This window comes from Cyclobacterium sp. 10D3-21 (assembly GCF_055809755.1).
The window spans coordinates 3,402,612-3,517,954 of the sequence record NZ_CM147924.1 but is presented as its reverse complement, the minus strand read 5'-3'; the positions used below and the strand labels follow the sequence as shown (position 1 = coordinate 3,517,954).

Annotated in this window: 108 protein-coding genes and 1 riboswitch (2 of these 109 cut by a window edge); of the genes, 52 read left to right on the top strand and 56 right to left on the bottom strand. The window is 38.6% G+C overall.

What is annotated here, in order from left to right; translation table 11 throughout:
* The 9 genes from AC0L7T_RS14050 to AC0L7T_RS14010 all read right to left on the bottom strand — a co-directional run.
* A protein-coding gene (locus tag AC0L7T_RS14050; protein WP_473343291.1) for an ABC transporter permease crosses the window boundary here: on the bottom strand, positions 1 to 828 show its 5' portion. 330 nt of this gene lie to the left of the window's left edge; the window shows 828 of its 1,158 coding nt (coding positions 1–828); its start codon is at positions 826 to 828; the stop codon falls past the left edge of the window.
* 25 nt (positions 829 to 853) lie between these two features.
* Positions 854 to 1,591, bottom strand: a complete 738-nt coding sequence (locus AC0L7T_RS14045) for an outer membrane lipoprotein-sorting protein (protein WP_473343290.1) — start codon at positions 1,589 to 1,591, stop codon at positions 854 to 856.
* Positions 1,592 to 1,653: 62 nt separating this feature from the next.
* Positions 1,654 to 2,928, bottom strand: coding sequence for an ABC transporter permease (locus AC0L7T_RS14040; RefSeq protein WP_473343289.1), 1,275 nt, complete (start codon positions 2,926 to 2,928; stop codon positions 1,654 to 1,656).
* Entirely contained in the window at positions 2,925 to 4,082 is a 1,158-nt protein-coding gene (locus tag AC0L7T_RS14035) for an ABC transporter permease (RefSeq protein ID WP_473343288.1), read from the bottom strand. The genes AC0L7T_RS14040 and AC0L7T_RS14035 overlap by 4 nt, the downstream gene beginning before the upstream one ends.
* A complete protein-coding gene (locus AC0L7T_RS14030; RefSeq protein WP_473343287.1) occupies positions 4,079 to 4,786 on the bottom strand; it encodes an ABC transporter ATP-binding protein in 708 nt (235 codons plus the stop codon). The genes AC0L7T_RS14035 and AC0L7T_RS14030 overlap by 4 nt, the downstream gene beginning before the upstream one ends.
* A 10-nt stretch (positions 4,787 to 4,796) precedes the next feature.
* Complete coding sequence (locus AC0L7T_RS14025) at positions 4,797 to 5,891, bottom strand: hypothetical protein (RefSeq protein ID WP_473343286.1); 1,095 nt, start codon at positions 5,889 to 5,891, stop codon at positions 4,797 to 4,799.
* 35 nt (positions 5,892 to 5,926) lie between these two features.
* Positions 5,927 to 6,514, bottom strand: a complete 588-nt coding sequence (locus tag AC0L7T_RS14020; RefSeq protein WP_473343285.1) for a TetR/AcrR family transcriptional regulator — start codon at positions 6,512 to 6,514, stop codon at positions 5,927 to 5,929.
* 906 nt (positions 6,515 to 7,420) lie between these two features.
* Positions 7,421 to 8,149 (bottom strand): LytR/AlgR family response regulator transcription factor, encoded by a 729-nt coding sequence (locus AC0L7T_RS14015; RefSeq protein WP_473343284.1) that lies wholly within the window; start codon positions 8,147 to 8,149, stop codon positions 7,421 to 7,423.
* Entirely contained in the window at positions 8,146 to 9,192 is a 1,047-nt protein-coding gene (locus AC0L7T_RS14010; protein ID WP_473343283.1) for a sensor histidine kinase, read from the bottom strand. Before AC0L7T_RS14010 ends, AC0L7T_RS14015 begins: the two co-directional genes overlap by 4 nt.
* A 205-nt stretch (positions 9,193 to 9,397) precedes the next feature.
* On the opposite strand from AC0L7T_RS14010, the gene AC0L7T_RS14005 reads away from it, so the two are divergent.
* From AC0L7T_RS14005 to AC0L7T_RS13980, 6 genes are all read left to right on the top strand, one after another.
* Positions 9,398 to 9,754 (top strand): hypothetical protein, encoded by a 357-nt coding sequence (locus AC0L7T_RS14005; RefSeq protein WP_473343282.1) that lies wholly within the window; start codon positions 9,398 to 9,400, stop codon positions 9,752 to 9,754.
* 24 nt (positions 9,755 to 9,778) lie between these two features.
* The gene (locus tag AC0L7T_RS14000) at positions 9,779 to 12,127 is read left to right on the top strand and encodes a TolC family protein (protein ID WP_473343281.1); all 2,349 of its coding nucleotides are present in this window, start codon (positions 9,779 to 9,781) and stop codon (positions 12,125 to 12,127) included.
* On the top strand, positions 12,127 to 13,221 hold the full coding sequence (locus AC0L7T_RS13995) for an efflux RND transporter periplasmic adaptor subunit (RefSeq protein WP_473343280.1): 1,095 nt from the start codon (positions 12,127 to 12,129) through the stop codon (positions 13,219 to 13,221). Before AC0L7T_RS14000 ends, AC0L7T_RS13995 begins: the two co-directional genes overlap by 1 nt.
* A 1-nt stretch (position 13,222) precedes the next feature.
* Positions 13,223 to 16,303: an efflux RND transporter permease subunit gene (locus tag AC0L7T_RS13990; RefSeq protein WP_473343279.1), complete on the top strand. Its 3,081-nt coding sequence runs from the start codon at positions 13,223 to 13,225 to the stop codon at positions 16,301 to 16,303.
* Between the two features lie 74 nt (positions 16,304 to 16,377).
* A complete protein-coding gene (locus AC0L7T_RS13985; RefSeq protein ID WP_473343278.1) occupies positions 16,378 to 17,232 on the top strand; it encodes a DUF6268 family outer membrane beta-barrel protein in 855 nt (284 codons plus the stop codon).
* 91 nt (positions 17,233 to 17,323) lie between these two features.
* Positions 17,324 to 18,349, top strand: coding sequence for a S1C family serine protease (locus AC0L7T_RS13980; protein WP_473343277.1), 1,026 nt, complete (start codon positions 17,324 to 17,326; stop codon positions 18,347 to 18,349).
* Here AC0L7T_RS13980 and AC0L7T_RS13975 read toward each other — a convergent pair.
* The gene (locus AC0L7T_RS13975; RefSeq protein WP_473343276.1) at positions 18,329 to 18,574 is read right to left on the bottom strand and encodes a hypothetical protein; all 246 of its coding nucleotides are present in this window, start codon (positions 18,572 to 18,574) and stop codon (positions 18,329 to 18,331) included. The two genes, AC0L7T_RS13980 and AC0L7T_RS13975, sit on opposite strands and share 21 nt — an antisense overlap.
* A gap of 593 nt (positions 18,575 to 19,167) precedes the next feature.
* On the opposite strand from AC0L7T_RS13975, the gene AC0L7T_RS13970 reads away from it, so the two are divergent.
* Together AC0L7T_RS13970 and AC0L7T_RS13965 are read left to right on the top strand one after the other, a co-directional pair.
* A complete protein-coding gene (locus AC0L7T_RS13970) occupies positions 19,168 to 19,410 on the top strand; it encodes a ribbon-helix-helix domain-containing protein (RefSeq protein ID WP_473343275.1) in 243 nt (80 codons plus the stop codon).
* A 927-nt stretch (positions 19,411 to 20,337) separates the two neighbouring features.
* A complete protein-coding gene (locus AC0L7T_RS13965; protein ID WP_473343274.1) occupies positions 20,338 to 21,477 on the top strand; it encodes a DUF4221 family protein in 1,140 nt (379 codons plus the stop codon).
* A 230-nt stretch (positions 21,478 to 21,707) separates the two neighbouring features.
* On the opposite strand, the gene AC0L7T_RS13960 is transcribed toward AC0L7T_RS13965, so the two are convergent.
* A complete protein-coding gene (locus AC0L7T_RS13960; protein WP_473343273.1) occupies positions 21,708 to 22,232 on the bottom strand; it encodes an OsmC family protein in 525 nt (174 codons plus the stop codon).
* 241 nt (positions 22,233 to 22,473) lie between these two features.
* Positions 22,474 to 22,577, bottom strand: a riboswitch (SAM riboswitch).
* Positions 22,578 to 23,123: 546 nt separating this feature from the next.
* On the opposite strand from AC0L7T_RS13960, the gene AC0L7T_RS13955 reads away from it, so the two are divergent.
* The 3 genes from AC0L7T_RS13955 to AC0L7T_RS13945 all read left to right on the top strand — a co-directional run bounded on the left by AC0L7T_RS13955 (position 23,124) and on the right by AC0L7T_RS13945 (position 24,388).
* Positions 23,124 to 23,375 carry a type II toxin-antitoxin system Phd/YefM family antitoxin gene (locus AC0L7T_RS13955; RefSeq protein WP_473343272.1) on the top strand — a complete coding sequence of 84 codons (252 nt, stop codon included), beginning with the start codon at positions 23,124 to 23,126 and terminating at the stop codon, positions 23,373 to 23,375.
* A gap of 387 nt (positions 23,376 to 23,762) precedes the next feature.
* On the top strand, positions 23,763 to 23,963 hold the full coding sequence (locus tag AC0L7T_RS13950) for a HigA family addiction module antitoxin (protein WP_473343271.1): 201 nt from the start codon (positions 23,763 to 23,765) through the stop codon (positions 23,961 to 23,963).
* 179 nt (positions 23,964 to 24,142) lie between these two features.
* Positions 24,143 to 24,388: a ribbon-helix-helix domain-containing protein gene (locus tag AC0L7T_RS13945; RefSeq protein ID WP_473343270.1), complete on the top strand. Its 246-nt coding sequence runs from the start codon at positions 24,143 to 24,145 to the stop codon at positions 24,386 to 24,388.
* 244 nt (positions 24,389 to 24,632) lie between these two features.
* On the opposite strand, the gene AC0L7T_RS13940 is transcribed toward AC0L7T_RS13945, so the two are convergent.
* The 8 genes from AC0L7T_RS13940 to AC0L7T_RS13905 all read right to left on the bottom strand — a co-directional run bounded on the left by AC0L7T_RS13940 (position 24,633) and on the right by AC0L7T_RS13905 (position 35,016).
* Positions 24,633 to 27,803 carry a type I restriction endonuclease subunit R gene (locus AC0L7T_RS13940; RefSeq protein WP_473343269.1) on the bottom strand — a complete coding sequence of 1,057 codons (3,171 nt, stop codon included), beginning with the start codon at positions 27,801 to 27,803 and terminating at the stop codon, positions 24,633 to 24,635.
* On the bottom strand, positions 27,800 to 28,312 hold the full coding sequence (locus AC0L7T_RS13935; protein ID WP_473343268.1) for an ATP-binding protein: 513 nt from the start codon (positions 28,310 to 28,312) through the stop codon (positions 27,800 to 27,802). Before AC0L7T_RS13935 ends, AC0L7T_RS13940 begins: the two co-directional genes overlap by 4 nt.
* A gap of 30 nt (positions 28,313 to 28,342) precedes the next feature.
* On the bottom strand, positions 28,343 to 28,693 hold the full coding sequence (locus AC0L7T_RS13930) for a four helix bundle protein (protein WP_473343267.1): 351 nt from the start codon (positions 28,691 to 28,693) through the stop codon (positions 28,343 to 28,345).
* Between the two features lie 98 nt (positions 28,694 to 28,791).
* On the bottom strand, positions 28,792 to 29,436 hold the full coding sequence (locus AC0L7T_RS13925; RefSeq protein WP_473343266.1) for a DUF4276 family protein: 645 nt from the start codon (positions 29,434 to 29,436) through the stop codon (positions 28,792 to 28,794).
* The gene (locus tag AC0L7T_RS13920; protein WP_473343265.1) at positions 29,436 to 30,524 is read right to left on the bottom strand and encodes an AAA family ATPase; all 1,089 of its coding nucleotides are present in this window, start codon (positions 30,522 to 30,524) and stop codon (positions 29,436 to 29,438) included. The genes AC0L7T_RS13925 and AC0L7T_RS13920 overlap by 1 nt, the downstream gene beginning before the upstream one ends.
* 33 nt (positions 30,525 to 30,557) lie before the next feature.
* Positions 30,558 to 31,952, bottom strand: a complete 1,395-nt coding sequence (locus AC0L7T_RS13915; protein ID WP_473343264.1) for a restriction endonuclease subunit S — start codon at positions 31,950 to 31,952, stop codon at positions 30,558 to 30,560.
* The gene (locus AC0L7T_RS13910; RefSeq protein ID WP_473343263.1) at positions 31,945 to 34,083 is read right to left on the bottom strand and encodes an N-6 DNA methylase; all 2,139 of its coding nucleotides are present in this window, start codon (positions 34,081 to 34,083) and stop codon (positions 31,945 to 31,947) included. The genes AC0L7T_RS13915 and AC0L7T_RS13910 overlap by 8 nt, the downstream gene beginning before the upstream one ends.
* Before the next feature lie 552 nt (positions 34,084 to 34,635).
* A complete protein-coding gene (locus AC0L7T_RS13905) occupies positions 34,636 to 35,016 on the bottom strand; it encodes a hypothetical protein (RefSeq protein ID WP_473343262.1) in 381 nt (126 codons plus the stop codon).
* 362 nt (positions 35,017 to 35,378) lie between these two features.
* Between AC0L7T_RS13905 and AC0L7T_RS13900 the strand changes: the two genes are divergently transcribed.
* Positions 35,379 to 36,275, top strand: a complete 897-nt coding sequence (locus AC0L7T_RS13900; protein ID WP_473343261.1) for a hypothetical protein — start codon at positions 35,379 to 35,381, stop codon at positions 36,273 to 36,275.
* Between the two features lie 945 nt (positions 36,276 to 37,220).
* Positions 37,221 to 37,379: a hypothetical protein gene (locus AC0L7T_RS13895; protein WP_473343260.1), complete on the top strand. Its 159-nt coding sequence runs from the start codon at positions 37,221 to 37,223 to the stop codon at positions 37,377 to 37,379.
* A 257-nt stretch (positions 37,380 to 37,636) separates the two neighbouring features.
* Here the strand turns inward: AC0L7T_RS13895 and AC0L7T_RS13890 are convergent, their stop codons facing one another.
* Positions 37,637 to 38,773: a sialidase family protein gene (locus tag AC0L7T_RS13890; protein ID WP_473343259.1), complete on the bottom strand. Its 1,137-nt coding sequence runs from the start codon at positions 38,771 to 38,773 to the stop codon at positions 37,637 to 37,639.
* 685 nt (positions 38,774 to 39,458) lie between these two features.
* Between AC0L7T_RS13890 and AC0L7T_RS13885 the strand changes: the two genes are divergently transcribed.
* Positions 39,459 to 40,709, top strand: a complete 1,251-nt coding sequence (locus AC0L7T_RS13885; protein WP_473343258.1) for a porin family protein — start codon at positions 39,459 to 39,461, stop codon at positions 40,707 to 40,709.
* 111 nt (positions 40,710 to 40,820) lie between these two features.
* Here the strand turns inward: AC0L7T_RS13885 and AC0L7T_RS13880 are convergent, their stop codons facing one another.
* Together AC0L7T_RS13880 and AC0L7T_RS13875 are read right to left on the bottom strand one after the other, a co-directional pair.
* Positions 40,821 to 42,212: a glycoside hydrolase family 140 protein gene (locus tag AC0L7T_RS13880; protein WP_473343257.1), complete on the bottom strand. Its 1,392-nt coding sequence runs from the start codon at positions 42,210 to 42,212 to the stop codon at positions 40,821 to 40,823.
* Positions 42,167 to 42,481: a DUF5060 domain-containing protein gene (locus tag AC0L7T_RS13875; RefSeq protein ID WP_473343256.1), complete on the bottom strand. Its 315-nt coding sequence runs from the start codon at positions 42,479 to 42,481 to the stop codon at positions 42,167 to 42,169. The genes AC0L7T_RS13880 and AC0L7T_RS13875 overlap by 46 nt, the downstream gene beginning before the upstream one ends.
* 310 nt (positions 42,482 to 42,791) lie before the next feature.
* On the opposite strand from AC0L7T_RS13875, the gene AC0L7T_RS13870 reads away from it, so the two are divergent.
* The gene (locus AC0L7T_RS13870; RefSeq protein ID WP_473343255.1) at positions 42,792 to 42,974 is read left to right on the top strand and encodes a hypothetical protein; all 183 of its coding nucleotides are present in this window, start codon (positions 42,792 to 42,794) and stop codon (positions 42,972 to 42,974) included.
* 16 nt (positions 42,975 to 42,990) lie between these two features.
* Here the strand turns inward: AC0L7T_RS13870 and AC0L7T_RS13865 are convergent, their stop codons facing one another.
* Positions 42,991 to 43,887, bottom strand: coding sequence for an alkaline phosphatase (locus tag AC0L7T_RS13865; RefSeq protein ID WP_473343254.1), 897 nt, complete (start codon positions 43,885 to 43,887; stop codon positions 42,991 to 42,993).
* 529 nt (positions 43,888 to 44,416) lie between these two features.
* Between AC0L7T_RS13865 and AC0L7T_RS13860 the strand changes: the two genes are divergently transcribed.
* The gene (locus AC0L7T_RS13860; protein WP_473343253.1) at positions 44,417 to 45,253 is read left to right on the top strand and encodes an alpha/beta hydrolase; all 837 of its coding nucleotides are present in this window, start codon (positions 44,417 to 44,419) and stop codon (positions 45,251 to 45,253) included.
* A gap of 196 nt (positions 45,254 to 45,449) precedes the next feature.
* A complete protein-coding gene (locus AC0L7T_RS13855) occupies positions 45,450 to 46,607 on the top strand; it encodes a hypothetical protein (RefSeq protein WP_473343252.1) in 1,158 nt (385 codons plus the stop codon).
* A 1,951-nt stretch (positions 46,608 to 48,558) separates the two neighbouring features.
* Here AC0L7T_RS13855 and AC0L7T_RS13850 read toward each other — a convergent pair.
* Positions 48,559 to 49,737, bottom strand: a complete 1,179-nt coding sequence (locus AC0L7T_RS13850) for a sialidase family protein (RefSeq protein ID WP_473343251.1) — start codon at positions 49,735 to 49,737, stop codon at positions 48,559 to 48,561.
* Positions 49,738 to 50,502: 765 nt separating this feature from the next.
* Here AC0L7T_RS13850 and AC0L7T_RS13845 point away from each other — a divergent pair.
* From AC0L7T_RS13845 to AC0L7T_RS13820, 6 genes are all read left to right on the top strand, one after another.
* Positions 50,503 to 51,660 carry a zinc-dependent alcohol dehydrogenase gene (locus tag AC0L7T_RS13845; RefSeq protein ID WP_473343250.1) on the top strand — a complete coding sequence of 386 codons (1,158 nt, stop codon included), beginning with the start codon at positions 50,503 to 50,505 and terminating at the stop codon, positions 51,658 to 51,660.
* Positions 51,661 to 51,839: 179 nt separating this feature from the next.
* Complete coding sequence (locus tag AC0L7T_RS13840) at positions 51,840 to 52,349, top strand: DUF6789 family protein (protein ID WP_473343249.1); 510 nt, start codon at positions 51,840 to 51,842, stop codon at positions 52,347 to 52,349.
* Between the two features lie 140 nt (positions 52,350 to 52,489).
* Positions 52,490 to 52,828: a hypothetical protein gene (locus AC0L7T_RS13835; RefSeq protein ID WP_473343248.1), complete on the top strand. Its 339-nt coding sequence runs from the start codon at positions 52,490 to 52,492 to the stop codon at positions 52,826 to 52,828.
* A gap of 606 nt (positions 52,829 to 53,434) precedes the next feature.
* On the top strand, positions 53,435 to 54,400 hold the full coding sequence (locus AC0L7T_RS13830) for a fatty acid desaturase family protein (RefSeq protein WP_473343247.1): 966 nt from the start codon (positions 53,435 to 53,437) through the stop codon (positions 54,398 to 54,400).
* 24 nt (positions 54,401 to 54,424) lie between these two features.
* Entirely contained in the window at positions 54,425 to 54,619 is a 195-nt protein-coding gene (locus AC0L7T_RS13825; RefSeq protein ID WP_020892155.1) for a cold-shock protein, read from the top strand.
* Positions 54,620 to 54,651: 32 nt separating this feature from the next.
* A complete protein-coding gene (locus AC0L7T_RS13820; protein WP_020892154.1) occupies positions 54,652 to 54,846 on the top strand; it encodes a cold-shock protein in 195 nt (64 codons plus the stop codon).
* Between the two features lie 67 nt (positions 54,847 to 54,913).
* Here the strand turns inward: AC0L7T_RS13820 and AC0L7T_RS13815 are convergent, their stop codons facing one another.
* Both AC0L7T_RS13815 and AC0L7T_RS13810 read right to left on the bottom strand, forming a co-directional pair.
* Complete coding sequence (locus AC0L7T_RS13815) at positions 54,914 to 55,030, bottom strand: hypothetical protein (protein ID WP_473343246.1); 117 nt, start codon at positions 55,028 to 55,030, stop codon at positions 54,914 to 54,916.
* Between the two features lie 389 nt (positions 55,031 to 55,419).
* Positions 55,420 to 55,566: a hypothetical protein gene (locus tag AC0L7T_RS13810; RefSeq protein ID WP_473343371.1), complete on the bottom strand. Its 147-nt coding sequence runs from the start codon at positions 55,564 to 55,566 to the stop codon at positions 55,420 to 55,422.
* A 95-nt stretch (positions 55,567 to 55,661) separates the two neighbouring features.
* On the opposite strand from AC0L7T_RS13810, the gene AC0L7T_RS13805 reads away from it, so the two are divergent.
* From AC0L7T_RS13805 to AC0L7T_RS13765, 9 genes are all read left to right on the top strand, one after another.
* Positions 55,662 to 55,790 (top strand): hypothetical protein, encoded by a 129-nt coding sequence (locus tag AC0L7T_RS13805; RefSeq protein ID WP_473343245.1) that lies wholly within the window; start codon positions 55,662 to 55,664, stop codon positions 55,788 to 55,790.
* Positions 55,791 to 56,019: 229 nt separating this feature from the next.
* A complete protein-coding gene (locus tag AC0L7T_RS13800; protein ID WP_473343244.1) occupies positions 56,020 to 56,421 on the top strand; it encodes a VOC family protein in 402 nt (133 codons plus the stop codon).
* Entirely contained in the window at positions 56,422 to 56,802 is a 381-nt protein-coding gene (locus AC0L7T_RS13795; RefSeq protein ID WP_473343243.1) for a nuclear transport factor 2-like protein, read from the top strand.
* A gap of 61 nt (positions 56,803 to 56,863) precedes the next feature.
* Entirely contained in the window at positions 56,864 to 57,025 is a 162-nt protein-coding gene (locus tag AC0L7T_RS13790; protein WP_473343242.1) for a hypothetical protein, read from the top strand.
* Between the two features lie 9 nt (positions 57,026 to 57,034).
* Positions 57,035 to 57,316: a VOC family protein gene (locus AC0L7T_RS13785; protein ID WP_473343241.1), complete on the top strand. Its 282-nt coding sequence runs from the start codon at positions 57,035 to 57,037 to the stop codon at positions 57,314 to 57,316.
* A 661-nt stretch (positions 57,317 to 57,977) separates the two neighbouring features.
* Positions 57,978 to 59,486, top strand: coding sequence for an IS1634 family transposase (locus AC0L7T_RS13780; RefSeq protein ID WP_473338654.1), 1,509 nt, complete (start codon positions 57,978 to 57,980; stop codon positions 59,484 to 59,486).
* A 129-nt stretch (positions 59,487 to 59,615) separates the two neighbouring features.
* Positions 59,616 to 59,993, top strand: a complete 378-nt coding sequence (locus tag AC0L7T_RS13775) for a DoxX family membrane protein (RefSeq protein ID WP_473343240.1) — start codon at positions 59,616 to 59,618, stop codon at positions 59,991 to 59,993.
* A 213-nt stretch (positions 59,994 to 60,206) separates the two neighbouring features.
* Positions 60,207 to 61,010, top strand: a complete 804-nt coding sequence (locus tag AC0L7T_RS13770) for a tetratricopeptide repeat protein (protein ID WP_473343239.1) — start codon at positions 60,207 to 60,209, stop codon at positions 61,008 to 61,010.
* A 111-nt stretch (positions 61,011 to 61,121) separates the two neighbouring features.
* Positions 61,122 to 61,868 carry a polyprenol monophosphomannose synthase gene (locus AC0L7T_RS13765; protein ID WP_473343238.1) on the top strand — a complete coding sequence of 249 codons (747 nt, stop codon included), beginning with the start codon at positions 61,122 to 61,124 and terminating at the stop codon, positions 61,866 to 61,868.
* On the opposite strand, the gene AC0L7T_RS13760 is transcribed toward AC0L7T_RS13765, so the two are convergent.
* Entirely contained in the window at positions 61,855 to 63,075 is a 1,221-nt protein-coding gene (locus AC0L7T_RS13760) for an ABC transporter permease (protein ID WP_473343237.1), read from the bottom strand. The two genes, AC0L7T_RS13765 and AC0L7T_RS13760, sit on opposite strands and share 14 nt — an antisense overlap.
* A gap of 38 nt (positions 63,076 to 63,113) precedes the next feature.
* Here AC0L7T_RS13760 and AC0L7T_RS13755 point away from each other — a divergent pair, with 38 nt between their 5' ends.
* The 10 genes from AC0L7T_RS13755 to dapA all read left to right on the top strand — a co-directional run bounded on the left by AC0L7T_RS13755 (position 63,114) and on the right by dapA (position 72,541).
* Positions 63,114 to 64,331, top strand: a complete 1,218-nt coding sequence (locus AC0L7T_RS13755) for an exo-beta-N-acetylmuramidase NamZ family protein (RefSeq protein WP_473343236.1) — start codon at positions 63,114 to 63,116, stop codon at positions 64,329 to 64,331.
* Between the two features lie 4 nt (positions 64,332 to 64,335).
* Positions 64,336 to 65,268: a methionyl-tRNA formyltransferase gene (gene fmt / locus AC0L7T_RS13750; protein ID WP_473343235.1), complete on the top strand. Its 933-nt coding sequence runs from the start codon at positions 64,336 to 64,338 to the stop codon at positions 65,266 to 65,268.
* 63 nt (positions 65,269 to 65,331) lie between these two features.
* Positions 65,332 to 65,880, top strand: coding sequence for an RNA polymerase sigma factor (locus AC0L7T_RS13745; protein ID WP_473343234.1), 549 nt, complete (start codon positions 65,332 to 65,334; stop codon positions 65,878 to 65,880).
* Positions 65,881 to 65,912: 32 nt separating this feature from the next.
* Positions 65,913 to 66,284: a hypothetical protein gene (locus tag AC0L7T_RS13740; protein ID WP_473343233.1), complete on the top strand. Its 372-nt coding sequence runs from the start codon at positions 65,913 to 65,915 to the stop codon at positions 66,282 to 66,284.
* Between the two features lies 1 nt (position 66,285).
* A complete protein-coding gene (locus tag AC0L7T_RS13735; RefSeq protein WP_473343232.1) occupies positions 66,286 to 66,741 on the top strand; it encodes a Spy/CpxP family protein refolding chaperone in 456 nt (151 codons plus the stop codon).
* A gap of 296 nt (positions 66,742 to 67,037) precedes the next feature.
* On the top strand, positions 67,038 to 68,366 hold the full coding sequence (xseA, locus tag AC0L7T_RS13730) for an exodeoxyribonuclease VII large subunit (RefSeq protein WP_473343231.1): 1,329 nt from the start codon (positions 67,038 to 67,040) through the stop codon (positions 68,364 to 68,366).
* Positions 68,347 to 68,547, top strand: coding sequence for an exodeoxyribonuclease VII small subunit (gene xseB / locus AC0L7T_RS13725; protein ID WP_473343230.1), 201 nt, complete (start codon positions 68,347 to 68,349; stop codon positions 68,545 to 68,547). Before xseA ends, xseB begins: the two co-directional genes overlap by 20 nt.
* 119 nt (positions 68,548 to 68,666) lie before the next feature.
* A complete protein-coding gene (ligA, locus tag AC0L7T_RS13720) occupies positions 68,667 to 71,132 on the top strand; it encodes an NAD-dependent DNA ligase LigA (protein WP_473343229.1) in 2,466 nt (821 codons plus the stop codon).
* A 19-nt stretch (positions 71,133 to 71,151) separates the two neighbouring features.
* Positions 71,152 to 71,646: a DUF6913 domain-containing protein gene (locus AC0L7T_RS13715; protein WP_473343228.1), complete on the top strand. Its 495-nt coding sequence runs from the start codon at positions 71,152 to 71,154 to the stop codon at positions 71,644 to 71,646.
* 1 nt (position 71,647) lies between these two features.
* Positions 71,648 to 72,541, top strand: a complete 894-nt coding sequence (dapA, locus tag AC0L7T_RS13710; RefSeq protein WP_473343227.1) for a 4-hydroxy-tetrahydrodipicolinate synthase — start codon at positions 71,648 to 71,650, stop codon at positions 72,539 to 72,541.
* A gap of 453 nt (positions 72,542 to 72,994) precedes the next feature.
* Here dapA and AC0L7T_RS13705 read toward each other — a convergent pair whose 3' ends face one another.
* Entirely contained in the window at positions 72,995 to 73,168 is a 174-nt protein-coding gene (locus tag AC0L7T_RS13705; RefSeq protein ID WP_473343226.1) for a histone H1, read from the bottom strand.
* Positions 73,169 to 73,265: 97 nt separating this feature from the next.
* Positions 73,266 to 74,516, bottom strand: a complete 1,251-nt coding sequence (locus tag AC0L7T_RS13700; protein WP_473343225.1) for an aminotransferase class I/II-fold pyridoxal phosphate-dependent enzyme — start codon at positions 74,514 to 74,516, stop codon at positions 73,266 to 73,268.
* 375 nt (positions 74,517 to 74,891) lie between these two features.
* Here AC0L7T_RS13700 and AC0L7T_RS13695 point away from each other — a divergent pair, with 375 nt between their 5' ends.
* A complete protein-coding gene (locus AC0L7T_RS13695; RefSeq protein WP_473343224.1) occupies positions 74,892 to 75,479 on the top strand; it encodes a Maf family nucleotide pyrophosphatase in 588 nt (195 codons plus the stop codon).
* A 346-nt stretch (positions 75,480 to 75,825) separates the two neighbouring features.
* Here AC0L7T_RS13695 and AC0L7T_RS13690 read toward each other — a convergent pair whose 3' ends face one another.
* Entirely contained in the window at positions 75,826 to 76,386 is a 561-nt protein-coding gene (locus tag AC0L7T_RS13690) for a DUF4136 domain-containing protein (protein ID WP_473343223.1), read from the bottom strand.
* Between the two features lie 108 nt (positions 76,387 to 76,494).
* Between AC0L7T_RS13690 and AC0L7T_RS13685 the strand changes: the two genes are divergently transcribed.
* From AC0L7T_RS13685 to AC0L7T_RS13675, 3 genes are read left to right on the top strand one after another with little or no spacing between them, the layout of a single operon-like run.
* Positions 76,495 to 77,250: a LamB/YcsF family protein gene (locus AC0L7T_RS13685; protein ID WP_473343222.1), complete on the top strand. Its 756-nt coding sequence runs from the start codon at positions 76,495 to 76,497 to the stop codon at positions 77,248 to 77,250.
* A gap of 7 nt (positions 77,251 to 77,257) precedes the next feature.
* Positions 77,258 to 77,977, top strand: coding sequence for a 5-oxoprolinase subunit B family protein (locus tag AC0L7T_RS13680; protein ID WP_473343221.1), 720 nt, complete (start codon positions 77,258 to 77,260; stop codon positions 77,975 to 77,977).
* Positions 77,970 to 78,821: a 5-oxoprolinase subunit C family protein gene (locus AC0L7T_RS13675; RefSeq protein WP_473343220.1), complete on the top strand. Its 852-nt coding sequence runs from the start codon at positions 77,970 to 77,972 to the stop codon at positions 78,819 to 78,821. Before AC0L7T_RS13680 ends, AC0L7T_RS13675 begins: the two co-directional genes overlap by 8 nt.
* A gap of 50 nt (positions 78,822 to 78,871) precedes the next feature.
* Here the strand turns inward: AC0L7T_RS13675 and AC0L7T_RS13670 are convergent, their stop codons facing one another.
* The 7 genes from AC0L7T_RS13670 to AC0L7T_RS13640 all read right to left on the bottom strand — a co-directional run bounded on the left by AC0L7T_RS13670 (position 78,872) and on the right by AC0L7T_RS13640 (position 88,140).
* On the bottom strand, positions 78,872 to 79,576 hold the full coding sequence (locus AC0L7T_RS13670; RefSeq protein ID WP_473343219.1) for a DUF3307 domain-containing protein: 705 nt from the start codon (positions 79,574 to 79,576) through the stop codon (positions 78,872 to 78,874).
* Positions 79,573 to 80,187 (bottom strand): SatD family protein, encoded by a 615-nt coding sequence (locus tag AC0L7T_RS13665; RefSeq protein WP_473343218.1) that lies wholly within the window; start codon positions 80,185 to 80,187, stop codon positions 79,573 to 79,575. Before AC0L7T_RS13665 ends, AC0L7T_RS13670 begins: the two co-directional genes overlap by 4 nt.
* A 94-nt stretch (positions 80,188 to 80,281) precedes the next feature.
* Complete coding sequence (locus AC0L7T_RS13660) at positions 80,282 to 81,997, bottom strand: L-lactate permease (RefSeq protein ID WP_473343217.1); 1,716 nt, start codon at positions 81,995 to 81,997, stop codon at positions 80,282 to 80,284.
* A gap of 34 nt (positions 81,998 to 82,031) precedes the next feature.
* Complete coding sequence (locus AC0L7T_RS13655; protein WP_473343216.1) at positions 82,032 to 83,918, bottom strand: malate synthase; 1,887 nt, start codon at positions 83,916 to 83,918, stop codon at positions 82,032 to 82,034.
* Positions 83,919 to 83,958: 40 nt separating this feature from the next.
* Positions 83,959 to 85,104 carry a YncE family protein gene (locus AC0L7T_RS13650; RefSeq protein ID WP_473343215.1) on the bottom strand — a complete coding sequence of 382 codons (1,146 nt, stop codon included), beginning with the start codon at positions 85,102 to 85,104 and terminating at the stop codon, positions 83,959 to 83,961.
* Positions 85,105 to 85,519: 415 nt separating this feature from the next.
* Positions 85,520 to 87,676: a xanthine dehydrogenase family protein molybdopterin-binding subunit gene (locus tag AC0L7T_RS13645; RefSeq protein ID WP_473343214.1), complete on the bottom strand. Its 2,157-nt coding sequence runs from the start codon at positions 87,674 to 87,676 to the stop codon at positions 85,520 to 85,522.
* Positions 87,677 to 87,678: 2 nt separating this feature from the next.
* Positions 87,679 to 88,140, bottom strand: a complete 462-nt coding sequence (locus AC0L7T_RS13640; protein WP_473343213.1) for a (2Fe-2S)-binding protein — start codon at positions 88,138 to 88,140, stop codon at positions 87,679 to 87,681.
* Positions 88,141 to 88,491: 351 nt separating this feature from the next.
* On the opposite strand from AC0L7T_RS13640, the gene AC0L7T_RS13635 reads away from it, so the two are divergent.
* Genes AC0L7T_RS13635 through AC0L7T_RS13620 form a run of 4 tightly spaced genes read left to right on the top strand, consistent with a single transcriptional unit; the run spans position 88,492 to position 93,806 of the window.
* Entirely contained in the window at positions 88,492 to 89,295 is an 804-nt protein-coding gene (locus AC0L7T_RS13635) for a DUF5675 family protein (RefSeq protein ID WP_473343212.1), read from the top strand.
* A gap of 40 nt (positions 89,296 to 89,335) precedes the next feature.
* On the top strand, positions 89,336 to 91,072 hold the full coding sequence (locus tag AC0L7T_RS13630) for an N-acetylmuramidase domain-containing protein (RefSeq protein WP_473343211.1): 1,737 nt from the start codon (positions 89,336 to 89,338) through the stop codon (positions 91,070 to 91,072).
* The gene (locus AC0L7T_RS13625) at positions 91,060 to 91,683 is read left to right on the top strand and encodes a DUF4230 domain-containing protein (RefSeq protein ID WP_473343210.1); all 624 of its coding nucleotides are present in this window, start codon (positions 91,060 to 91,062) and stop codon (positions 91,681 to 91,683) included. Before AC0L7T_RS13630 ends, AC0L7T_RS13625 begins: the two co-directional genes overlap by 13 nt.
* Entirely contained in the window at positions 91,680 to 93,806 is a 2,127-nt protein-coding gene (locus AC0L7T_RS13620; RefSeq protein ID WP_473343209.1) for a DUF4230 domain-containing protein, read from the top strand. Before AC0L7T_RS13625 ends, AC0L7T_RS13620 begins: the two co-directional genes overlap by 4 nt.
* A gap of 138 nt (positions 93,807 to 93,944) precedes the next feature.
* Here AC0L7T_RS13620 and AC0L7T_RS13615 read toward each other — a convergent pair whose 3' ends face one another.
* From AC0L7T_RS13615 to AC0L7T_RS13570, 10 genes are all read right to left on the bottom strand, one after another.
* Positions 93,945 to 96,284: a GMC family oxidoreductase N-terminal domain-containing protein gene (locus tag AC0L7T_RS13615; RefSeq protein WP_473343208.1), complete on the bottom strand. Its 2,340-nt coding sequence runs from the start codon at positions 96,282 to 96,284 to the stop codon at positions 93,945 to 93,947.
* Positions 96,268 to 98,004, bottom strand: coding sequence for a metallophosphoesterase (locus tag AC0L7T_RS13610; RefSeq protein ID WP_473343207.1), 1,737 nt, complete (start codon positions 98,002 to 98,004; stop codon positions 96,268 to 96,270). The genes AC0L7T_RS13615 and AC0L7T_RS13610 overlap by 17 nt, the downstream gene beginning before the upstream one ends.
* A complete protein-coding gene (locus AC0L7T_RS13605; protein ID WP_473343206.1) occupies positions 97,994 to 99,439 on the bottom strand; it encodes a patatin-like phospholipase family protein in 1,446 nt (481 codons plus the stop codon). The genes AC0L7T_RS13610 and AC0L7T_RS13605 overlap by 11 nt, the downstream gene beginning before the upstream one ends.
* A 78-nt stretch (positions 99,440 to 99,517) precedes the next feature.
* Positions 99,518 to 99,931, bottom strand: a complete 414-nt coding sequence (locus tag AC0L7T_RS13600) for a patatin (RefSeq protein WP_473343205.1) — start codon at positions 99,929 to 99,931, stop codon at positions 99,518 to 99,520.
* Positions 99,924 to 100,421 carry a hypothetical protein gene (locus tag AC0L7T_RS13595; RefSeq protein ID WP_473343204.1) on the bottom strand — a complete coding sequence of 166 codons (498 nt, stop codon included), beginning with the start codon at positions 100,419 to 100,421 and terminating at the stop codon, positions 99,924 to 99,926. The genes AC0L7T_RS13600 and AC0L7T_RS13595 overlap by 8 nt, the downstream gene beginning before the upstream one ends.
* Before the next feature lie 14 nt (positions 100,422 to 100,435).
* Positions 100,436 to 101,320 (bottom strand): acetoacetate decarboxylase family protein, encoded by an 885-nt coding sequence (locus AC0L7T_RS13590; protein WP_473343203.1) that lies wholly within the window; start codon positions 101,318 to 101,320, stop codon positions 100,436 to 100,438.
* A 9-nt stretch (positions 101,321 to 101,329) separates the two neighbouring features.
* Positions 101,330 to 102,343: an alpha/beta fold hydrolase gene (locus tag AC0L7T_RS13585; RefSeq protein WP_473343202.1), complete on the bottom strand. Its 1,014-nt coding sequence runs from the start codon at positions 102,341 to 102,343 to the stop codon at positions 101,330 to 101,332.
* Positions 102,344 to 102,702: 359 nt separating this feature from the next.
* Positions 102,703 to 105,216 (bottom strand): replication restart helicase PriA, encoded by a 2,514-nt coding sequence (gene priA, locus AC0L7T_RS13580; RefSeq protein WP_473343201.1) that lies wholly within the window; start codon positions 105,214 to 105,216, stop codon positions 102,703 to 102,705.
* 8 nt (positions 105,217 to 105,224) lie between these two features.
* Positions 105,225 to 107,258 (bottom strand): thioredoxin domain-containing protein, encoded by a 2,034-nt coding sequence (locus AC0L7T_RS13575; RefSeq protein WP_473343200.1) that lies wholly within the window; start codon positions 107,256 to 107,258, stop codon positions 105,225 to 105,227.
* 11 nt (positions 107,259 to 107,269) lie between these two features.
* A complete protein-coding gene (locus AC0L7T_RS13570; RefSeq protein WP_473343199.1) occupies positions 107,270 to 108,262 on the bottom strand; it encodes a GSCFA domain-containing protein in 993 nt (330 codons plus the stop codon).
* Between the two features lie 236 nt (positions 108,263 to 108,498).
* Between AC0L7T_RS13570 and AC0L7T_RS13565 the strand changes: the two genes are divergently transcribed.
* Positions 108,499 to 108,747, top strand: coding sequence for a hypothetical protein (locus AC0L7T_RS13565; protein WP_473343198.1), 249 nt, complete (start codon positions 108,499 to 108,501; stop codon positions 108,745 to 108,747).
* A gap of 46 nt (positions 108,748 to 108,793) precedes the next feature.
* Here the strand turns inward: AC0L7T_RS13565 and rplI are convergent, their stop codons facing one another.
* The 6 genes from rplI to apaG all read right to left on the bottom strand — a co-directional run bounded on the left by rplI (position 108,794) and on the right by apaG (position 112,291).
* On the bottom strand, positions 108,794 to 109,240 hold the full coding sequence (gene rplI, locus AC0L7T_RS13560; RefSeq protein ID WP_473343197.1) for a 50S ribosomal protein L9: 447 nt from the start codon (positions 109,238 to 109,240) through the stop codon (positions 108,794 to 108,796).
* Positions 109,241 to 109,278: 38 nt separating this feature from the next.
* A complete protein-coding gene (rpsR, locus tag AC0L7T_RS13555) occupies positions 109,279 to 109,530 on the bottom strand; it encodes a 30S ribosomal protein S18 (protein WP_020892096.1) in 252 nt (83 codons plus the stop codon).
* Positions 109,527 to 109,898 carry a 30S ribosomal protein S6 gene (gene rpsF / locus AC0L7T_RS13550; protein WP_473343196.1) on the bottom strand — a complete coding sequence of 124 codons (372 nt, stop codon included), beginning with the start codon at positions 109,896 to 109,898 and terminating at the stop codon, positions 109,527 to 109,529. The genes rpsR and rpsF overlap by 4 nt, the downstream gene beginning before the upstream one ends.
* Positions 109,899 to 109,977: 79 nt before the next feature.
* The gene (locus tag AC0L7T_RS13545; protein WP_473343195.1) at positions 109,978 to 110,901 is read right to left on the bottom strand and encodes a hypothetical protein; all 924 of its coding nucleotides are present in this window, start codon (positions 110,899 to 110,901) and stop codon (positions 109,978 to 109,980) included.
* 220 nt (positions 110,902 to 111,121) lie between these two features.
* Positions 111,122 to 111,895, bottom strand: coding sequence for an O-methyltransferase (locus AC0L7T_RS13540; protein ID WP_473343194.1), 774 nt, complete (start codon positions 111,893 to 111,895; stop codon positions 111,122 to 111,124).
* Positions 111,896 to 111,904: 9 nt separating this feature from the next.
* Complete coding sequence (gene apaG / locus AC0L7T_RS13535; protein WP_473343193.1) at positions 111,905 to 112,291, bottom strand: Co2+/Mg2+ efflux protein ApaG; 387 nt, start codon at positions 112,289 to 112,291, stop codon at positions 111,905 to 111,907.
* 72 nt (positions 112,292 to 112,363) lie between these two features.
* Here apaG and ung point away from each other — a divergent pair, with 72 nt between their 5' ends.
* Positions 112,364 to 113,026 (top strand): uracil-DNA glycosylase, encoded by a 663-nt coding sequence (gene ung / locus AC0L7T_RS13530; RefSeq protein WP_473343192.1) that lies wholly within the window; start codon positions 112,364 to 112,366, stop codon positions 113,024 to 113,026.
* A 202-nt stretch (positions 113,027 to 113,228) separates the two neighbouring features.
* On the opposite strand, the gene lepB is transcribed toward ung, so the two are convergent.
* The 3 genes in view from lepB to AC0L7T_RS13515 are tightly spaced (at most 10 nt apart) and all read right to left on the bottom strand, a layout consistent with a single transcriptional unit that may run on beyond the window.
* The gene (lepB, locus tag AC0L7T_RS13525) at positions 113,229 to 114,305 is read right to left on the bottom strand and encodes a signal peptidase I (protein WP_473343191.1); all 1,077 of its coding nucleotides are present in this window, start codon (positions 114,303 to 114,305) and stop codon (positions 113,229 to 113,231) included.
* Positions 114,306 to 114,315: 10 nt separating this feature from the next.
* A complete protein-coding gene (dapB, locus tag AC0L7T_RS13520) occupies positions 114,316 to 115,041 on the bottom strand; it encodes a 4-hydroxy-tetrahydrodipicolinate reductase (protein WP_473343190.1) in 726 nt (241 codons plus the stop codon).
* A 1-nt stretch (position 115,042) separates the two neighbouring features.
* A protein-coding gene (locus AC0L7T_RS13515; RefSeq protein WP_473343189.1) for a DUF5683 domain-containing protein crosses the window boundary here: on the bottom strand, positions 115,043 to 115,343 show its final stretch. It continues 302 nt past the right edge of the window; 301 of the gene's 603 nt are visible here — the last part of the coding sequence; its start codon lies beyond the right edge, outside the window; the stop codon is at positions 115,043 to 115,045.

Genomic DNA, 115,343 nt, shown 5'->3' with positions numbered 1-115,343 from the left:
ACCTATCTCTTTTTGCCTGCGAAAAACTGACAAAACTTGCGTATCGAAAATAGCCAAAAGGGCAATGGCCAATAACATAAAATAAACCACACGGGCGCTGGTCCTTTCTACTTCAATGACATCATTGATGTTTTTGAGTAGTTTTTCCTGACTAAAAAAATTCCAATCTTCAAAATCGGTAGCTTTAAACTGTTCGCTGGCAATTAAGATGGTCGCTTCATTTTCTAATCCTGTAATCCTCCATAAATCCTCTAAAGTCATCCAAATCTGACCTTGGTCAACGGTGCTTATGGTCGTATTAAATATAGCGGCCACCAGCACATTTTCAGCATCGAATGTACCGTTTATGTCCCTCCATCGAAGGGTTATTTCATCACCCATAGATAGGTTGGCCGCTTTTGCCATCCTTTTCCCTATTGCCACGGGAATTGCTCCCTGCTGCTTTTCCAATTTACTCGTGGGAATCTTTAGCAGTTCCTGACTTTTTGGAAGTCCTTTTAAGGTGATGGAAAGCATTCGGCCATTGGGATAAATGGATGCCTGCCTAATCAATAGAGGTGTTAAGCCTTTGGTTTCGCTTGTACTGAATTTACTATGTGCATCCTGGAGCGTAAAGGGATTGTAGGGATCGTAATCCTTGTGCTGAAATTGACCGTAACCAAATTCCCAATTGATGGCATCCCGTTTTGCTTGTTGGTTCCAACCGTCAAGAAGACCATTGTAAAAAATGATTACTAAAAAGGTAAAAGTCAATATTCCAACATTTAGCCAGGTTCTTAATCCAGCTCCAATAAGGTTTCTATATGCAAGTTGGAACGATAGTTTCATTGTACTAGAACGTTTAGTAAATGGATTATTTTTTTAAGGAGGCTTTTGTGAATATATAATCTGGAATGGGAGGATTAAACTGAATTTTTTTGAGGATGAAATCCGTCCCTTCTCCGGATTTTAAAACATCTTTAAAATTGATTTTTTTCGGATACCAGCGACCGTCAATTTGTTCTATTTCAGACATTACGGTTCTCTTCAATAATTGCCCGCTTTTGGCAAACAATTCCTCCTTAAGGGGGATGTATCGCTCCTGATCTATCCATATTTTTCGTTTATGGTAACTTACATTTTCTACCGAGGCAATTAATTCCAAAACCCAGACTTCCCTACCCTCTATGGTTTCTTCTCCCAGTACGGTACCATTATAGATTTCTGAAAGTTTCCTATCTTCCATCATGTCTTCATAAGACAAGTCTGAACCCATAACCGATTGGCGAAGCATGTGCCCTGAGAGTTGAATGGTGCGGTCTGTAGAAGGAGAATAGATCCACAAGCGATCTTCTAATTTTAACATTTTTGTACCTCTTTCTCGTTCTGGATAGAGGTATTCTGTAAAGGATTTTTTATTGCCTTCGGTATAGGATTTTGACCCTATGGTTTGAACGTTTCTTTTGCCTCTGATGACCATCTCAGATTCGGTGATCTCTGTTTTAGAGACCATGTTTTTATCCACCTTTTCCAGAATGGCCTTGGCATCCTGAGCATTGGCCTGAAAGGTCCATATGGACAACAGGCAGGCTATAATCAATTGTTTTTTCATTGGTATAAATTTTTAATTTGAATCAGCAAGCAATTTCAATTTGAATTCCGGGCCTCATTAATTTAAACCTCTAACTCCTTGAACAAACTGGCAGTTTCCCTTTTATAAATTCCTATTCCGGAGAGCATATTGCCAAAAACCATGGCAAAAACACCAGGTATAAAACCAATATAATAGAGGTTAGGAGTTACTTTGGCTCGCATTTCAGTAGGCATCATCATGGAAGAATTGTCTACCATGCCTTCTATGTTGATGCCATAGTTTTGCAAATAAAATGCCCCAATAAGTCCTAAACTAGTACCTACCAGCGACCCTATAATTCCGATCAGCGTGGCTTCCAATACCAGGGACCGATAAATCCTACCTTTCGACTCTCCTAGCGCCAGGCGAATACCAAATTCCTGGTAACGCCTTAGTCCCCCGATTAAGCCTGTATTCCATAAAACCACTGACATGGCCCCCACAAAGATGATCACAAAAATAGTTGACATATTGTTGGCATAATCCAGGAGATCACCCAGGTTATTTTGTGCCCGGAGGGTAAACATTTCCGGGGCATATTCGTCGGGATTGTCTTCAAATCTTTGGTTAAAGGCTGTTTCCAAGGCCATAGCAGCCTTGTCATCGTAGACCCCATTATTGAAGAAACCAAGGATTTCTCCGCACCCATCCTCCATGTCCAGCATTTCTTGCGCCGCAGTAATATCCAAAAGAATTGCCCCTTTATCCATTGCAGCCACACCGAAACGAATGGTACCACTTATGGTAAAGTTTTGGAAAGTCATGCTGCCATACATGGTAGTGCCAAAGTAGGTCACTTCCTCCCCTATTTTGAGGTTTAGTTTGCTGGCAAATTCATCCCCAATAAGCGCTTCTTTTGAATTTTTTGGGAGACTTCCAGATACAATCGAATTGGTGATATTCATTCGGTCCACCTCACCGCTTGATGCATTCAGAAGATTGATAGCTATACCGGCTGCGGGTCCCTGTCCTTTTGATTCTCCATTCCCATCGGGGGCATCCAGAAGTCCTCCAAATCGAATTCTTTTGACCCATTGCAAATCAGGATAATTTGTCTGAAGATCAGCCATAAGGCTATCTACCCCGAGTAAGGCCAGGTCATTGGGGAGCTGGTCTTTATTCTCTGCATAGGCCCTTGACATAATTTTTACATGACCCGTTTCAAATTTGGCATTTTGATCTACCATATCTGTCATGGCACCACTGAGAAAACCACTCAGGACTATCGTGAGTGATACGCCAAGTGAGATGACAATGATAGGGAGCATACTCCTGATTTTGTCCCTGATAATTCCTTTAAATAAAAACTTTATCATTGTAATTTTCCTTTTAAAGCCTCAACTGGATTCATATTTGCTATTTTTTTGGCCGGCAAAAAGCTGACTACCGTTGCCGAGACAATCACCAACAGCATCGTGCCCAGGATAAGTTGAATACCGAATACAGGAAAAATCCTTGAAGCCATGGTTACGCCCATTCCTTGGGTCACATCAGGAAATGAAATTCCATTTATGGCCAAATAAGCGAAAATAGGCAAGCCAACAAGCCCTCCTACCAGCATGGCCAAGAAACTATACATGCTTCCTTCCATAGTAAATAAAACCACTACCTGACCTGGGGTCATTCCCATAGCGACATAAGTACCGATTTCTTTTTGCCTGCGAAAAACGGACAATACCTGGGTATCAAAAATGGCCAATAAAGCGATGGCCAATAGCATAAGGTACATGATAGACCCTGAAATCTTTTTGGATGCAATGATTTCATTAATGTTTTGAAGCAAAGTTTCCTGGTTTACAAAAGTCCACCCATTTAATTTTTGGTGGGAATATTCTTCATTTGCAACGAAATAAGTAGCCTCTTCTTTAAGTCCTGTCATGGCCTGAAGCTGTTCAAGGCTTATCCATATTTGCCCTGAATCAATGTTGCCTACATCCGAGTCGAAAATTTTGACTATGGTTATGTTCATTGCATCAAATGTTCCATTCTTGTCTCTCCAGCGCAATAGCACTTCCTCCCCCTCTTTTAATTTGGCTGCATCTGCCATGCGCTTTCCTATGATTGCCGGGATGGATTCCATTTTCGAGCTTAGATAAATAGTAGGTAGTTCCAACTGGCTTTGATCCACTGGTATTCCTTTTAAGGCAATTGAAAGCATCCTACCCTGTGGATAGATGGATGCCTGTCTGATTAATATAGGCGTCAATAGGGGAAATTCCTCTGGCTTGTATAGCTTATGGGCATCTTGAATGGAAAACGGATCATAAGGATCGTAATTGTTTACCCTCAATTCTCCATATCCAATTTCCCAATTGATGGTCTCTAGCCTGGCCTGCTGATTCCACCCATCCAACAAGCCATTATAGAAGATGATGAGAATAAAGGCGAAGGCCAAAATACCTACATTTAGCCAGGTTCTCAAACCAGCTCCTATAAGGTTTTTGTAGGCTAGTGTAAAGGCCAATTTCATGCTTGTACCTCTTGGTCTATGTTCTTCACATCAGACACCACTTTCCCATCCTTTAAAGAAATGGTTCGGTCCAGATAAGCCATGACTTTTTCGTCATGGGTAGAAAATAGGAAAGTTGTTCCCAATTCCTTGTTCAGCGTTTTCATGGTTTTCAATATCGCATGCGCATTGGCAGAGTCCAGGTTAGCGGTTGGTTCATCAGCCAACAATAGCTTTGGGCGTTTTACCATGGCCCTTGCTATGGCCACCCTTTGGCCTTCCCCTCCAGACAATTTGTCTGGCCTTTTATTGGCCATGCTTTCTAAGCCTACCCATTCCAGTGCTTCCATAACGGCCTTCTTTCTTTCGTCTTTAGGAATGTCTTGAAGGAGCAAAGCAAATTCTACATTTTCGAAAACCGTATAGACAGGTAAAAGGTTGAAAACCTGAAATATAAATCCAATGTGGAAATTTCGTAATTTAGCAGATTCCTTGTGACTAAGTTTGGCAATGTCCTTACCCATGACCATCGCTTCCCCTTCCGTAGGACTGTCCAAAGACCCGATGATATTCAACAGGGTTGTTTTTCCGGAACCACTAGGTCCCACAAACCCTGCAAATTCACCAGCTTTAAAAGTCAAAGAGACATCATTCAAGGCAGTAAAATAACCATCTCCTACTTCAAATTTCTTGGTTACATGTGACAATGAAATAATTTTTTCCATAATGTTTCAATTAGTGGTTGTAGACCAACATTAGCCGTAAACCCGGGCCTTTAAATTGGTTGACAAATTCGTTTTGTTGAATTCCTTGTTGTATGGATTCAGGATTGTAATACCCCATAACGTATCCGGTTAATTTTTTGAATTGATGAGAATAATTTAGAAAGAAGCTGGTATTGGCAGTACTCCAATCATAATACATGACAGTGGTGAAGTTATCAAAAAAGCTCAACGGATACATTAGGGTAGTTGCAGTTACATGCATGGCATTGTTTATGGCTAAATTATCCTCGTCAAAATTAATTTGCATGTGTTCCAAAACAGTATTTAGGCCCGTGCCTACGGGGAAGGTATAATCAACCCCTATATTTAGTAAGGTTTGGTTGGTCAGGTTTTCTACTTGCTTTTCTCTATGAACGTAAACAGCTTCAAACCATAGGCCTACGCCTAAATCCCATTTCCCATCTAAGCCAAATCTGTTTTCAGGAATTTTGTTAAAACCATTGACCTGGTCAATGGTTACTGAACTGGCGGTCCGATGATGATAGGAAAATGCCAACTCACCTTTGGGAACAGGGTTTTGAATTCTACCGCCAAATTCCGGAATAGCTTTATTGGTAGGGACCACGTCAAATCCCCGTGCCATTTTATTGCCATAAAGGCCCCAAAGTCTAATATTGGCATTGTTCAAAAAGGTGTACCTTCCCATAATGCCATAAACACCATTGGTCAACTGAAGCGGATCTCTGGGATCTATCTGATTGAACCATTGGAGTGGGCGTAAAATGGCTGCCGATCCAAAATCGATCTTCTGTAATCCCAATCTAAGCTCAAACTGGCTTGAACTGTACCTTATCCAAAGCCTGTAAGGGTTGACATTAAAATCGGACTCACCTGTATTGAAATTTGAAAAGAGGACGGTGCTGGAAATATTTGCTGAGGCAACTATGTCAATGTTTTTGACCGAATCAATAGAAGTATTGATCCTTAATTCAGGAATATAACGGGCACCAAAGAAAATAGGAAGGTCATTTTTAGGGCTATAACTACTTACTAAAGAAGCTTGACCATGAAAAAGGTCCTTTTGGGCCAAGGATTCTTGTATCAAATAGCAACTTAAAAGCAATATGAGTACAAAGGGCCTCATTTTAGTTTTTCAGGAGATACAATGCCATAAAAAAAGAAATTCACCATTTCCATTATCAAATCCTCTGTGGTCTCATACATGGCAATTAGTTTTTCATCTCTTAGCTTATTGTTGATGTCATTCATCATGTAAATCAAGAAAGGAAAATGCAGGTCCTTCCTTACCCATCCCTCCTTCTGAGCTACTTTCAGGTGTTCAATAAATTTATTCTGCCCATTTTTGTTGGCTTCAACGATCAGTTGTTGTAATTCCCCTTCCTCATTGTTCATTATGTCAGTGATAAATTCCTGACTTATGCCACGGGAAAATTCATGTTCTAACAAAACCACTTCTTTCATCTTTTGAGGGAAATCGATTTTCTTTGCCATTATGTTATCGTATAATTGCTCACTGCTGCCAATTACCTCCTTCAAAACCATTATCGCAACTACTTTCTTATTGGCAAAACTTCTATAATACGTCATTTTGCTTACGCCTGCTTTTTCGCATATTTCTTCTACAGTGACCTTATTGATCCCATATTTCCAGAAACAATCTTTGGCAGCCTTTAAAATGGCCAATTGACTTTTGGTTCTCTTTGTCAAATTTATGTTACTTATTTTATGCCAATTTACGATTTTAGTAACATTAATCAAATTTAGTAACAAATATTTAAATGAAGTAGGTTAAGATTTTGTCATTATTGTTGCAGAAAAAATGGCAACAATAACGCCAAAATCATAGTATAAACGTCATTTTAACCACGGGCTAAACACCCGTGGCTACATAGATTTCACCCCCTTGGGGCTCTTGCCTTTCGTTAAATTCACGGGGCTTCACCACCTTGGAGAATTTAAGGAAAATTGGGAAGGAAAATGGAAATTTTATTGCCGGATAAAAAAGGTTTTGATGTGTAACTCAATAGAGATTTTGTCATTATTGTTGCAGAAAAAATGGCAACAATATCGCCAAAATCATGGTATAAACGTCATTTTAACCACGGGCTAAACACCCGTGGCTACATAGATTTCACCCCCTTGGAGCTCTTGCCTTTCGTTAAATTCACGGGGCTTCACCACCTTGGAGAATTTAAGGAAAATTGGGAAGGAAAATGGAAATTTTATTGCCGGATAAAAAAGGTTTTGATGTGTAACTCAATAGAGATTTTGTCATTATTGTTGCAAATAAATGGCAACAATATCGCCAAAATCATGGTATAAACATCGTTTTAACCACGGGCTAAACACCCGTGGCTACATAGATTTCACACCCTTGGGGCTCTCGGTTTTCGTTAAATTCATCCGTCTTCACCAGTAGCTCGGTACAGATATCTATACAGTTTCTAAGCTCCTCAATCATAAGAGCCTAAAGACCACACAGATTTATGCTAAAGTGATTGATCAACGAAGAAAAGAAGCTGCCGAGCGCATACCTGACTTAGGGTTGGATAATAAAGGAATGAGGATTGCTTGAGCATGGCGGCTATACGGGAACTGAGAGAAAATTCAGATTCAATCTCCCAACAAATTGAGCTGATCAATCAGCTTAAGGAATTCGTCTCGCTTGTTCTTGCTCAGTATGGCAGTATGATCGCTGCTTAACTTAACCATATTACCATCAATACTATCAATATGGTCTATGTTCACAATGTGTGATCGGTGAACTCTGAAAAAATTGGATGGAAGTATTTGGACTAGCTTACTCATCGACTGTAGCGACATGATTTTTCGTCCATCTTTCGTGATAATTTTCACATAAGGACCATCACCATTAATTACAATTATGTCATTAAATGAGACCTTAATGATCTTGTTATCAGCTTTGATGAATAGTTTATCAGTTTGCTGCGAAGAGGTGGGCTTTAGGAGATTATCAACTTTAGAGTCTTTTGCAGAGATTACTTTGGCAACAGCCTTGTAAAATCGGTCGAAATCTATGGGTTTTAATAAATAGTCTGCCACATCCAATTCATAACTCTGAACTGCGTATTCAGAATAGGCGGTGGTAAGAATAGTGGCAGGTTTGTTAGGTAAAATTTTTAGAAAATCAAGGCCAGTTAGATCAGGCATTTGAATATCAAGAAACAGAACATCAATGTTATCATTTTTAATATGATTGAGTGCTTGGAGCGCTGAACTACAAGCAGCCACCAATTCCAATTCAGGAACTTTACTCACATAATCCGAAAGAATTTTCCGGGCAATATTTTCATCATCGACTATAAGACACTTCATTTTCATAATGTAATCTTTAGGTCCAGCAGATACATGTTATCTTCACGAGATATGTCAATTTTGTGTTTCCTGGAATAATTAGCTTCAAGTAATTTTAACGAATTTGTAAGCCCAATTCCTTTACGGTTCATTGTAGAACCCTCCATTTCTTCCTTAATTGTATTTTCTGTTCGAAAATTAAGTTCACCACTATCTACTTCCAGACTGATTTTTATCCATCCCTGCGGGTTGCCTTCCAGATCAGAGTGTTTAAAACAGTTCTCAATAAAATTAATAAGGATCATTGGTGCAATTCTATGGCTGTTGTTGATACCAGCATAGTAGAAATCTATGTTCATAGAATCTTCATGCTTAAGCATCTGAATACTTAAATAATGTTCAATCAGCTCCTTTTCTTTCGATAAAAGCACTTTCTCCTGATCACAATCATACAGCAAATAGCGCAGTAGCTTGGAGAGCTTTGAAATCATTTCAGCAGCTCGCTCATCCCTTAGATAGGCGAGCCCATAAATATTGTTGAGCGTATTAAAAAGGAAGTGTGGGCTAATCTGGCTTTTTAACAACTTTAGTTCTGCCTCAACTCTTTGAGCTTTATGCTCAATCTTTTGAACAGCGTTGAGATAATATATACGTGCCACACGAATGCTGGCCATATAAATGATTCCCAGAAAAACCATCAATACCCATAAAATTATTCTGACTGATTTGGGAGCATAATCTTCTCTTACTTCTGTCAAATCTAGTGCTTCGGCCATAAAAGTGTGTGCATATATTCCGCTAACAACAATCAGCATATTGACACCAATCAGAATACCCAATCTTCTGTCAACTTTCCCCTCACTAGATAAGTATTGTGGAAATATCTTATATCCAAAAAACCAAATAATCAGCGTGCCAAAAAAGACATAAGTAACCAAATAGTAAATGGTTTCTGCCCCACTTCGCTGAAAGATCAGTACCAAACTGATAGCAACGTGCATACCGAACCACAACAGGTTAGGTCCTACTTTGAGGAAACGTTCTGTCTTAGATAATGCTTTACTCATCATTGCAATAATATACTCAGTTTTTAAGGAAATATAATTAAATAAATGAAACTATGATTTTGTCGCATGAAAGATTGATTTGGCTAATTGAAAGGCTTTGTTCAACACAATAGCCTTTTGGTTCATTTATTCTCGTGGTTCATAAATCCTTTTTCATGGTGATTGGTAGTAGAAATAGTTTCGCATTGAAATCAAAAATCAAACAAACATGAAAAAGATCAAAACACTATTTGCAATTGCTTTATGCATCCTATCAACTCACCTTTTTGCTCAAAATAATCAAGATGAAATCATTGCCACTTGGGAGACGCAAGAAGCGAAAGTAGAAATCTACAAAGTAGATGACAGGTACATAGGAAACCCCATCAACGCAGAGGGAGAGAGAAATACAGAAATCGAAGTACTCAATCTTGAATATAAAAACGGCAAATGGGTTGGGAAAATATATTCTAAGAAGAGAGGAAGGCTCCTGGACGTAGCATGTCAGGTGGAAGGGAATAAACTTCTCCTTGAGGTAACTGCCCGATTCGTATCTGCAGATCTCGAATGGACGAAAATCAAATAATTAAACGCTCCAAACATCTAAGTTATGAAGTTTGTAATAAGTTTAATCCTGCTCGTATGCATTACGCCTGTATTTGCACAACAATTTAAAGTTGGTGTGATTTCAGATTTTGAGAAATCCCCTAATCTGGAATCAATCATTAACCAGATAATTCAGGAAATCGATCAGACTACAGGTACATCAAGAGAAGTCAGTTTGGGAGCTACGATCTTTAGTGTTTCCGATATTAAGTCCGCGCAACACGCTTATCACCAATTTGATGATCAGGTTGATCTCGTCATTGCCTTAGGAAGCGTGAGTACGAAGGGGATGTCATTGATAAGCAATCTTCCAATACCTGTTGTTGCTTTGGGGATAATCGATCCTAATTTGCAAGAAATCCCCTATATAAACGGAACCTCAGGAAAGCCGAATTTCACTTATATCTGGCAAACACGCGATTTAGATAGAGAATTAGAAGCTTTTCATAAGATTCATGATTTCAAAAGCGTGGTAGTTTTTGTGGATGAGAAAGCCGCATCTACAGTCAGTGCGCAAAAAGCCAAGAATCTCATTGATTCTCTTTCTAAAAAGTTAAATGCTGAAGTATCTATTATCCCTGTTGGTTCCAACATGGATCAGGTCATCAATCAGGTGCCTACAGAAGTAGATGCGGCCTATTTCACTCTACTCTTGCACCAAACCGAAACGCAGATCCGATGGCTGATCGATCAACTCAATAAGCAAAAAATCGCAACGTTCTCTGGCAATGCCAGACTGATGGATTATGGTGTGCTTGGGTCGATGGCTAATGAAAACGATCTGCAGCAAACCATTAGAAAACTAGCTATTGCGATTGATGGAATTGTCTCAGGTTCGGATCTCTCATCCATGCCCGTGATGCTGGACACTAAAGAGAGTCTGCATATCAATATGGCTACGGCACAAAAAATCCAGCGCTCTATTCCTTTTGATGCACTTTTCACAGCTACCCTTATTGGAAATAATGACGGAACAGTCAAAACCTATTCATTTGAAGAAATTGCCGAAAAATCCCTAGAAGAGAACCTTAACGTTCAAATCAGTTATCAGGATGTAGCGCTTAGTAAGGTGCGTGTCAAATCTGCAAGATCAAACGTATTGCCATCGCTAGAGTCAAATCTTACAGCTTCTCAGATCAATGAGGAGCGGGCTAACGCAACATTCAATACGCCAGAGCAATCATTGACCGCAGGTCTCACCTTTACCCAGTTGATCTACTCCGAACAAGCTGTAGCTTCTATCAAGATTGCCAAATACCTGGAAAAAGCCCAAGAGTTCAATACGGAGGCTGAAGTTTTGAGGGTGCTGTTTGATACCTATACAGCTTATTTAAATGTATTGTCTGCCAAGACTAACGTGCAGATACAGCGAGAGAACCTTTCGAACACACGAAAAAACAAGGAGTTGGCAGCTATTAGAGTAAACCTGGGGGCCTCAAACAACACTGACCTCTACCGATGGGAATCTGAGTTGGCGATTGCCAGTCAGTCTGTAATCGAAGCTCAAACAACACTGTTAACTGCTAAACTTCAATTGAACACCTTGCTAGCGAATACTTTGGAATCAACGTTTGAGGTAGAGGATATTTCGCTAGAAGATGAACTCTTTAAAACGTTTAGTCAAGGACCTATAGCTGAGGCAGTAAAAACTCCAGAAAGTCTACGCATTGTTTCAGATTTTTTAGTGGCAGAAAGTCAACTTCAAAACCCCAATAAAAAGGCATTATTGGAAAACATGAACGCAGCTAATCGTCAGCTTACTCAGAATCAACGATTACTTTACATGCCTACTATAGCCCTACAGGCCCATACTTCCCAGGTCTTGACGAGAGGTGGGGCTGGTTCCGTATTGGATGCACAGGCCATGGCCCTAGGTGTTACCCAACTGCAAGACAATTCCTGGTTTGTTGGGCTCTCGCTTTCTTTCTCAGTTTTTGATGGCTTTGGCAGAAAGGCAGCTATCCAGCAATCCAAAATCAAGTTAGATCAATTGGATCATTCACAAACACTTCTAGATCAGAATCTGGAGCTGGGTGTGAGAGCCAACGTACTTGATTTGTTGCGTGCAAATACAAATATTCGATATAGCAAATCTGCGTCAGAGAGCGCTCTTGAAAACTTTGATCTGGTTCAGGAAAATTACAAACAAGGTCAGGTAACGATTACCCAACTGATAGATGCTCAGCAAAGGGCATTGGAAGCCAGATTAGCGGCTGCTTTTTCCATCTATCAGTATATCCAGGCTCATCTTCAATTAGAATTCAACGTGGGCTCATTTATCATGCTGATGCCTGAAGATCAGCTTCAGCATTTCAATAACCGATTTCAACAATACTTAAATAATCAAAACTGATGCAACGAGTAAAATATTTATACATGGTTCTCATTGTCCTAATCCTTCTCTCAGGATGCGGGAATTCAAATGAGGAAGAAAAGAAAGAATTAGTCAAACCCATCAAGTATGGAGTGGTAGAATCGTTTGGAGGCTTAACACCACGCGCCTTTAACGGGATCACGCAATCTGGTTCGGAAACGAAACTAAGTTTTCGAACGGGAGGCCTAATTACTAGGCTGAATGTGGGCGTAGGTCAGCGAATAAGAAAGAATCAGCTACTTGCCCAATTAGACCAAACAGATGTTCTACTTGCCCTGCAGCAGGCTCAAGCAGATGTAACGAACACAAAAATACAGATGGAAACGGCCTCATCTAGCTTCGAACGCGTCAAACAACTTTATCAAACCAATAATGCCTCATTAAGTGATTATGAGAAGGCAAAGAGTACGCTATCCAGTGCTCAAAGTTCCTATGAAATCTCGCTGAAACGTTTGGATCTGCAACGGTCACAGGTTTCTTACACCACCATTACTGCCCCTATGTCCGGCATTGTTTCTTCTGTACATGTGGAAGCTAACGAAGTAGTTAGTCCTGGCCATATTGTTCTCACGATGAGTAATGAAGACGCCAGCGATATAGAAGCACAAGCTGGAGTCCCTGAAAAGTACATTAGTCAGATAAAGCAGGGAAGTCCTACCAAAATTAGGATACCTACGCTATCAAGTGAATTTGATGGAGTCATCACAGAAGTAGGATATACTTCTTCCGGTGGCACCTATCCAGTGATTACTTCACTTGCCAACACTACAGATGAATTACGGCCAGGTATGCCGGTTGAGGTTACGTTCACTTTTGGCAATGAGAATCAGCAAAAGCAATTGATCGTCCCCGTCAAGGCTGTTAGCGAAGACGAAAGCGGACAATTTGTTTATGCCCTAAGTCTCATAAATAATGAAGTCTATGAAGTGAAAAAAAAGGCGATAGAAATCGGTAGGCTCACTTCAGAAGGCTTTATCGTGAGGTCAGGTTTGGCTCTGAATCAAATCGTAGCTGTGGCTGGTCTAAGGACCCTATATGATGGAATGAAGGTCTCACTTTTAACCCAAGAATGAAATGAATCTTACTGCTTTTGCGATCAAGAATAATCGTGTTACTTATTTGTTACTGGGGATCATCGTCATTCTTGGGATCACAGGATATGCGTCATTACCTAGGGACAGCATGCCTCCATTTACGATTCGGATGGCAAGGATTGTTACCGTTTTTCCCGGGGCAAGCCCGGAAAGAATGGAGCTTTTGGTCACTGACCCATTGGAGAAAGTTGTACAGGAGATTCCAGAAGTAGATTATATCGAAAGCGAATCGAGAACTGGCATTTCTATTGTCAAAGTTGCCCTGAAAGAGAGCATTGACAAGTCGGAGCTCAGACCCATTTGGGATCGCCTGAGAAGAAAAATTGATAATGTAGTAATGCCTTCGGGGATTACCAAAGGCCCGGATTTAAAAGATGAGGATTTGGGGATTACTTATGGCATTGCGATCGGTCTGGAAAATGACGGATATGAACCCAAAGAGCTGAAGAAGTATGCGGATCAATTGAGAAATGAGTTGATCCGGTTAAGAGATGCCGCCAAAGTAGAACTAACAGGTGTGTTGGAGCGCAGGGTATACATTGATTACAATGATGCCGAGCTGGCAAAAATTGAACTATCAGCCAATGAGTTAAAGAATGCTATTACGAGCACGAACATTATTATTCCTGCAGGTCAGATCAGCTTCGAAGATGAGCGCGTCATTCTGGAGCCTTCTGGAAATTTTGAAACGATAGAGGACATTCAGAACATGATCATTCCGGTTGGATATCAAGGGGAATCCGTTTATTTGAAGGACATAGCTAATGTCTATGAAGGCTACATCTCCCCTAGGGAAACCATTGTAAGGATGAGCGGCCAACCGGCCATTGGCTTGCATATTTCGTTAAAGGATGGAGCCAACATTGTGCAATTAGGCGAGGAGGTCGACCAACTACTGGCCAGTTTCAACCAGACCCTTCCTATTGGAATTACTGCTAAAAGGATTGCATCCCAGGATCATGCAGTCTCTAAAAGTGTCAGCGATTTTATCTCTAACCTCATTCAAAGTGTGGTCATTGTATTGGCCGTTATGTTGGTATTCCTTGGACTTAGAACAGGGGTTGTAGTAGCGAGCCTGATCCCTGCTGCTATAATGATGTCACTGTTTTTAATGGGTGTTTTTAACATTGGCCTCAACCAGGTTTCACTGGCCGCCCTCATTATGGCATTAGGTATGTTGGTGGATAATGCCATCGTCATGGCCGAATCGATGATGGTGAAAATGGAAAGAGGAGATAATGCGCTAGATGCTGCAATCGCTTCCAGCAAAGAGCTTATGATTCCCTTATTGACCAGTTCGTTGACTACTTCTGCTGCATTCCTGTCTTTTTTTATTGCCGACTCCATTATGGGCGAGATCATGGGCCCACTATTTTCGGTGATCACCATTACGTTGCTCTCCTCCTGGCTTATGGCGTTAACTATTGTGCCTATGTTGGCCATTGTATTTATTAAAGTCAAGCAGAATAGCAGTAGTCAAAAGACCGGTTTCTTCGACATCCTCAATAGATATTACAAACAAATTATCGTCTGGTCATTGGCTAAACCCGTTTTGATTTTATCTGTAGTTTTTGGATGTCTGGTACTTTCGCTGATCGGTATGGGTAAACTGGGCTTTGTGTTTATGCCTGACAGTGAGCGTAATCTGGTGACCGTTGACCTCATATTACCTACTGGCACAAGTTTGGGAACGACCGATGCACAAGTCTCCCGAATAGAAAGGTTTATATCGGACAGTCTGCTTATCAACAACGAAAGACTTGGTGGTGTGAGGAATTGGTCTTCTTTCATTGGTGAAGGCCCTAAGTCCTATGATCTCGGCTATCAGCCCGACCAAAAACAGACCAATTATGCACACCTTTTAGTCAATACATCATCTGGTGAAGACAATCAGATGGTCATTGACCGGATTAATTCATTTGCTTTTAATCATCTGCCAGATGCCAAGGTTACAGTGAAAAGACTTACCAGTGGCGGAGGAGCCAGCGTCCCTATTCAGGTCCGAATTAGTGGCCCTGATGCAGAAAAGCTAACCCGGATTGCTGGTGAAACGAAAAACCAACTACGAACCATAGTCGGGACTAGCAATGTGGATGACGACTGGGGTCCGAAAATTAAGAAAGTTAATGTCGATATCAATCCATCCAAACTTAGTTACAATGGATTGACCAATCAGGATGTTGCACTATCTTCTTACACGACTTTGTCTGGATATACAGTAGGTGAGTACCGTGAAGAAGAAGACAATATTCCTATAGCGATGAGAACGGAAGGTAGCCTTGAGGTAGCGTATGAAGACCTGGAAGGACTAAGCATCTATAGCCAACGAACAGGTAAGACTGTACCGATGGCTCAGGTAGCAGACATCAGTGTAGATTGGCAATTAGCAAAAATTATTAGACGAGACCTCAACAAAACCATAACGGTAGAGTCTCAGCTACAGGCAGGATATACTGCAGCTGAGGTCACTGACGAAATGCTAATGTGGCTCAACGAGCAAAGAAACAAATGGGGCAATGAATATGTTTTTGAACTTGGAGGAGAGTCCGAAGCAAGCGGTGATGCAATGGGTGCGGTCATGGCTAAACTGCCTATTTCATTTTTCATCATCATCCTGCTTCTTGTCATGCAATTTAACTCATTGCGAAAAAGTAGTATTGTACTGCTTGCCATTCCTTTTGGAATCATTGGTGTGGTGGGTGGTTTGCTGATCACTGGAACCAATTTGAGCTTCACCGGATTCCTGGGTATCATTTCACTATCAGGAATTGTGATTAATAATGCCATCGTACTCCTTGACCGGATTCAATTGGAACTAGATGAGCATAAAAGAACGCAATACAATGCAATATTGGCTGCTGCACACGAACGGTTTCGCCCCATTCTACTCACCACCTTTACTACTTCTTTGGGTCTAATTCCCTTATGGCTGGGTGGTGGTGACATGTGGGAGCCTCTCGCAATAGGCATCATCTTCGGATTGCTTTTTGCCACGGTGATTACGCTGGTATTGGTTCCGGTGCTCTATCGATTATTTTATAAAGTATACCTACCAAAATGAATATTCTGAAACACTTTTATAAACCAATATTGTACGCAATATGTGGATTGCTCCTACTTAATGGTTCGACTGTTATGTCACAGGATCTTCAACTCGCAGGACTCAGCTATACTAGATTTTCAAATGCTGAAGTGTTGGACTCGCCACTGAATCAGAGCGTGGAAGTTAATGAATACAATTTCTTTGTAAATCTTCCTAAAACGCTCAAAAATGAGAAGACCATTTTGATCAATGGTCTCCAGTACAGACTGGCAACTCCTTTCTTAGACAATGACCTTAATTTGGGTTTGGAAGGGCAGCAACTGCATGTTATAGGTTATCGTTTTACAGCGATACATCAATTGGAGCATAAATGGAGGGTACTGGTATCACTTAATCCTACATTATCATCTACATTTAACACAGCACTCGAAGGAGATGATTTTCTGCTTAATGGCACTTTACATTTTGTAAACGAAAAGACTGACCACTTTGCGTATGGTGGTGGTATTGCGCTCACATCTAGCTATGGATTACCTAGGTTGATCCCAACATTACAATTAACATTCAGATCGGACAATGCCAAGTTTGAAATACTCTTGCCACGCCATATTACTTATGATTACTATTTTGAAAAATTCACAGTAGGGCTACAGATGGCCGTAAGTGGTTCGCGCTATAACGCCAATTATTCAAGAGTAAATTCTCTTAATGAAATCAAACAGGTTGATAAGTTATCCTATACTCGGGTGATCGTAGGCCCCACCATAAACTATCGTATTGGAAGTTTTATCCAGCTAGAGGCCTCAGGTGGTATCACCGTAGCACGAAGGGTGGGGCTTCAAGATGATCTGTTAGACTATGAAAACTATGATATAGCGAATAGACCATTCTTCCAATTCGGAATTGTCATTGTGCCACCTAAAAAAGATAAAAAGATCATGAAATGAGCATAAACTTCGAGTCCCTAAACATACCAACGAGGGATGATTAAGTTTATCGCGAATTCCATGTGACCGTTAAAAAACAAATTACATACAAATGAAACATTTAATTTTTGCAGCAATCATTGCAATACCAGATTTATTAAGCGGCCAATCATTGAGTGATCTTTACAAAAAAGTAAGCCCAAGTGTGGTTGTCATTCAAACTAAGGAAGAGGTAGAGAACCCCGATGGCCATGTTAACTATATGGGATCACAAGGATCTGGTGTACTTATTTCTAATCAGGGTGAGATCCTCACAGCAGCTCATGTGGTAAATAGTGCCGAACATATAACTGTGGTCTTTCATGACGGGAAGAAGTTTCCAGCAAAAGTTGTACGATTGGCAACTGTAGCTGATGTAGCACTCATTAAGTTGGTCTATTACGAGAATCATTATCCTGTTGCAAAATTGGGAGACTCGGATCTTACTGATGTTGGGGATGATGTGTTTGTAATCGGAGCACCATTTGGCTTAGAATATTCACTTTCTAAAGGAATAGTAAGCGGAAAGAGTATCGAAAAGACACGAATGGAAGGATTTACCTTTGCTGAATTTTTTCAGACAGACGCGGCTATTAATCACGGGAATTCCGGAGGACCCATGTTCAATATAAAAGGAGAGGTTATCGGTCTTGTGAGCTCTATAGTTAGCGAGTCTGGTGGGTTTGACGGAATTGGTTTTGCAGCCACGATCAATGTGACCAAACAATTAGTTGTAGACAGCAATAAAAGAAGGTGGACAGGGATAAATGGGGTGCTAGTAGACCGAGAATTGGCTAGATTGTTAAATGTTCCTCAACCGGGTGGTATATTAATTCAAAGTGTGGTCGCTTTGTCTCCGGCTTTCATGGCTAATCTACATGGCGGAAATGTACCATTTCGAATGGGTGAGGAAGAAATCAGCATCGGAGGAGATATTATTTTAGAAGTAAATGATATCCCCATTGTCTCCGAGCAAAATATCATAGCGTTTTTCAAATCCATTTTTTTGATGAATGATGAAGAAAGAAGTTCCTTCAAACTCAAGATTTTAAGAGCTGGAGAGGTGCTGGAAGTGATGTTAAGCTTTACTGATGAGTAAATATCCTATTGCATAGCTATTGAGATTGACATTTAAATGAATGTCTGAGACATTCAGCGTATTCATTACTTCGTGTTGGTAGTTAATTAGTGCTTTCACAATGTGGCTTTGCATATTCAGGAATCTATCGCTGACCTTGCCCTGACGAGCCAGGTACTGCAGGTTTTCCTGAAACTTCCTCACTGCTTTTTCAAAGCGTTCGTTTGCCTGATCGAAGCTTTTCATTTCACATCGAGGTATGGAGGGTAGTGCAATATTTCGAAGTTGATTTTTATGGGTTCCTAGTTTGGGTCCGTTTGGGAAAAGGAAGGAAAAAGACAGCTTGAATTAGATAATCTTGGCTATCATTAAAGGGTAATCAAGTACCCTGATTTTAGCCAAAAACACAGATTTCATATATTGTGACAAAAAACGACTGAAATCGACCAAATCGAAGCAAAAACAAAGAAAAATAGTCAAAAATAGGAGTTCGCTTGTACCTCATTTGTATCCTAAGACTTCTAACTAATTGATAATCAAAAGAAAGAACTTTCTGTATCGGAAAGTAGGTGATAAAAAGAGCTCAAAATCACTTTAGATAACAATTAATAAAATACTATAAACCGGTTGTTTACACGTTCATTTTTATGTAATATTAAACTAAAGGATTGTTTATTTTAATTTTTTACCTCACTTATTCCGTTTGGGAGCTGTTGTTTTTTTCATTTATGAGGTTTCGACAATTGATACCGTTTAAATAAAAATAATTGGAAAAGTTAAGCTGTCGGTATTGTTTTATTACTAATTTGATGTAATTTTGTACTTAGATTATATACAATATGCCTAAACAAATTGTTTCAGAAGAGGAGCCGAATGATCGCTGGAGGAAAGAAATGGTTCAGGACAATGGATTTTCAAGTAAAATTGCTTTGATCAATGACCTTATTCGAAAGCAAAAAAGGCAAGAAGAGGAACGAAATTGGTTAAGAAAAGTACTTCTCAAAGGTGAGGAAAGTGGGCTATGCTGTAAGTCCATGGCTGAAATACTCGTGGAAGCCAAAAATAAGAGGAAGGAAGGTTAAAGAAAAGAATTTCTCTGAACAGTAAATCAGCAGAAGAAATTTCAAGAAATCTTTAATTGTCTTGATGTACCCTATATCCGATGACCATAAAATTAATTTGACTTCTAAAATATTATCCGTACAATACCTCAAAATAAAAAAATAATGCCCTTGCCCTTCCTAGTTAGAAGGGTTTTTATTTTTACTTTCCACCAAGTTACAAATAAGCGCAACACCTTCCTTATTCTATAGCCTTACGTCCCTTATTGACAGGGTTTTATCCCTTTTAGGTTATTCAATCACTATACGATTAGGCAAGTTCCTTAGATAAAAGTTTAGTCGTTTAACTCGAAGTCATTGGTTAGGATTTTGCCAGGATTGTATCAATATATATATATATTACATTCTTTCTGGGCTGGTTTATTAAGGACATTTCCTTCTATCCCTAAAGTTTTCTTAAAGTCATCTCGGTTTTAAATCGGGTCATACACTATCCTATTATTGTATTGTCAATACTGAATAAAAGTAAAATTAATTAAATCACAAGTTTAAATATTAAATACTTAGTCATGTTTTAATGAAAACTAAAGATTTATTATATATTTGTACCGGTCTTGACCTTACGATAATCTCAAGAGAAATTGGGTAAAGTACCAGGTACCTGATTTTATAAAACTTGTATTCCATTTCTGTAGACCTCGAGAAAAAAGTAGAGAATTGCCCCTTCAAGTGTTGGGATCGAATTGGCGTTTTTGGACGCTATATGGGCCGAGGCCTTTTTGGACCTCTATCTCACAGACAGGTATCCCAGGCGAGCAATTGAACAAAAAAGACTTGAATTAAAGAAGGATTATTTATTCCGAATTATCTGATTACCAAAAGGCAACCGCATCCAAGAAGTCCGAGTTTGAATTGGGTTTTCCTTCGAATGCATTTAATTTTAAAACTATGAAAAATATATTCTACCTCCTTTTGATTCCCCTTCTCTATTCCTGCGGTAAGGAATCTTCTGAAAAAGCCCAATCAGGAAATATTTTAGAAAAGCTGACCTTCACTGTGGATACAGTACTGGTAGATTCGGGAGAGGATATTTTCATCTTAAGCTCAGGACTAGGAACTAAAGCCCTTAATCAAGACAAAAGCAAATTGTTGTTTTTTGAAAATAGCCCACTGAATTTAGTGGAAGTGGATTTGAATAAGCTCAAGTTAGTTAGTAAGACACCATTTCAAGAGGAAGGGCCTAATGGAGTAGGTTCTAATTATGTTAGGTTTCAGTCGGGACCAAATGGGGATTTATTTATCAACGGCTATACTACACAGGGAATATTTAATGGCAGTGGCCAACTGCTCAAAAGTCTAAATGTGGTGCCGGAAGGAATTGAGCCTGATCTAGCCAATAATGTGCAACAGCTGTATGATAAGGCTGTTTATGATTTTGAGAACAATCGAATCTATTCCCAACCACCAAGTCAGGAAAATAGGAAGCACCTTTTATTTATTATCGATCCGATAACCAAGGAACATCAAATTGAACCAATACCTGAAATGAAAGCTGTAATGGAATTTACGGGGACTTTGGTCGTAGATGGGATGATAGACTTTTTTTGGGTCGACAACCAAATGTATATCGAAAATCAACAACTTTTGCTTACAGTGGGTGCTATGAGCGCGGTTTATCGGTTAGACCTAATGAAAAACAGCTTCGAATTTATTGATATTCAGCACAAAAACTTTCCTAACCGTATGACATTCTCTGTAAATAATTCTCCTGTAGAACAAGCAGAATTTAATGAAGATCGAAAAAAGGTTTTCGAGCATTTGAATTACATGGAGCCGCGCTGGGATGAGAGCAGAGAAATGTTTTTACGACTGGGTAAAAAAACATTTTTGGGTGAAAAACGAGAAGATCCATCTACTTATGAGGTTTTTCTTTTCGCTTATGACCAAGACTTCAATGTTTTGGGCGAAACCAAAATTGAAGGCTTAAAACAAGCTCCGGGAAGCTATTTTTGGAAAGGCGGCAAGCTTTGGTCCTATGTCAATGTCGAAGATGAATTGGGTTTTGCGGTGATTGATTTTAAGTTTTAGACCTATATAGTCAGAAAAGAAGCACCACTCGATTGAAAAAGCATTTAAAGACCTTTTCAATTTTGTTGTAGAAAAAAGCAACACCCTTTCCCACATCTTACCCTCTCCTAATCCCTAAATTAAAAAATCATATCCGGGCCAGGGCTGCAGCGCTTTTCAAATTGAATCAAAAAAGCTCGCTGTTTTCCTCCCATCACCGGATACAATTGCTTGGTTAATGGCTGCTGAATTTAGACAACCGGGTTTTTCTCATTGACAATAGAGATTTTGCTTTCTACTTTTACAGTATTTACCAGGTTGTCCAATACAGGGCAACGCGCCTCTACCTCTTTAATAAGTTCCTGTATCCTTTCAGGACTTTCGTCAGAATCAATAATCGTTTCCACTTCTATTTTATGGTATCCAGGACGGACATTTTCGACTATTCCCAGAAATCCCCTCCAGTCTATATTCCCTTTGGTTTCTACCTTGACATTGTTTAACTGAATTCCTTTTAGGGAAGCGACAACTTGATAGGTAATCACTTGGCATGAGCCTAGAGAAGCCAATAAATACTCTACAGGATTGGGGCCTAAATTTGTTCCCGCCAAAGCTTCTGGCTCATCTGCGATAAATTCAAAATTTCTTGCCGTATTTTTTACGCGGACATGCTCATCCATTTCGGAAGTAACTCTAAATACTCCTTTTGTTAGGCTTGCATCTTTTTTGGTAGCTTCAATAATTCCTTGGAATGTTCGCTGTACTAATTCTGACATGTATTGTATAATTTAAAAGTTAATAAATAATAAATAGGGTGATATAGGGTGATGCTGAAGCAATCACTCAACAGACTGAATCGTATTAGTATCGGAAATTTGAAAATGAAATTTACATGGGGCCAGGCATAGACTTATCCCTATTGTGCAGCAAACAGCAACACAAATGAATCGTCTTGTGGCGAAAAAGTTCCTTTGAAAAGGTGCAAATAATGGGGTTGTGATTTGTCTTCATGTTGTCTTTTTATAGTCCTCTTATTTAAGAGTCTGGAATTGGCACCTTTTCATTTGATGAAGGTTGCCAGTAGGTCATAGAGCCAGTCTCTCGCTACTTCTTTATAAATCAAGGCGTCTATTTTGAAATGCCTTTGACATGATTGAGAGACAAACTTAGGCATAGATTTTTTAAAACAAAACTATTTTGGTGTCTTTTACTAAAAGGACTTTTGGAAAAAGAAAAGCCATGTTTTTAATAATGATTAGGCCTATTCTGCAGGTCAAAATCTTCTTTGGTAACCTGAGTTTGATTTTAGAAAAGAAGGCGTTGGTGGTGGTTATGCCTTCCTTAGCAAATGGGTAATTGAATTATAATCCAAACCATCTTATAATCCACCTAAATCTCATTTTCAGCCACTCCCCTTAAATTAAAAGGGCGGAGCCTGTACCGACCAAAGTTAGGAGGGATTTAACTTCGCGCATGAAAAAAGAGAAATCAATACCGAAATTGGATTACATTGCCTTTTACCGCTATCGGGTTTCGTTGGAATTATGGGGTAAGCATGGGGATTTAAAAAAGTCAATTACATGAGGATCAATCTTATTTCGGTGATAAACTTTAAACTTTTCAAATTAAATTTGTGTAACTTATTGTGTACACAAATTTCTAATTACATGGTTGTAGTAAGCACTAGAGAATTTCGTCAAAACCTAAAAAAATACCTGGATTTAATAGACAAAAATGAGCGAGTTATCATACAGAGAGGAAAAAACAAAGTGTATGAAATCTCCAACAACATAAGAAATGATAGGTTTTTTGACGATCCAGTTATTCAAGAACGTTTGGCAAAAAGTATTCAGTCCTACAATGAGGGAAAAACTACTAAGTTAACAGATGATCATTTGAAGAAAGTTCTTGGCCTATGATATTTGAGATTGGTCCCTTGAGATTTCAGTTAATTGGCGTATTACATTCAACTACAACAATCAAACTGGGGCCGCATACGATTTGGACTTAGAAGATTATCATTAAAATTTAAATGAAATGGAAAGAGATATTACAACATACATTCACCCAGGAAGATTTTTTTTCGAGGAGGTAATTAAACCCGAAATATGCAATAGACAGTCTATTACGTGCTGAAATCGCTTCAAAATCAGCCACTTCGTTGCTGTTTTCAATTTCACCATAGCGGTGCTATGCTAAAATTCCAAACAGCCTGATTTTCTTGCGATTACAACACTCATCACGAATCCTATTACATAATCCGGGTTAAACCAAATCACCTTAAACTTGGTGAAGTCGCTGAGCTCTTGCAAGTTTCCAGGCTCACAGTATCAAAAATTGTTAATGAAAAAAGCGGCATCTCACCCAATATCGCGCTCCGAATTCAGACCGTATTTGGTGGAAGCGCGGAAATGTGGACTAAAATGCAGCACAAATATGACATGGCGCTGGCCATCAAAGAATTCGAGCGAAACAATCCAAAATTGAAAAGGTTTGAAAAAGCTTAGAATTTTTGAGATGAGACTATAAAAACCGAACTGGATTACAATGTCTTTTACCGCTATCGGGTTTCTTTGGAATGACGGAATGATATAATATGCCATTTCAATAAACCCGTACAAAATAAACAAGATGCATTATTCACTCGTTAAATATGGTGTATTATTACACCATAAACACACAAATAATGGCCAGACAAACTATCTCGGTTAATGAACCGAACGATCGTTGGATGAAACAAAAAATTGAAGAAAATGAATTCTCCAGTAAAAGTGAATTGATCAACGATCTAATTCGTAGACAAAGAGAACAAGAAGAAGAGCGATTATGGTTAAGGAATGAGCTTATAAAGGGTGAAAATAGTGGCCTATCCAATAAATCTATGGCTGAAATTCTTGCAGAGGCTAAACAAAGCGTAAAAAATGGCCAATGAATTGTATTCTTACCCGCCAAGCAGAAGAAGACCTTATTCAAATTTATCTTTTTGGTAAAGCAGTTTTTGGCAAAAAGTATTCAGTCCTACAATGAGGGAAAAACTACTAAGTTAACAGATGATCAATTGAAGGAATTTCTTGGCTTATGATATTTGAGATTGTTTTTACTACTGAAGCAATGGAAGACAATTGTTAAAATGAACCCCGTAAACTGTTCTTAACTTCACAATACCCAAAATTTACTCACATCTGATACTTCTTAAAGTTCTCGGCTTGCTCAAAAATCTCTTTATACACCTCATCCCTGTCCACAGGAGGATAATCATTTTCGGCCAATAATATTATCAGGTCTACTTTCAATTCGGCCTTGATGTCGTCCCGCTTGCTCCAATCTGTGTATTTTGCTTTGTCATCTACCACATCTTTTACCAACTGCGCCAAGTGAATCAACTTGTCCTCAGGATAAACAAAGTCATACTTTACCGCCAATTCTTTCAGTATATCATAAAAAGCCTTTTCCTCGAAATCTATCCCTAATTCTGCATAAGAATCTTTCTCCTTTTTCATGGCATAATACAGGTCTATGATTTCGTTGGTAAAGTCTTCCAATACTTCACTTTGAAGCACATCAGCTTCTTTGCGTTCATTGTATTTCTCCACCAAATGCTGCATCTTTTTAGAGAAATCGACGCCTTTTACCTTATTGATCTGCTTAAACTCATCTATGGCTTTCGCCAAAAGCTTTTGCAGCAATTTGATCTTTGTATGAGGCAATTTGATTTTATCGATCTTGGCCAGGTAATCAGCTTCAAAAATATCCACCTGCTTTTTATCATCTTCTCCAAGCTTGAAGATCTCCTCTACGCCTTCACTTAAAATGGCCTCATGAATCATCTCTCGAACTTTGGCATTCATCTGATCGGTATCGGGAACCTCGCCTTTGGTCAATTTAAATACGATGGACCTGACCGCTATAAAAAAATGAATCTTATCTTTCTCAGCATTGCTAAAGGCCGCACTACCTGAGCAAATATCATAGGCTGCCTTCATACGTTTCACTAAATTCATAAAGCGCTTTTCCAATTGCTTGGTCAACTGCACAAATTCAGCGGCCATATTGAGCGTATTTAATTGCTCCAATGGAGAACCATTGAAGTAATTGCTGTAGTCAAATTTATGAAATATAGCTTCCAATAAATCCATATGGTCTTTCACCACTACAATGGACTGCTCAATATCCTCGAAGTTTTGGCTATCCATCGTGGAGTATTGCTTCAGCGCCAGGTTCATCTGCTTTTTGATTCCTATGTAATCCACCACCAGGCCTTTTGACTTTCCTTCAAACTTCCGGTTAACCCTGGAAATCGTCTGAATCAAACTGTGTTCCTGTATGGGTTTGTCTATGTACATGGTATCCAAAAAAGGCACATCAAAACCCGTCAACCACATGTCCACCACAATGGCTATCTTGAAGTTACTCTTGGCATTTTTAAACTGCCGGTCCAATTCCTTTCTGTATTCCTGAGTCCCCAAAGTATCCCACAGCTCTTTCACATCATCCTTGCTCCGAGTCATCACCATATTTACCCGAGCCATGGGCTTAAGTTCTCTCTGATCTTTTTCAGTCAACTCCACGCCCTGTTCTGCTACCAAAACCTCCGCCCAAGCAGGTCTCAAGCCAATAATTTCCTGATAAAGCATATAGGCAATCTCACGGGTGCTACAAACAAACATCGCTTTACCAAGAAGAGTACTTCCTTCTTCTACTCTAGTTTCGTAGTGATTTACAAAATCCTTTGCAATGGCTTCAATTCGTCCGGGATCTCCCAAAATCGTTCGCATCTGGCTGATCTGGCGCTTGCTTTCATCGATCTGGTATTCATTCGCTCCTTCTTTAGCGACCTTGTTGTAATAGGCCTCTATTTCCTGAAGCTTATGGTTTTCAAGCAATACTTTCGCCGCCCTCCCTTCATAGACTATCCTAACTGTAATCTCATCCATTACCGATTCGGTCATGGTATAGGTATCTACTATATCCCCAAAAACATCCATAGTAGCATCTATTGGTGTGCCGGTAAACCCCACATAAGTGGCATTGGGCAAGGAATCGTGTAGATGCTTCGCAAAACCAAAGCTCTTCTTCACTCCTTGATCCGTAACACGGACTTTCTGATCCAGATTTGTCTGGCTACGGTGGGCCTCGTCTGAAATACAAATCACATTGCTCCGCTCCGTAAGCAATTCGGTATCCTCATTGAACTTGTGAATTGTGGTTAGAAAAACTCCTCCGGAGTTTCTTCCCTTTAGTTCCTCCCTGAGATCAGCCCTACTTACTACCGACTTGATCACATTGTCTCCTATGAAGTCCTTGGCATTGGTAAATTGTGCACTTAATTGATCGTCCAGGTCCATGCGGTCCGTAATCAGCACAATGGTAGGACTAGCAAAATCCACACTCTTCATCAGTAAACGGGTAAGGAACAGCATGGTAAAGCTCTTCCCACATCCTGTGGCTCCAAAGTAAGTTCCGCCCTTGCCGTCCCCATGAGGAAGCTGATGCTGTTTGATGTTCTCAAAAAGTTTGGTAGCCGCATAATACTGAGGATAACGACAGAGGATCTTCTCATCCTTCCTGGAACTATCCGGTAGATAAATGAAATTATGAACAATGTCACAAAATCGGTGCTTGTCCAACATACCCTGGATCAACGTGTACATGGAGTCTATCCCATGCACTTTGGTAGAAAGTCCGGACTGTGGATCGATTTCTTTATCCAAACCTGCGATCTTCCTCCAGGAATAGAAGAACTCATAAGGAGCAAAGAAACTCCCCGCCTTGGTATTCACACCGTCACCGATAACGCAAAAGGCATTGTACTTGAATAGGTCTGGAATATCTCGTTCGTATCTAGTAGTCAACTGAACATAGGCGGAATGCAAGAAAGCTTCCTCCCTTATGGCTGACTTAAACTCAAAAACCACTAGTGGTAAGCCATTTACATAGAGTATCCCATCTGGAATTCGCTTTTCAAACCCTTGAATTTCAAGCTGATTGACGATTTTAAATATGTTTTTCTCAGGTTCGGCGTAATTGATCAAAGAGATAAATATATCTTTCTTGTTATGATCTTCCCGCTTAAGCAGAAAACCATCACGAACCCAATTCATTACCGTTTTATTGCTCTCATAGAGATCAGAGGCTGGTAGTTTTTCCAATTCACGAATGATCCCAAAGATTTCCGCAGGAGTAATCTTTTGCGCTGCATAAGAATCCTGTAGAAAAGCCTGCAAATCATCACGTAACAACACCTCTTCCTTTCCACGTACAAGCGCATCCCCTTGCACATAAGGATAACCCTGCGCTTCTAAAAGCGAGATAAAGGCCTGTTCAAGTTGGGATTCAGTGAATTTCATTTGGTGTAAATTATTTTCCAATGACCTGTTGTTTCTCCTTCTCTTTCTATAAATTCTTTCTTCTTAAGTGCATCTGTATGTTTTTGAACAGCTGATTCATTAATTCTTAATTTTTCAGCTAACCCTTTCCTAGATATTGTAGGATTTGAAACAATAAGTTCAAATACCTCTCTTTGTCTTGCTGTCAAATTATCTACTTGACCACCTACTTGACCACCTGCTCGACCACCTACTTGACCACCATCTGGTTTAAATAAAGTCACTTGAACACCTCCGTCTTTTTCTATAATCTCGGGTTCCGGTAGCTCGGCTTCTGCACAAGCACTAATAATCCTCAACGTTCCTCTTCCCCAAGCATCGATATAGCCTGATTTAAAGCAAGCATCGGCAATTTTCGGATTCCTAGGTCGGGAATTATGCTCCTCTTTTAGACTTGAAACCCAGGAGACTCCCCTTCGCTTTAAAAGCGAGATAAAGGCCTGTTCAAGTTGGGATTCGGTAAACTTCATTTGTAATGGTTAATTATAAATGTTCAATGGTTAATGGGCTTTTGCAGATTTTAATATGGCTGTGATGATTTTGATTATTTCGACTGCATCTGAGTTCATACTTTCAAATTGGTCTAAGGTCAAATAATCTGTTTTATGCAGTAATTCAAGCCAGTAAATGGTTTCGTTTATTTCTTTTTGGGCAATGCCCATTTTATGTTTAAAACCGTTCTTTGTTTCTGCATGTTCAGCTTCTCGAACCATTGCTCCTACCGAAGTTCCACTTTTCAGCAGTTGTTTTGAAAGCACATACTCTTTTTTTTGATCACATAGAAACTGATAAATCCTAACCACTCTAATCGCAAACCCAAAACTTTTATCCTTTACAACATTCTCTCTCATATCGTTAACCATTAATAATTAACCATTAACAATTAATCTATATCCCTGCGCTTCCAAAAGCGAGATAAAGGCTTGTTCAAGTTGAGATTCGGTGAATTTCATTCAGATAATTTATTCACGATTTTACCAATCCATTCTGCGAATCTTGGACATTTTTTAAGCATTCGCTCTATTCCAAGCATGTCAAAAATAAGTTCACCATCTCCTGTTTTGTCGTAGCCGAAAATTTTGATTAGCCTCTTTGATGGCGCAGTCTGCGGGCTATTATTAATGTCTTCAGGATTGTCGTAACTTTCTAAGATTTGATCAATTTGTTCTAATTTTTCTTGATCATCAATCACTAAATCAAAGCCATCTCGACCAGAAAACATCAAAGCTTCCAACTCATGCCTTTGGATATATGGTATGAAATCTGGGTTATCTTCAAAATCCTCATGTATAGCACGTTCAATTTGCTCAATCCTATTAGAATCAAAAGTATGCTTAGGGAAGTCAGTTGGTAATCTAAAAAAATCTATAAGTGTAGTAATAATTACATTCTGTTGTCTAAAAGTTCGATCAACTTCATTTCTGAATTTTGAATATTCAGTGACTCCTCCTTTTTTATGCTGCTTTCTATTTGTAGTAATAGTTTGAGCATGCATGGAATTTGTAAATCCTAACCCAATCAAGTAAGGGACAATTATTTTTTCAACCAATATAATTTCAGTGTTACCTTCAACAATAAATACTAATCTCTTCATCAGATACTATAAGGTTGTGCTCCTAACTTATTTTGCCCCCATAGATCTCCTAAAGTGTATTCTTCCAACCAAGCGGAAAGCTCTTCATTTCTTAACCTCCGAAAGGCTGATCCATTTTCCTCACGGTCTGTAACAATTATGTCCTCAGGTTCGAAATTATCAATTAGATTGGTGGATTGGGTTGATATTATTACTTGTGCTTTTTCTGAAACTTTACGCACCATGGCAGCCAGTTTATTGATCGCAACAGGATGTAATCCCAATTCTGGCTCATCAATTATTATTGTACCTGGCGGATTCGGCTGCATCAATAATGCGGTTAAGCAAATAAAACGTAGCGTTCCGTCAGAGAGGTGATATGCGTTGAAATAGTTTTCTGGATACCCCTTTTCTCGCCATTCCAATTCAATCTTATTTTCATTTAATAAGTTTGGTCCCAAATCAAATCGGTCAAAAAATGGGGCAATTGATCTGACCATTAACTCGATTCTTTTGAAATGCTTTGGCTCTTTTTCTTTTAAATAATAAAGAAATGCTGCTAGGTTAGAACCGTCACGTTTTAGGTAATGATTGTCATTAAGATTGCCCATTCCCTTTATCGGGGAAGTATCGCTAGTGTCGTGGAAATGGTACACATCAAACTCCTTCAATCGATTATTTACGTAGAAGGCTTGGCTTTCTCTTATTTCAGAAAATTTAGATTCCAGAACATTCTTTTCATACTCCTTAGTATACCAGTTTTTTATAGGTTTATATGCAGTATTTACAGACCTTATAAATAAATTGTTATGACCTTCTTCTATTTCTAAAGAAAATTTATTTTCATGACCTCCCTGGCTTTTAAAATATAAATTTATATCAATCACAGGAGTAACCTTCCTTCCAAAGTGAAGCAAACTATCTGGTCCACCCTTTTTCTGAACGTAATTTTGAAAGTTCTGATTGTAAATATTTCTAATCAGGGAAAAAATTGAAATGAAGTTACTTTTCCCAACTCCATTTGCCCCCAAAAGTATATTGATGGGCTTCAGGTCAATTTTTAACGACTTAATGCTTTTGTACCCTTCTATTTCAATTCTAGTAATCATAATGACAAGATAACATTCTTTATAAAATGATTTTCATTTTTGTATTGAAATCTTACTTTCTGTATTTATGGACATTTCACCAACTCTCACCTTCCCACTAATCAATTCCGGCAATAACCTATCTCGAAGTTTAGTGAGGGTTTCAGATTCTTTTTTATTTGAAATCATTTTTGAAATGTTGGATCCTGCTAAATTTTCGAATTTTGATAGTAGTTTATCGCCTGAACAAACTATAAATGATTCAGCAATTGTACTTGAATTAATAGCGGGGTATGCTGCACCATCAGCCAAATGTGCATACCTTTCTATTCTTTCTTCTTGAGTTGTAAACAAATAAGTAAATGCGCGGTATTCTTTTTTTAATGGAGATAGAACAGCAAAGCCAGTACTACCTGTTAATCCATCTTTGCCAACATATGCAAAACTTCTATTACCCGGTCTAACTGTACCGAAAATCGTATCTCCTATTTTTAATATTCGTTTTGCTCTACTTGGTGCTTCTTCATAACTATAAATGGTGGTTTCCAAAATATCACCGTTCTTTGTGTTAGATAAATCTACATAGTTGACTTTTTTGGGTGCATTCTTATTTGTCCAAGAGTTTTTGTTACAAGGGGAAATATTCTCTAACTTCTTCACCTCCCACCCCTCAGGAATCCACTTCCCCAGCGTCTCATTATATCCAAAGGAAGAAGGAAACTCTTTGGCAAGCTTAGGGGATTTTGAGATTAGTTTCTTTGAATGTGGGACTAATGCTCGTTTCTCCGCCATTGCCTGCAATTCCTCGGGAATATCATTGCCTGCTGCCAAGGCATTGTCCATCACCGGATCAAAGTCCACAAACCAGCTTTTAAATAAAGCTTGCGCCATGGCTTCCAGGGTTTGGTTCATCTTCCTGTTTAGCTCAATCTTATCATCTAAGGTGCCTAAAATATGGGCTATGGCTTTTTGTTCGGGTAGAGGGGGAAGATTGATTTTAAAATTCTCAAGCATTCCTTTTGTAAGCGCATTTCTTGTTGCACCAGATGAGGAAAGCGTTAATAAATATGATTTTTGATAAGGTGATAGCAGAAAATACTTCAAATATTCCCAATCAAGATTTTCTTTTTTCGGTCTTATTATTGCAACATGCTGATTTACTCTAGCAGGAATAAATTCTTTTGGAGCAGAACAAACTCTACCAACAGAATCACCAGTAATATTTATTAAAACATCATTTTCCTTAACAATAACGTTTTTTAATTTATTTGCTTGATCCGTATCAATAAAAACAAGTCCATCTTTGCTGAATCTAAAGTCATGAACGTTCTGACTTCTAATGAGGGAAATACCAGAATCCTTATATGCTTCTTTACCACCTCTTGGTGTAGCTCCACTTCCTATTTTCTCACAAACTTTTATGAGATAAAACTCCTTCCACTCACTCATACCCCAAAGCTTTTAAATTCTCCAAAATAGCTTGATCCATATGCTTAGCTTGAGCCATTTGCTCTTTGAGTACAGCCGTCAGCTCCGTCATTTTATCCTCGAAGTGAACCCCATCGTCTTCTTCCTCAGCCACCCCTACATAACGCCCAGGAGTCAGAACGTAGTCGTTGGCTTGGATCTCGGAAAGTGTGGAGGATTTGCAGTAGCCCGGGATGTCTTCGTACCTGTAGTTCCCCTCCTTTCCAAGGAGGGGTGCCTGCAAGGCGGGGTGGTTCTTTTCTAGATCTTCCCGGGGTGCCTGCAAGGCGGGGTGGTTCTTTTCTAAATCTTCCTGCTTTGCCTCCAAGCCATGGTGGTTTTTAAACCAGCCAAACTCCGCTTTAATGGCATTTAAAACTGAGTCTGTATTCTCGAAAACTTCTTTATTCTCGAAACGCAGGACTTTGATACCAAAGGCATTTATAAACAAATCCCGCTCTCGATCATATTCTTCTTGAACCACATTGAAATGTCCCTGCCCATCTAATTCTATGGCCAGTTTTTCTGAAGGACAATAAAAATCCAGTATGTAATTCCCCACACTATGCTGTCTTCTGAATTTTCTACCTTCCAGTTTTTTATTTTGCAGTAGTGTCCACAAGCTGGCTTCAGCCGGAGTTAGGTTGTTTCTAAGTTCTTTTCTGAAGGTTTTTAGGTGGGGAAGGTTGTTTATTTTATAACCACCCCGGCCTTCGGCCACCCCTCCTTGTGAAGGAGGGGAGCTTTGGGCAGATTGGCCTTTGGCCATCTGGTTCGTGCTTGGAGGGACGTGGTTGCGCCAGGTGTGGTAGGTGTTGGCGATTTGGGATATGTCTTCTTTGGTGAGTTCTTTTTGGGTGCGGTCGATCATGGAGCCGAGTTGACGGGCATCTATGAATAGGGTCTCTCCTCTTCTATCGCGGAATTCTTTTGTTGGATCTTCTGGGTGAGGACGTCTTGTTTTGTTTTTAGTTATAAACCAGAGACAAACAGGTATTTGGGTAGTGTAGAACAATTGCCCCGGCAAGGCAATCATACAGTCCACCATGTCTTTTTCGATCAGTTCCCTACGGATATCTCCTTCTCCTGAGGTATTGCTGCTCATAGAGCCATTGGCCAGAACAAAACCTGCTGTTCCATTCTCGGAAAGTTTGCTTAGCATATGCAAAATCCAGGCATAGTTGGCATTACCTGCCGGAGGAGTAGTGAATCCTGCCCAGCGTAAATCATCCTCCAGTTCGCTTTTTTCCCTCCATTGACTTTGGTTGAAGGGAGGATTGGCCATAATGTAATCAGCCTTGAGATCAGGATGCTGATCTTTGAAGAAAGTATCAGCAGGCACATCACCAAGATTGGCAGAAATCCCACGGATAGCCAGATTCATTTTGGCCAATTTATAGGTCACAGCAGTGTATTCCTGTCCATAGATGGAAATATCTCTGGTATTGCCCTGATGGCTCTTGACAAATTGTACAGACTGAACAAACATCCCACCGGAACCGCAAGCTGGATCATAGATCTTTCCTTTGTAGGGTTCCAGCATTTCAGCAATCAGGTTTACAATACTTTTGGGTGTATAGAATTCTCCACCTCCCTTACCTTCAGCAGCAGCAAAGCGACCTAGAAAATACTCGTAAATCCTACCTACCACATCTTCTTCTTCATCACCTACCGTATCGATATTGTTCACCGTATCCAGAAGGGCAGCCAATTTGCTGGGATCCAGATTCAGTCGGGAAAAGTAATTGTCCGGTAAAGCACCTTTCAATGAAGGATTGTTTTTCTCTATGGTATGCAAGGCGGTATCTACTATCAGTGCGATATCATCCTGCTTAGAATGTCCGATCACATGCGACCAACGGCTTTCGGGAGCGAGAAAGAAGACATTCTTCATATTGTAGAATTCCCTCATCTCAAGGTATTTCTCCTTACCCTCAGCAATCAATTCAGTCCTACGTTCTTCAAACTTGTCTGAAGCAAACTTCAGGAAGATTAAACCCAGTACTACGTGTTTGTATTCAGAACTTTCTACCGTTCCTCTTAATTTATTGGCTGAATCCCAGAGGGTTTCCTCCATGGATTTTTGATTCTTTTTGGGCTGTTTTTTGGCCATTAATGCAATTAATTATTAAGTAATAGAATATTGATACAATAGCAGACTTTATTACATCAAGCGTTTACCACCGGATTAAAAAAATCTCCGACTTCTTTCTCTTCCCTAAAGATATAAAACTTGGCAAGGATTTAATGCTCTATAGGCATCGTATTCTACCTAAAATCAAAAGTATTTGACAATATACCAGCAAAATCATCATTCAATCAGAAAAAAATGCGGAATCATGTATCAAGTGGGCGATTTTGTCCGGATTGAAGTTTAAAAAAAGCAAAAATGCGAACAAAATCATTAAACATTCAATTACCAATCCAAGGGCTCACCCCAAACCATAAAAACCTCACCATTACAGGGCTGTTATGAAATCTAAAACTAACGCCTAAATTCCGCAGCCAATTTCTTTATTCAGTTGGTTACAATAGAGATAAAACCTTCCAGGTTTCATACACCTAATTTTAACATCAGGCTGATGATCAATAAAACCTGGAAGGTTTCCGGATTTAACGTAATCATTAACAATTAACCATTAACAATTAATAATTGTCAATTGTCCTAAAACTCCTCCCAATCCTTACCATCTAAAAGCCATGCAAGGTTGAAAATGGCCATTTTACCTGAGTAGCCTTTGGGATCTTCGCCTTCTCCTTCAAAGAATAGGTAAATCAATCCTTCGCTTGGGGTACCTGCTCTTCCGACGGTCATGGAGGAATAGGCAAACTTGCCCTCCTCTACCAACTTGTTTACCGGCCAGGTTTTGCCACCATCGAAGCTGGCCCAGACGGTTCCGTGGTTTCTGCCTTCATTGGATACTATATTGCTATAGAGCAACACATCATGCCCTTCGATTGGCAGCCTAATCAAGCATGCCATCAACCCATAATCACCGCTTTGGTCTCCATCAGGTAATTCTTCACTGACGTAAAGGCCTTCCAAGGTCTCTCCCCCATCTTTATTCCTTCGAACCCGATAACTTTCATTTCCTGAAGTGAATAACCCTGTAAAATTACAGAACTCAAGACTGCCATATACACCTTTTGGTTAAGGATTTCAACATTACATCAACTACAACACCTACAAGTCCAACAGTTTTAAAATGAAAGAATATATTATTAAAATCTTTTACCAAGGATGGTGGTAAAATCAACTTATCCGTACAAAGAATTTATTAAATTATTTATCCCATGAATAATTTTGTTTAAATTAAAAAAAATAAAATTCAAATTCATATATTAGAATAAAAAATTATTTTTTTTTAATTTATGAAAACTTAATATTCAAGAAAATATTAATTAGACATGAAAACAATCTATAAAGAATTAATAATTGTCTTTGTATTTCTAAGCCTATCAAGTTGCTTATTTCCTTTTCCACTCTCTTATAATAACTCTAATTTCCCAAACTATATTTTGGGAAATTGGAATTCAGGTGATGATTCGAGTGAACATAAATTGTATCAAGAAAAGGGAGTTTTAAAATATATGTCCAAGGGAACAAGTAATATATGGAAGAATGGAGTAGTATATTTCACCCAAATTAGAAACCCCAATGGAGTTTTTTATGATTTTATAAGTATTAAACTTCCAGATACCGATGAATTTATAATTTTAAAAATAGAAAAATATAAATACGGAGTATCACTATACATGATGAATATGGGATATATTAAAGATAATTATAGTTTTGATATTAATTCAAGATCTTCATTCATATCTTTTATAAAGAGTAATGCTCACAAAAAAGACATTTATTATTCCCATTCCCCTCTTAATTATGAAAAAGTGGATCAAAAAAAAGAAAATAGCAATAATTTGAATAAAACTGTAAAATCGGTTTACGATAAAGGAATGGAACAATACGCTTTAAAAAATTACAATGCAAGTTTTAAATTATTTTATCAATGTGCTAATAATAAAATAGGTGAATGTTATAGACCTTTAGGATTATTGTATGCCTACGGAGTAGGTACTAAATTGGATTTTAAAAAAGGTAAAACTTGGCTAAAAAAAGCAGGTTATAGAATGTGTTACTATTGTTGGGGAGATGGTGATATCGAGTGTGAAAAATGTGAAGGAAGTGGAAGACGTTATTCTTGGTCTAATTATGATATAGGTAGATGCCTTGATAAATGTCGTTATGGTGAAGTTGACTGCCCTATTTGTGATGGTATAGGTGTTTATGATCCTAATGAATAATAATGAATGTTTCGAAATAAAAACATTCATTCTCTAAACTACATCTTTTGTTATTACAGATCAACCACTAAACTTGTGCAATGAAAAGACAGCATGCAGGAGCTTTTCAGTAACCTTTATCTAATAGATTAAGTAAATCAATTTTTAATGGTACCGATGGTATGGTTCTGGTTGCTTATTATTGTTAGACCAAAAAAATTCATTAAACTGAAGGAAGAATCAATCGAAAGAAAAGCTTTTTAATTGCTTGATCGTGTATTTTTTGTTGACTGACATCGACGCATAATAGGCCATATTCATTATTCTTCAGGAGTCAATTAGGAACTTTATTATGTAGTTTCACCCTAGTTTATTAAAACACCTTCCGGCTAACGGGTACTTGCACAATCTTCTTTATTTTTACATGAGAAGGCTAGCAATATTCATTTTATTATCAATGTGCTTCCAGGGTTAATCCACAGTAAACAATAGTTTACTCTTATGGTATGAGACTTATAATTTATTAATGGCAAACGAAGCAATCAAATTCGACGTATTCTATTCAATGTGCAAAAGTTTCTTTGCCTCATAAATCAAATAACTAGAACGAATTACTTTCGTGTACACTATTTTCACCGAAATAGCTATTACAAATAGCTTAATTACATAATGAAAGAGCATGTTTTAAACTTCTGGTTTATCGTAGATATCGGTACGAATATCTGTCAGAACTTTTTTGTAAAAACCTACTTTCTAGAAGGTGAGGATGATCTTAAATTTCAGCTTTTAAGTATACTTACTGAAACCGACTACCAAACCTACGAAAGACAATCTATCCCAGATAATTTTAAAATTGTGTATACAAGTCGAGAAGTACGTGGTATTCCTGTTCACAAGCTAAATTAACTCTTTGAAGGAAATATTGATCAATTCATTCGAATAGCCGAATCATATTTTCCCAAATTATTGAAATTTGATCCTTATGGAGGGAATCATCAGGCCATTCAACAGAAAATATCGGATACCCAACTGTATGTGATGACAACAATTTTTGAAAATGAATATATTGAGCAACGCCCATTTACTACCGGAGAAAATCGGCAATGGCTGGAACAACAAGGATAAGAATAATGTAAATACAATAATTCTATATGAACTAATCCACCTGCTCCCTACCCCCCAAACCATAAAAACCTCACCATTACAGGGGTGTTATGTTATCTAAAAATTAACACCTTAATTCCGCAGCGAATTTCTTAATTCAGCTGGTTCCAATAGAGATAAAACCTTCCAGGTTTCACTCACCTAATTTTAACATCAGGCTGATGATCAATAAAACCTGGAAGGTTTCCGGATTTAATGGAATCATTAACAATTAACCATTAATAATTATTCAAAAACGACTCCCAATCTTTCCCATCCGTAAGCCAGGCAAGGTTGAAAATGGCCATTTTACCTGAGTAACCTTTAGGGTCTTCGCCTTCTCCTTCAAAGAATAGGTAAATCAATCCTTCGCTTGGAGTACCGGCCCTTCCGGCTGTCATGGAGGAATAGGCAAACTTGCCTTCTTCTACCAGTTTGTTTACCGGCCAGGTTTTGCCACCATCGAAGCTGGCCCAGACGGTTCCGTGGTTTCTGCCTTCATTGGATACTATATTGCTATAGAGCAACACATCATGCCCTTCGATTGGCAGTCTAATTAAGCCTGCCATCAATCCATAATCCCCACTTTGGTCTCCATCAGGCAATTCTTCACTTACGTATAGGCCTTCCCAGGTCTCTCCCCCATCTGTACTGTGCGCAATATGTCTCATTCTTGGGTTTAAGCCATCGGTGGACAAGTGCCTGCGGGAATTGTAGTAGATCGTTCCATCGGAAAGTTCTGTCAGCGTGGCTTCACCGGTTCCATTGGCAGGGAAAGGGGCGCTTGTGTGCCAGGTTTTCCCTGCATCATCACTATAAATGGCATTGGTATAATGGTTGGGCCAAAACTCCTTGTTGTTTCCGCCATCATAATTGCGGGTTGCCCGAATCAATCTGCCTTTCTTTTCACCGAATTCTAAGGTAATGCCATGTTCATTCATGTGCATGGAAGGAACATTTCCATTCTTGTCTCCTATTATACTCGTTTCTTCAGCTGCCCATGTTTTCCCATTGTCTTTGCTCCTGTACATTTTAAAAGGGGAAATGGGATGACCTTCTTCTACAAATGCCAAAATATCTCCACTGTTCTCATCCACGATGACTCCTCCTCCTTGAAAACCGGGCTCGGCTATCGTAATTATTGGGTCCCAGCTTTTTCCTCCATCCTCACTCCTACGTACCTGGTAACTTTTATTTCCCCAGGTGGCTACAATAGAACCATCCTTAGCGGTCACCACATTGGGAAATCGCTCCCCTGCAAAAATCTCACTTAACTCAAAAACCTCCTTGCCATCGTTCCAAAATTCATTTTTGGGTTTTTGATTGGCACAGGAACCTATAATAAAAAGCAATGCGATAAATACAGATTGTCTCACTAGAATAAATTTTATTGGTACAAATTAAGAGATCAAAATAGGTAATAGTCAATTTTAATAGTAGCCTTTGGCTAAGCATTAGCCGTCTGCATTTGTTATCCAAAGGATTTTGAGTCTACTACACTCAACTGAATATCAATAATAACCATAATCTCTTTATTTTTTATACAGAGAAGAGAATAATATAAATACTGATTAAGAAACAGTACATAACTCATTAAAAAATAGCAACTTAAAGGGTTTTACCTTTTATGTTAATTCAAGCTGTTTCACCAAAAACATTCATTTTGCATCTTTTGAATAGGCTTGTTGAATATAAAGATAGGTCTAAATACAGTCGCTATTAAACCCGAAATAGGGAATAGAAAATCTATTACGTGCTGAAATCGATTCAAAATACCCAATCGTTGCTAATTTCAATTCTACCTGCCGGAAGACAGGTTCACCATAGCGGTGCTATGCTGAAATTTCTAAACAGCCTGATTTTCTTGCGATTACAACACTTCCCTTAAACACGGAAAATCCCATTACATAATCCGGGTTAAAGAAATAACGAAATGTTTGGGATGCTTTAAAGGCGATATCGAAAACTAAAATCCCTTTATTTTTGAAGGGATTAGAAAGACATTAACCAAATTTGTCTTTATATTTGGGTTTTATAAAACACGTTAACAATTTTTATTCGATGAAATTTATTTTTGCTTTTGTATTTTTTGTATTGATTTTTAACGAGGCAGTATCACAGGAAAAATACTTACCTGGCTATGTAAAGACCTTAGAAGGGGACAGCATACCTGGACTTATAGACTATAGAAACTGGGATAACAACCCGAAAACTGTATTCTTCAAACAGAAGGGACAGGACAGCATAAAAGTTTACAAGCCCTTGGACATCGCCGAATTTGGGGTATTGGATGAAATCTATGTGGGGGCTGCAGTGGAAAAGGAAGTTACTAAGAATACGGTCTATGTACACAGTGAATCTTCCGCCTTACAGGTGAGAATGGATACAATATTCTTACAGACTTTGGTATTGGGGGAAAAGTCCTTGCTAGGAATGAAGTCTTCTGGCAAGGAGAACTATTATATCAAAGAGGGCAACAGCTATACCCTTCTGAAATACAAGTGGTACCTTGTAGAACAAAACGGGAAGGAGCTCAAAGCAGAAAACGAAACCTACAAGCGTCAACTGGCTTCCTATTTGGGTGATTGTTTGTACATGACTGCCACACTTGAAGGTGCCAGTTATGACAGCAAAAGTTTGGAAAGCATTTTTATGAAGTATTATGAATGTAAGGATGGACTGCCCGCATTTAAAAAAGTTAGAGAGAAAGTAATTGCCGAGTTAGGTATTGTGACAGGAGTATCTTCAACATCACTTTCATTTAGTAGTAGCCAAATTTTTGACATTCTAAGGATTAATTTTCCAAGCAATTACAGTGTAGTCGCAGGTGTTTTTGTTGATTTTATACTACCTAGAAATGATCGAAAATGGTCTATTTATAATGAGTTATTTTACTCTAATTATACTGTAAGTGGAAGCTTTCAAGACATCACCAATGAAAATCACTATAGAAATGTAGAAGGCGAGTTGGGTCATGGTTACCTTAAAGTAAATAATATGGTGCGCTTTAGGTATCCTTTGGGAAGTTTTAAAGTTTTTGCCAATGGAGGATTATCAAATGGATATGCCTTGAGTGAAACCAACAAAAAAACCACTGTAAATAAATTCCATACTTCAGAAACCATTGAGGAAGGCAAGTTATTGGATAAAACACGTCGCTATGAGCAAGGACTAATACTAGGTTTAGGAGCCATACAAGGACGCCTGTCTAGTGAATTCCGCTATGAGAGAGGTAACGGGATGTCTGACTACATTTTTTTGGGTGTACGGACGCATCGTTTTTTTCTTCTGCTCAATTATCGGTTCAATTAAATGGGCTTTTGGCCGTTTGATGAATGGGAAAAACAATAGATGATGGGGTGATATAGTGATGTAGTGATTTGGTGATGTAGTGATGGGGTGATGGGGTGATGGGGTGATTTTTTAAATGGTTTTTCTTTTGCCGACAAGTAGTACCCATGGTTCATTGTCTGGGGCAGTGAAGGTCTGAACGGTTTCCGATACTTTGCCTTCCTCTAAGAATGCACCAGTCTTGGGGTTGAACCATTGATAAGGCATTTCAGGCGTCAATTCATTTAAGGTAATTTCTCCACCTTCGTTAAGGTAGCTTACATAGAACGCTCCTGCCTTGGCCAGACAAAGCTTCCCTCCTGCCAGGTCTTTTCGCTTCTCCATATCTGTAAATGGCATTCCCTCCATAGCTTTCGCTATAAATCCCACATAGCGACTGCCTTCCAGGTTCAAGGCCTCCCGCCAGGACAACTCAGAATTTGCCCATTCTGCCCATCCTGCTTCATCTGCGCTCACTTTCCATTGCCATATGCCTCCTGCTCCGTAAACCACTCCCATGGTACCTCCAGACATTAGTTGCATCCAAGCTTCTTCTCCCTGCCACCAGCCAGCCCCATTTTCCGGATCTCTTATTCCTTCATAAGTAGGTTCTCCATTGGCTACTGCTTTGACAGGTTTGTTTTCATACATTTGCTCCACCTTTTTATAAATGTGCGCAGCACGATGCCCGGATTGTGCCCACTGAAAATCCAGCCAATCGGCATCTTGAAAAGATTTATTGTAATGCGGAATATAAGTATCTTGGTCAGCCCATGCAGCAATATAATCATCAGAAGGGTTATAATGAATTCCTGTAGGTTGCTGGTAAGCATCCCAGACTTCAACGGTCTCCCCTCCTTCTTTGACCCCTACTTCTGTCCCTGTGCCATCCGCACCTACCAACCACATGGCTGGACGGGCACCATAGCGTGCCACAAGGTATTTGCAATAGCGTGCATATTCTTCAGCCACAATATTCTTACCCAATACCTCTTTACCCTTCCATCCAAATCCATGAAAAACAGGTTGATAGACCGGAACAATTTCATTAGCGACAAGTATTCCCATCAGGCTGTCCAGGTACTGAAAATAATCCGCATTGATTTGATTGATATGTCCCTCTGGCAAATCTGAAAAAGCGACAGCAAAACCTTGATCCGTATCCCGGGCATTGGGACCGGTAGCCCCTTGGTCAGGCTGAAGGGTCATTAGTAAAGCAGTATTAAAGCCTTTTTCTCCTCGATCTTGGGCATAATGCGCTACATCCGCATAGGTTGCTCTCCATGGCATGGCCCAAGGCGTATCTCCTACCACGATAAAAGGCGTACCATCCGCATGGACTACATTTCGCTTGCCCTCAGACATGCGCAACAGACCATGCCGCAACAATTGATTTTCACCAGCATAAGCCACACTTTTAAGCTTTCCCTCTTGCCCATTTAAACCGTTATTCTGCTTTCGGAAGCGATGGTCCTCCATTTCCATTCCCCATTGGCAATAGGAGAAGCAAAGCGGACTTTCCAGTTTTGTCCCCCATCCCAGAAGGCAGGTCGGCGCAGTTGCTGTCCATCGGGACCTACGAACTCCGCATACATTTCTACATCCGTATAAGGATTGTCATAGGTATTGGCAGCAGTAAAAACCAGCGCTATTTCCTCCCACTGAGGGGCTTCAATGGCAGCTTTTTCCGATTGAGAGGTATTACAACTAAAGAGAAAATTACTAATGACAAGCAGGGCAAAGACAATTCTCATGGGCTTAAATTTATATTATTCACTTGACAGTAATTGATTAACTGTCTACAGTTAAGTGTATCGGTAAACGAAATCATAGCAAACAACTAATTTCCGCAGCCTATTTCTTTAATCAATTGGTTCTTGTTGAGATAAAACCTTGCAGGTTTCACTCAGCTAATTTTAACATCGCGCTGATTATCACCAAAACCTGCAAGGTTTGCGGATTTATAAATAGTAAAACCATCATTAAAATCCAGACAATACAAATAAACAGAAATTGCTCCTATTTAATCAATGCTTTCAAAAAAATTTGGTGATTTGATAAAATATGAGAATTATAGTTTATTATAATCTTAAAACAGAAGCAAAAAAATTCACAGAAACCTTTGTTGAAGGAAATGCTGGCCCCCTAAACTTTTTAGGTATCAACTTCTATAAAAATGGCCGTATTAAATACAATCCGGCCCTTAGCATGGTTAATTTGGTTTATAAACTTGGCAACTATTCCTAATTTAGGAAAGGAAAAGTCATTTAATGCTTTCCAACACGGGTTTTCCTCTCCATACCTGTGGCATATCCAAGCCAAATATCCAGGCAATGGTGGCCGCTGTATCATAGGTCATGATCAGGTCCGAAATCTCATGGTTCTTTTTTATACCCCTACGTTCAATAATCCATGGGATATATATTTCTTCCAAACTTTTTCCTCCATGGCCTTTCCCTGTTCCTCCATGATCTGAAGACAGCATAAAGATGGTTTCATCAGCAATGCCCGCCTCTTCGATGGCGTCATATATTCGACCAATTCTATGGTCTACATTTTTTAGTTCTGCATAGTATTCCGGGGTATCGTGGCCAATCCCATGTCCTACTCCATCTGGTTCACTCAAATGGATAAATACAAAATTTGGTTTCTCTGTAATAATTAATTCAGAAGCTTTTTCGGTACAGATTTCATCATCATCTCCATGCATCACCACATCAATGGCATCTTTTTCCAGCAAGTATTCAATACCACCCCAGCTATAAATTGCTGCGGTTTTAGCCTTGGGCATTTGTTCCCTGATCAAGCCAAAAATGGAAGGGTAAATCCCGTAATTACCAATTTTTGCAGATGGAATCTCCGGCGTTTTGCTTCCCCATTCAGTATATCCATGGGCCGTAGGTCCTGAGCCCATCAACATAGAAGCCCAATTTACTGCACTGGATGAGGGTAAGACTGTTCTGGCTTTTAAACTGTAACTTCCGGATTCCATAATTCTTTTAAGGTTTGGCATTTCACCCTGAGGAATTGCATAAGCTCCTAAGCCATCCAAACCCAATAATACTACATGTTTTACTTTTTTCACTTGTGCCTGTAAGGCTGCAGTACTCAGTAACATTGCTGGCAACAGCAGCACTAAGGTTAATTTTTTACAGTTCATTTATTTACTTGTTTATTATTAATTGAATCAAAACAATACGCTTTCCAACAAGTACATTCAGCAGGTAAAGCTTTCCATTTTAAAGGTTTTCACAAACAAATACTATGGTAAGCCTAGTTGTATTTAGCCTATTAAGCTTCAAAACTATCAAATACTGATAAATTAAAAGCTCCGTTCATCCCATTGTTAAGATATTTCCCATCATCTTCAAAAAGTTATCCTTACCATATATCTTTAAGTAGTATTTGGTTGTTACTGACCAATATTCAAAAAGATTGACTACAATTAAAAAAGGGGTTTATTGGCTCCACAGTTGTTCAATCAAGAATATTTGTAAGTTCTTAACCTTATATAAATTGCTCTATTTATCCAGTCTATCCTTTATTATTTCTCCAATGCCATGGGTAATTAACCATCTTGGATTCTCCCGGGTCAATAACTATCATCTCAATTTTATTTAAATAAATGGTATATTGATTTCAATTATTCCACTCGTTTTGATCCCATTTATTGACAACGTTCGTCCAACATGAAAGCTATTTGTTGTATTCTTGTTTTGGTAATATTGATCGGATTTGCAGGCCCTAGTTTTGCTATAAACCCGGATCGGGAGTATATCAGGACTCCTGACTCCGTTGCTTGGAATTATGAACAATTGAGCATTAAAACAAAGGATCATCTTGAGTTAAAGACATGGATTTATGAAGCCAACAAAGAAAGGGATAAGGACACCGTTTTAATATTGGCCTATCCAGATGCTGGTAATATGTCCTATTTTGTCTATCATGCCGCTATTTTAGCCAATGCCGGGTATACGGTAGTAACTTTTGATTATAGAGGCTTTGGTAAAAGTGACGATTTTGAAATTCAACGAGATTTTCTTTACTACACCGAATTTGCATGGGACCTGGAAGCTGTAGTCGATACCATTTCCGAAAAATTTAAGGATAGAAAAATTGGTGTTTGGGGAATGTCCATGGGTACAACAATTGCTTCTCGCGCTTATCCTGTCCTAAAGGGAAAGATTGATTTTATTATAGGAGAAGGATATGTAACAGCTACTTCAGCCATCATTGAACGCTACCAAGCATTGGATAAGCCTTTGCTTCTGCCTGAAAAGCCTAATAAATACAAGAAAGCAATAAAAGCCATTGACATTCCTCTATTGATCTTCAGCGCCTCTAATGACACGATAACTACACATCAGGATGCTGTATCCCTTTGTCAATTACTTGGTCAAAATTGTCAAGTGGTACAATTTTCAGGTGAGCACCTGACAGGATTCCAGGTCGACTATGAATCCAAAGGTTTCGGGGGATGGTATGTCGAACAAATCAATCTCTTTTTAGACAATGCGGCATCCTAAAGTCAAAAAAGATATACTTAACTGAATCCATTATCCAGCATAAAAAAGGATAATAATTGTTTATCTGGCATTAAGCATGGAGATGCCAAACTAGCGTAACAGCTAACAAGAAAATTTAGCAAAAATCTTGTTTACTTTGAATGAGCACAATGAGATTCATTTACCAATGTGGAACTGCCACAGACAATCGATACCAATGAAAAAAACATTACTATTCTCCTTCTTTTTTATTTTGATGCTGGGGAACACTCAGGGGCAGGAAGTTAAAATACCAAGCCATTGGCCCGATGCTTTCTTTTCAGGAGACCAAGGGAAAATGCATGTACAAGGCATGGCTTTGGATAGAAAAAATGGATTTATTTATCTTTCTTTTACCAATAAACTGGTCAAAATGGACCTTTCTGGCCAATTGGTAGGAAGCGTAGGCGGATTTATGGGTCACCTGGGCGATTTGGATTTCAACGAAGAGGATGGTAAAATCTACGGTTCTTTGGAGTATAAAAATGATGCAATAGGTAAAGGGATCAAAAAGACTTTGGGACAGGAAGAGAATGCAGGAGTGAATGGTTTCTATATTGCCATTTTTGATGGGGCCAAAATCTTGCGTGCAGATATGGATGCCGACACAGAGGACTTGTTGCGTACTGTTTATTTATCAGAGGTGGTACAAGATTACGAAGCTGAAGTAAATGTAGGTGATAAAATCATGCCTCACCGCTATGCCTGTTCAGGTATCGATGGACTCACATTTGCCCCTTCCATAGGAAGTTCTAACCTAAATAAAAAATATTTATATGTAGCCTATGGTATCTATGGGGATGTGGATAGGGATGACAATGACCATCAGGTAATTTTAAAGTATGATGTCAGCAATTGGGATAAATATGAAAAGCAGCTATCGCAAGATAATCTTCATACCTCAGGTCCTAAAAAACCATTAGAAAAGTATTTTGTGAAAACCGGCAATACCCGTTATGGTATTCAAAACCTGGCCTACGATTCACCTACCGGTAATTTATTTGCCGCGGTATATAAGGGATCCAAAACCCAATTTCTAAATTATGATTTATTCGTAATTGATGGACATAAAAAGCCAGTAAGCACCCGAATTGCTTCAGATAATAAAAAAATAAAAGTCAAAACTTTGTCTTTACTCCAAGCTGGGTCTAAGGATCCTGATACAGGTATTCGTGGTTGGCATTTTAAATGGGGAGCGACAGGCATACAGCCCTTGGGTGATGGTTTGTTTTATATATCCAACAATGAAAAAGGCGATAATGGATTACAGCGCACTACCTTATACAAACACAGATGGGTTGGGGATTTACAAAATGCATTTGTCAGAGACAATTGAATGCGGAATTCAAGGGGAGATTTTGTCAGCATTGTTGCAGAAAAAAAGGCAACAATACCGCCAAAATCAATTGACGTTTGATTATCAATCCGGTGGCTGACTCCACCGGCTATAATATTATCACCCCTGCCGGGGTTTTCGGTTGGCATAAAGTTTAATGTATGGTTTCGGTAAAGGACTGTTCCGTTGTGATTTTGTCAGCATTGTTGCAGAAAAATGGCAACAATACCGCCAAAATCAATTGACGTTTGATTATCAATCCGGTGGCTGACTCCACCGGCTATAATATTATCACCCCTGCCGGGGTTTTCGGTTGGCATAAAGTTTAATGTATGGTTTCGGTAAAGGACTGTATCGTTGTGATTTTGTCAGCATTGTTGCAGAAAAAAAGGCAACAATACCGCCAAAATCAATTGACGTTTGATTATCAATCCGGTGGCTGACTCCACCGGCTATAATATTATCACCCCTGCCGGGGTTTTCGGTTGGCATAAAGTTTAATGTATGGTTTCGGTAAAGGACTGTTCCGTTGTGATTTTGTCAGCATTGTTGCGAAAAAAAGGCAACAATACCGCCAAAATCAATTGACGTTTGATTATCAATCCGGTGGCTGACTCCACCGGCTATAATATTATCACCCCTGCCGGGGTTTTCGGTTGGCATAAAGTTTAATGTATGGTTTCGGTAAAGATCTGTTCCGTTGTGATTTTGTCAGCATTGTTGCGAAAAAATGGCAACAATACCGCCAAAATCAATTGACGTTTGATTATCAATCCGGTGGCTGACTCCACCGGCTATAATATTATCACCCCTGCCGGGGTTTTCGGTTGGCATAAAGTTTAATGTATGGTTTCGGTAAAGGACTGTTCCGTTGTGATTTTGTCAGCATTGTTTCAGAAAAAAAGGCAACAATACCGCCAAAATCAATTGACGTTTGATTATCAATCCGGTGGCTGACTCCACCGGCTATAATAATATCACCCCTGTCGGGGTTTTCGGGTCATATAGGTTAATATATGGTTTCGGTAAAGGACTGTTCCCTTGTGATTTTGTCAGCATTGTTGCAGAAAAATGGCAACAATACCGCCAAAATCGATTTACGTTTACTTCACTAATCCGGTAGCTCGGGCCACCGGCTATAATCAAGTCACCCCTAAAGGAGTTTACGGTTATAGTAAAGATCAAAATTTTGTTTTAATAGGAAGAGTTACAAGTTCGGTTAATGGTCCAATTGGCTAGATAGCTTTGTGTGTATCATTGAATCTCGACCAAGAAACTCTTTTATGACAGCATGTTATTTCAAGTATTTTCGGCCTTCGAAGCTTATGGTTTTTGGAGATGGATGGAGGGCGTTAAAAAAATGAGTTAGCTCCAATAAGGAGATCCACTCATTTTTAGCCCGAAATTCAGCTCCAAAAATCAAATGATGGATACGCTAATGATATATTTTCCCTAAACCTAATCCATCATTTGAAATAAGATTTGACAGCCTTGACCTTTTTGGTTCGTTTTTGGGTCAAGCCTGTCCTGATTTGCAATTCACTCAGGGCCAAAAATGAACAGTGGGAATAATGAAAAATTAACCAGTCAGGTGAGACCAGGATTACAAGGTCAATTCATTTCCATGAGAAAACGTTCATCAGGGAGATTTTGTCAGCATTGTTGCAGAAAAGCGCAACAATACCGCCAAAATCGATTGACGTTTATTTCACGAATCCAGTGGCTGATGCCACTGGCTACAAAAATATCACCCCTAAAGGGGTTCTTTATAGCAAATAATTAATTTGCGGTTCGATAAACCCAAACCATATTTTTTTAAAATCGGTGTATGCCCATCCTTGAGTTATCTCGTTTACTAAGGCTTATAAGACCAAAAAAACCGTGGATTTTCATCCACGGCTAGTTAAACCTTTTACTATTTCCAACCCTAAAAGGATTAACACAGAACACTTTACTTAATTTTTCTGAACTTTTTGATTTTATGGAAGGTAAGGAAGTTGGCATCGTGGTTATTGTGTGCTCCTCCAACCCCATCATCATAGGCTGTTCTGGACAAGAAGAGGATGTCTTTTCCATTGAATACCCAATCAAGGTATTGAAAACCATGTTTAATTATATCTTCATGCTGTAACAATACTTTCTTTTGTTCCCAATGGATTAAATCAGGAGATGAAAACAATGCTTGGGTATTTCTGATACCGGCAGGGTTCGTTCGGTCTGTGGACTCCTTAATTGCTTCAGGGATAACATTGGCAATGGTCCAGTACAGGTCACTTTTCTCATCATATCGAATAGAGAATTTTTTACTTCCTCCAGGAAAAGGTATAAAACCAGTTGAAGGATCAAAAGTGGCTTTTTTCCCGTCCGCACTAATTTTAACTCTGGCAGCTTTTTCTTCTAATGTGGAGCGATCATCTACTCGCAAAATATCCCATACCTGACCTTCTTTGTCCACAACCGCATTGCCTTCTAACCAGCCACCGAAGTTGCCATCCAAATAAGTAGAATCATAGTACAAGATATTGCTACTTGTCCAACTATCGGCTTGCAATAAATCAGCGTCAACAGGTGCTGAAAGCATAAACGCACCATATCTTTTTCCCCATTTTTTAATTGGCCCCATGGCACTTTCCATGGCTCTCCAAATTCTTCCATTGTGCTCAATGATGGGCATAGGAGCGCAATGGTACTCCCCTTCCAGGATTAAGCCATTGGTACCATTAGTAGGTTTCGTCCAGGTTTTTCCGCCATCATCTGAGCGCCTGACAAGGGTATTTCCGTGATGTCTGTCTGGTCCTATCAACCATAGGGTTCCTTGATGGACGAAAAGTTTGGACCAAAATGCCCCGTCAATTTCAGCAATTTCCTTCCATGATTTCCCCTTGTTGCTTGAGGTATAAATTTTAGAGGTGGCCCTTTTATGTTCATTGGACTCAGGTCCGAAAAAATCATGGGAAGCCACATAATCCCCATTAGGCAGAATAGCCAAACTAGGAGATCCAATGTACTTGCCTGAAGAAGCCGGACTGTAGGCCACCACAACTCCGGGCACTTTTGAATCATCAAATTGTTGTGCTGACAAGCCAAAACCGGATAACAGAACTGTAATTAAAATTGTTACTATTTTCATATTGGTTAATTTGTTTGAGTATTAATTGTTGGGAATTTTTAGGTGGTTGTACAATAGATTAAATAATACTTTATTTATTAGCCAGACCTCTCTTGGTTTATTGCACTGAAATCTGATATAGGCCTTTCATCGATTGAATGAATACTTAAACTTGTCTTTGACACCCAATTAGCCTTGATGTCAAAAAATTACAGGTAACTGTTATCACAATTCTACCGGTTAAAAATTTTTCATTTTTTAAGAAATTTACAATTGGAACAACCAAAGGAATCTCCTGCTCTTTTACAGGCCAAACCCAAATATACTTACTGTTTCCTTTATTTTCGACCTTATAAAACCAATGATTCATAATTTACCTGACAAAGTTGAAATTTAAATTGAAACCTTTAGTTTTTCAGGTATTAAATGGCATACATTCATGGACTCCAATTTTATGGGCAATATAATAATTGGGCTCATTATTTGCGGATAAAATCTATGGATACACCTACTAATCCCCATGAAGATATATTTATTCGGGTTTAAAATCATTCAAAAAGAAAGCCGCTACGGTTAAGAGGTGATGAATTTAACAGTGTCTATATTAATGTGTGCTTTTTTGCTTAAATGTTTAATGGGAATAAATATTGGCTTAGTTAATTACTGTTTTTTTTCGTTATTCCTTATAATTCCCCTTCATCACTACCGGATGAGGGGTTTTGGGATTCTAGTAAAAATATAATTTTAAAACCAAGCTATCTATTTAACGCCAAAAACCAACTAACCATGAAAGCAGCAGTTTTTCACAAACCAGGCCAAATCCAAGTCGATAATGTAGAAGACCCTTCACTAATTGACGCAACAGATGTTATTTTAAAAGTTACTTCTACTGCCATTTGCGGATCTGATCTCCACATTTTAAGCGGTGCAGTTCCCCAGGCAGGCAGTATGATTATGGGGCATGAATTCATGGGCATTGTAGAGGAAGTAGGAAAAGGAGTCAAAAGGCTAAAAAAAGGAGACCGAGTGGTAGTGCCTTTTCCACTCGCTTGTGGTCACTGTTTTTTCTGTAACCATGGAGCTTCCCCTCATTGTGAACAGTCGAATTATAAAAACTATGGCCCCAACGGAAATCTTACCGATCAGAAAGGAGGCGCATTGTTTGGATATACCGATTTATACGGTGGATATTCAGGAGGTCAGGCAGAATATGTACGGGTGCCTTATGCCGATATCAGCCCTCGAATCGTTCCAGATGAAATGAGTGATGATCAAGCACTTTTTCTTACCGATATATTTCCTACAGGCTGGTCTGCCATCGATTGGGCACAACTCAAAGGAGGTGAAACGGTAGCAATTTTCGGATCAGGACCAGTTGGATTAATGGCCCAAAAAGCGGCCTGGATTAATGGGGCAGCCCGAGTCATTGCCATTGATCCTCTAGAATACCGACTAAAAAAAGCCCGTGAAGTAAATGGTGTTACGACGCTTAATCCCCATAAAGTGGAGGTGATTGAGGCCATTCGTGATATGACAGAAGGCCGCGGTGCGGATGTCTGTGTAGATGCGGTAGGTTTTGAGCCGGAAAGAACCATGATGGATAAATTAAAGGCCACTGTTAACTTTGAAAAAGGAAGTATGAAAGTGCTGGATATGGCTTTTAAAGCTGTAAGAAGAGGGGGTACTGTAAGTATTATGGGCGTATATGGTTCTACGTATGACAACTTTCCACTTCACAGGGTATTTGATAAAGCCATTACGATCAAACAGGGACAGGCCCCAGTCTTGAATTATATCGATAAACTTCTCTCTCTTGTCCAGGAAGATAAAGTAAAATTGGATGATATCATTTCTCATACCCTCCCATTGAGCGAAGCTTCAAAAGGCTATGAAATATTTGATAAAAAAGAAGATGACTGTGTGAAAGTTGTACTGAAACCGTAAACAATACCTTTAAATTAAAGCGACAGGAAAAATTTAATCAAACCTAAAATACTTAAACCGTTTTAGCGGACCAAATAGGTGCTTCACAGGTAGAAACTAAAAAAATAGGGAGTGAGGCTTGACCTCACTCTTATCATCCAAACATTTATAGTTTACTAAATCAAAATCATGTCAATAATATGGATATTAAGCATTTTCTAATCACCCTATTGTCAGGTGTAGCAGGTACAATTGCCATGACCTTGGTAATGTATATATACAGTTCATTGTCAAACCATTTCACTAAAGTTATCCATATATTGGGAAGCATGATCTCAGGAGAAAGCAATTTTGTGAATCCTTCCAAAAAAGCTATATTCCTAGGTACTTTGGCCCATTTCGGAGTGGGCATTATTTTCTCATTTACTTATTTTCTATTATGGAACTGGGGAATATTTCGAATTAATTTTCAAGATGCTGTAATAATAGGCGCAGCAAGTGGAGGCGTGGCTGTCGTTGTTTGGAAAACTTACCTAAGCTTATACAATCAGCCTCCAAAAATATCCCAGTTTCACTATTTCATGGCATTGTTCCTGGCCCATATTGTTTTTGGGATCGTCAGTGTAAATGTCTTTCAACTTATTACGGACAGTCCAGAATTTTGGTACCAATTGCAGGAAAGGGCCAAACTAACCTCTGAATTACACTAAACATAAATATTTTAGCTTTCTTCCATTAATTGCAATGGTATACTTTTGACACTTTTTTGAAACAAGGTTACCAGAAAAATAGCTCTTTTTGTAATTATTGGATTTTGACACAAGCGATAATAATCTAAATGACACATTGAATGAGTTACTTGTATATAGTTTTAATATCGATTTTAATAGTTTCAGCATTGATTTCAGTGCTATTGACCAACTCTAGAAGCAGCAATGAAATCCAATTGGAAGGCAACAAATTAACCATTTGGCATCCTTTAAGAAAAGAAGTTATAAATCTGGATTCAGACCTTAAAAGCTGGAACTTACAAAAGGTACAGATGTTGTGGAGGGGGAAATTGTATTCTGTTAACCTGGAATTAAAATCAGGTAAATGGGAAAAAGTTTATTTCAGGTCCCGTGTAGGGAAAATAGAAGACCTTATAGATCACTTGCAAACTACGGTTGCCGATAAAAAAACCAATTGACAAAGCACTTATGAATCAGGTTGAATTTTTGAGAGAAGAGTAAAATAACCCAAGCATAGCTTCACTTGAAGGTACAAAAAAAGGATAAATTCAACCAATTTTTTTGAGGAGAGCTATTGAAATTTGAGGATAATATTTCTGCCATAACTACTGTTCAGTTACCTCTAAGGCAATGTTCAGTTACCTCTAAGGCAATGTTCAGCTCCCACAGCAAAGTGAAATCGCACTGAATTAGAAATATTTTAAAGAAAAATAGTTTTATATGGTGAAAAATGATTACCTTTACAACATCCAAAAAATGTTTGGGTACAATAATTAAGTAAGTGCGCTGCAAAGGCAGTGAGAAATAACGGTTTAAGTAGTATTTTCCTCTAAGAATCTCTCCCTACGTTTACAATAGTCGATTTACATCGGGCTATTCCCTCAACATTTCCTTCCTTATTGAAATAAGTTTTATTTAATTCTATTTTTATTAAAAAGCTATCTTTTGCCAAATCAGTAGGTCCTGATTTTTCCTCTACACTAAGGTATCGTGTATCGGAATATTTCAAAAACAACAAAATAAGCAAATATGGAAATGAACATATGATTGTAAAAACAATCTTTATGTTGCTTCTGTTTTTTGCTCCATTAGTTGTGATTATTTTCGTCCCATTTACAAGTGTGTTACTATTGTTTGGTTTATTCATCATTAGTGGATTTGGAATGGCGGGAATAGGGATGGGAATCATGCATGATGCTATTCACGGGTCTTATTCTAACAATAAGTATATTAATAGGTTTATGGGTTATACCATTAACCTTATTGGTGCAAACAATGAGGTATGGAGGTTGCAACACAATGTGCTTCACCATAGCTTTACCAATATTGAGGAACATGATGACGACATCAATGCGCCGTTTTTTCTACGTTTCTCGCCAAATGCTAAAATAAACAGACTTCATAAATTTCAACATCTATATGCCTGGTTTTTTTATGGATTGTCCACCATTTCATGGATAACCTCTAAAGATTTTATTAGGCTTACCAGGTATTATAGAATGGGTTTGATCAAAAACAAAAAGACTTATCAATTGGGTTTGGTCAAAATGGTTTTATGGAAATTATTGTATTACTCTTATGCGCTGGTATTGCCTTTGGTAATGTCAGGTTTTGCACCAGGAGTGGTGATCTTGGCCTTTTTGGCTATGCATTTTGTAACTGGCTTGTCGATATCACTGGTTTTTCAATCCGCACATGTGGTATCAGAAGTTTCCTTTCCTTTGCCTAACAAAGAGGGCAATATGGAAGATGAGCGTATGGCCCATCAATTGGCGACAACCTGCAATTTCTCCCCAAATAGCAAGGTTTTGTACTGGCTAGTTGGAGGACTTACAAATCAGATCGAACATCATTTGTTTCCAAATATAAGTCATGTTCATTATAAGAAATTAGCTCCTATTGTGGAGCAGACATCCAAGGAATTTGGATTGCCGTACCATAACAATGGAAATTTCACCTCAGCCATAGCCAAGCATTTTAAAATGCTTTACTTACTAGGTCGAATGGAACTTCCATCAGTAAAAAAATAATTCAACAACAATATAATTATAATAATGCAAGAAGGAATAGTAAAGTTTTACAACACAGAAAAAGGGTATGGGTTCATTACCCCAAAGGATTCAGGTAAGGATATCTTCGTCCATAACAGTGGTCTTATTCATGAAATCATGGAAAACGATGAGGTTTCCTATGATACAGAACAAGGAAAAAAAGGGCTCAACGCCATTAACGTTGAACGCATAGATTAATAACACAATATTACAATTCAAACAATAATACAATGCAAGAAGGAACAGTAAAGTTTTTCAACACAGAGAAGGGGTACGGATTTATTACTCCAAGTGATTCAGGTAAAGATATTTTCGTCCACAGTAGTGGATTGATCGATGAGATCAGAGAAAATGACAAAGTATCTTACGAAGCTGAGCAAGGTCAAAAAGGACTTAACGCAGTTAACGTTGAGGTTATCAGCTAAATAAAATTAGCTCAGAAAATTAAGAAGTGATCATTTTATGATCACTTTTTTTTTGTTTATACCCCTACTAATCTAGTACTACCTCTTTATAGCACCTGCTACGGTAACTTACAGGGGACACGCCAACAAACTTTTTAAAGAGTCCTCTAAAGGTTTTTACATCATTATAGCCGACGTCATACATAACTTTATTAATGCTTATTCGGTCACCCTCCAACTACTTTCTAACTGCTTCTACCCTGACTCATTGAATGTATTCAATTACCGTATTGGAAGTGGCTTTTTTAAACCTTCGTCCAAAGGTTCTCCTGCCTAACGAAAATAGCTCAGAAATTTCATCTACAGTAAGTTTTTTCTTATAATAAGACTCTATATATTCATGGGGCTTCTTTCACAGCTTTATCACTAGGGTATTTTTGTCCCTTCAAAATAATAAATGGAGACTTACTTTGACGATTGATATCGATTTTCAAATATTTTTGAAGAAAGTACCGCCATGTCCCCTCCTACAAATTTTTCCATCAAATATAGGTTCAAATTCAAAGAGGAATAGGAATAGGCACCACCACTCGTTTATAAGCCTCGATCATCAGTGATGATTTTGTCATGCAAAAGGTTTACCTCAGGGTACATTTCCCGAAATTCTTTGGTTATAAGCCAGTGTGTGGCACAACTTCTCCCATCCAATAGCCCCGTTTTGGCCAACAGAAAAGCTCCCATGCATAAGCTAGCCACTTCGGATCCTTTTTCATACTGCTTATTAATCCAGGGAATAAAATCAAGATTGAGCTTTTATATCATAAACGTCACCATTAATGGCCGGAATAATAATTAAATACGGTCTTATTCAGTTCTTTAATGGTACCATCCGGTTTTACGATGAAAATACCATTGCTGACCTGACTTTCTCTGAAAAGGCCAACCAAATGAACAACGAACAATAGTGATTGGCCGGTGCGTTCCAAATGTCCATTGACCATGGTCAACATTTTGTGGGTAGCCGCAAGATTACTTATACTGGTATCCCCTTCTGGGACAAGAATAGAGATGTGTTTTATTCAAGCAAATTACAAATTAAGAATGTCGCAATCAACCCCTTACATTGTCGTATCTACATAGTGTAATTGACAACAAATTTATAGAAATTTGAATGTACCAAAAATAGGCCCCACTATGAAACAAGAATTATGGCTCAATCTGCCTGTTAAAGACCTGGGAAAAACCAAAGCCTTTTTCACTGGCCTGGGTTTTGAAGTTATAAGAGATGCCCCTGAAATGGTAGGCTTCAAAATTGGTGATGTACCGGTAATGATGGTAACCCTTGCTCAGTTTGAAAAATATGCTTTGCAAAGGGTTTCAGACACTACAAAAGGGAGTGAAATGCTACTATCAGTTGGCGCTCCCGACCCTGAGTATGTAGATATTATAGCTTTAAAGGTGCAAAAAGCTGGTGGTAAAGTGTTCTCTCCACCAGCTGAAATTCAAGATTGGATGTATGGCTGTGCATTTACAGATTTGGACGGGCATCGTTGGAATATATTGTACATGGACCTTGATAAAATGAAAGAAGCATAAATGACAAAAATAACAATACCTACCGATTGTAGTAACTCCCCTAAAAAAGCCTTTCTAAAAGACTTTAATATTGCATTTGTTACAGGCAAAGCAGATTATATCATTGAGCATGTTTCTGAGGACATTGTCTGGGAAATTTATGGGCACAAATCCATACAGGGAAAAAGTCGATTTTCTCTTGAAATTAAGGCCATGAAAAACTGCGCCGCTGACGAATTAAACTTACATGCCATTATAACCCATGGAAGGGAAGCCTCAGTCAACGGGGAGATTAAAATGGGAGGTAAAACATATGTCTTTTGCGATGTTTACCATTTTACCGCTGCTCCAAGCACCATTATTAAGGCAATGCATTCATACATAATAAAAATCAATGGCTAAGCAGTACATCATAAATTTAACATTTACTAATATTCATCTTAACACATAAAATTTATATATTATGGCTTCAGTTAGCACTTACCTCAATTTCCCTCGAAATACAGAGGAAGCATTTAACTTTTACAAATCTGTTTTTGGTGGTGAATTCTTTGGGAATGGCCCCATGAGATTTGGCGATATTCCACCTCAGGAAAATATGCCCACTTTACCTGAGGCCGACTAAAAGCTTATTATGCACATTGAGTTGAAAATCCTGGGCGTACATAGCTTAATGGGCACTGATGCCCCTGAATCAATGGGCTTCCAAATTAATTTTGGAAACAATTCTTATATTAACCTCCAGCCAGATACGCGTAAGGAAACGAAAAAGTTATTTGATTCCCTTTCTGAAGGTGGCCAAATAACCCAAGAACTTCAGGAAATGTTTTGGGGTGACTATTACGGTAGTTGTACGGATAAGTTTGGCGTTCATTGGATGTTCAATTGCGGTGAAAAGGTAGGACACGATGCATAGGTCTTCCAGCTATTTAAGCTTTTATTCTCAGCTAATATTTATATCAGCCCTGGAGGAATAAATACAACAGTGACATGTAAAGTAGTTTTTATCCGATAAAGCGTTAGATGGAATTCTAATAGAATTTTTTCTAATCTAAGAAAACTAAATTGAGTCAAGATTTGAGTTTCACTTTTTTAACCCAACTTGGCTCTACGCATCATATTTTCATGAATTTTCAGAGGTGTAAGTGCCTTTATTGCGTTTAAAGGCCGATTATTTTGGCTTTTTTCATTTGTAGTGATGTACGGTTGTTGTTTGTTTATTTTACATTTCCTATATTTGTGTCATGTTCATCAGGGAAGTCAAAAAACAGCGAAGCAAAGACAGCAAAACTTTTTTCCAGTACAATCTGGTTCAAACCTCCAGGATTGAAGGAAAAGTCAAACAGAACGTCATACTGTACCTGGGCTCAGACCCCCTTCTGGCAGACAAGGATAACCGGAAAATTGTCCTGAGCATGCTTAAATCGAAGATTTTCATGCAACCCGACATCTTTCCCCATGATGCCCCCGAATATTTGCACACACTGGCTTTGTCTCTTTACGAAAAGTACCTTATCAAATACGGCGAGCCAGAACCGGACCAGGTCTCCATCCCCCCGGCACCCGAGAGGGCCGAGATGCACCATGTCGATATCAAAGGACTTCAAGTGGCCGATGTGAAGAGCTTTGGCGGCGAACATTTGTGCAGGCAGGTATTGGACAAGCTTAAGCTAAGGGAATGCCTGCTCAACCTGGGTTTTGAGGGTAAGCAGGCTGATAAGGCACTGATAGCCATCGCCTCACGGGCTGTTTTTTCCAGTTCCGAGTACAAAACCGCACAGCTGCTGGAGATGAACAGCGAACTGGCAGGATGTTTCGGATACCGCTCTTCGATCACCCATAAACAGCTTTATGCAGTTTCCGATCAACTTTACGCCCACAAAGAGAAGATTGACAGTTTCTTATATGACCATATCACCGATATGTTTGACATTGAGGACAAGCTGGTCATCTTCGATATCAGCAATACTTATTTTGAGACAGGCAAAAAGGGCAGTAAGTTAGCCTTCCATGGAAGAAGCAAGGAAAAGAGGAGCGACTGTCCGTTGGTGGTCTTTACCGGGGTTATCAATGCCCAGGGATTTATCCGGCACTCCCGTATCTACGAAGGCAACAAGCCTGATACCAACACACTCTCCGATATGGTGGAAGACCTGGAAAGACACAGTGGCAAGGCCCATAAAAAGACCATCGTGATGGATGCCGGGATTGCCACGGAGGACAACTTGGCCCTGATTAGGGAAAAGGGCTATGACTATGTCTGCGTATCACGCAAAAGGCTTCGGAATTATTCGGCGGCAACAACCGTCAGCCAGTTTACCGACAGGGACAAGAACAAAGTGAAGCTGGCCATTTTCCACCCTAAAGGCTATTCAGACACCTGGATGTACGTGCAGAGTGCTGCCAAAAGGAAGAAGGAAGAATCAATGGCCGGAAAACTGGCAGGGCGTTTTGAAGAAGAGCTGCAAGGCATCAGAGCGGCCCTCAACAAAAAGGGAGGCACCAAAAAGGTTGAAAAAGTATGGGAGCGGATCGGCAGGGCAAAGCAAAAACACAATCGGGCATCCGGCAGATATCAGGTCAACGTAGAGCAGTCCAAAGGGACAGCCACCGACATAAAATGGGAACGCAGGGCCGACTCGGTACGAGATGAGAAGGAAAAGGGGGTATATTTTATCCGTACCAGTTATAAGGATCCTGGGGAAAAAGAGCTTTGGGATATTTACAACACCATAAGAGAGGTGGAATCTACCTTCAGATGCCTGAAGTCTGACCTGAGCATCAGACCAGTTTTCCATCAAAATGACGAAAGGATCGAAGCACACATCTACCTGACCATATTGGCCTATCAACTGGTAAATACCATCCGGTACATGCTCCGGAAAAAAGGCATCCGTCATGACTGGAAGAATATCCTGCGCATCATGGCCACACAGACCATCCAGACCATAGAACTGCCAACCGATAAAAAGGATATCCACATAAGAAAACCCTCAAAGCCAATCAGGGAAGTCCAACAGATCTACAAGGCCACTGGCTGTACGGATACACAAAAGGCAGTGAAAAAATATGTAGTGTACCACTGATTTTGTAAAACACTAATAATCAAAATGTTAATTTACTCAATAGCCAAGTTGGGTTAAAGGTTGAATCTCATGGCTTTGATTATTACGTTCTATCTAGATGATATTAAATAAACCTTAAATGTCTAACAAATGAAAATTGCAACAATAATTGTTCGTGTTCTTCTAGGCGCTTTGTTCCTCCTTGCCTCGGTAACGTACTTTTTAAATTTGGTTCCTCAACCTGAGTTGACAGGAGACATGAAAACATTCAATGAAGGACTGAATGCTTCATTCTATTTAATGCCAATCGTAAAAACCATTGAATTGGTATGTGGAATCGCTTTTATCTCAGGACGCTTTGTTCCATTGGCATCAGTTTTAATTTTTCCAATAGTAGTGAATATTGTAGGTGTACATATTTTCCTGGCACCTGAAGGGTTACCTGTCGCCATTTTTGTGTTAACTGCGAATTTATTCCTAGCCTATCAAAACAGAACTCACTATAAAGGGTTGATATCAATTAAATGAAAATGTAAAACTAAAAACCTTTATTTTCCTAAGTATTCAAGTCCCGATTAACCGTTTTTCCGACACCTGCCGATTTTAAAGCCTATTCTTTGCGCAAAAAATAACGAGCTCATGCCTCAGGTTAAATCTTTAAAATAAAAAATTCAGGGCTAATATTTGTCAGAATAAAATTAATCCCTTATATTAAACTAATCATTTAATCGATATAAAAAGATGTGGTATAAGGGTTTAAGTATAGTTATTTCCTGCTTTTTACTGACAGGTTGTTTAGGGGATTTCAAAACCGGCGAACAGCTTTACAACAGTGGCGCTTATGATGAAGCAGTAGAAGAGTTTAACAAAGTGCTTTTTGTCAGCATTACAGACTTAAAGGCTTTACACCTTCGGGCCAGGTCTTATGAGGAGTTAGGAAAATATGCAGATGCATTGGCAGATTACAAAAAAATCATTGTCCTAAATCCCAAATATGCTTATGCCTATGCAGGTATTGCAAAAATCGCCTGGGAGCAGGAAGATTATAAGGAAGCAGAAAAAAACTTGCTTTTTGCAGCCATGATTGAGCCTGAAGATTATGACATTTTATTGTTTCTATCAAGGGCAATGATTAAAAATGAAAATTATAAAAGTGCCATTGAATTTGTAAATCTGGCTATTGATCTTAAACCTGAAGAACCCAGTCCCCATTATTATAAGGGAATAGCCATGGGCTCTACAGGAGATGGTCTGGGAGCGGTCGTCTCCTTTAATAATTACATCAACCTTGAACCAAACAATGTCAGTGCCCTCTATAACCGGGCTTTTGCTTTTATGAAATTAGGATACTATCCCTGGGCCGTTGAAGATTTTGACAAGGTATTGGACCTTGAGCCCAAACATTATGGCGCATTGGCAAGAAGGGCCGTTTGCTTAATGGCCAAAAACCCAAAGCAATCCTGCTTTGATTTGGAAACAGCTGCCCTAAATGGAAATGCTTATGCCAAAGAACAGCATCAATTGAGTTGTCTCAATAGCCGATAGTATACCTTACGCTACAATTATTTTTCACATTCTTTAACCCTTACTGTTTTTCAAATTTTTCAGTTCTCAGAAGTATATTCCGTATTAAATTATACTTTTGTATTCTTAAATATGAAAAGCAGTAAACTCGTCATCATCCCCACATTTAATGAGATGGAGAATATCCAGGATCTCATCGTTGAAGTTATGGCCTTGCCGGAAGACTTTGATTTACTGGTGATAGATGACAATTCACCGGATGGGACTTCCAATTTGGTAAAGCAAATGCAGGAAACCTATCCAGAGCGCCTTTCCCTTATGGTAAGGAAAGGGAAATTGGGATTAGGCACTGCCTACCTCGAAGGCTTTGCTTATGCCTTAAAAGAGGGATATGAGTACATTTTTGAGATGGATGCAGATTTCTCTCACAATCCACAAGACTTAAGCGTTTTATATACTGCTGCCGTAAATGGCAATCATGACCTGGTGATTGGCTCCAGGTATGTATCCGGAGTAAATGTAGTCAACTGGCCCATGGGCAGGGTATTAATGTCCTTTTTTGCCAGCAAGTATGTGCAGTTCATTACCGGAATACCCATCAAAGACACTACAGCAGGTTTTGTCTGCTACAATAGGAAGGTACTCGAAGCAATTTCATTGGACAAGGTGAAATTTATCGGCTATGCTTTTCAGATAGAAATGAAATTTACTGCATGGAAAATGGGCTTTGATATTCTGGAGGTACCTATCATTTTTACCGACCGTACGCGAGGAACTTCAAAGATGTCGAAGCACATTTTTAGAGAGGCGATCCTAGGAGTGATTTACATGAAGGTAAAGAGCATCTTTATAAAACCTAAACGGGTTAATCAAATTTAATAGATTTGATGGGGTTTACATTACTGATAATTACGGCCGGAATAAACAATACCACCGTAGTAATCACCAATATCAAGACATTTAATCCTAGAATGATCGGCCAATCCCAAACGATAGGTACATAACTCATGTAGTAATTTTCCGCATCAAGTTTTAGAAGATGCGTGGTTTGTTGGATCAGGCCAAAGCCCAAACCAATCAAATTACCCAACAACATTCCTCTTCCGATAATGCGGATTCCATTCCAGATAAAAATATTTCGGATCTGTTGATTGGTACTGCCCAATGCTTTCAATAAGCCTATCATAGAGGTACGCTCCATAATCAAGATAAAGAGAATGGACACCATATTAAAGGAAGCAACGAATAGGATCAAGGCTAAAAAAACGTAGACATTGTTATTCAGCAATTCCAACCAGTCAAAAATCTGAATAAATTTATCGGTTACCTTGGTTAGTTTCAGTTCGTAATCGATACTTTCATACAACTCATCTTCATAAAGATCAATTTTTTCAGGATCTTTTAAAAAGACTTCATAGCCTCCCACCTTGTCCTCGTCCCAGTTATTCAGCACCTGGATAACCCTTATGTCACCCAGAATGAATTTATCATCAAAATCTTCCAGAAAGGTTTCATACAAGCCCACCACTTCCAACCTCCTGAACCGAGGAGGATCTTGTACAAAATACATGGTGACCTTACTGCCCACGTCCAGAAGCATTTTTCTGGCAATTTTGGTGCTGACCACAATTTCATTGGATGAGCTGCCCGTTTCTCCAAATTGAATAAACCGCCCTTTGACCATCGATGGCTTAAAGGCCAGGCTGTCAAAATCACGCCCCACTCCTTTCATCATAACGCCTTCTACCTCCTCTTCACCTTTGATAAGGCCTGGCTTGTTAGCAAAAACCTGAACATGTCGGATATAGTCCCTGTCCCTGTAATTTTGGTAAAAGTCACTGTTGGTGCTTGTGGGTGAATCCTCAACGGATTGACTCATCACAAAGCGATTGACCTGGTAATGTCCCGTGAAGGAAAATACCTTGTTGGAAATCACCGATTGAAAACCTCCCAAAATTAAAAAGGAAATGATCATAATAGATAGTCCCAGCGCAATACTGGCTACAGCAATCCGATGGATGGTTCCGGTGAAACCTCCCGTCTTTTTAAAACTGATTCTTTTTGCAATGAAGTAGGAAAGGTTCAATGAAGTCGTTTATTTTGTTAACCGAAACGCAAATTAACATGAAGCACCTTAAATTAATACTTATCCTGGCTTTTTTGTTTGGCAACATGACATTTTGTAAGAGTAAGCCGGACAATGACAGCAGTTCCTTAGATAAATCAACCCCTAAAGAAGTGCCAAAAATGATTCTCCCTGGTGCTGACCGACCAGGCGTTTATTTACCTAAACTGATTGGAAAAAGAGTTGCTTTGGCGGTTAACCAAACCAGCATACTGACCTCTAAAGACAATTTACACCTGGTAGACTTCTTATTAGCACAAGGCATTGAGGTCAAAAAAGTTTTTGTTCCTGAACATGGCTTTAGAGGAGATGCCGATGCTGGAGAAAAAGTGGACAATACCGTAGACCCTAAAACCGGTCTTCCATTGGTTTCTCTTTATGGAAAGTCAAAAAAACCTTCCACCGAAGCCCTTGCTGATGTGGACATCGTGATTTTTGACATTCAGGATGTTGGGATTCGCTTTTATACCTTTATCAGTACCTTGCACTATTTAATGGAGGCCTGTGCAGAACAAAACAAAACCCTTATGGTATTTGACAGGCCCAACCCCAATGGAGACTATATAGATGGTCCAATCTTACAAAAAGGGTATGAAAGTTTTGTTGGAATGCATCCTATTCCCATTGTGCATGGCCTTACTGTTGGTGAATTGGCTCAAATGATCAATGGAGAGGGCTGGCTAAAGGATGCCGTAAAGGCTCCCTTAGAAGTGGTTCCTGTAGCGAACTGGAAACATGAAAATCACTATTCCTTACCTGTAAAACCTTCTCCCAATTTACCAAATGATGTTGCTATTCGCTTGTACCCCTCACTTTGTTTTTTCGAGGGTACGGACATAAGTCTGGGAAGAGGTACGCAATTTCCTTTTCAAGTGTACGGCTATCCTGATGCTAAATTTGGAGATTTCACATTTACTCCAGTAAGCATCGAGGGAATGTCCAAGTTTCCACCCCAGCAGGATAAACTTTGTTATGGTAAGGATTTAAGGGAAGAACCCCTCTCCCACCAATTCACGCTGTCTTACCTATTAGAAACCTACCAAATAGCCAACAAAGGAGCTGCCTTTTTCAATTCGTTTTTTGACAAGCTTGCTGGCTCTGATCAATTAAGAAAATTAATCATTGCAGGAGAATCGGAGGCAAGCATCAGGTCTACCTGGCAGCAAGGGCTAGACACCTACAAGGCAAACAGAAAGCAATACCTGATCTATGAATAAAGCAATGGAAAAAAAAGACATAAAAATAATATTTATGGGTACACCAGAATTTGCGGTGGCACCTTTGGAAGCCTTAATCGAAAATGGCTGGAATATAATTGCCGTGATCACGGCCCAAGACAAATTGCAAGGCAGAGGAAGAAAGCCAAAAAGCTCTCCAGTGAAGGATTGTGCCGTCCAGCATGGTATACCTGTACTTCAACCTGCCAACCTGAAACATCCCGACTTTATAGAAACCCTTAAGTCCTATCAGGCAGACCTTCAGGTGGTCGTCGCTTTCAGGATGTTACCTGAAGTGGTTTGGTCCATGCCTCCTATGGGTACTTTTAACCTTCACGCATCACTATTACCAGATTACCGAGGTGCTGCTCCTATCAACTGGGCCATTATCAATGGGGAAACCAAAACAGGGGTTACTACCTTCTTTTTAAAGCATGAAATCGATACTGGGAGTATTTTATTTCAGGAGGAAGTGCCCATTCTACCAGAAGACAATTTGGGGGATCTGTACGACAAATTAATGGAGAAAGGATCAAACTTGGTAGTGAAGACTTTGGATGCTATTGCGAAGGATTACATCCAACCCAAGGTACAGGATGAAAGCAAAGCCCTGAATCATGCGCCAAAAATATTCAAGGAAACAGGTGAAATCAACTGGAGTCAACCTGCAGTTGCTATTCATAATCTTATCCGAGGTCTTTCACCCTACCCAGGTGCATGGTGTCAGATCAATGGTAAGACCTGTAAAATCTTCAAATCTGAAGTAATTGCAACAAGCAATACTACTACAGAACCAGGGGCTATTAAAACGGACAACAAAACCTATGTTCATTTTCAGACAGGAGAAGGCATATTGTCAATCTTGAATCTTCAAATGGAAGGCAAGAAAAAAATGGACATTGGGGACTTTCTGAGAGGGAATTCGCTTACAGAATAAATAATTTAACAAAAAAGAAGGCTATAATTAAACCAATTGGTTAAATTATAGTCAAAGACATGAATGGAACCAAAAACCGATGCTGAACTTCTGGAAATGATCAATTTCTCAAAAACCCGTGACAAGGGTTTTAGGATATTGGTAGAAACTTACCAGAGGAATGTTTACGGTATCGTTAGGAAAATGGTAATCATTCATGAGGATGCGAATGACGTTGTCCAAAACACCTTTATAAAAGCTTTCAAGAACATTGATAAGTTCAATCAGAAATCTTCGCTTTTTACGTGGATTTACCGAATTGCCGTCAATGAAAGTTTGAATTTTATTGAAAAGAAAAAAAGAAAGTTTTCTATTCCGATCGAAGATTATCACGAAAAGATGGAAAATTATGTGGATCAATCGCCCTTGGTAGATGGCAATGAAATAGAAAAAAAACTTCAAAAAGCCATTTTAAAACTACCTACCAAGCAACGTTTGATCTTTAACCTTAGGTATTTTGATGAATTACCTTACGAGGAAATGAGTAAAATCACTGAAACAAGTGTAGGGAGTCTAAAGGCGGGATATCACCATGCTGTCAAAAAGATTGAAGATTATCTGAGCAACGATTAAACCTATTGCCAAAAAAACAGTCAAACACCCGTATGGAAAAATTCTCAAAAAAGAATATATTCAAAACTCCGGAAAATTACTTTGAGAATCTTCCGGATCAAATTCTAGAAAAGCGAAAACCAAAAGCTTTGCATTACTACCTCAGTGGTATGGCAGCAGCTGCAGTAGTGGTAATTGGATTCTTTTTGTTTAATGGCAGCGAAACGGTGACCTCTTCATTGAGTTATCAGGTACAGTTAAATGAAGAAGTAGAGTATTACATTGAATCAGGCGTATGGAATGTAGAAGATGTATTGTTATTGGCTGAAAACCCAAACGAAATCTTAGATGATATCACAGAGGAAGAATGGAGTAATCAGACATGGGTGACTGAAGGTTTATTGGAGAATGAAATATTTTATTAACATGAAAAACTTAGCAATTGTTTTCTTACTAATGATACTATCTCTTTCTGGGTATGCTCAGAAAAGCAATGAGGTAGACAAAGAAAAACTGGAAGCAGCAAGAGTGGCCTTCATTACCAACCGCTTGTCCCTTAGCCCAGAGCAAGCCGAGAAATTCTGGCCGCTGTACAATGAATTCCAGGACAAACGAAACACGATGATGCGAGAGATGCGCGGCATTTCTAAAATAGCTGATGATGAAATCTCAAATGCCCAAGCTAAGGAATTGATGGAAAAGAGGTTTAGTATTCAAGAAAACCTTATGAACGCTGAGAAGGTCTTTCTAAGAAAAATAGCAGATACCCTTAGTCCTCTGCAAGCCTTAAAATTAAATGAAATCAACAGAGATTTTACGCGTCATATCTATAGAATGCAAAGAAAACAAAGAGAACCCAGGTCAGAGGGAAGTAATAAATAATACCAAATAACGGTATTACAAGTAGTTATTGTCACAAGAGTAGGAACTAAAAATTGGATAAGGCATTAGAGGTTAATTGTAATCTCTAATGCCTTTATTTTTTTTAAAAATAGCTTTATGGTTTGTCTAAAGAATGAATAAAAACTTGCCTTTCATATTCCCTCAGCCCTTTATTGGTTAAATGACACCTTTTCACTACCAAATTATTGATCATTCTGTCCCAATGGAAGTAAAAAATGCTTTCCTTCTAAAAAAAATTGTCCCCCTTTTAAGCATATTTTTTGTTAATTTGTAGAATGCAGCAGCAAGCAATATCCCTTCTTTCACTAAACGAGCTGATCAAAAGTACTTTAGATAGTCACCTCGCCCCTACCTATTGGGTCATTGCAGAAATTGGTGAGCTAAGGGCCGGAGTAAGAGGACATGCTTACCTGGACTTGATCGAAAAATCTGAGGGAAATATTTTAGCTAAAATCCGGGGGAATATCTGGTCCTACACCTATCAATCTATTTCAAGAAAATTTGAAAGTACAACTGGAACAGCCCTTAAGGGAGGCATGAATATCATGGCGCTGGTGAGTGTTCAATTTCATGAGCTGTATGGAATAAGTCTGGTAATTAAGGACATCGATCCAAATTTCACCTTAGGTGAAAGGGCTAGAAAACGCCAGGAAATTATCAGTCGGCTAACAAATGAAGGATTAATAGACCTAAACAGGCAATATGTATTGCCCGTAGTAAGTCAAAAAATAGCCATCATAAGTTCAGTAACCGCTGCAGGCTATGGGGATTTCATCAATCAATTGGATCAGAATCCGCAGCGGTACAAAATCCATTACCAACTTTTTCAGGCCGCCATGCAAGGAAAAGATGCTGTACCTCAAATAATTCAAGCGATCCAACAAATTGAAGATTTATTGGTAGAAAAGAAATTTGATCTTTTGGTCATTGTCCGCGGAGGTGGTGCTCAAACAGATTTGGATTGCTTTGATGATTATGAACTGGCCAAGACCATAGCCAATGCCAGTCTTCCTGTAGTGACAGGAATAGGACACGAAAGAGACGAATCCATTGCAGACCTTGTCGCCCATACGCAGTTAAAAACACCTACTGCTGTTGCCAGTTTCATCTTGTCCGGTTTCAGGGAGTTTGAAGACAGCCTGCACCGCAACCTGGTAGCAATCGAAAGGCGCACACAGGCAAGGTTAAAGTCAGAGGAAGCCGGATTAACGGATAAAACCCACCTGATAACCAATCTTTTTCGACAGAAATTAAACGAAAGCAACTTGTCACTGGAGCGCTATGCGCAGCAGGCAAGGCGAATTTCACTTTACCGGACAGAAAAGGAAAACATCAAGTGTGAACACCTTGGCCAAAACCTTAGAAAAATCATAGACCGAAAACTTAAGCAGTCAGAAGAAAGGTTGGGGCAGTATGAAAAAACAATTGACCGGTTAAATCCTCAAACCCTGCTCCAGAGGGGCTATACAAAAACAGAAAAGGACGGAATTCCTATCAATAAGCAAAAGCTTAAAATCGGCGATGAGTTGGTTACTTACAATAAAAGGAATAAAATAACTTCTGTTATCAACAAACTAGAGACAAATGAAAAGCAAAAAGGATAACTTAAGCTACGATGAAGCCATTTCAAGATTGGACCACCTGGTAAAGCAGCTTGAGGAAGATGAACAAGGAATGGATGACTTGACCAAAATGGTTAAAGAAGCCAGTGATTTGGTAAAAGTGTGCAAACAAAAATTAAAGATGACTTCAGATGAAATTAAAAAAGCATTTGAGGAAGAGTAATGGTTTACTTTGTAAAAGTAATTGTAGTGCATAAAAACAAGGTTTTATTTAAGGCCAATGGCACTATTTTATAATCAAAAACAGTACATTTGAAGGGAGAAATTGTGATCATTTTTTAAATGGAAAAAGGAAGTAAACAAGCAGCAGAAAAGCAAATTGATGAGTTGACCAAACAGATCAATCATTACAATCAACTTTATTATCAGGAAGACAATTCTGAAATCAGTGATTTTGATTTTGATCAGTTATTGAACAGACTCATACAACTGGAGACTGAATACCCTGATTTAAAAAAGGCTGACAGCCCTACTCAACGCGTCGGTGGAACAATCACCAAAAACTTTGAGACAGTAACCCATTCTGTTCGAATGCTTTCTCTAGGCAACACCTACTCCAAAGAAGAATTAATCGCTTTTGATGAAAGAGTCGCCAAAGGTCTTGAACATAGGAATTACAATTATTTTTGTGAATTAAAATTTGATGGAGTTGCCATCAGTATGGTCTATGAAAATGGCGTATTGACCAGGGCTGTTACGCGAGGAGATGGATACAAAGGGGATGATGTCACTGAGAATGTAAAAACAATACGGACCGTCCCATTGGTCATTAAAGGTCAAGCCGACCTTCCTAACTATTTTGAAGCCAGGGGAGAAATTTTTCTTTCCAAGCAAGGTTTTGAAAAAATCAATGCTGAAAGACTTGAAAATGGAGAAAGCTTATTGGCCAACCCCCGAAATACAGCATCTGGAACCCTTAAAATGCAAGATTCTTCAGTAGTCGCTAAGCGAAGACTGGATTGCTACCTGTACCAGTTGATCGCTGATGACATTGATATTAAGCAACATGGCGAATCCATTCAACTTCTTGAAAAGTGGGGATTTAACGTTTGTTCTTCCTATAAAAACTGCCAAAATCTGGAAGAGGTATTGGAATATATAGAGTATTGGCGTGAAAAGAGACATCATTTAGATGTAGAAACTGATGGTGTAGTAATAAAAGTAAATGATTATCGCCAGCAAGAGGAATTGGGGTACACTGCTAAAATCCCCAAATGGGCCATTGCATTTAAGTACCAAGCAGAAAGTGCTGAAGCCACGCTTCTGTCTATACAGTACCAAGTTGGGAGAACTGGGGCAATAACCCCAGTAGCCAATTTATCTCCAGTTTCCTTGGCTGGAACAACAGTGAAAAGGGCTTCCTTGCACAATGCCAATGAAATTGAGCGACTAGATCTTCATGAAGGAGACACCGTAAATGTTGAAAAAGGAGGAGAAATTATTCCGAAGATTACTGGTGTGGTGCTGGACAGAAGAATAGCCGGTAGTAAGCCAATTGCCTATATAACGCATTGTCCAGAATGCGGTACGCTGTTGGAAAGAAACGAAGGGGAAGCAAAACATTTTTGTCCCAATGATGAAGCGTGTCCACCCCAGGTTTTAGGGAGAATTGAGCACTTTGTATCTAAAAGGGCCATGGATATCGACTCTTTGGGTACTGAAAGACTCAGGGCCTTGATCCAACAAGGATATGTAAAAGACTTTGCAGACCTTTATTATTTACCCGACATCAAAGAGGAATTATTGGGACTGGAAATATCGGATGAACAGTATTCCAAAAATGCAGAAGGGTATTTATACGTTAGCCTAAAGAAGGCTCTGTATTCGTTGACACAACAGGTAACGCTCAAGGAAATCGATGAATTTATTGCTTCACATGAGGACTACAGTCTGCATCAAAAAGTGGCAGAGTTTATAAATTTTCTAAAGAATACAGGTAGAAAAAGCAGACCTAATATTGATGCATTAGAAAAGCTGGATTCCCTTCTAGACAGTGACCAATTTGATTTAGTAGAAGATTTTGTACCAGTTACCTATATATTGTATATTTTGGGCGGCGCTAAAGGAAGCTTGGAAGAATTAAAAGAAATTACTAAAAACAAGAACAGTGTACATGAAATTTTAATCAGTGACACCCTTGGCCTGATCAGTGTTGCTTCAGATCAAATCAATAAGTTAAAAGGAAATACTTTTCAGGAAGGCGTAATAAAAAACATGCTGGAAGGCATCGCCCAATCGATACTTCAACCCTTTCCAAAGGTATTATTTGGCTTGGGCATCAGGAATATTGGCGAAAATACGGCTATATTGTTGGCCAAACACTTTCAAAACATCGAGAACCTGGAAAAGGCCAGTGCTGAAGAATTGCTTGAAATCAATGGGGTTGGTGAAACATTGGTGCAAAGTATTGAATTGTTTTTCTCCAAAGAGAAAAACAGGAGAATCATCGATAAACTAAAAGAAAAAGGGCTACAATTTCAACTTTCAGAAGAAGAAACCAGACTGGAAAGTACTATTTTGGAAGGAAAAAAAATACTTGCCTCCGGTCGGTTAAATCATTTTAAAAGAGATGAAATAATGGATTTTGTAACCGCTCATGGCGGTACCTATTCAAAGTCTGTTTCTAAAAATCTAGATTTCATCATCGAAGGAGAAGAAATGGGCCCAAGCAAAAAGGAAAAAGCAGAAAAACTAAATATTCCATTGATATCAGAGGAATCTTTTTTGGAAATGTGTGCAAAAAAATAAAGATATAAAATAAGAACAGATGAAGTGGATAAGGGAATATTACGTAAAAAGTACTTTGGAAAATCCAAAGAAGAAGCTGACCCAAAAATCCATCCTATTAAAAACAACAAACATAAAGACCATATCAATAATAGCCAGCAATAAGAAAGAAATTGATGCGATCACTGAAGTCATCCATTCCGATTTAGGTAATGACATCATGGTAAAGGGGAATTATTATGACGAGAAATCAGTAGATGAACAGGCTTTTTCTTATAAAGATTTTACTTTATTTGGTAAACCAAGAGAAAAACTAATTCAATTGCTTTCCCTTACACCAGATTTGATTATTTTTACTCCAGAAAGGCTGAATTACTTTACCTTATTTTTACTACAGTTACAGTCGGCGTCTTATAGCATGGGCTTTTATAATGAAGAAACAGAGCCCTACTTGGACTTGATGTTAAATAATGAAGAAAATGATATTCAATCAGGGACAGCACTGTTGATAAAATATTTAAAGCAGATTAATTAAAATGAAAAAGTTTACAGGTACCGGAGTAGCGTTAGTAACTCCTTTTAAAGCAGATGGAACAATTGATTACCCTGCTTTAGAAAGTGTTATTGAGCATGTAATTCTGGGCAATGTGGATTATCTGGTAGTGCAAGGAACTACAGGTGAGTCAGCCACACTTTCTGAAGAAGAAAAAATAGAAGTATTGTCCTTTACCAAAAAGATTAACCGCTCAAGAGTTCCCATTGTCTACGGTCTTGGAGGCAACAATACAGCAGGGATATTGTCTGCTTTGGATGGCATTGATTTTTCGGAAATTGCTGGTGTCCTATCTGTTAGTCCTTATTATAATAAACCCAGCCAATCGGGTATAATCGCACATTATGAGGCTTTGGCAGACAAATGTCCGGTACCGGTTATCCTATACAATGTACCGGGAAGAACCATGTCTAATTTAAGTGCTAACACTACACTAGAATTGGCCAAACATAAAAACATTGTCGGAATTAAAGAAGCTAGTGGTAACCTGGAGCAATGTATGCGAATTGCCAATGGAAAACCTGATGACTTTCTTTTAATATCAGGTGATGACATGAACACTACTCCTATGAGAAGTATTGGGGCAGAAGGCGTGATTTCAGTGGTTGCCAACGCCTACCCTGAGATAATGGGTGCTATCATTCACGGAAATGGGGAATATTCCAAAAAAGGGACGTTTAGTTTACTAGATATCAACCCACTGTTGTATGAAGAAAGCAATCCTGTAGGTGTAAAATGCTTAATGGAGCATTTAGGAATTTGTGAAAGTAATGTTAGGCTTCCACTTTTAAAAGCCTCAAAGGAACTAAAAAACAAGATAGTTTCGGCAGCAGGAAAGATCAATACAAATCAATTTTACTCTCCACATTTAGAGTAATATTAATCCTAAAATAGGGAATATTAAGTGAATAGGAATTGAAACCACTTTAAAACAGGCAATTGTAACCGATTTGTTTTGGTCACGACAATCCTGAAAAGGGTCAGAAGTCCACTTTTATTCTTCCATCAAGCACCTAAAGGGTTTACTTTTCTTTCAAGGAAAAGGTAAACCCTTTTTTTATACCTAAAATGGCATTTCCTATAATAAAGCCACATAGAATTCACAGAGCAAACGAGGTGAAAATGCTCAGCTCCGTCCAAATTAAGTAATCATGAATTACGGAAATATGAACAATATGTATTTGGCAGTTTTGTAGTTTTTTTTACCTATGCTTCAAAAATACCTTGTTGTGATGGTTACTTAGTTGTGCTTTTTCAAATCAAGAAAACACTGAAAATAAAAAAGGGGGACTTAAATTAATAAGTCCCCCTTTTTTATTAAATTTTTAACTCAATTATTCTTGATCTCTTGAACTTCTTTTCTAATCTCCTGAGATACATTTTTCAAATCTTGCATGCCTTTTCTTACTCTTGTTCCTGCTGCTTGATTTTTCTTATCATAGAATTTGTCAAAATCAGCTTCTAGGGACATTATAAGGTCTTTGATTTCATTAAATCTGTTCATAATATAAAAGTTTATTTAGGTTAATGATGAAATTGTTTTTTTATTCAATATAGTAAAATACTTTATAAATTTACAGTATAAGCAGTATTTTCTGATTTTATTCACCAAAAGAGGCTGCTAATTCTGTGGTTTTATAGTAACCACTGCTCAATTTTTCTTTAATCGCTTCAAAAGCTGCGATTGTTTCCACTACATCGTCAATACTATGAACTGCAGTAGGGATTAAACGCAATATAATCATTCCCTTTGGAACAACAGGGTAAATGACAACCGAACAAAAGATATTATAGTTTTCTCTTAAATCCTTGCTCAATGTTGCTGCTTCGCCAACCGTCCCATTCAAAACAACAGGCGTTACAGGAGAATTGGTAGCACCAATACTGAACCCCTTTTCTTTCAATCCATTTTGTAGTGCATGAACAATCTTCCAAAGATTCGCTTTAAATTCAGGCCTGTTCTTCAACAAGTCTAAACGTTTCAAAGCACCTTCAACCATGATTAAAGGAAGCGCTTTGGCAAATATCTGAGAACGCATGTTGTATTTAAGGTAATGAACTACTTTTTCATCTCCTGCAATAAACGCGCCAATACTTGCCATTGACTTCGCAAAAGTGGAAAAATATAAATCTATTTGATCCTGAACTTCTTGCTCCTCACCACTTCCAGCACCTGTTTTCCCCATGGTACCAAAGCCATGTGCGTCGTCCACCAAAAGTCTAAACTGAAACTTTTCCTTAAGTTTGACAATTTCTTTCAAATTGCCCATGTCCCCAGTCATACCAAATACTCCCTCAGTTATAACCAAAATACCACCGCCGGTTTCTTTGCTTAATCTCTCTGCTCTAACAAGTTGCTTCTCACAACTTTCCATATCATTGTGTGGGAAAACAAATCTTTTTCCCATATGCATGCGCAAGGCATCTATTATACAAGCATGGCACTCACCGTCATAGACAATTACGTCTTTACGATCGATCAATGAATCTATAACACTCATGATTCCCTGATAACCATAATTAAGTAGGTATGCTTTTTCTTTGCCTACAAATTCAGCCAGCTCACTCTCAAGCTGTTCATGAAGATCCGTATTCCCAGACATCATTCTGGCACCCATTGGGTATGCGGCTCCCCATTTTGTAGCAGCATCTGAATCTGCTTTCCTTACTTCAGGCTGATTGGCCAAACCCAAATAGTTGTTCAGACTCCAATTCAGAACTTCCTTACCTCTAAATTTCATTCTAGGAGCTATTTCACCCTCCAATTTTGGAAACATGAAATATCCTTCTGATAACTCGGAATGCTTGCCCAAAGGACCGAGGTTGGTGTTCAGTTTTTCAAATATATCCAATGTGTATTTACTTTGATGTTTAACAAATTACTAATTAAATAGGGTAATTAACGCCCAAAAATAAGGTTTTTAAGTTGATTCAACAAAATTACGTCGACTTTTGGTAATTTCCGTTTTCAAAATTTCTTATTTATATAATCAAGATTCTTCATTTTCCCCTCTAGCGAAAGCTATCTTTAGCGATAAACAATAGGTCTGTATAGTGCAGGGGCAGGAAAAAAGAAAGAATGACAAATATTTAAACTGGTTTTAAACCCATAAATAGCCATAGACAATTTATTGCGCAATGGGATCAATCAAATCAGTAAATCATAGCTTCTTGCCTTTTGACCATTGCATTAGACTTATAAAACAAGTGAAAAAACGAACTCAATTATGTTAATCAGCGATAAAAATATCATCCTATCCTCCAATTCACCAAGAAGGCAACAATTACTAAAGGACTTGGGATTGGAATTTGAGGTGAAAACAATGCAAACAGATGAAAGTTATCCTGAAGCTTTGGATCCAGGAGAAGTAGCCTGCTATCTTGCAGAAAAAAAAGCAAATACCTTTTTACCACATTTGAAAAAAGACGAGGTATTGATAACGGCTGACACCATAGTTATCGCTGGAAATACCATTCTCAACAAACCCAAGGATGAAAAAGAAGCGATAGAAATGCTGGATTTAATCAACGGAAAAACACACCTGGTAACTACAGGTGTTTGTATAGCAGATTTAAATCAGAAACTGACTTTTAGCGATCAAACTGAGGTGCGTTTTTTAAAATTATCCAACGCTGAAATCTCCTATTATATCCGCCAATTCCAACCATTTGATAAGGCCGGGGCCTATGGTATTCAAGAGTGGATAGGATTGGTAGGCATTGACCACATTAAAGGGTCTTATTATAATGTAATGGGATTGCCAGTAAACATGGTCTATCAGACGTTAAAAGCCAACTATAACCTGGTGCTATAATTGGTAAATAAGGGTTAATTTTATAGCATACTAAAAAAACAATACCTATTTAATGAAGGTCGCAATCAGATTTAGAAATCAGAAGTGAAACAATAATTAGGCTAAAATCGAGGTTTTTTTCTCCCTTTGGCTATTTGGTTATTCCATTGACAAAACTTCCGAGACATTTTTTGTTGAGAACCAATTGAAGCAAAATGAAGTCTGGATAATTCAACAATAATGTCTTAATCTGTATAATTTAAAAAAGGCCAAAATACCATCTAGGTGGTTCTTTGGCCTTTTTTTAGCAATGATGCTGAACCTTGTTCGTTACTTAAATTAAATTTTAATGGCATTAAGTCCTCACTTAGGAAACCACATTTTTAGAAAAGGACTTTAGAATTTTCTCCACAGAGGTAAAAAGGTTTTTCGTTTTTTGCTTGGGTTTGGTAATCTCTCCAACAGCACTAATTCTCATCACTACCTTATCTTTCTTGGTGTCAATAAAATCCACTACCAATTCCCCCATATCATATTTCTCTACACTGTAAGTACTTCTTCCTGCACCATAGGGCATCATATAAGGACTGTACATACCATATCCATAATAGGGGCTCATCATTGGCCTACTATTGACCTCTTTCTGCCGATCTGTTAGGTTTGTGTTGTACCTTACAATAAGGTCAGGATTGGTTTCATTCTGCTCAAAACCCATCTCTCTCATACCTTCAGAAAGCCTATGCTTTAGATTTTCTTCCAAAACAGGAGACTCAAAAGCATCTTTGTCGTAATATTGATTGATGACATAAAATGTTTTGTAGGCATCAATACTTGCTACTTCATTTTTTTCCAAAAAGACCCGAACGGGGCTACAAGCAGAAAAGAAAATACCAAGAGATAGTACCAATAAGCTGATTATATATTTCATATTTTTTACCTTAATTTCTACCTTCAAGACGAAAAGAAAACGGAAAATGTTGCGGCAAAGTATAAATTGTAATACGGCCCAAAGGATTCTGACCCAAAATAGCGCATTTTGTTACAAATACATCGTATTCTTGTACCTATGACTGTGAACGTGGAACTAAATTGTGATTTGGGAGAAGGAATGCCTAACGACAATGCCATTATGCCCTATTTGGGTAGTTGTAACATTGCTTCCGGCGGACATACAGGTGATGCCCGTAGTATTATAGAAACGATAAAACTTGCAAAAAATCATGAAGTCAAAATAGGTGCCCACCCCTCCTATCCTGATCGTCAAAACTTCGGGAGAATCCCGATGGACATTGCCTTTCCTTTGCTTCAGGAAAGTTTAATTCAGCAAATTTCGCTAATCAAAGAATTGGCTTCAACTGAAAATTTGCCTTTGCATCATATAAAATTTCATGGAGCTTTGTACCTCTCTAGCCTTACTTCTCAAAAACTAGCAAAACAACTTGCCCAGCTTATAGCAGCTCACTATAAAGGTGTCCTGCTCTATGCACCATTTGGTTCCTGCATGGCTGAGGAAGCCGTCCGCCATAATATTCCATTAAAATACGAAGGTTTTGCAGACCGGGCATATTTAAGCGGGTCCGAATTGGTTGGTCGAAAACATCCCAACGCATTATTAACCAATCTAGATGCTATAAAAAGGCAAGTCTTGTCAATGGTTAATTCTGGCAGTATATGGACAATTGACGAGAAAGAATTTGCCATCAAAGTGGATACGCTCTGCATTCACGGAGATCACCCGAAAGCACTCGAAATAGCGCAATTACTTGCTCCTATAATTCAAATTAGGCAATAAACGAAAGATGAAACATCCTGTACAAATCTTCTCCCTAGGACCTAAAATCATTGAGCTACACTGGCCGGAAATCATTGCGGAGGATGTTTTATTGGAAATAATTACCCTTAAAAATAGTATTGAAAATAAATGGCATTTAAACATTTCCTCCATCTATCACAGCTATCAGGTGCTGAGTATTCAGCTTAAATTGGGAGCACCTACTGCTGAATTTATTGCTTGGGTGCAAGCGGTGATCCAACAACCATTGCCAAATCAGAATTTGCCACAAAGGTGGGTTTGGACCATTCCGGTATGCTATGATCCAGAGATCGTGCCCACACAATGCAAATACCTCGAAGAGAAAAAAATGGATTTGAAGACCTTGGTTGATTACCATACCGCTCAAAGCTTTCTTTTGTACTTCTATGGTTTTTTACCTGGCTTTATGTATTTGGGTGGCTTGCCAGAACCATTGCATATCGCAAGAAAAAAAATACCCGACAGAAAAATCACACAAGGAAGTGTGGCTATTGGGGGTTCCCAAACAGGTATTTATCCAGTCGACAGTCCTGGAGGTTGGTATGTGGTGGGCAAAACACCCGTAGCAATCTTTGAAAATGGCAAATTAAACCTGCCTTTTAATCCTGGGGATAAAATTCAGTTTGCAGCCATTTCTCTACAACGCTATATGGAGATCCAGGAAAGTAGTATTCACGATTGGGAAAAAAAATCATACTGTGGGTAAGCTAGTTTTTATTAAAGCGGGGTTATTCACCACAATCCAAGACAAAGGCAGATTGAACTTTGTGGATAAGGGAATTCCTTTATCTGGTCCAATGGATGAAGAAGCTTTCCATCTTGCTAATTTACTTGCCCGGAAAGATCCTGGGGCCGCCTGTTTGGAGATATACATGGGGAATATCAACCTTTATTTCACCGAAAGTTGCCAAATAGTATGCACCGGAGCCAATGCGGAAATAGTAGTTGATTCCAAAGTATATGCAACCAATGAAATCATCAATGTTTCGGCCTATTCAAAACTAAAAATCGCACCCTTCAGTGAGGGTCAATGGCTCTACATGGCCATTAATGGCACTTTTATAAGTGAAAAAGTACTGGGCAGCCAATGTTTTTATCCGAAAATCACACCATTGTCAAAATTCTCCAACAGTGATATTTTAATTTATTTCAGTTCACCATCTCCCATACCCTCAGACTTTGCCAAAATTAAACCCAAGAATTTGCCTCAAATGATTTTTGTTCCTGCCTATAGAGGGCCTTCCTTTACCTCTCTGAGCAAGAAACAACAATTTGCATTGACAAACACCCCTTTTACGCTCTCTACCATCCAAAATAGGATGGGCATCCACCTTATGGAAAAATTAAAGCATGAACTTCCTGAGCTTATTTCAAGCCCTGTATACCCTGGAACGGTCCAATTAACCCATGCCGGAAAAATCATCATCTTAATGAAAGATGCCCAGGTAACAGGGGGATATCAACGGATTTTGCAATTGTCAGGAAGGGGTATTTCGAGGCTTGCCCAACTTAGACCTCATTCTAAATTCAAATTCAAGCTTATAGAATAGTAAGACAAGGTGTATAGTCACTTGGTTTGGAATAAATCGTATTGGGAAAATTAGCGGTAGTACTGCTCATAGATCCATCCACACAATATGGCCAAACCAAAGCTGACCAGGGTTCCTATTAAAATGTACTCTGTTAATTTTCTGTCTTTGGATTCCTTTAAATCCCCAAACCTGAATACCGATTTGGCTGCCACCAGAAAGCCAATGGCCTCCCATTTTCCAGCAATAATAAAGACCAATACAAACCAGCGCTCAAGAATACCAATGTATTGGCCTGCTTTCTCCAATGAGCCAATTTCATCGTCAGCAGCTGGTGTCCATTTAGAAATTACGGTTTTGATAATTATAGATGCAGGCAATGATAAAAACACCAACAAGGTGATCACCAACCAATGTTTCTCCGAAATCGGGTAAACCAAGTCTATAAGCGTCGGATCAAGGATTCCTGCAATTACAATCAAAGTAATGATATGGCCCAATTGATCTATAAAAAACCAATACCTTTTGGTTTGAGCCTTTTGCGCATAAAGCTTGGTCACATCGATTAGCCCATGAACAAGCATGATGCCAACCGCATAGGGCCAAAAAGTTAGGTCTGCAATGATTAACATTGTCAGAGCCCCATGTATCACTAGGTGTAAATACAATTGGTAAGCCCTTAGCTTTTTAGCTTCTTTTGCCTGCACCCAACGGTTGGGTTGCAATAGAAAATCCCCCAATAAATGGGCTAAAATTAGTTTTATTAATACAATCATGACATGAATTTTGCTACTCGATTCGGGAAGTAATCCACCAATGTTTTAATTACTTCAAAATTGGCTCTGGAAAGTCTGGCACTTACTGAATTCTGACTTATATGCTCCATATCCCCTAGTTCCGTTTGATTTTTTGTGGGATACTTGAATGCTAAATAGACCATCTTTGAAGAGTTTACTGACCAGTTGTCCATTATTGTTAATGCCAGTCTGAGCATCAGGTTTATTTCCTGATCTAGCTCCTTAAAATCAGTCCTGAGCATAATTCCCTGATGCATCTTTTCTAGTTCTTCAAACACCTCACCTGAGTAGACATAAGCACTGCCATTGTTTTCTAGCAAACGGTCAGTGGTGAAATTTTCCTCTCCAATACCCAAGCCCATTCTAATGTCCAAAGGATCAATGGATTTGATAGCTGCCTTGAGCAATATTGCAGCATAGAGTAACTGTCTCGGATTTTTTATCCTCAATTGGAAGCTGTCACCTCTATATATTTCCCAATCTTTGCCTTCCTTTCCCCATTCTTTCAACTCATTCTTCAATTCCTGCATCCATTGGTCTGCTGGAACCTTTCTTGAATTGATCAAGTCTCCTGTTATTATCCCTATCATTAACAATTCAATTTATCTATATTTTAAATGATAATTCAATTTATCTATTTATTGATGGATAATCAAATTTATCATCATAATAATGGATAAAAGATCATAAACTAACCATGAATTGATCCACTACACCCACAATTCCGATAAGAATAAAGCCTATCAAACCGGTCAATAACAAATAATAAAGAGTAGGAAAAATAGTCTTTCGAAGCACACTCCCTTCTTTTCCTAATAAACCTACGGTAGCAGAAGCCGCTACTACATTGTGTATGGCAATCATATTACCAGCTGCAGCACCTACCGCCTGCAGCGCTAAAATCCAGGTAGGTGACATTCCAAGGTTGTCCGCCACACCAAATTGAAACAAGCTAAACATCAAATTACTGATGGTATTGCTACCAGCAATAAAAGCACCTAAGGCTCCGATAACTGGTGCGAAAAAAGGATAAACCATTCCCACTTTAGCTGCCGTCCACTCTGCCATCAAAATAGGCATGGACAACAAACCTGAAGCATTTTCACCAGAATTTATATATACCCGTACCATTGCTACAGCAAATAAAAGAACAGCCCCAGCCTTAAATATCATCTGGCTGCTCTCACTAAAAGCCGCCATTACTTCCTTTTTATTCATCCCATGTAAAAGATAAGTAAGGCCACAGACGATAAGCAAGAGGGTTCCAGGCAAATATAAAGGAGTACTGGAAGCTGAAATTGTAGTACCCAAAATCTGATCAAGCCCAAATGAAACGCTGGTAAGCCAAGCTTTAAAAGGCAATTGTGGTAATCTGCTTAACACCAGCAAAACGGCCAATAAAAAATAAGGCAACCAAGCCAATTTCAATGAAATCCCGGGTTTAGCAGAAGGAACATCAGACAATTCATTAGTGCTTTTAAAACGGGTAGTTCCTAACCAGTCTTCGGGCCATTTGCTCGCCTCCTCCATTTCCCAAACAGATTCCGGAACCAAAAAGCCCCTTTTAGCAGCAAAAACTACAAGGGCCAAGCCTACCAAAGCGCCTATTAAGGAAGGAAACTCCGGACCTAAAAAAAGTCCTGTAATCAAGTAAGGAATGGTAAAAGAAAGTCCGGCAAAAATAGCAAAAGGAAAAACCTGAAATCCTTCCTTCCAGGACCTGTTTTTACCGAAAAACCTACAAAGCATCAACACCATTAAAAAAGGCATAAAACTCCCTACAATGGCATGGATAATAGCTGCATCCCCAGTAACTATATTCAAAACAACAGCCATATTCATACCCAGCTGATCCAATCTGGAGGTCAATTCAGGGTTTTCCAAACCACCTTTGATCCCCACCAATATAGGCGTTCCTACGGCACCAAAGGTGACCGCGGTGCTTTGGACCATCATACCCAAAACAACGGCTGCCAAGGCAGGAAAACCAAGCGCTACCAATAATGGCGCAACAATGGCAGCAGGTGTACCAAATCCAGCTGCCCCCTCAAGGAAAGACCCAAAAAGCCAGACAATGATAATGACCTGAATTCTCCGATCCTTACTGATTCCAGAAAAACCATCGCGAATACGGTCTACTCCTCCTGAAAATTTCAGAAAATTAAGCAGTAGAATGGCTCCAAAAACAATGTACAGAATATCAAAAGTGATAAACAAACTTTGAATGGAAGAGGCCAAAATGGTCACCAAAGTCATGTCCCAAAACCCGAAAGCCAGAATTGCTGTAAGCAGAAAAGTCACGGGCATTGTGATTTTGGCAGCAATACGAAAGCCAACCAACATAATTGATGCTACCAGAATGGGAAAAGCAGCGAGAAAAAACAAAAGGGTTTGTGACATTTTTAAGGGCTAATGTGAAATTAAGCAAAGCGATTTATACGGTAAAATCGAGATTTTCTGTTATTCGCTTCCCTTTTTCATTCAAAAATTTGATGTAAAGGTCGATCCGTTTATCCGCTACTTTTAAATCCATATTGTTAAGATTAAGATTCAACAAATCTATAAACCAGGGGATTTTCTTTTCCTCTCCCACATATTTTTCGACAATAGATTTAGCTATAGGAAGCGTGGTAACCTTAGAAGCTTCGTACACATCTTTGTCATTGGCTTTCAACAACTTGTCATACTCTTCCTCAAGCAATTTATCGAACAATTCCTGGGTGAAAAAATCGCCTTCTTTTACTCCCGAGTCCACATCATCTGAAGTGATTTCTGCATGTTTGTGTAACCACTCCCAAAGAATACTTAGCCGGATTTCTCCCGTAGCCATGTCCTCCATTAGGTAAAGTACATTCTCATCTCCAAAAAAATCAGCGGGTTTTAAAGCAGCAGCCTGCATGCCCTGCCCAAAGGCATTGCCATATTGCAAACCTACGCTTAAAAGGTTTCTTGCTCCTCGGATGGTTCTGGGAGCTGGTTCAAGGAAAATCAAACCATCCGCATCTTCCTGGGTATAGCTTAACTTCTCAAAAGTTCTTCCCATCTGGTTGGCCTCATTCTCTTTTTCCCAAACCGGGCGAACTATATGAACCATCTTCCAATGGGCCACCCATTTTCCGCTGGCCCCTTCTCGAAGTTCTCTCTCTGCTCCTGCCAAGGCTTTCTCCATACTTGCCTTAACTCCCTCTGATGATCCAACGGGAATATTTGGCTCCATACCTCCTTGCCAGAGTGCAAAATTGCCATTTATATCGGGTGTATTCACTGCCCTTCTTACCCGATCTTCATAATTTCTCATGTAGCCATAGGTCATGCCTATTGATTCAATATTGGGATTAATGAAGGATTGATCCCAGGCCATGGCATCGGACACACTATTGATATAATCCCAGCGACCTGTGTTATAGCCCACAAAATGTTTCCCTAATGCAGCCCTGATTTCCATTAATTGATATGTCGCTTCAAGTTGCTCCACCAATACATACACTTTTACGGTCCCTTCATCCAGTTCCAAATGGCTTTCCAAAGCGTTGATCATTCTGTTCCATAAAGCTGCTTCCTCTGCGGTTTGAATCTTGGGCAGATAAAGTACAATGGAGGATTTCGAAGCCAATAAGGCCTGGTAATTGTTTACCACGTAAAGCACCAAATCCGCAATAGAAGCAGAAAAGGAAGCCCCATCACTGAGACGTATATGCCTGTCATCCAGGTGAAGTCCCCGTGCCCTAAAAATCTTAGTGGTAAAATCCAATTGCTTCTTCCAATCCTGGATTTTATCCTTACCAAAAAACGTTTTGCTCCAATTGTTCATCTGAGTAGCCACTTCTTCAGCTACAGATAAAAACACTGGTGATCTTTGTATGGCCAGCTTAAGGTTGCGTTGGTTGTCTAAAGACATGGTAGAGACTTGTCCCAAGGCATCTTCGCCATCAAACATCCAACCATCTGCCCCAGAGAGCAAAGCATAAGCAACATTTCGGATACTGCTTTCCAGGCTAGCATTTGGCTTTGCTCCCGGTCCTGTACCCTGAATCCACTGCCGTTGAAGATCCGGGGGAATTACAGCGCCCTCAAAATTACCCTCCCTGGCATCACTTACCTTAATATTCGTCCCCGGAATATTGGTTTCAGGGTTTAAAAACGTTATTCTACTTCCATTTTGACTTCGCTCTTTTCTTCTGCGGAGCCTTATATTCATCAATTTTTTAACTTCTTCATTAAATGGGGCCATGTACGCTAAGGCCTCGAGCACTCCTGAGGAATAAACATCCTCATAAATTTCTGTCAAATTATCCCTGATAATGATTGCGGAATTATCCATTGCTTAAATTTAATATTGATTTGAAAATGATATGGACTTATTAATGCGTCGTTTTTCTACCTAATCCGAATTGGTCTCCTTTGGCAATAATTTTGCCGTCTTGAAAATGCAATTCGATCATCTTTTCACTCGCTACATAGTTGTTGTGCTCATCCTGGAGCAGATGAATAATTTTTCTGGTTTTGACATCTATCACCCCTCCACTAGAAGGATATCCATAGCTACCATCTATACTAAAGGTAATCCATCCAGGCATGTCCTGCAATGGAATGGTTGTGAGTTGCTGGTAAGGTGCTGTGGCTTGAAAGAGGTGTATGCGCATATTATGGCCATCACTGATCCATATTTCTTTTTCGTCAGGAGTTAGTCCTATCCCATGGCTGGGGTTGCCATGCCTTCTCACCGGACCTTTATCCCAACCTTCCACTTGAATACTCGCTAGCACCTGGCCGGTTTTTAAATCCCCAACTTCAAACCCCAGCAGTTCATTGACATTGACAAATACCTGGCTTTCCTGACTATTTATGGTAAAGGGTCTAATCCCATGAGAAAAAGGACCTATTTTCTTTACTATGGTATGTCCTTTTGTTTCAGCAACGTATAGATAGGGTGAGCTAATATCAGCCATATAGGCAAAATCTCCTGAGGGTCCATAAATGGTATTATGTGCCCGATCGTATACCTTTATTTTAGTAATGATTTCACCGGTTTCACAATTGACTACATTCCAAAAATCCTTTTCAAGGGAAGGCAAATACATGGTCCTCCCATCGGGTGAAATGGACATCCTGTCTGCGCCTCCATCAAAAGCCTTCTCCCAAATTATTTTTTCCGATGTTAAATCCATTCGTTGAAGCCCTTCAAGGGTGCTGATATATACACTATTCAGTGGAATACTCACTGCTATTCCCTTAATATTGGAAGGCGTGCCATCTTGCTTTAAACCTTGTAAAGGAATTCTTTTTACAAATTCATGCCCATTGTCAATATCAAAAACCAATAAACCATGACCGCCATAACCTAAATAATTTCGGATACCCGGAACAGCCACATACAAATACCGGTGTATCGGCTGTTCTTCTACAACCGATTGGCCTTCTTTGGCAAGTAAATAGGATTGATTGAAAATGGAAATACTAAAATAAAAGGCAAGAAAAATAAAACAATAGGATTTATGCCATGTCATGTGCCTTTGGGTTTTTGGGTTAATTATATGGATACATATAGGGTTTTAACGCGAAATAGGCAAATCCCTTCTTCTTGAAAGCCACCCGGTATTCTAGTTATTTGGACCCTTACTTCAATTCCAATAGTAAAATCTACTTATCAATATCCAAGATAAAAAAATTGTGCAAACGATGTATAATAAAATTCAAATTCTAAGAAAATGTTTTGCTTTAACTGGAATTATTCAAATAATTACTAAGGATTTAAAAACCTGATTTGCCTAATAAAACCTTATTAGATTGAATTCCATAAAAAGCCATCATTCCGGGACATAGACAGGAATTTGAATAAAAAAAACCACGGATAAAAATCCGTGGCATATATTAAAGGCAAATTCATTTCTACCTTACTTTTTCAAAGTCTCAGCATCCATACTAAGCTGGGTTTCCTAGATTTATATTTTTCATTCCCTCCTCATTAGAGAAAGGTTGATTTCTCAATCGTTGACCTGAAGCTTTATAGATGGCATTGGCCACAGCTCCACCTGTAGGTGGCAATGCAGGCTCGCCCAATCCTGTAGGATCAATCCCATTGTCTATGAAATGGGTTTCAATCTCAGGTATTTCCTTCATTCTAATCAAACGGTAAGTATCAAAATTCTTTTGATCCGCTACTCCATCGGTAAAGGTCAAATTGGCAAACATGGCATGTCCCATGCCGTCTAACATCCCTCCTCTTACTTGCTGATCGGCTCCAGTAGGATTGATTACGATCCCGCAATCTGTTACTGCATAAATCTTGTCCAAAATTGCTTTGCCTGCGACTATTCTCGCCTCGGCTACCTGCGCTACATAAGATCGGTGAGAGAAATAAACACTAAATCCCTGAGAGACACCTTGTTTTTTACCCCAACCTGATTTTTCAACCGCAGTGTTAATCACTCCTTTCATTCGGTCTATATCATAGTGGATTTCTCCAACAGGATTGGATTTGGCTTTGTCCAGAAGATTCAACCTAAATTCTACTGGATCCTTGCCCATTGCTTCGGCTACTTCATCCAAAAAGGATTGCTCAGCAAAAGCTAGAAAATTAGTAATTGGCGCACGCCAGGCATTTGTAGTAATCGGCGATTCAAATGCCATTGACTTTATTTCCAGGTTATCAATGGCGCCAGCTGGGAAATTATTCTCCCGGGTAGAATTGCCTGAATTCATACCAACACCAGTTAATTTGTAGCCAATTAATTCATCCTTATTATTCAAGGCCGCTTCAAATCTATACTTAACAGCAGGCCTATAAGCTCCGCCAGTAATGTCATCTTCCCTTGACCAGGTTAACTTAACAGGTGCTTTGAGCATTTTTGATAGTTCAACTGCTTCTTCGACGAAATCGGCTCTTAGCCGTCTTCCAAAACCACCGCCTAGTCTGGTCAATTCTACACTTACTTTTTCAGGTGCAATCCCACAAATCTCTGCTGCAGCTTTTCTTGCCCTGTCTGGTGTTTGTGTAGGACCAATCAACTCTACACTGTCCTCCTTCACATTGGCAAAGAAGTTCATAGGCTCCATTGGACTATGGGATAAAAATGGACACTGGTATTCACTTTTGATTATTCTTGCTGCATTTTTGAAGGCTGAATCTACGTCTCCGTCTTTTCTTTTGACTTCAGCATCGCCAGAATTAAGCATTTCATCAAATTTACTGTTGTGAAAGGCAGTAGATTCCAATTCCTTATCTATAGGCTCATAAGCTATTTTAAGTAATCTCCTTGCTTTCATCAAAGGCCAGGTGCCAGTTCCTACTACAGCCACGTTGTCTTTGAATGTAACCACATCTTTGACCCCATTTACCTTTTTAGCTTCATCGGCATCCACATTTTTTAGCTTCATTCCAAAAGGAGGCCTTTGGATCATGGCATGAAGCATATTCTCACGGTAAACATCCAATCCATAAAGAGGCTGTCCCGTAAACATTGCATCATTGTCTACATTTTTTACACGAGTGCCAATGATTTTAAAATCTTTTACCTGCTTTAACTGGACCTCTTCCGGAACGGACAATGCCGCAGCTTCATTGGCAAGTTCCCCATAATTCAATTTTTTCGATCCGTGAATTACATTTCCTTTATCCGTTTTTAATTCGGAGACCGGTACATTTAGACGTTTGGCGGCAGCTTCCATTAGCATTTGCCTGGCCGTTGCTCCTGCTTGTCTTAATCGTTGCCAGGAATGGGGCATGGCTCCAGAGCCACCGGTTACCTGTCTATCGTATTTTTCTGTATCTAAAAAAGCCTGTTGAACCCTTACATTTTCCCAGTCTACATCCAATTCTTCAGCTACAATCATTGGAAATGAGGTTTTGATGTTTTGCCCCAATTCAGGATTGGGAGAAAAAATCACCACGTGATTGGTTGGGGAGATGGATAAAAAGCTATTGAAATTAATGGCTTTGTCATAAATCTCCTCATTGCTGATGACTTTCATTTTTGGTGAGTCACAAGCGGACCAATTGAAGCCAATTAATAAACCACCCCCAGCCGTCGCTGCTATTTTCAAGAAATCTCTTCTATTCGATTTTAGTGCTTTGTTCATGGTTATTTGATTTTAGCTGAGGCCAACAAAACTGCTTCTTTGATTCTGTGGTAGGTACCACATCTGCACAAATTGGCATTCATTCCGTCTATTACTTCCTCCTCCGAAGGTGAAGGATTTTTCTTAAGCATTGCTGCCGCAGTCATTATCTGACCTGCCTGACAATAGCCACATTGTGCTACATCCACTTCTTTCCAAGCTTGTTGTACTGGATGATCTCCATTGTCTGAAAGCCCTTCAATGGTTGTGATTTTGGCGTCTCCAATGGAAGAAACAGGCAGTCCACAAGACCTTACGGCTTCATCATTTAGGTGGACGGTACATGCTCCACATTGAGAAATGCCACAGGAATACTTTGTTCCAATTAAACCCAGGTTGTCTCGAAGTACCCATAATAATGGGGTGTCCGAATCCACATCCACCTCAAAATTTTCGTCGTTGATTTTAAGTTTGTAGTTAGCCATTTTCTAATCTCTATTTAATTCTTTTATAAAAAATAAACCGATGACGTTTATTCTAATCGCTGTTCTGCATTGTAAAATGCAACATAAAGTACAGATCGATACCAATTGACGAATATACCAAAATTAATTAATTGGAATAAGCTAAAACATTTAGCGTAAACCACTGGATAATTAATTCAAATAGGCAAACAATACTTTATCATAATAATTCTAATGAATTCTTTAGTAAATCATATTAAAACCATAAAAATATGATGTTTATTCTTTTGATATTGAAAAATAATTAATTAAATTTTGAGTTACAAAGAATCAACACAATATTTTATCCTAAAGTATTAAATCACAATTAAAATGAATAGAATACCAGGTTTACTGGTTTTAGCTGGTGTGCTATTGGCTGTCCTGTTTTTTTATTCCAATCCTGAAGTATTGGATAAAATTTGGTTATGGATGGTAGGGTTTATTGGTTACCTGGCTATCCTATTTGGAAAAGGCTATGAAAAAATAAAAGACTTGTTTACCAAAAGTCAAACAGAAGGTGAAAACACAAAGCCTAATCAAATTCTGAATCCAGGTATTGAAAAAATTAAAGAGGGCATTAAGCCTGATATTCAAAAAGCAGCAAGCTTATTAGAAAGCCAGGAAGTAAAATCTCTTCCCAAGTCATTGATAACTGTTCTTAGGTATGTAGACGATGGGAATACAACATTGGGATTAATGTTTATTGACAAGGTTTTTTTCGCCTATACATTAGAGGACACTCATAACGATGAAAAAATCCCAGGAGGGACAAGGATTCCGGAAGGCCATTACCAACTTGGTATAAATGACAATATAAGCCCATTGACACAACGCTATAGAAATAGGTTTGACTGGTTTTCCAACCATATTGAGATTAAAGGGATACCAAATTATGATTTGGTTTACATTCATATCGGCAACAGTCATAAGGACACCAAAGGCTGTATTTTAATAGCTGATGGCGTAAATGCTAGCCAACCTGAAAAAATGATCCTTCAATCACAAAAAGCCTATGAAAGGTTTTATAAAAAAATATTTACCAAAATCAACCACAAAGAGCCATTGGCTATAAATATACTAAATGAGGAATGGTTCGAAAGGATTTCCAATACTCCTCACTTAGAAAAAGCCTAATAATATTAATTCATAGAAAGACCACAGACCGAAACACTCCATGGAAAATGCCACTTCAAACCCTGAAAATCAGGATAAAAAGCCATCGTTATTATCGGAACGCAATTATATTTTTATCCACATTGCTTCGATAGTAATCATAATGCTAGCCACACTTATATTCATTGTGCCTGGCATGGAAACCACCAACCATACATTTGCCAACGGGTTCATTGTCATTGTTGCCCTGAGTTTTATTTATGGCCTCATTGCCAGGCACATAAGTCCCAAGGTAAAAGACAGAAACCCCAACTTTAATCCCTACCACACCTTTTTCTTCAGAGGAACGGTAATCCTATCCATTATTCTGGTCATTTTCGCTGTATTAGGAGCGTTGTTTGTATATGTAGAACATGACAATCTTTTCCAGGCGGTGGGTCTGGCAACAACGGTAATATGGATCGCCTTGTTCTTTATCTATTTTATGTGGTCGGTATATCATTATAATATTAACTACGGACTTACAGATCAGGACTGGCAGCGTATCTATGATTTTAGGGACATGCACAGTAAAGGTATACCCGTCAAACCTTCCGATTTGGAGATGCCTGAGTACAATCCTTATAAAAGTCAAACATTTGGACTTCCTCCTGGAACGGTTAGGGGTATGATTGCTTTTACGCTTTTGATGGGTGGCATGTCACTTTTGATTGTCAGTTTTGGCACCCAGTACACCGGTGTGGACGCTGCTTTATTGAGCCAGCAATTTGAGTTTTTTGAAACGGCATTTTTAATGATGATTGCTTTCTATTTTGGAGACAAGTCTCTAAAATATTTACGAGACAGGTGGACACCAAAGCAAGTAATTAACCAAGATGGCACAAAAAATCAAGGTGGAAATGGCGCTTCTCTTTCTTCGAGTCAAATGGAAATCCCTTCCAGGCCTATGGACAATATGGAAATTGACAATGCCTATTTTGATGAAGAGGACAGGAATTTCTCCATTGAAAATGGGTTGCAAACAGATGATACGCCACCGGCTACCCAACAAAGGTCCATTCTTTCAACTTCTTTTGATACCCTACCAGAGGTGAGTTTGCATAGGGAAGAGTATGTTCAGATAAAGGACAATACCAACAGTAAATTGCTTAGTGATATGGACATCCGGATAGCGCTGGATGAACTGGAAGAGAAGGACAATATCAGGATAAGTTTACCTGTCATAAAAGCCATTGTAAAAGTAGAATCTGCTGGACGTGGACACCTAAGTGACGGAAGAGCCAAAATCTTATTTGAAGGACATAAATTCTGGTATTGGCTGAAAAAATTTAACAAGGATCCGAAAGCATTAAGTGTGGGCAACGAAGATATTATTTATGAAAAATGGACTAGATCCCATTATCGAGTAGGTATAAAAGAGTATGACCGCCTGGAAAAGGCAAGGAAAATTGATCCAAAAGCAGCTGTTTATGCCACTTCATGGGGATTGTTTCAAATCTTAGGTGAAAACCTAGAACACAATATTAAATCCCGAAATTATAAAAATGTCGACGAATTTGAGGCAAGGCAACATGAATCAGAATATTTTCATTTTCTGGATTTTCTTGCCTTTATAAAAAATAAAAAAGTCCGAGGGAAAAGCCTTATAAATTATATTTCAGAAGAAAATGAAGGGAATTATGATTGGGAATCTTTTGCCTATGGCTATAATGGCAGTGGTTATAAAGCCAATAAATACCACATTAAAATGAAACACTTTTATGAGGAATTCAAAAATGAACAAACATGGACAGCTTAAAAAGGCAATTGCTCTATTTGATAGCCTTTGTCCTGCTTGTCTTTTCATCTACAGGGTGTAAAAAAGAACAAAGGGGATTGGTTATTGGGAAAATTCAACAAGCCAGTGATCTTGTTGTGACAGAATTTGTCATAGACAAAGTAGTTTTCGGTAGAAAAGAAAAAAACATACTGTTTGTGCCTGTCAATGATGCCTCTTTTTTGGCCTATTCAAGGGCAAAGATAAAAACAGGTATTAATCTGGAGCGTATAAGAGAAGAAGATATAATAATCGAAGGAAATAAGATAACCCTTCATTTGCCCACCATAGAGGTCATTAATTTCTCCTATCCACCAGAGGATTTTGTTGAAGACTCATTGGTTTCAAATCCAAAAACCTTCTTAAACAACATCACCTTGAAGGATCAGGAAACCTTTTTCAGACTTGCAGAAATGGACATTCGGGATCAACTTCCCTATATGGGTCTGGTGGAAACCAGTCAGAATCATGCAAGAAAATTAATGTTTACCTTATTGAAGACTTTTGAGTTTGAAGAGATTTTCATTCACTTTAAAAGTGATTCATTGAAAGTAAGACAAATACAACTTTCCGACAATACCATAAATCAATGATACGGCAAATTCTAGGAAGTGCTCGCTTGATATTTCAAATTCTATTGGTGGTTGCCGCAGTGTTATTGATCTATTCGTGGAATCCACTGAACCTGTTCGGTGGCAAGGCAGAGTTGAAGCCTACTGCGAACATGGTTTCAGAAATAAGAGAAATCGGTGAAATGATTACTGCAGAATATTATGGAGAGGTTTTAACATCAATAGATGAGGTACAGATAGATTACCAAAACAATGAACAAATCATCTTGCAGGCAGAATTTAGCTATGAAAAAATTCTAGAAGATATTTTAAACCTCAGAGATTTTCAATCCAAAAAGCCTCAAGAACAAATGGAAATTGGAGATCCAGACAAGCAGCTCAAAAGAAAAAAAAGAAAACAATTAATTACAAATAAAAATTCAAAGAGCAATATAGAGGACAGACTTATCTATCATTGTGATTGGGAAGAAACCAGAACTATTGAGTTTTTTGATGAAATCTTAACCTTTATTTATTTAAAGAAAAATAAAAAGCAAGATGCCATTACAGATCCATTAAGGGAAAATCTATTAAAGAAAACCCTATTGGAATGGTTGGAAGAACCCGACATGGATAAATTGTGGGACACTGCTACTTTTAAATCGGATTATTATGCCAGTAAATTATCAGACCGGCCACGTAGTGAGGCGCGCAAAAAGCTGGCCATGATAGGTAGAGGAACAGTGAAGGCTGGTTTTGATTTTGAAGACCTACAAAGTCATATGTATTACCTTAATGAAGAAGTTGGTGAATTGCATATTTTCGGCCTTGCTCCTAAGATCCTTAATGCAGATATCAACCCCTGGTTTATTCCTGAAAAAGGAGTTCCAGGCTTTGATTTATTAAGTTACAATCGAAAAGTGGACTTTAAGGACAGTAAAAAAGTGAAAATCTATGCCGTCCAAAAACTTAAAACAAATGCGCTAAGGGCTGGGATAATTGAACAAGCGGAATTAAACGGAGGTCAAACTATCAGTCGACTTGTTAATTTACTTACTGATGTGGAGGTTAAAAAAGTAATTTTTCACCATGATGCACTCATCGATTTAACCAAGGAAATTCAAAAAGATCGATTTATAAGTTATGAGGAGGCCGCTTTGTTCGAAAACCACCTTAACAATGAATTAGAAAAGATCGACTCACTAAGAGCGGTCACTACAGACCGATACAACAACAGAAAGCTGGCGGACACCAAGTGGAGTACAATGGTGCAAATGCTCAAACAATTGCAAACCTTAGAGTTTGAATCCCAAATTTCACCCTATAATTATTTTTCAACTTTATGGTACCGCATCAGTGAAGATGGACTAATTGATGATAAAAATTGGTTAACTATTCAAGGTAAAATTGGTCAAAAGACCGCTCAAGAAGAACAATTGGAAGCGCTATGGATAGAAAAAGATACTTTACTTCTGAAATCTCAATTCAGTGAAGGCATTTTCCAAATTATAAAGGATTCTATACCCATCGGCAAATACATTCCTAAAACTTTATCATTAGAAGATTGGACTAGCCAAAATTCTAATAATTCAATTCCTCTTAAAAAAGAGGTCATATTTCTTCCGGATAGTACAGTATCTTATTATCAATTTGAACAGGATGCTGAAAGAAAAGACAGTCTTTTACATCTGATTGGTTTGGAAAAGTACCAACCCAAAGCATGGGAGGATTGGATCACAAACAAAGAAAGTATTCGGAAAATCAACAAGCTTGACACAGTAAAGGCATTAAAACCTGAATTTTCTGAGTTTTGGTTGGTTAATAAAGATGAACCGGATCAACTTATCCAGATAAATATTCCATTGGATCAATTGACCTATCCCCTTTTATTAGGTTTAAGTGGAAAGGGCAATACTACCAGCATCTCCATTGGCAATCATGTTCTTTTTCTATCCTCTGGTAATTTTAAGGCAGACCTCAATCGCCCAGGTTCCACGCTACCTAATAAATTGTCCGATGATCAACTCAAAGATCTTGAAACCCATTTAATAAAATTGTATACCGAATTCGATGCCTACCATAACCGGGACTTTCTAACGAAGGCCAATCGATGGTTTACCAGTAAAATGGAAAGTAAATCTGGGATTCTAGACAAATTTAAATAACAGTATACGCATTGGTCTCTTCTAAGGAGAATTACACAATAGTCTTTCCTGTCCTTAATAAGGTGGCAATAGCATTTCCCTAATTCAATTAGGAAATGATTCCTTCCAGTATTAGAAGGTAAATTGCCTATTTTGGATTTAAAGTTTAAAGTAAGTTTCGAATACGTTTCCTGCAAAAAACTTCCCAAAAGACCCAATAGCTTTCCTACCCTCTTCATTATTTTTTGGGTGTAAGGATTTTACAGTTCTTAATTGCTTGAGTAAGTCAGAAATTTTAATCACCAATTTGCCTTTGCCTACAATGTTACCACCAGGCGTATTGCCCTCGTATAAGGTGATAAAAAGCGTGGTGGTATCCTTCCAGGCATCTACAACATTGTTATTGAAAATGTCCTTAAAACCTTCGAAAAAGTAATTTTCGCCTGAAGGACTAATTAGCTCCGCATTGTAATTCATGCGTTTTCTTTCTTTGTCTCCTTTATCCTGAATAAATAAATTAAAAACCCCATTGTAAGCAGATAGAGGGGCCTTACTAATCCCAGGAGCTATCATGTTACCTATCATACTTCCAGCATGATTCTCATCTGCCACAAATGCATCAATATCTTCCGTTTGTATGGTCAAGGTAAACTCAAAAGTGGTATTTTCTAACTTCCCTTTGGCAAATCCTTTATCAAAATCTTCTGTTTCTCCTAAACCTATAAATCCTTTCATGGTTTCGGTAAACTGTACTCCTGTACCAGTAGTATGTTCTCCTTCTAAAGTGGGGCTAGTTCCAAAATCATATTTCAAGGTGTAGCCCTTCTCCTCGGCAATTAGCTTACAGCTTCTCTCTGCCAATGCACTTATTGTCAAGAGCGGATTGGTTCCCACTGGTCGGGGAATAATTGCGCCGTCCAATACATACAATCCTTCATGCAAATCGGTGCCCATTTCACCAGCAAAGACTTGTCCTTTGTGATTTACTACTCCTTTATCCGCACTGTCCCCCATGCCACATCCACCCAAGGGGTGTACGGTTACCAGGTCGTAATTCATTAGATTGTTCCAGGTTGGGTTGGGTATTTTTGTTCCTCCAAGTGCCTGGGTGGCACTGAACATTTCACCATTCACTTTATTGAATATCTCCTGCTTGCCTACCCCTTCCCAGTTGAGTGTCAACTTACCTTCATCATCCATTTTCATGGTGCCATTTCCATCATCATGTGTCATGACGAGGTAGATTTGGGTATGGGCCAAGGCACCGTGAAAGGCGCCAAGGACTAAACTTCTGATTTCTCTGTACTTTTCTTTAAAATAATCCTTAAAGCCTCTGTCGGTGTCTTTTCCTGCTAATCTGGAAAAAGCGATCAGTGCATTGGGCATAATGCTCCTTATTGGACCAGGAATGGTCCCCTCTTCGAGAGTCATACCATCCTCCAAATTATCTCGCTCTCTAAGGTCTATTACACTGGTAATACATGGCCCAACGTTGGCAATCTGATCGGTACCTTTATTGCCTAAGCCAATTCCATTGATTCTTTCATCATTATTGTAACCAAAGCCAAGAACATCCCCATTCCCTGTAAACCTCATGCCCAGTCTATTGGAGACTTTCAGCCCCATTTTCGCTGATCGAAACAATATTTCCGTTGATCCCAAAGAGCCTGCACTAAGGATTACATTCTTTGCTTTGATAAACATCAGCGGTGCATCAAAATTATCCCTACCAATACCTATTGGATGATAATATACCTGCCAATACCCCTGCGCCTTTTTGACATACCGGACATTTATCGATGTAAAAATCTCGGCTCCGTGATTGTAAGCATCTGGCAAATAATTCATTGCCGTAGTATTTTTTGCACCTATATTACATCCGGTCACACAGTCCCCACAGTTGGTACACTTCGCTTGCTTTACACCTACATGGTTGGTTTTGTTTTCAAAATTTACGTTAATATCCAAAAGTCGAAATGGAGAAGCCATAAAATCAGCGGATTTACGCATGGCTTCTGTCTTCTTTAGTACTGGATAGCCATTTTTATTTTCTGGGTAAGGATTGGGTTTCAGCATTTCCCTTGCCCTACTTACCCCCTCTTCAAATGAGGTCAAATCCTGCCTTATTGCTTCTGGCCACATTGCATCCTGCATCACCCTATCCTCCGGCTCGATGGAGACATTGGCATTTACCAGGGAAGTTCCTCCCAGGCCACATCCTTTAAACACATTAATGCCATTGCCCATGGTAAATTCATACAGTCCATTTTTTTCAAGACTGGTAGATTTCCCCCTAACAAAATTCATTTCTTTAGAAGCATTCAAAAGGGTATCGGGAAATTCACCAGGTAAAAATTCTTTGCCTTTTTCTAACAGGCAAACAGATTGTCCTGCCCTAGCCATCCTTGATGCTGAGATACTTCCACCATATCCTGATCCGATGATTACATAATCGTATTCAGGCTTGATACTGGCCAGTGGTTTAGCTAATTTTTTCATTTTTTATAAATATAGGGTCCTCTATCAATTCATAATTTATGGGGCCACCTTCAAAATGAGGTTTTTCTTCAGTCCCGATTTGTTTCCAATTGCTAACCACTTTCTTCAGCCCAATCGGGTAAATGGTAAGCCCCTTTTTATTAATTGAAATCCTTAAAAAGTTTTTATACCCTTCCCAACGGTAGGAAGAAGAAGCTTCAGTAATGTGGTTTTTCAATAAAATGACACTTATGGTCAGGTACAAGCCAAAAAAGAAACAACTGATTAGGCCACCAACAAGTATCATTTCAGCAGAAAACAATAGTATCGATAATCCCTCATTGACACCCATACTCCAAACATTAAGGTTCAGGTAAGAAAAAAGCCAAAGAAGGAAATAAAAATTGACCAAATGTAGCAGGCCATGAATTACTCCAGCAATATAATTCAGGTTCTTTTTACCCGAACTGGTATCTGTAAACATTACAATACCCACAAATAACAAAAGGTTGAGAAATAGTGCCGTTGGAAAGTGTAGCAAAGTAGTACTTATGGCATCAAATATCTCCGGAAATTCATTGTTAAACAGATTGTATTTAGACAGGTTTTCCATCAATGTCGTACCATCAGTCATCTTCGTTTGAAGTATATAGGAAGTAAAAACATTATAAATGCCGAAAAACAAGAGCATTGTACGGCTAAAAAACGGAAAGGCCAGGTTTAACAAACTTAATTTGACCGAACTTGATTTTGGTGGGAAGGTTTTTTCAAGTTTGGCCTTTCTATCATGAATACCATTTATTTCTTCATGCAAAGTATGGGTCGGATGCATAAAAGCTCCACCTCCGCCGGCAGTTATCAACTGACAGGGCCTGGCTTCATCCTTTACCGTTTCATACCTGGCATAATGGTGTAAATCGCCTGTTAATATCGCCTCGATGTTTATTCCTTTATTCTTCTCCTCATACGCTTTATCTCCCTGACCAAAAAGAACCTTGTCAATAAAGAACTGAAGCCGGTCAAAAGAATCATTTTTAAGGTCAAATGATTTATAAACCCATGATGGCTCTGAAGTACACAAAATAACCTTGCTATCGGAATTGAAATGTTCTTTTGCTATTTCTTTAAAATAGCAAATTTGAGGAAAATCAATGTCCGCATTCAATTGGATATCAATGGCTATTATCCAATAATCATAAGGTAGTTTAATTGCAAAATAGCTTCTATTCTGTTGGGTTTTCCAATTGCCAAGGGAACGCTTTTGGGTAAATAGTCTTAGAAAATTGGTCAATCCATCGTACCAGTCATGGTTTCCGGGAATAGCAAAAACATCTGGCCTCACACTATTTATTTTATTCTTTGGAAAAGCGGCTGTATATGGTCCCCTTAGCCTATTGTCATACTCAATATTTTCGGGAGTAGGGTAAACTTCATCACCACCCATTATCAAAATATCTCCCCTTTTAAGGGTTTTCCCCCTGAGGGATAAATTATCTCTGGCCAATAATTGGGCAAGCGTAAAAGTGGGATTGAATCCATCACCTAAGTCAGATACATAGTCAAACCACAATTCCTCTTTCTGAGAATAATCAAAAGGCTTGGTTTCCTTGTCAAGTGCCGCCTGCAGCTCTCTTCTATCCGCAAAATTACCGAAAACTGAAGACAATACGGTTTTGACACTTGTGAAAGCCAACTGTTTTGGGTCATACCAATTGACCATTGGTTTTCTCTCAAACTTCATTTTGTAATATTTTTTTTATCATTCCAAATTTAAATCCTATGCCCCCGTTTGAACCGCTTTTCTTTTTTGCCAAACTAAGTCCTACAGCTTTTACCCTTGATAAAAAGGATTGGTGCAGTTTCCCTTCCATAAAAACCTTTTCCTGTCCTTCCTGACTTGAATAAACACTTACTTCAACAGATTTAAATGCAAGCCCCATTAACCAAGACCATGGACTTGAGCAGCGCAACTCAGCTTTCAGCAAATAACGATTTTCTTTACTGGTCAAATTTGTTTCAATTCCAATCACGGTTTCACCAGGTGCTTTACCTGTCACCTTAACCTTGGTAAGGCCTCCAATTATTTCATCCGCTGTATCTTTATAATTTAGGCTGGAAAAGGCTTCAAAGCTTTCCACTCCATTCACAATGGTTTTGCGCAGAAAAATATAGTAATCTACAGGGTGGTTTTTATCCTTCTCAATAAGCCGTCCTGAAAATTTCATGGGCAAACAGATATAATCGCCAGAATCGGTGGTCTGTGTAGCCCTGAAATCAAGAAAATTTCCATTTTCAGGTTTCTCCAAAAGGTAATTTTTGGTGTCCTGGTACCCCATATTTATAAGAGACCTTGCCGTTATTTTCTTTAGAAACAATTCAGGATCAAGAGGTAAAGGTAGTTTTGGTTTTACAATGAACACTTGAATCGGTCTGGTCTGACCAAATGGAGAATTGCCGAGTGCAATTTGCTTATTGATCCATTTTATTTGTTCAAACTCTTCAAACAAGGCACCATTGGCACTCATTTCTATGGAATGAACATATTGATTAAGGGAACCTGGTAGGTAGGAAGGGTAATTGCCTATTCCCCAAATCAGCCAAATATCCTCAGCTCCTCTTTTGACGGCTTCTAATAGGTTGGCATCCTTAATCCAAACGGCATCAATAAACCAATCCTTTTTGATTTTTAGGGCTGGCATTAGGATGGGTAAGGAAACACCAGCCAGCAAATGATTTTCTTCTAGCTGATCTGTTGAAATTGTATTGATGGTCTTCTCAGTAAAGTTACAAACCGAAAAAGTGACAGGTAATTTAAGTTTTTTGATCTTCGGTACACTTACCTCAAAATGGGGCAAAATCTTGTCCCTGATCCCATCCGCATCGCCCAAGGCCTTGAGTTTCCATGGGGTAAAATATTCTTTCAGGTTTATTAAGGAAGTGAAATGGTTGAAATTTAATGACTTCCATTTTTCCAGTATATTATCCACAGGGTGTCCTGATGCCAACATGGCTGCATTGAAAATACCTCCTGAGGCACCATCTGCATGAGAAAAGACGAGCCCTTCTTCTTCCATTGCTTTCATCACGCCTGCCTGATAGGCCACACGCATGCCCCCGCCTGCCAATATTAAGGTGCGGTTTGGGTGTTTGTCATTTTGTTGGTTAACAATTAACATCCTGATTGTTAATTAAATTATGACCTTTTTGATTCTGTATTCAATTAATAGAAGTACCTACTTCATTAAAAAGGTCTATTAAGTATTGGAAGCATTGAGTACTCTCAAATAGACAATAAAAACCACTCCTGAGAAAAGATCAAAAATGGCTACAGACATGGCCAGGATCGAGAACAAACCATTAAACACGCCTATAGATACTGCTATAAATGCTCCAAATTTCTGAAGTGCGGACCATAACATAACCTGTTTATTGGTAATTGAACTATATACAGCATGCAGCACCATTCCTCCAAAGAGGGCCATGAACATGCCTACTATAGCAAAGAAATGGGCTGAAGAAGGTGTAGGTACTTCCTTGCCAATAAAATCAAGCATAAAGGATGGCGCCAACATTTGGACTACACCGGATACCAAAGTTATGAAGGCTATTAATACCACCAGTAATTCTGTGTACCGAAATGATAAACCTAATATTTTTTTCTCATCCATTGTTTTGGTGTTTGCTTTTAGCTTTAGCGATAAAGAAATACATCGTGATTAACCACATTAGGGTAAGTATAATCCAACGAAGATCATTTAGCCACATCCATTCAGATAACAATGCTTGCAAAGTGCTTTCATCAGTTAACCCTGCTTTAAATTGGTTGTTAACATCTTCTATATAGAGTTGTTGGATCAATACAGGTGCTAAAAGTCCTGGTATCCAGGCTATAGGAACCCATCTAAGTCCAGATTTCCATTCCGTAATTAGCATAATCACCAATGCTATTGCCATTATAGGAATGGACACAAAGAAGAATTTTGTTGCAAGGTCTGTTTGTGGAATTATGGCATCATAATAATTGGTAAGGTTTAAGGTCTTTGGATAATTCGGGAACCAGAAATAATGCAATGACCAGAACATTCCTAAATAAATAGAGGAACAAAAAAAGATATAGGCATTATTGATATCTAATAATGTTTTTTTAAGCGGACTCATCTTTTAGTATAATTTTAAATGCGAAACTTTTCATAATCTGAGATAGATGGCGCAGGTAGCCAATCTTCTGTATACCCAAGTGGATAAACTGACTCTAAACCTTCGGTCATTACTTCCGGTGGTTCATCATAAGTCATAAACCAAGAGTCGAAATGATCATCCAATATGCCATTGGTTTTTGGCATGAAAGTGGTAAAAAAGGGATCTGGATTGATATCGATATTCTTTAAAGCGGCTACTTTTGGATGATCTCCAATAAAAAGACTTCCTTTCGCCTTTCCCAGTAGGTTAATACCTGCTTTTGATTCAAAATAAATATAGGAAGCCATCAACATATTTCTAAACCTACAATAATTGGTTGCGCCTACTTTTAGCTTGATTGAAGGAGATTTAGGTTTATTAATTTCTATTCTGAAAGCAAACTGCCCATCCTTTTCGTATTGGCTGGTCACTTTGTCCTCGGTGACCTTAAAATCAAGGTTGGCTTGGTGCTTGGGCATTCCCCAAATACCTTTTCCTCCCTTAACAGATATCTCGCTACTTACAGGAAGATCCAATATGTACTGGCCGGTACCATAATGCCCCAATAATAGGGAATTTAAAATCCTTGGGGCTGGTTTGGAGCCATGAGTACAGGCAATGGCAATGCTGTATTCAATGTATTTACCTATGCTGGTATCCAGGTAATTGATAATGGTAATCATCAATGCAGCCCGACCATTCGGCAATTTCATGGCATGAATCTCATTTCCAGGCAATAGCGCATTGGCTTTCTCCCAGTCACATGAAAACCCAGCCATTAATGCTGGCGAATCAGAAGAGCTTACAGGCATGGTATAGGGTATACCGTCTACCAGCGCATATCTACCGGTGTATTTCTTAATTCTTTTTGGGGGCATAATGGCTTATTATCCAAGTTCAAGTTCATTTATCATTTTAGGGAAGACATCCTTATGTGCATTTTTCCCAAAAAATACATCCAGATGACTATAATCATCCAATAAGTACAATTTATGTAATCCTGGTTGTAGTTTATTTAAGTACTCAAAGGTGTTTTCCTGACTTTTGGGTAAAAAACATTTGTTTTTCTTACCTGCAAACAATACAAACCTCGCCGTTGTCATTGGTGCCTTTTCTGTATACCCCCCTGCTCCCTTATCATTTCGCACCAATGCACCACTCCTAACACATTTTTGCATGTGTGAAAAAAAGGATAGCGGAACATGAGCAAACTCATATTGTATCCAATCTTTCGTTCTCTCATCAATATTGCCAAGTTCCCATAATGCGGGAAAGCCTGATCCATAGGTAAAACTGACCATTTTCCCGACCCGGGTATCTTTTTCCCAATGCGTCGCCTCTACTACCCTTAAGATCATTTTTGATTTAAAATCAGGAGCTCTCAATCCCCACTGAGGATCCAGGTATTTAAAAAACTTGCTGACCAACGGTACAAGCAAATTCAGTTTGATTTTAGAATAAATAGGCACCACAGGATGCAATGATACCGCATTGCTAATGATCAATTTAACCTCAGGAATAAGGCCTAAAATGGAAGATATCATGAAACTAGTACTTCCCTGACAATGAATAATTGCCATTATTTCTTTTGATCCCGTGCGTTCGACAACCTTTTTTACAGCTGCAGGATGATCATATTGAGCCACCTGATCTAAGTTCCACTCATTTGGTTCAAATTGAATACTTCCTCTCCAGTTTTCTAGCCATACATCATAACCTGCTTCTGCAAGCGCGTGAATAATGTTATTACTAGAGGGAGGATTGAATATATTGCTACTTACCCCTGCCCCATGCACCAGCAAAACTGGTCCTTTCGTTGCAGAGGGAGACAATAGATGCTTCAAGTCACACTGGAAGCCATCTAAAGATTCAAAGGTTATGGTTTCAAAATAGTGACTCATTTATCAAATTTTCCTTTCCTAAATTTAACAAAATAAAATTAACATCAAATTCCATTTCTTCAAAAATATAACTAATAATCCCTAGAAATATACTATTAAAACAAATATCATTGATGATTAAGACTGAATAAGCATCTAAAGTAAATACATTCTTAAATCAATAGTTCAAGTAATCCTGCTGAATAGCTTTGAATTAATAAAAAATAAAAACATGGAAAAAGGAATGTAATTTCATTAACTGAAATGGGCCATCTAACTATAATTAAGTGGCCTTCCTCGTCTTCCTCTTTCAGATTATTGCTTTTAAATGTAAAATGGTGGGGATTGAAAAAATTGATACAGGCACAAGCAAACCCCTACTAGTAAGGATCTACGTCAATTAAAAATCTGACAGAACGAAAACGCTTGTCGCCTTGTAGTTCAGAAATGATCCGTACCATTTCCTGCTTAAAGCGCTCTTGTGTGCCGGTGCTTTTTTCAAGTTTGATCCAGATTTCAAAAAGAAATAGGTTTTTAATCTTTCCAATCAGGGCTTTTTCCGGCCCCAGGATTATCTTCCTTCCTTCAATATCGGATAGCAGATTCTTTAATTGAAGGGAAGCTGTTTCTGCTGTTTTAAAGTCCTTGTGCTTGGTTACTATCTTGATATTCTTTACGAAGGGAGGGTAATAAAACTGGCGCCGCTCCCCCATTTCCTGCTGGTAAAAATCATTGTAATTACCACTCATTATCTGTCTGAAAATCAGTTGGTCAGGACGCCTTGTTTGAATGACTACATTACCTGTAATATTTCTTCTTCCAGCTCTTCCAGCCACTTGAGTAATCTGTTGAAAAGCCCTTTCACCAGACCTGAAATCAGGGTAGAACAAAATTCGATCTGCATCTACAATACCCACCAGGGAAACCCTATCAAAATCGAGACCTTTGGTGATCATTTGGGTACCTACCAATATGTCTACATTTCCAGACCCAAATTCCTCTAATATTTTTTGATAGCCATATTTGCTTCGGGTAGTGTCCAGGTCCATCCTTAGGATACGGGCTTCTGGAAAAAGTAAAGAGAGATTTTCTTCTATTCTTTCTGTACCTGATCCTACCGTAGTGATTTTATTACTTCCACAGGCCTGACATTTTGTTGGAACTTTGTCTTTAAAGCCACAATAATGGCATCTCAATTCCTCCTGGTACTGGTGGTAGGTTAAACTGACATCACAATGCTCACATTCGGGAATCCAGCCACATTCATCACAAGAAATATAAGGGGCATATCCTCTTCTATTTTGAAAAATTAGCACCTGTTCCTGATGGTTAAGTGCATCTTGAATTTTTTCTCTTAATAGCCTGGTAAAATCTAATTTTAGCAGGTTCTTCTTTTTGTCCTTTAGAATGTCGGCCAAGTGAAAATGAGGTAATTCTGCATCGCCATAGCGTTTGTCCATTCTCACATAGCCATACTTCTCATTTTGGGCATTGTTAAACGTTTCAAATGCTGGGGTGGCTGTACCGAGAACAGTTTTGGCCTGGTGCAACCAGGCCATCATGATGGCAGCATCTCTGGCATGAAACCTGGGAGCAGGATCATATTGCTTGTAGGAGGGTTCATGTTCTTCATCTACAATTACTAGCCCCAGGCTGTCGAAAGGCAAAAACAAAGAAGATCTAACTCCTGTGATGAAATTATATTTACCTGATATAACCCCCTGCCATACTTCAACACGCTCATTGTCAGAATACTTGGAATGAAATACCCCCATTTTATCTCCAAATACTTTTTGTAATCGAGCTACCAAATGGGTGGTGAGGGCGATTTCTGGAAGTAGAAGCAATACTTGAGACCCACTCTCCAAAACTTCCATTATAAGCTTTATATAAATCTCCGTTTTCCCAGAGCCAGTAATCCCATGTAGAAGGACGGTTGATTTACTTGTAAATTCCTTCTGTACGGCATCATATGCCTCCTTTTGCACCTCTGACAGCTCAATGGGCTTCTCATCAACCGGAATGGGCGCAAAACGGCTTATTTTCACCTTAAAGCTTTGTAAAACCTTGTTTTTAACTAGGGTATCAATGGAAGATGCTGAACATCCCGCCTCTGTCAATATTTTTTTTGATAGTCCTTGCTCATTTAGCTCACTATTCTGAAAAATTGGTACCTGCTGTAAATATTTGAGGAGGACATTTTCTTGCTTCTCCTTCCCTTTTATCCCTTCAAAAAGATCGTTGAGCTTATTGGGTTCAGAAATGTATTCTTGAGACAGACGAATCCTAACTTCAATCTTAGGGCTGTATTTTTCTTTTACAGATTCATAAACCAGGATAGCCTTCTTGCCAAGAAGACTTTTAATAATTTTGTGAAGGTCTTTTACCGGCACCACTGATTCCAGCTGATCAATATTGATTTCTTCCTTTTTCTCCAAGGCCTCAAGAATCAGCAATTCTCTATCATCCATGGGATATCCAGGATTATCCAATTCAAAATCGGGATGCATTTGAACTTTACTCTCTGTAGAAAGCTTTAGTCCACTCGGTAGGGCGGCATTCATTACCTCTCCTATATGGCAACAATAATAACTGGCCATCCATCCCCAGAATTTGATTTGCAGGGCATTTACTATAGGATACTCATCTAATAAATCCAGAATCGGTTTTGCCTTATACGCTTCCGGAGCCTTTTGGTGGACTTTGGCAACTATTCCCGTCAGAATTCTTTTCTTACCAAATTGAACCATTACACGATAACCAATGCCTATTTCCTCCTGTAATTCAGGCCCTACACTATAGGTAAAGGTAAGCGGAATAGGCACCGGAAGGATAATGTCCGCGTACAGATTTTTGCTTGATAAAGGGTAGTTATTTCCAAAGAGGTCTTCCACTGTTAATCTTATTGTCTAGGTTTGGGCAAAAAAGGTAGCTGCTTAATGGCCGCTTCTATAGATTCCACAGGCTTTTTACAAGCCTTATTAAAGCAAACATACAAGGTAGACCTTTCACCTAACTTACCAGCCAATATAGGCACCTTGCTGCTCAAGCCTGCTTCTGCAGCAATAACCATGTTGGGATGATAAGCTGACTGTAGCGATAAAGCCACATTACATGCCGCCCTGCCTGTAATAGCTATTTCCGCTGTGGGAACTGATTTTTCTAAATAAAAGTTTGCCCAGTTGGCTAGGAAATCCGGTTCTTTCATCAACATTTCACTGACCAATTGCAACATGCTTTCCGCTAGTGAAAGGTAGGAATCATTGTATAAATATAGGCCCAACTGGTGAAGATTTCTAGCCATTACAGAATTAGAGGCAGGAATGACATTGTCAAAAACCTCCTTTTTATCGGCAATCAGTTTTTCGGTTTTAGGATCATTGAAATAGAACAAGCCATCACTTTCATCCAAAAAATTATCCATCACCTTTTGTGTCAATAATTCTGCCCTACTGAGCCAAAGGGGATCAAATGAAATTTTATAAAGTGAAATGAAGGATTGAATTACGGCTCCATAATCTTCCAAAAAGGCGGGAGTATAAGCCTCTTTATCTTTAAAATTCCGATACAACACATTGTCATAAACCATCTGGCTCCAAATAAAATTCCCAGTCTCTAAGGCAGTTTTACGGAATCCCTGTTCACCTATCGCTAAATAGGCTTGACATAGCCCATCAATGACCCATCCATTCCATCCACTTATGATTTTATCATCCAATCCAGGCCTTACTCTTAAAGCCCTCATTTGAAGAAGCTTTTGCTTGACTTTCTTTAACTTTTTTTCAAATTCAACCATGGAAAATCCATGATTTTGAGCAACTTCGGCATAGGGTAAGGTCTGAAAAAGAATATTCAAACCCGATTCCCAATTCCCTTCTGGCTTAATACCATATAACTGGCTGATCCAGGCCAAATCTTCTCCTAATAATTCCTCTAACTCATTATAGGTCCAGGTATAAAATTTTCCTTCTACTCCTTCGCTATCGGCATCTAGCGCTGAATAAAAACCTTTTTCTGTACTGCGCATTTCGCTTAGTAACCAGCTTATGGTTTCTCTTACTTTTTCTTCGAAAAAAGGATCTCGACTGTATTGAAAGGCTTTACTGTAAAGACTCAGTAATTGACCATTGTCATATAGCATTTTTTCAAAATGGGGGGCAAACCATTCTCCATCCACACTGTAACGACAAAATCCCCCACTCAGGTGGTCATATATGCCACCCATTCCTATTTTTTTTAAGGTATAACAAACTTGCTCCCCTAAGCCTTTTTGGTCGTCCAAAATGGCCATATCCAATAAGAAGCTCCAAATGACAGGCATTGGGAATTTAGGGACTCTTTTCATTCCACCCCATTCCCGATCTATGCCTTTCAATAAATGCTCGGCCATTCCCCTTACTCTTTCTGGCCTAAATTCAGCATTTTCTCTCTTTAATCCGTATTTCTCTACAACTGATCGGTCAATACTTCTTCCAAAACCTTCGGCACTTTTCACCAATTCTTCATACTGTTGCGAAAAAGCCTGGGCAACTCCAGACAATACTTTCATCCATTGGTTTTTTGAGAAATAGGTACCTCCATAAAAAGGCCTGTGGTCAGGCATCAGAAAAACATTTAAAGGCCAACCTCCCTGTAAACCCATTACCTGTACTGCTTCCATGTATATATTATCCAGATCGGGCCTTTCCTCCCGGTCAATTTTTATACAGACAAAATGGGCATTCATTAGATTTGCAACGGCCATGTCTTCAAAGCTTTCCTTTTCCATAACATGACACCAATGACAGGCCGAATAGCCAATGCTTACCAATATGGGTTTATGCTCTGCTTTGGCTTTGTTCAAAGCCTCTTCTGACCAAGGGTACCATTGTACCGGATTATGGGCATGCTGCTGTAAGTACAGGCTTTTGCTTTTAATCAGTTTATTGGCTTTCATAATGGGTAAGGTCAATCCGTTTTAAATACGCTCAGCTGATCTTTGATTGCTTGTTTTTCGTTGGTGAAATCCAAGTTAGATGGCATTAGCGAAATCAATTCCTGAAGTTTGAGAAGAAAATTATAATGCGCCTGTGAATGGGGATTAAATGGTCTATGGCTAAGATTCCTTTGGATTTGATCAATGTGCTGAATCAATTCCTTGGTTTCATTATTGAAAAATGCATCTTGAAATTCATTCCATATATAGTCTTCGGCCATTGAGCTGGGGTGTATCATGTCTTCTTTGTAAAAACGATAATCCCTCAAATCATCCATCATTATTTCATAAGCGGGGAAATAATAAATTTCAGGATATATTGAAACTAACTGATGACATAACACATTTAACAAGCTTTTGCTCAATTGGTTATCGGGAATCCCATCTTTGATATGCCTCACTGGACTAACAGTCAATACCACCTGAATATTGGGGTTAACAGACAATAATTTTTGATAGAATGTATTAAAACTATCCACCATTTCATTTGGGCCAAGTAAACTTTTGGAGAAGTATTGTTGTGGCTGTTTGTGACAATTTGCTACTACACATTCATTTTCTAACAATCGATAAACAAATGCAGTGCCCAGGGTAATAAATAAGTGAGTCGCTGTTTCCAGTTTATTTTTGACCAAAGACTGGCTTTTTTCTATTCTTTCAGCCAATTCTTCTTTTGATGCAGCATTAAATGAAGAATGAAGTTGGTAATGAAAAAAGTTATCATGCCTGTTTAAATACATTTCAGGATTTACAGGTTTTGGTATCAAAGAATCTAATAGCAGATTGAAAATAGATTCAGGGTTAAAGGTCGTTCCAAAGGGATTCACTAAGGTATCAAATTTGCTATGGTGTAATCTATCTCCTACCACCTCTGAAAAGCAAGACCCTATAGTTACCACACTGGACGAATGGTTTATTCCTTTTTCACATTCCTTAAAGCGGAAAGTAGTTCTAAAACTTTTCATTTTTAAAATTTATTTTTTTTGTAGGGCCCTAATCTTGGAGCCAAAATAAAAGAACAAATTAATGAAAATATGAGGGATTAGAAGCTTAAATAATGCCTAAATTCAAATTTAACGTATTCACAAATGTTCTGCTTATTTTATACGGTATTCAAATTTTTTACTGACAATATTTCAATATTTAATAATTATTAATAATATTGTTACATTATTTACTTTAACCATAAATGAAATAAAAAATGGAATCAATTTTATTAGAAAAATCAGTAGAAAATACTATTGACAAGTTAAGCAAATTAAAGATCGATGAAGGTTTAACCGCCGAGCTAAAATGGTGTTTGGGAAGTTATCGATTTGACAACAACCCTGAAGGTTTGAAAATGAAATCTAAGATAGCTTTGGACTTATTGAAGGAAGCCAAAGAAAAAAGTAGCCGCTCAGTCTCTAAAAAGTTAATCACGGATTTGGAAAAAGCCATTGTAAACTAAAAAAGCCAGGATAAACCTGGCTTTTTTTTATTAAATACAATATCAATTATTTTTCAGCGACAACTTCGAACTTAACGCTTGTTTTCACTTCTCTGTGCAAATCGATTTCTGCTTCATATTCTCCTGAAGTAGATACTGGCTGGTTGATAGAGATTTTTTTACGATCAATGTCAATGCTTCTTTCAGCCAATGCATCAGAAAGTTGCAAAGTAGTAACTTTTCCAAAAATCTTTCCGGAATCGCCTATCTTAGCTTTAATCTGTAAAGTAATGCTTTCCAATTTCAAAGCTACAGCTTCCGCTTCAGTCTTGATTTTTTCTGCTTTATGAGCCGCTTGTTTAATATTTTCTTGCAAAACCTTCTTATTAGAAGAGGTAGCAAGCAAAGCGAAGCCCTGAGGGATCAGATAATTACGTCCATAACCAGGTTTAACAGCTACCAAGTCATTTTTATATCCAAGTCCTTTTATATCCGTTTTTAAGATAACTTCCATTTTGTAATAAATTTTTTAGGTGAAGGATTATAGATAGTCTATTTCAAGCCATCTGCTACGTAAGGCAATAATGCCAAATGTCTGGCTTTTTTAATGGCCTGAGCAACCTTTCTCTGAAATTTTGCAGAGTTACCTGTCAATCTTCTAGGAAGAATCTTACCTTGTTCATTCACAAACTTAAGCAAAAAGACAGGATCTTTGTAATCAATATACTTGATGCCTAGCTTTTTGAATCTACAGTATTTTTTCCTGTTTTGCTCTCTGTTGATCGGTTCGTTTTTTAACGTCATTTTGCTGGCTCCTCCTTAGCTTCTGTTTTTTTATTGAATTCACCTTTTCTCCTTCTATCTGCGTAGATCAAGGAATGCTTGTCCATAACAGTGGTAAGAAATCTCAATACAGTTTCATCTCTTCTGAAATTGATCTCATACTTTTTAATCGCAGCTGGATCCAGTTTGTATTCGACCATTACGTAAAACCCTGTAGTTTTCTTTTGGATTGGATATGCCAATTTTTTTAGGCCCCAATTCTCAACGTTAACTACATCTGCTCCCAATTCTTTTAACAAGCCTACATACTTGTCAACGGTATCCTTCATCTGAACTTCAGACAAAACGGGAGTAAGGATGAATACCGTCTCATAATTTTTTTGGAACATTCTTTTTAATTTTTGTTTAGTATTTTAAAACAGTCTGCAAAATTAAGAGAAATGTGCCAATAATCAAAAAAATGCGGTGTTATTTTATTTCAAATGTGCTTCTACCTATCTCCGCACCATCCGAAAAAATCTTTACGGAATAAATTCCCTTTTCATAGTCGGAACCTTTTTCGTAAAAATAGGTCAGTTGCTGTTGGGAATTATTAAAAACAAAATCCTGCTTGGAGGTATAAAAATACTCTTTACCATCCAATTCAAATGTACCTGAACCTTTTGCGATGTCAAAAATTACTTGTTCGTTGGGCGATAGCACCTGAACATACACATCTCTTAAACCAGCTTCAGCAATTTTATTGTCTGCGATATTAAATGAAACTTTTAATCTTGATAGCTGTCTGTTTCGAAACTCAGCTTCCCGCTCCCTCCCACGGGAATTTACTGCGGCAACGACTATATTTTCAGCTTTTAACCGAGAAGCCAGATTGACTTTCTTTTCTAAGTCACCCGTTTTAATATTAAGTTTAACTACCTCTTCTTCTATTTCAGATTTGGTCGTTTTTAACTCTTTGTTTTCAGAGAACAATTGAACGTTTTGGGCTTTTAAACGAACTATATCCGCATCTTTCTCTTCCAATAAGGTCAAATAACTGTCAATTTGAGCATTTAGCTTGGCGATATCCTTTGCAGATCTATTTTTATCTAGTTTTCTTTCTTTAATTAATTGTTCCTTTACGATTACCAGCGCCTCTATATCCCCGCCAAGGCTTTCTATTTCCTTAATTCTTACCTCTAACTCAGTAGTCATTGAATCCAGTCTGGTATTTAGTTGGCTGTTTTCTTCTGATAAAAGAAAAATTTCCTCACTTTTTCTAGATTTCTCACGGTGATCATTTAAAAGTCTCCACCCACTAAGAAATACTAAAATCACCAAAACGATAATTAGAATATTTTTACCCTTATCAACATTAATACTGCTTTTATCAATCTTTTCCCCTTGGCTCATATTAATAAAGACACTTTACAATTTTATTTTTCGTTCTGTCAGGACATTTATTTAGTACCAACATCAACCTGATATTTATAACAATTATCAGACCAAATTCTCAATCAGTTTTCAGATAAAATTTTCTAATAAAAACAAATTTAATAAATACCAACGCATCTCACAATCTTGGAGGGTAATATCTAACAGCCTATCTTCTATTTAATCCTTATCAAACAACTTAGATCTCAAGAATATAATCATTTCTGTTATCCTGATCATTAAAGAACAACACCCCACATTCAAAAAAATCAATGCTATTTGTAACCGGAGACAAGTATTTAATCTCATCCCAGGCTTTTCGCATTTCCTTTGACCAATGGATGTCAGCGATTACCAAAATGCTTTCTTTGTGTAGTTTGGGAGCAATTAGCCTAAAATAATCTATGGTGGGTTGGTACCTATGATTGGCATCCATTAAAGCAAAATCAAGGCTTTCAATGTCTTCAAGCCAATTGATTAAGGTCTCATCCAGATTACCAGGTACCCTATTAACATTGTTCAGCTTACTTAAATGGCTACTTGCCAAAAGCTCTAAAGCGGGGTCTCCTTCGAAAGTATACAAGTTCCCATTCGTTACCGCTGCAAGGTAGGCAGTATTTATACCCAGAGAAGTCCCCAAATCCAAAACTGTATTGGCTGGTGTAAGCTTACAAAGGTATTGGTACAACAGTGAAAATTTGACTGGGGTAGTTGCTCTTTTTGCAATGGAAGCCACTTTCTGCTGCTTACCATTACTCCAACGGGAACCTGCTCCATAATCCGTCCTGTTTATTCGTTCTTGGGAGACTAAAAACTTATTTCTTTGTTTTTCTATGCCCCTATTACCTTTTCTATTATGCCTTAAATATGACTTTAAGTTTTGGTAAAATTTAAAAAAATGGGGTGAATGGATACTGTGCTGGTCCTCTTTTAGTAAAAAGTAAAGAAAGTATTCCCAGAAATGGAATAGCATTGGGATTTTTCAGTTATTGAAAATATTGGCAATAAGTTGGAATTCGGGTATGGTTACAGTTAGTAATTTACCATCATTTAGCTTTTCGACATAGAATTCCCCCTTCATTTTACCCATACCTGACCTAATGGTACATCCTGATAAATAGGTATGGGAATTCCCTGGTTCCAATACTGGTTGCTGACCAACTACTCCCTCCCCTTCCACTAATTTTAGCGTTTCAGCAGCATCATGTATTTCCCACTTTCTTCTTAACAATTGAATGGTAAAGGGATTGCGGTTTTCTATGGTTACTTTATAGGTAAACACAAAATGATGCAAATTAGGATTTGAAAACTCCTTCTGATAGATTGCTTCAACACTAATCTTTATACCTTCTGTAGTAGCAGTTGCCATTTTGTTTTTTTAGTACAAAACTTATCCATAATTTGAATTATTATCTCAAATATACCAATAGAAAACTTATTAATGAACGTCAAATTAGAAAATAGTTGGAAACAATTGTTGGAGGATGAATTTTCAAAGCCCTACTTTGATTCGTTGGCCAATTTTGTAAGAGCTGAGTATAAGTCAAAAACAATCTATCCAAAAGCGGATGCGATATTCAAGGCTTTTGACTTGTGTCCAGTAGAAAATGTGAAAGTGGTTATTTTGGGTCAGGATCCTTACCACGGACCAGACCAAGCTCATGGATTGGCATTTTCCGTAAAAGAAGGTGTTCCATTCCCTCCTTCGTTGCTCAATATCTTTAAAGAATTAAAAAGTGACCTAGGACTACCTTTTCCACCTCACGGGAATCTAGAAAGGTGGGCAGAACAAGGTGTATTATTGCTAAATGCAACCCTTACCGTGGAAGCTCACAAAGCCGGAAGTCATCAGAAAAAAGGCTGGGAAACCTTCACCAGTGCAGTAATAGAGAAACTTGCTTCCCACAAATCAAATCTTGTTTTTTTACTTTGGGGAGCGTATGCCCAGAAGAAGGCTGGAGAAATAAATTCGGATAACCACTTAAAGTTGCAAGCGTCACATCCGAGCCCGCTCTCTGCCTATAGAGGGTTTTTAGGGTGCAAACATTTTAGCCAAACCAATGCTTATTTAGAAGCCCATGGGATGGCTCCCATAAAGTGGTAAATGAATGGGTGCTAGCACACAGTACTATTGCAAATCTGGAAAGCTATAAATTGGCCCAGAATGTTGAAAACACTTAAACCCAGATTATTGCATAATCTGGGTTTAAGTGTTACTTACCTTTTGTCTTTAAAGGCTGATATACTTTCTAAATCACCAAAATCTTTTTAAAAGCGAAAAATCAGGTGATTATTTACGCTAATTATTAATCGATGGATTTAAAGAACCTATTCCACCTAATCTTATTAAACATTGATTTGTGTTTTTCTAAGGACAGCCATAAGAACCAAGCTTTACCTACGACGTGATCTTCAGGTACAAAACCCCAAAATCTTGAATCAAGGGAGTCGTGTCTATTGTCCCCCATCATGAAATAATAGTTCTGTTTGAAGGTATAGGTTTCCTGTTCCACACCATCAATAAACAACTTGTTTTCCTTTACCGTAACACTTTCATGCCCTTCAAATTTTTCAATTGTAAAGGAATACCGCCGAACATTATCTTCATCGAGCGTAATCGTTTGACCTTCAGCAGGTACTTGAAGTGGTCCGAAATTATCTTTGTTCCACTTATAGAAGGCTCCATCAGGGAAAATATTAGCATCACCCTGTCCCGGTTTGCTAATTCGTTTTTGAATAGATGAAATGGCAGGAGATTTTTTCAATTCTTTGACCATTTCATCAGTTGCAAAGATAAAGTACCCGGAATTATCCGAAAAAGAATAATAGCTGTCCTGGTTGATGCCATACCGATCAAAAAACTCCTCGTTCAATGGTCTATTGACAATGACATCATATGAATACTGCATTTCCGCAGGGTTATCAGCTGCATTGCCATTCACATACACTTGCCCTTCTTTTATCTCCAAAACATCTCCGGAAATAGCAATTGCACGCTTTATATAATTTGTTTTTAAATCAACTGGATATTGAAATTCTTCCGGGAAATTAAAAACCACTACATCGTTTCTTTTAATGGAAGTGAATCCAGGCAACCTATAATAAGGCAATTGGATCGCTTCAGAATAGGATTTCAATTCCGTACCCCAAATTTTCTGGTGCGTTAAAGGAACCTGAAGGATGGTTTTTGGAACTCTGGTTCCGTAATGCATTTTACTAACAAAAAGAAAATCACCTACCAAAAGGGATTTTTCCATAGAAGCAGTCGGAATCGTGAATGGCTCCAATAATAGCCATCTTATCAAACTTGCTGCAATGACTGCAAAAAGCAAAGCATCTATCCACTCTCTTGAGGCTGATTTTTTATTTTTCTCTTGATTCATTTTTGTTTAGTTAAAAGTCCAAAAAATCATTCATTGATAAAACTCCTTTTTTACCAGGTAACCATTCAGCGACCAAAACAGCTCCCAGGGCAAATCCCTTTCTATTATGAGCAGTATGGTTAATGGTGATGTCATCAATTTCAGATTTATAGGACACAATATGTGTCCCTGGAGCAGGGTCTATTCGTTTAGAGGTAATCGGTAAAGTTCCTTCCTTAGGTTGGTCCTCATCATTTTGTAACTCCCATTTGGAGTATCTTTGGTTATTGTTTATCAGTCCCTCTGCAAGGGTTATGGCCGTACCACTGGGAGCATCTTTTTTTTCTGTGTGGTGTATTTCTTCAAGTGTTGCTTTATAGGCTTCTTGATCATTCATTAATTTGGCCAGAAAAGCATTTACTTTAAAAAAAATATTTACACCAATACTAAAATTAGAAGTGTAAAAAAGCGATCCATTTCTTTGCTGGCAAAGGTTAGTTACTCCCTCTTTATCTTCCATCCATCCGGTGGTGCCTACGACTACGGGCACATCATGTTGCATACACCAGGTGATGTTTCCTACTGCGGAACCAGGCTGACTGAATTCAATGGCTACATCTATTTCATTTGTGTCCAGTTGGTCCAGGTCGGCTACATTTTCAATATTGATTTTAGCCACTATTTGATGGCCTCTATCTTCTGCCACCTGGGAAATAATTTTTCCCATTTTCCCATATCCTAATATCAGAATATTCATATTAAAATTTAATTTTTAATGAAAGCCCTATTGCATTGTTATTGGCCAGTAAAGGCTCCATACTGGGCTCAAGTTTAAAGGTAAGGTCATCACTCACATCAAATCCCGAGAGGTGTGCATCTACAAATGCATCTACAGCCCCCAAGGCATAAATGGCTCCAAAAACCATATACATCGCATCCCTGTTTCTTCTCCAATAATTGACATTTCTTATAATTCCGTCTTCATTTAAATTGGGGAAAGGATTGGTTTCTGTTCCTTCTCGCACAATATCAAGTGCTATGATAAACTCTTTGTACCTT

Bases quoted from the DNA above. Each gene is read 5' to 3' on its own strand.
- AC0L7T_RS14015 (WP_473343284.1), bottom strand. From the start codon at position 8,149: ATGAAAATGAAGTGTCTTATAGTCGATGATGAAAATATTGCCCGGAAA.
- AC0L7T_RS13545 (WP_473343195.1), bottom strand. From the start codon at position 110,901: ATGAGCCAAGGGGAAAAGATTGATAAAAGCAGTATTAATGTTGATAAG.
- AC0L7T_RS14040 (WP_473343289.1), bottom strand. From the start codon at position 2,928: ATGATAAAGTTTTTATTTAAAGGAATTATCAGGGACAAAATCAGGAGT.
- rpsF (WP_473343196.1), bottom strand. From the start codon at position 109,898: ATGTTCCAAAAAAATTATGAGACGGTATTCATCCTTACTCCCGTTTTG.
- xseA (WP_473343231.1), top strand. From the start codon at position 67,038: ATGCAGCAGCAAGCAATATCCCTTCTTTCACTAAACGAGCTGATCAAA.
- AC0L7T_RS13705 (WP_473343226.1), bottom strand. From the start codon at position 73,168: ATGAACAGATTTAATGAAATCAAAGACCTTATAATGTCCCTAGAAGCT.
- AC0L7T_RS13940 (WP_473343269.1), bottom strand. From the start codon at position 27,803: ATGAAATTCACTGAATCCCAACTTGAACAGGCCTTTATCTCGCTTTTA.
- AC0L7T_RS13680 (WP_473343221.1), top strand. From the start codon at position 77,258: ATGAAACATCCTGTACAAATCTTCTCCCTAGGACCTAAAATCATTGAG.
- AC0L7T_RS13970 (WP_473343275.1), top strand. From the start codon at position 19,168: ATGCCTAAACAAATTGTTTCAGAAGAGGAGCCGAATGATCGCTGGAGG.
- apaG (WP_473343193.1), bottom strand. From the start codon at position 112,291: ATGGCAACTGCTACTACAGAAGGTATAAAGATTAGTGTTGAAGCAATC.
- AC0L7T_RS13800 (WP_473343244.1), top strand. From the start codon at position 56,020: ATGAAACAAGAATTATGGCTCAATCTGCCTGTTAAAGACCTGGGAAAA.
- rpsR (WP_020892096.1), bottom strand. From the start codon at position 109,530: ATGACGTTAAAAAACGAACCGATCAACAGAGAGCAAAACAGGAAAAAA.
- AC0L7T_RS13885 (WP_473343258.1), top strand. From the start codon at position 39,459: ATGAAATTTATTTTTGCTTTTGTATTTTTTGTATTGATTTTTAACGAG.
- AC0L7T_RS13590 (WP_473343203.1), bottom strand. From the start codon at position 101,320: ATGCCCCCAAAAAGAATTAAGAAATACACCGGTAGATATGCGCTGGTA.
- AC0L7T_RS13660 (WP_473343217.1), bottom strand. From the start codon at position 81,997: ATGTCACAAACCCTTTTGTTTTTTCTCGCTGCTTTTCCCATTCTGGTA.
- AC0L7T_RS14005 (WP_473343282.1), top strand. From the start codon at position 9,398: ATGAAAAAGATCAAAACACTATTTGCAATTGCTTTATGCATCCTATCA.
- AC0L7T_RS13955 (WP_473343272.1), top strand. From the start codon at position 23,124: ATGGTTGTAGTAAGCACTAGAGAATTTCGTCAAAACCTAAAAAAATAC.
- AC0L7T_RS13635 (WP_473343212.1), top strand. From the start codon at position 88,492: ATGAATAGAATACCAGGTTTACTGGTTTTAGCTGGTGTGCTATTGGCT.
- ligA (WP_473343229.1), top strand. From the start codon at position 68,667: ATGGAAAAAGGAAGTAAACAAGCAGCAGAAAAGCAAATTGATGAGTTG.
- AC0L7T_RS13965 (WP_473343274.1), top strand. From the start codon at position 20,338: ATGAAAAATATATTCTACCTCCTTTTGATTCCCCTTCTCTATTCCTGC.
- AC0L7T_RS13620 (WP_473343209.1), top strand. From the start codon at position 91,680: ATGATACGGCAAATTCTAGGAAGTGCTCGCTTGATATTTCAAATTCTA.
- AC0L7T_RS14045 (WP_473343290.1), bottom strand. From the start codon at position 1,591: ATGAAAAAACAATTGATTATAGCCTGCCTGTTGTCCATATGGACCTTT.
- AC0L7T_RS13565 (WP_473343198.1), top strand. From the start codon at position 108,499: ATGGAATCAATTTTATTAGAAAAATCAGTAGAAAATACTATTGACAAG.
- xseB (WP_473343230.1), top strand. From the start codon at position 68,347: ATGAAAAGCAAAAAGGATAACTTAAGCTACGATGAAGCCATTTCAAGA.
- AC0L7T_RS13925 (WP_473343266.1), bottom strand. From the start codon at position 29,436: ATGAAGAGATTAGTATTTATTGTTGAAGGTAACACTGAAATTATATTG.
- AC0L7T_RS13880 (WP_473343257.1), bottom strand. From the start codon at position 42,212: ATGGAAATGGAGGACCATCGCTTCCGAAAGCAGAATAACGGTTTAAAT.
- AC0L7T_RS13670 (WP_473343219.1), bottom strand. From the start codon at position 79,576: ATGATTGTATTAATAAAACTAATTTTAGCCCATTTATTGGGGGATTTT.
- AC0L7T_RS13825 (WP_020892155.1), top strand. From the start codon at position 54,425: ATGCAAGAAGGAATAGTAAAGTTTTACAACACAGAAAAAGGGTATGGG.
- AC0L7T_RS14000 (WP_473343281.1), top strand. From the start codon at position 9,779: ATGAAGTTTGTAATAAGTTTAATCCTGCTCGTATGCATTACGCCTGTA.
- AC0L7T_RS13960 (WP_473343273.1), bottom strand. From the start codon at position 22,232: ATGTCAGAATTAGTACAGCGAACATTCCAAGGAATTATTGAAGCTACC.
- AC0L7T_RS13740 (WP_473343233.1), top strand. From the start codon at position 65,913: ATGGAAAAATTCTCAAAAAAGAATATATTCAAAACTCCGGAAAATTAC.
- AC0L7T_RS13850 (WP_473343251.1), bottom strand. From the start codon at position 49,737: ATGAAAATAGTAACAATTTTAATTACAGTTCTGTTATCCGGTTTTGGC.
- AC0L7T_RS13780 (WP_473338654.1), top strand. From the start codon at position 57,978: ATGCACCATGTCGATATCAAAGGACTTCAAGTGGCCGATGTGAAGAGC.
- AC0L7T_RS13845 (WP_473343250.1), top strand. From the start codon at position 50,503: ATGAAAGCAGCAGTTTTTCACAAACCAGGCCAAATCCAAGTCGATAAT.
- AC0L7T_RS13805 (WP_473343245.1), top strand. From the start codon at position 55,662: ATGGCCGGAATAATAATTAAATACGGTCTTATTCAGTTCTTTAATGGT.
- AC0L7T_RS13980 (WP_473343277.1), top strand. From the start codon at position 17,324: ATGAAACATTTAATTTTTGCAGCAATCATTGCAATACCAGATTTATTA.
- AC0L7T_RS13935 (WP_473343268.1), bottom strand. From the start codon at position 28,312: ATGAAGTTTACCGAATCCCAACTTGAACAGGCCTTTATCTCGCTTTTA.
- AC0L7T_RS13860 (WP_473343253.1), top strand. From the start codon at position 44,417: ATGAAAGCTATTTGTTGTATTCTTGTTTTGGTAATATTGATCGGATTT.
- AC0L7T_RS13640 (WP_473343213.1), bottom strand. From the start codon at position 88,140: ATGGCTAACTACAAACTTAAAATCAACGACGAAAATTTTGAGGTGGAT.
- AC0L7T_RS13810 (WP_473343371.1), bottom strand. From the start codon at position 55,566: ATGGGAGCTTTTCTGTTGGCCAAAACGGGGCTATTGGATGGGAGAAGT.
- AC0L7T_RS13795 (WP_473343243.1), top strand. From the start codon at position 56,422: ATGACAAAAATAACAATACCTACCGATTGTAGTAACTCCCCTAAAAAA.
- AC0L7T_RS13735 (WP_473343232.1), top strand. From the start codon at position 66,286: ATGAAAAACTTAGCAATTGTTTTCTTACTAATGATACTATCTCTTTCT.
- AC0L7T_RS14010 (WP_473343283.1), bottom strand. From the start codon at position 9,192: ATGATGAGTAAAGCATTATCTAAGACAGAACGTTTCCTCAAAGTAGGA.
- AC0L7T_RS13765 (WP_473343238.1), top strand. From the start codon at position 61,122: ATGAAAAGCAGTAAACTCGTCATCATCCCCACATTTAATGAGATGGAG.
- AC0L7T_RS13870 (WP_473343255.1), top strand. From the start codon at position 42,792: ATGAGAATTATAGTTTATTATAATCTTAAAACAGAAGCAAAAAAATTC.
- AC0L7T_RS14030 (WP_473343287.1), bottom strand. From the start codon at position 4,786: ATGGAAAAAATTATTTCATTGTCACATGTAACCAAGAAATTTGAAGTA.
- ung (WP_473343192.1), top strand. From the start codon at position 112,364: ATGAACGTCAAATTAGAAAATAGTTGGAAACAATTGTTGGAGGATGAA.
- AC0L7T_RS13665 (WP_473343218.1), bottom strand. From the start codon at position 80,187: ATGATAGGGATAATAACAGGAGACTTGATCAATTCAAGAAAGGTTCCA.
- AC0L7T_RS13785 (WP_473343241.1), top strand. From the start codon at position 57,035: ATGCACATTGAGTTGAAAATCCTGGGCGTACATAGCTTAATGGGCACT.
- AC0L7T_RS13945 (WP_473343270.1), top strand. From the start codon at position 24,143: ATGGCCAGACAAACTATCTCGGTTAATGAACCGAACGATCGTTGGATG.
- rplI (WP_473343197.1), bottom strand. From the start codon at position 109,240: ATGGAAGTTATCTTAAAAACGGATATAAAAGGACTTGGATATAAAAAT.
- AC0L7T_RS13585 (WP_473343202.1), bottom strand. From the start codon at position 102,343: ATGAGTCACTATTTTGAAACCATAACCTTTGAATCTTTAGATGGCTTC.
- dapB (WP_473343190.1), bottom strand. From the start codon at position 115,041: ATGAATATTCTGATATTAGGATATGGGAAAATGGGAAAAATTATTTCC.
- AC0L7T_RS13600 (WP_473343205.1), bottom strand. From the start codon at position 99,931: ATGGATGAGAAAAAAATATTAGGTTTATCATTTCGGTACACAGAATTA.
- AC0L7T_RS13755 (WP_473343236.1), top strand. From the start codon at position 63,114: ATGAAGCACCTTAAATTAATACTTATCCTGGCTTTTTTGTTTGGCAAC.
- AC0L7T_RS13975 (WP_473343276.1), bottom strand. From the start codon at position 18,574: ATGAAAAGCTTCGATCAGGCAAACGAACGCTTTGAAAAAGCAGTGAGG.
- AC0L7T_RS13835 (WP_473343248.1), top strand. From the start codon at position 52,490: ATGAGTTACTTGTATATAGTTTTAATATCGATTTTAATAGTTTCAGCA.
- lepB (WP_473343191.1), bottom strand. From the start codon at position 114,305: ATGAATCAAGAGAAAAATAAAAAATCAGCCTCAAGAGAGTGGATAGAT.
- AC0L7T_RS13595 (WP_473343204.1), bottom strand. From the start codon at position 100,421: ATGAGTCCGCTTAAAAAAACATTATTAGATATCAATAATGCCTATATC.
- AC0L7T_RS13910 (WP_473343263.1), bottom strand. From the start codon at position 34,083: ATGGCCAAAAAACAGCCCAAAAAGAATCAAAAATCCATGGAGGAAACC.
- AC0L7T_RS13915 (WP_473343264.1), bottom strand. From the start codon at position 31,952: ATGAGTGAGTGGAAGGAGTTTTATCTCATAAAAGTTTGTGAGAAAATA.
- AC0L7T_RS13930 (WP_473343267.1), bottom strand. From the start codon at position 28,693: ATGAGAGAGAATGTTGTAAAGGATAAAAGTTTTGGGTTTGCGATTAGA.
- AC0L7T_RS13630 (WP_473343211.1), top strand. From the start codon at position 89,336: ATGGAAAATGCCACTTCAAACCCTGAAAATCAGGATAAAAAGCCATCG.
- AC0L7T_RS13615 (WP_473343208.1), bottom strand. From the start codon at position 96,284: ATGAAAAAATTAGCTAAACCACTGGCCAGTATCAAGCCTGAATACGAT.
- AC0L7T_RS13690 (WP_473343223.1), bottom strand. From the start codon at position 76,386: ATGAAATATATAATCAGCTTATTGGTACTATCTCTTGGTATTTTCTTT.
- AC0L7T_RS13745 (WP_473343234.1), top strand. From the start codon at position 65,332: ATGGAACCAAAAACCGATGCTGAACTTCTGGAAATGATCAATTTCTCA.
- AC0L7T_RS13865 (WP_473343254.1), bottom strand. From the start codon at position 43,887: ATGAACTGTAAAAAATTAACCTTAGTGCTGCTGTTGCCAGCAATGTTA.
- AC0L7T_RS13840 (WP_473343249.1), top strand. From the start codon at position 51,840: ATGGATATTAAGCATTTTCTAATCACCCTATTGTCAGGTGTAGCAGGT.
- AC0L7T_RS13815 (WP_473343246.1), bottom strand. From the start codon at position 55,030: ATGTATGACGTCGGCTATAATGATGTAAAAACCTTTAGAGGACTCTTT.
- AC0L7T_RS13900 (WP_473343261.1), top strand. From the start codon at position 35,379: ATGAAAACAATCTATAAAGAATTAATAATTGTCTTTGTATTTCTAAGC.
- AC0L7T_RS13820 (WP_020892154.1), top strand. From the start codon at position 54,652: ATGCAAGAAGGAACAGTAAAGTTTTTCAACACAGAGAAGGGGTACGGA.
- AC0L7T_RS13990 (WP_473343279.1), top strand. From the start codon at position 13,223: ATGAATCTTACTGCTTTTGCGATCAAGAATAATCGTGTTACTTATTTG.
- AC0L7T_RS13645 (WP_473343214.1), bottom strand. From the start codon at position 87,676: ATGAACAAAGCACTAAAATCGAATAGAAGAGATTTCTTGAAAATAGCA.
- AC0L7T_RS13920 (WP_473343265.1), bottom strand. From the start codon at position 30,524: ATGATTACTAGAATTGAAATAGAAGGGTACAAAAGCATTAAGTCGTTA.
- AC0L7T_RS13655 (WP_473343216.1), bottom strand. From the start codon at position 83,918: ATGGATAATTCCGCAATCATTATCAGGGATAATTTGACAGAAATTTAT.
- fmt (WP_473343235.1), top strand. From the start codon at position 64,336: ATGGAAAAAAAAGACATAAAAATAATATTTATGGGTACACCAGAATTT.
- AC0L7T_RS13575 (WP_473343200.1), bottom strand. From the start codon at position 107,258: ATGAAAGCCAATAAACTGATTAAAAGCAAAAGCCTGTACTTACAGCAG.
- AC0L7T_RS13790 (WP_473343242.1), top strand. From the start codon at position 56,864: ATGGCTTCAGTTAGCACTTACCTCAATTTCCCTCGAAATACAGAGGAA.
- AC0L7T_RS13995 (WP_473343280.1), top strand. From the start codon at position 12,127: ATGCAACGAGTAAAATATTTATACATGGTTCTCATTGTCCTAATCCTT.
- AC0L7T_RS13715 (WP_473343228.1), top strand. From the start codon at position 71,152: ATGAAGTGGATAAGGGAATATTACGTAAAAAGTACTTTGGAAAATCCA.
- AC0L7T_RS13875 (WP_473343256.1), bottom strand. From the start codon at position 42,481: ATGAGAATTGTCTTTGCCCTGCTTGTCATTAGTAATTTTCTCTTTAGT.
- AC0L7T_RS13770 (WP_473343239.1), top strand. From the start codon at position 60,207: ATGTGGTATAAGGGTTTAAGTATAGTTATTTCCTGCTTTTTACTGACA.
- AC0L7T_RS13650 (WP_473343215.1), bottom strand. From the start codon at position 85,104: ATGACATGGCATAAATCCTATTGTTTTATTTTTCTTGCCTTTTATTTT.
- AC0L7T_RS13695 (WP_473343224.1), top strand. From the start codon at position 74,892: ATGTTAATCAGCGATAAAAATATCATCCTATCCTCCAATTCACCAAGA.
- AC0L7T_RS13540 (WP_473343194.1), bottom strand. From the start codon at position 111,895: ATGCTATTCCATTTCTGGGAATACTTTCTTTACTTTTTACTAAAAGAG.
- AC0L7T_RS13830 (WP_473343247.1), top strand. From the start codon at position 53,435: ATGTTGCTTCTGTTTTTTGCTCCATTAGTTGTGATTATTTTCGTCCCA.
- AC0L7T_RS13985 (WP_473343278.1), top strand. From the start codon at position 16,378: ATGTCACAGGATCTTCAACTCGCAGGACTCAGCTATACTAGATTTTCA.
- AC0L7T_RS13605 (WP_473343206.1), bottom strand. From the start codon at position 99,439: ATGTTAATTGTTAACCAACAAAATGACAAACACCCAAACCGCACCTTA.
- AC0L7T_RS14035 (WP_473343288.1), bottom strand. From the start codon at position 4,082: ATGAAATTGGCCTTTACACTAGCCTACAAAAACCTTATAGGAGCTGGT.
- AC0L7T_RS13610 (WP_473343207.1), bottom strand. From the start codon at position 98,004: ATGAAGTTTGAGAGAAAACCAATGGTCAATTGGTATGACCCAAAACAG.
- AC0L7T_RS13570 (WP_473343199.1), bottom strand. From the start codon at position 108,262: ATGAAAAGTTTTAGAACTACTTTCCGCTTTAAGGAATGTGAAAAAGGA.
- AC0L7T_RS13855 (WP_473343252.1), top strand. From the start codon at position 45,450: ATGAAAAAAACATTACTATTCTCCTTCTTTTTTATTTTGATGCTGGGG.
- dapA (WP_473343227.1), top strand. From the start codon at position 71,648: ATGAAAAAGTTTACAGGTACCGGAGTAGCGTTAGTAACTCCTTTTAAA.
- AC0L7T_RS13625 (WP_473343210.1), top strand. From the start codon at position 91,060: ATGGACAGCTTAAAAAGGCAATTGCTCTATTTGATAGCCTTTGTCCTG.
- AC0L7T_RS13775 (WP_473343240.1), top strand. From the start codon at position 59,616: ATGAAAATTGCAACAATAATTGTTCGTGTTCTTCTAGGCGCTTTGTTC.